112 protein-coding genes, 1 other RNA gene and 1 pseudogene (2 of these 114 cut by a window edge) are annotated in these 112,130 nt (G+C 59.5%); 39 read left to right on the plus strand and 75 right to left on the minus strand.

Annotated elements, in window-relative coordinates:
• From ACXYMP_RS10940 to ACXYMP_RS10970, 7 genes are all read left to right on the plus strand, one after another.
• Positions 1-1,081: the 3' portion of an ABC transporter ATP-binding protein gene (locus tag ACXYMP_RS10940; RefSeq protein WP_458906259.1), read on the plus strand. Its footprint begins 449 nt before the window's first position; only the last 1,081 of its 1,530 coding nucleotides appear in the window; its start codon lies off the left edge, out of view; it ends in the stop codon at positions 1,079-1,081.
• Positions 1,078-2,163 (plus strand): ABC transporter permease, encoded by a 1,086-nt coding sequence (locus ACXYMP_RS10945; protein WP_298569254.1) that lies wholly within the window; start codon positions 1,078-1,080, stop codon positions 2,161-2,163. The genes ACXYMP_RS10940 and ACXYMP_RS10945 overlap by 4 nt, the downstream gene beginning before the upstream one ends.
• Positions 2,164-2,174: 11 nt before the next feature.
• A complete protein-coding gene (locus tag ACXYMP_RS10950; protein WP_298569252.1) occupies positions 2,175-3,098 on the plus strand; it encodes an ABC transporter permease in 924 nt (307 codons plus the stop codon).
• A 9-nt stretch (positions 3,099-3,107) separates the two neighbouring features.
• On the plus strand, positions 3,108-3,902 hold the full coding sequence (locus tag ACXYMP_RS10955) for an ion transporter (RefSeq protein WP_298569250.1): 795 nt from the start codon (positions 3,108-3,110) through the stop codon (positions 3,900-3,902).
• A 1-nt stretch (position 3,903) separates the two neighbouring features.
• Positions 3,904-4,983 carry a BMP family ABC transporter substrate-binding protein gene (locus ACXYMP_RS10960; RefSeq protein ID WP_298569247.1) on the plus strand — a complete coding sequence of 360 codons (1,080 nt, stop codon included), beginning with the start codon at positions 3,904-3,906 and terminating at the stop codon, positions 4,981-4,983.
• Positions 4,984-5,111: 128 nt separating this feature from the next.
• Positions 5,112-5,618 carry an EF-hand domain-containing protein gene (locus ACXYMP_RS10965; RefSeq protein WP_458906263.1) on the plus strand — a complete coding sequence of 169 codons (507 nt, stop codon included), beginning with the start codon at positions 5,112-5,114 and terminating at the stop codon, positions 5,616-5,618.
• Between the two features lie 136 nt (positions 5,619-5,754).
• A complete protein-coding gene (locus tag ACXYMP_RS10970) occupies positions 5,755-6,828 on the plus strand; it encodes an NAD(P)/FAD-dependent oxidoreductase (protein WP_458906265.1) in 1,074 nt (357 codons plus the stop codon).
• Here the strand turns inward: ACXYMP_RS10970 and ACXYMP_RS10975 are convergent, their stop codons facing one another.
• The 4 genes from ACXYMP_RS10975 to ACXYMP_RS10990 form a co-directional block, all read right to left on the minus strand.
• Positions 6,829-7,752 carry a histone deacetylase family protein gene (locus ACXYMP_RS10975; RefSeq protein WP_298569240.1) on the minus strand — a complete coding sequence of 308 codons (924 nt, stop codon included), beginning with the start codon at positions 7,750-7,752 and terminating at the stop codon, positions 6,829-6,831. It abuts the gene before it with no gap.
• Positions 7,753-7,776: 24 nt separating this feature from the next.
• Positions 7,777-10,458, minus strand: coding sequence for a bifunctional acetate--CoA ligase family protein/GNAT family N-acetyltransferase (locus tag ACXYMP_RS10980; protein ID WP_298569237.1), 2,682 nt, complete (start codon positions 10,456-10,458; stop codon positions 7,777-7,779).
• Positions 10,459-10,560: 102 nt separating this feature from the next.
• Positions 10,561-10,968, minus strand: a complete 408-nt coding sequence (gene cueR / locus ACXYMP_RS10985) for a Cu(I)-responsive transcriptional regulator (RefSeq protein ID WP_458906268.1) — start codon at positions 10,966-10,968, stop codon at positions 10,561-10,563.
• The gene (locus tag ACXYMP_RS10990) at positions 10,965-13,430 is read right to left on the minus strand and encodes a heavy metal translocating P-type ATPase (protein WP_458906270.1); all 2,466 of its coding nucleotides are present in this window, start codon (positions 13,428-13,430) and stop codon (positions 10,965-10,967) included. The genes cueR and ACXYMP_RS10990 overlap by 4 nt, the downstream gene beginning before the upstream one ends.
• 152 nt (positions 13,431-13,582) lie before the next feature.
• On the opposite strand from ACXYMP_RS10990, the gene ACXYMP_RS10995 reads away from it, so the two are divergent.
• Entirely contained in the window at positions 13,583-13,774 is a 192-nt protein-coding gene (locus ACXYMP_RS10995) for a heavy-metal-associated domain-containing protein (protein ID WP_458906272.1), read from the plus strand.
• A gap of 22 nt (positions 13,775-13,796) precedes the next feature.
• On the opposite strand, the gene ACXYMP_RS11000 is transcribed toward ACXYMP_RS10995, so the two are convergent.
• The 5 genes from ACXYMP_RS11000 to ACXYMP_RS11020 form a co-directional block, all read right to left on the minus strand.
• Entirely contained in the window at positions 13,797-14,783 is a 987-nt protein-coding gene (locus tag ACXYMP_RS11000) for an oligopeptide/dipeptide ABC transporter ATP-binding protein (RefSeq protein WP_298569225.1), read from the minus strand.
• A complete protein-coding gene (locus ACXYMP_RS11005; protein ID WP_458906275.1) occupies positions 14,780-15,754 on the minus strand; it encodes an oligopeptide/dipeptide ABC transporter ATP-binding protein in 975 nt (324 codons plus the stop codon). The genes ACXYMP_RS11000 and ACXYMP_RS11005 overlap by 4 nt, the downstream gene beginning before the upstream one ends.
• A 12-nt stretch (positions 15,755-15,766) precedes the next feature.
• Complete coding sequence (locus ACXYMP_RS11010) at positions 15,767-16,663, minus strand: ABC transporter permease subunit (RefSeq protein WP_298569509.1); 897 nt, start codon at positions 16,661-16,663, stop codon at positions 15,767-15,769.
• Positions 16,664-16,721: 58 nt separating this feature from the next.
• Positions 16,722-17,645 (minus strand): oligopeptide ABC transporter permease OppB, encoded by a 924-nt coding sequence (oppB, locus tag ACXYMP_RS11015; protein WP_298569219.1) that lies wholly within the window; start codon positions 17,643-17,645, stop codon positions 16,722-16,724.
• A 181-nt stretch (positions 17,646-17,826) separates the two neighbouring features.
• On the minus strand, positions 17,827-19,449 hold the full coding sequence (locus tag ACXYMP_RS11020; protein ID WP_298569216.1) for a peptide ABC transporter substrate-binding protein: 1,623 nt from the start codon (positions 19,447-19,449) through the stop codon (positions 17,827-17,829).
• A 424-nt stretch (positions 19,450-19,873) separates the two neighbouring features.
• Between ACXYMP_RS11020 and deoC the strand changes: the two genes are divergently transcribed.
• Together deoC and ACXYMP_RS11030 are read left to right on the plus strand one after the other, a co-directional pair.
• The gene (gene deoC, locus ACXYMP_RS11025; RefSeq protein ID WP_458906278.1) at positions 19,874-20,803 is read left to right on the plus strand and encodes a deoxyribose-phosphate aldolase; all 930 of its coding nucleotides are present in this window, start codon (positions 19,874-19,876) and stop codon (positions 20,801-20,803) included.
• 10 nt (positions 20,804-20,813) lie between these two features.
• Positions 20,814-23,165 (plus strand): aldehyde dehydrogenase family protein, encoded by a 2,352-nt coding sequence (locus ACXYMP_RS11030; RefSeq protein WP_458906280.1) that lies wholly within the window; start codon positions 20,814-20,816, stop codon positions 23,163-23,165.
• A 64-nt stretch (positions 23,166-23,229) separates the two neighbouring features.
• Here the strand turns inward: ACXYMP_RS11030 and ACXYMP_RS11035 are convergent, their stop codons facing one another.
• The 9 genes from ACXYMP_RS11035 to ACXYMP_RS11075 form a co-directional block, all read right to left on the minus strand.
• Positions 23,230-23,907 (minus strand): DUF1523 family protein, encoded by a 678-nt coding sequence (locus ACXYMP_RS11035; protein WP_298569208.1) that lies wholly within the window; start codon positions 23,905-23,907, stop codon positions 23,230-23,232.
• A gap of 8 nt (positions 23,908-23,915) precedes the next feature.
• On the minus strand, positions 23,916-24,182 hold the full coding sequence (locus ACXYMP_RS11040; protein ID WP_298569206.1) for a hypothetical protein: 267 nt from the start codon (positions 24,180-24,182) through the stop codon (positions 23,916-23,918).
• Positions 24,183-24,184: 2 nt separating this feature from the next.
• Positions 24,185-25,546, minus strand: coding sequence for a DUF6638 family protein (locus tag ACXYMP_RS11045; RefSeq protein WP_458906282.1), 1,362 nt, complete (start codon positions 25,544-25,546; stop codon positions 24,185-24,187).
• Positions 25,543-25,884, minus strand: a complete 342-nt coding sequence (locus tag ACXYMP_RS11050) for a hypothetical protein (protein WP_458906284.1) — start codon at positions 25,882-25,884, stop codon at positions 25,543-25,545. Before ACXYMP_RS11050 ends, ACXYMP_RS11045 begins: the two co-directional genes overlap by 4 nt.
• 153 nt (positions 25,885-26,037) lie before the next feature.
• Positions 26,038-26,442, minus strand: a complete 405-nt coding sequence (locus ACXYMP_RS11055; RefSeq protein ID WP_458906286.1) for a hypothetical protein — start codon at positions 26,440-26,442, stop codon at positions 26,038-26,040.
• Positions 26,443-26,655: 213 nt separating this feature from the next.
• A complete protein-coding gene (locus ACXYMP_RS11060; RefSeq protein ID WP_458906288.1) occupies positions 26,656-28,590 on the minus strand; it encodes an ATP-binding protein in 1,935 nt (644 codons plus the stop codon).
• A gap of 18 nt (positions 28,591-28,608) precedes the next feature.
• On the minus strand, positions 28,609-29,778 hold the full coding sequence (locus tag ACXYMP_RS11065) for a hypothetical protein (RefSeq protein WP_458906290.1): 1,170 nt from the start codon (positions 29,776-29,778) through the stop codon (positions 28,609-28,611).
• Positions 29,775-29,957 (minus strand): hypothetical protein, encoded by a 183-nt coding sequence (locus ACXYMP_RS11070; RefSeq protein ID WP_458906292.1) that lies wholly within the window; start codon positions 29,955-29,957, stop codon positions 29,775-29,777. Before ACXYMP_RS11070 ends, ACXYMP_RS11065 begins: the two co-directional genes overlap by 4 nt.
• A gap of 64 nt (positions 29,958-30,021) precedes the next feature.
• Positions 30,022-31,098: a hypothetical protein gene (locus ACXYMP_RS11075; protein WP_458906294.1), complete on the minus strand. Its 1,077-nt coding sequence runs from the start codon at positions 31,096-31,098 to the stop codon at positions 30,022-30,024.
• Positions 31,099-31,297: 199 nt separating this feature from the next.
• Between ACXYMP_RS11075 and ACXYMP_RS11080 the strand changes: the two genes are divergently transcribed.
• Positions 31,298-32,575, plus strand: coding sequence for an acetylornithine deacetylase/succinyl-diaminopimelate desuccinylase family protein (locus ACXYMP_RS11080; protein ID WP_458906296.1), 1,278 nt, complete (start codon positions 31,298-31,300; stop codon positions 32,573-32,575).
• Between the two features lie 37 nt (positions 32,576-32,612).
• Here the strand turns inward: ACXYMP_RS11080 and panC are convergent, their stop codons facing one another.
• Both panC and panB read right to left on the minus strand, forming a co-directional pair.
• Positions 32,613-33,449, minus strand: coding sequence for a pantoate--beta-alanine ligase (gene panC, locus ACXYMP_RS11085; protein ID WP_248367683.1), 837 nt, complete (start codon positions 33,447-33,449; stop codon positions 32,613-32,615).
• Positions 33,446-34,273 carry a 3-methyl-2-oxobutanoate hydroxymethyltransferase gene (panB, locus tag ACXYMP_RS11090; RefSeq protein WP_298569181.1) on the minus strand — a complete coding sequence of 276 codons (828 nt, stop codon included), beginning with the start codon at positions 34,271-34,273 and terminating at the stop codon, positions 33,446-33,448. The genes panC and panB overlap by 4 nt, the downstream gene beginning before the upstream one ends.
• Before the next feature lie 153 nt (positions 34,274-34,426).
• On the opposite strand from panB, the gene ACXYMP_RS11095 reads away from it, so the two are divergent.
• Positions 34,427-35,896 (plus strand): ABC transporter substrate-binding protein, encoded by a 1,470-nt coding sequence (locus ACXYMP_RS11095; RefSeq protein WP_458906299.1) that lies wholly within the window; start codon positions 34,427-34,429, stop codon positions 35,894-35,896.
• A gap of 48 nt (positions 35,897-35,944) precedes the next feature.
• Here the strand turns inward: ACXYMP_RS11095 and ACXYMP_RS11100 are convergent, their stop codons facing one another.
• The 3 genes from ACXYMP_RS11100 to ACXYMP_RS11110 all read right to left on the minus strand — a co-directional run bounded on the left by ACXYMP_RS11100 (position 35,945) and on the right by ACXYMP_RS11110 (position 38,231).
• Positions 35,945-36,853: a DMT family transporter gene (locus ACXYMP_RS11100; RefSeq protein ID WP_458906301.1), complete on the minus strand. Its 909-nt coding sequence runs from the start codon at positions 36,851-36,853 to the stop codon at positions 35,945-35,947.
• 92 nt (positions 36,854-36,945) lie between these two features.
• On the minus strand, positions 36,946-37,686 hold the full coding sequence (locus tag ACXYMP_RS11105; protein WP_298569173.1) for a YebC/PmpR family DNA-binding transcriptional regulator: 741 nt from the start codon (positions 37,684-37,686) through the stop codon (positions 36,946-36,948).
• 92 nt (positions 37,687-37,778) lie between these two features.
• Positions 37,779-38,231, minus strand: a complete 453-nt coding sequence (locus tag ACXYMP_RS11110) for an Lrp/AsnC family transcriptional regulator (RefSeq protein WP_458906303.1) — start codon at positions 38,229-38,231, stop codon at positions 37,779-37,781.
• A gap of 73 nt (positions 38,232-38,304) precedes the next feature.
• On the opposite strand from ACXYMP_RS11110, the gene ACXYMP_RS11115 reads away from it, so the two are divergent.
• Positions 38,305-38,898: a LysE family translocator gene (locus ACXYMP_RS11115; RefSeq protein WP_458906305.1), complete on the plus strand. Its 594-nt coding sequence runs from the start codon at positions 38,305-38,307 to the stop codon at positions 38,896-38,898.
• A gap of 32 nt (positions 38,899-38,930) precedes the next feature.
• Complete coding sequence (locus ACXYMP_RS11120) at positions 38,931-40,712, plus strand: SLC13 family permease (RefSeq protein ID WP_298569167.1); 1,782 nt, start codon at positions 38,931-38,933, stop codon at positions 40,710-40,712.
• A 15-nt stretch (positions 40,713-40,727) separates the two neighbouring features.
• Here the strand turns inward: ACXYMP_RS11120 and ACXYMP_RS11125 are convergent, their stop codons facing one another.
• The 5 genes from ACXYMP_RS11125 to mgtE form a co-directional block, all read right to left on the minus strand.
• Positions 40,728-42,506: an SLC13 family permease gene (locus ACXYMP_RS11125; RefSeq protein WP_458906308.1), complete on the minus strand. Its 1,779-nt coding sequence runs from the start codon at positions 42,504-42,506 to the stop codon at positions 40,728-40,730.
• A 66-nt stretch (positions 42,507-42,572) separates the two neighbouring features.
• Positions 42,573-43,457, minus strand: a complete 885-nt coding sequence (locus ACXYMP_RS11130; protein ID WP_298569161.1) for a DMT family transporter — start codon at positions 43,455-43,457, stop codon at positions 42,573-42,575.
• Positions 43,454-44,278 (minus strand): TIGR00282 family metallophosphoesterase, encoded by an 825-nt coding sequence (locus tag ACXYMP_RS11135; protein ID WP_458906310.1) that lies wholly within the window; start codon positions 44,276-44,278, stop codon positions 43,454-43,456. The genes ACXYMP_RS11130 and ACXYMP_RS11135 overlap by 4 nt, the downstream gene beginning before the upstream one ends.
• A 51-nt stretch (positions 44,279-44,329) precedes the next feature.
• Positions 44,330-44,899, minus strand: coding sequence for a 5-formyltetrahydrofolate cyclo-ligase (locus ACXYMP_RS11140; protein WP_298569155.1), 570 nt, complete (start codon positions 44,897-44,899; stop codon positions 44,330-44,332).
• Positions 44,899-46,281, minus strand: coding sequence for a magnesium transporter (gene mgtE, locus ACXYMP_RS11145; RefSeq protein ID WP_298569153.1), 1,383 nt, complete (start codon positions 46,279-46,281; stop codon positions 44,899-44,901). The genes ACXYMP_RS11140 and mgtE overlap by 1 nt, the downstream gene beginning before the upstream one ends.
• Before the next feature lie 128 nt (positions 46,282-46,409).
• Here mgtE and guaD point away from each other — a divergent pair, with 128 nt between their 5' ends.
• A complete protein-coding gene (gene guaD / locus ACXYMP_RS11150) occupies positions 46,410-47,696 on the plus strand; it encodes a guanine deaminase (protein ID WP_458906311.1) in 1,287 nt (428 codons plus the stop codon).
• Here the strand turns inward: guaD and ACXYMP_RS11155 are convergent.
• The 4 genes from ACXYMP_RS11155 to ACXYMP_RS11170 form a co-directional block, all read right to left on the minus strand.
• Positions 47,686-47,997, minus strand: coding sequence for a 5-aminolevulinate synthase (locus ACXYMP_RS11155; RefSeq protein WP_298569147.1), 312 nt, complete (start codon positions 47,995-47,997; stop codon positions 47,686-47,688). The two genes, guaD and ACXYMP_RS11155, sit on opposite strands and share 11 nt — an antisense overlap.
• A 125-nt stretch (positions 47,998-48,122) precedes the next feature.
• Positions 48,123-49,454, minus strand: a complete 1,332-nt coding sequence (locus ACXYMP_RS11160; RefSeq protein WP_458906313.1) for an 8-oxoguanine deaminase — start codon at positions 49,452-49,454, stop codon at positions 48,123-48,125.
• Positions 49,455-49,575: 121 nt separating this feature from the next.
• A complete protein-coding gene (locus tag ACXYMP_RS11165; protein ID WP_458906315.1) occupies positions 49,576-50,382 on the minus strand; it encodes an inositol monophosphatase family protein in 807 nt (268 codons plus the stop codon).
• Between the two features lie 58 nt (positions 50,383-50,440).
• Positions 50,441-50,809: a helix-turn-helix domain-containing protein gene (locus ACXYMP_RS11170; RefSeq protein WP_298569138.1), complete on the minus strand. Its 369-nt coding sequence runs from the start codon at positions 50,807-50,809 to the stop codon at positions 50,441-50,443.
• A 314-nt stretch (positions 50,810-51,123) separates the two neighbouring features.
• Here ACXYMP_RS11170 and ACXYMP_RS11175 point away from each other — a divergent pair, with 314 nt between their 5' ends.
• Positions 51,124-52,095 (plus strand): NADPH:quinone oxidoreductase family protein, encoded by a 972-nt coding sequence (locus ACXYMP_RS11175; protein ID WP_458906317.1) that lies wholly within the window; start codon positions 51,124-51,126, stop codon positions 52,093-52,095.
• On the opposite strand, the gene ACXYMP_RS11180 is transcribed toward ACXYMP_RS11175, so the two are convergent.
• A complete protein-coding gene (locus tag ACXYMP_RS11180; RefSeq protein WP_458906319.1) occupies positions 52,092-52,946 on the minus strand; it encodes a LysR family transcriptional regulator in 855 nt (284 codons plus the stop codon). The two genes, ACXYMP_RS11175 and ACXYMP_RS11180, sit on opposite strands and share 4 nt — an antisense overlap.
• Before the next feature lie 124 nt (positions 52,947-53,070).
• Between ACXYMP_RS11180 and ACXYMP_RS11185 the strand changes: the two genes are divergently transcribed.
• The 3 genes from ACXYMP_RS11185 (at position 53,071) to ACXYMP_RS11195 (ending at position 54,910) form a co-directional block, all read left to right on the plus strand.
• Entirely contained in the window at positions 53,071-53,283 is a 213-nt protein-coding gene (locus tag ACXYMP_RS11185) for a DUF1127 domain-containing protein (RefSeq protein WP_298569130.1), read from the plus strand.
• Between the two features lie 118 nt (positions 53,284-53,401).
• A complete protein-coding gene (locus ACXYMP_RS11190) occupies positions 53,402-54,136 on the plus strand; it encodes a Bax inhibitor-1/YccA family protein (protein WP_298569127.1) in 735 nt (244 codons plus the stop codon).
• Between the two features lie 69 nt (positions 54,137-54,205).
• Positions 54,206-54,910: an SGNH/GDSL hydrolase family protein gene (locus ACXYMP_RS11195; RefSeq protein ID WP_458906322.1), complete on the plus strand. Its 705-nt coding sequence runs from the start codon at positions 54,206-54,208 to the stop codon at positions 54,908-54,910.
• An 84-nt stretch (positions 54,911-54,994) separates the two neighbouring features.
• Here the strand turns inward: ACXYMP_RS11195 and rpmG are convergent, their stop codons facing one another.
• From rpmG to gatC, 6 genes are all read right to left on the minus strand, one after another.
• Complete coding sequence (gene rpmG / locus ACXYMP_RS11200; protein WP_008034579.1) at positions 54,995-55,162, minus strand: 50S ribosomal protein L33; 168 nt, start codon at positions 55,160-55,162, stop codon at positions 54,995-54,997.
• Between the two features lie 153 nt (positions 55,163-55,315).
• An RNA gene (gene rnpB / locus ACXYMP_RS11205) (RNase P RNA component class A) lies at positions 55,316-55,705 on the minus strand.
• Positions 55,706-55,717: 12 nt separating this feature from the next.
• The gene (locus ACXYMP_RS11210) at positions 55,718-56,407 is read right to left on the minus strand and encodes an N-acetylmuramoyl-L-alanine amidase (protein ID WP_458906325.1); all 690 of its coding nucleotides are present in this window, start codon (positions 56,405-56,407) and stop codon (positions 55,718-55,720) included.
• On the minus strand, positions 56,407-57,183 hold the full coding sequence (locus ACXYMP_RS11215) for a hypothetical protein (RefSeq protein WP_458906327.1): 777 nt from the start codon (positions 57,181-57,183) through the stop codon (positions 56,407-56,409). The genes ACXYMP_RS11210 and ACXYMP_RS11215 overlap by 1 nt, the downstream gene beginning before the upstream one ends.
• A gap of 42 nt (positions 57,184-57,225) precedes the next feature.
• The gene (gatA, locus tag ACXYMP_RS11220; RefSeq protein ID WP_458906329.1) at positions 57,226-58,707 is read right to left on the minus strand and encodes an Asp-tRNA(Asn)/Glu-tRNA(Gln) amidotransferase subunit GatA; all 1,482 of its coding nucleotides are present in this window, start codon (positions 58,705-58,707) and stop codon (positions 57,226-57,228) included.
• A complete protein-coding gene (gene gatC, locus ACXYMP_RS11225) occupies positions 58,707-58,994 on the minus strand; it encodes an Asp-tRNA(Asn)/Glu-tRNA(Gln) amidotransferase subunit GatC (protein ID WP_247033108.1) in 288 nt (95 codons plus the stop codon). The genes gatA and gatC overlap by 1 nt, the downstream gene beginning before the upstream one ends.
• A 149-nt stretch (positions 58,995-59,143) precedes the next feature.
• Between gatC and ACXYMP_RS11230 the strand changes: the two genes are divergently transcribed.
• The gene (locus tag ACXYMP_RS11230; RefSeq protein ID WP_458906332.1) at positions 59,144-59,842 is read left to right on the plus strand and encodes a metal-dependent hydrolase; all 699 of its coding nucleotides are present in this window, start codon (positions 59,144-59,146) and stop codon (positions 59,840-59,842) included.
• Between the two features lie 3 nt (positions 59,843-59,845).
• Here ACXYMP_RS11230 and ACXYMP_RS11235 read toward each other — a convergent pair whose 3' ends face one another.
• Complete coding sequence (locus ACXYMP_RS11235) at positions 59,846-60,298, minus strand: nucleoside deaminase (RefSeq protein ID WP_458906334.1); 453 nt, start codon at positions 60,296-60,298, stop codon at positions 59,846-59,848.
• Positions 60,299-60,369: 71 nt separating this feature from the next.
• Between ACXYMP_RS11235 and ACXYMP_RS11240 the strand changes: the two genes are divergently transcribed.
• Entirely contained in the window at positions 60,370-61,362 is a 993-nt protein-coding gene (locus ACXYMP_RS11240; RefSeq protein WP_458906336.1) for a pseudouridine synthase, read from the plus strand.
• Between the two features lie 12 nt (positions 61,363-61,374).
• On the opposite strand, the gene xseA is transcribed toward ACXYMP_RS11240, so the two are convergent.
• Positions 61,375-62,883, minus strand: coding sequence for an exodeoxyribonuclease VII large subunit (gene xseA / locus ACXYMP_RS11245; protein WP_458906338.1), 1,509 nt, complete (start codon positions 62,881-62,883; stop codon positions 61,375-61,377).
• Positions 62,884-62,963: 80 nt separating this feature from the next.
• Between xseA and purD the strand changes: the two genes are divergently transcribed.
• A complete protein-coding gene (gene purD / locus ACXYMP_RS11250) occupies positions 62,964-64,226 on the plus strand; it encodes a phosphoribosylamine--glycine ligase (protein ID WP_458906340.1) in 1,263 nt (420 codons plus the stop codon).
• Between the two features lie 104 nt (positions 64,227-64,330).
• On the opposite strand, the gene ACXYMP_RS11255 is transcribed toward purD, so the two are convergent.
• From ACXYMP_RS11255 to ACXYMP_RS11275, 5 genes are all read right to left on the minus strand, one after another.
• Entirely contained in the window at positions 64,331-64,654 is a 324-nt protein-coding gene (locus ACXYMP_RS11255; RefSeq protein ID WP_458906342.1) for a 2Fe-2S iron-sulfur cluster-binding protein, read from the minus strand.
• Between the two features lie 394 nt (positions 64,655-65,048).
• A complete protein-coding gene (locus ACXYMP_RS11260) occupies positions 65,049-65,396 on the minus strand; it encodes a hypothetical protein (RefSeq protein ID WP_298569095.1) in 348 nt (115 codons plus the stop codon).
• Between the two features lie 102 nt (positions 65,397-65,498).
• Entirely contained in the window at positions 65,499-66,368 is an 870-nt protein-coding gene (locus tag ACXYMP_RS11265) for a 50S ribosomal protein L11 methyltransferase (protein WP_458906344.1), read from the minus strand.
• Between the two features lie 84 nt (positions 66,369-66,452).
• Complete coding sequence (gene msrA / locus ACXYMP_RS11270; RefSeq protein ID WP_458906346.1) at positions 66,453-67,097, minus strand: peptide-methionine (S)-S-oxide reductase MsrA; 645 nt, start codon at positions 67,095-67,097, stop codon at positions 66,453-66,455.
• A gap of 37 nt (positions 67,098-67,134) precedes the next feature.
• Positions 67,135-68,370, minus strand: a complete 1,236-nt coding sequence (locus tag ACXYMP_RS11275) for an MFS transporter (protein WP_298569089.1) — start codon at positions 68,368-68,370, stop codon at positions 67,135-67,137.
• Between the two features lie 133 nt (positions 68,371-68,503).
• Between ACXYMP_RS11275 and ACXYMP_RS11280 the strand changes: the two genes are divergently transcribed.
• Together ACXYMP_RS11280 and ACXYMP_RS11285 are read left to right on the plus strand one after the other, a co-directional pair.
• Positions 68,504-69,571: a YeeE/YedE family protein gene (locus ACXYMP_RS11280; protein ID WP_298569087.1), complete on the plus strand. Its 1,068-nt coding sequence runs from the start codon at positions 68,504-68,506 to the stop codon at positions 69,569-69,571.
• 164 nt (positions 69,572-69,735) lie between these two features.
• Complete coding sequence (locus ACXYMP_RS11285; RefSeq protein ID WP_298569085.1) at positions 69,736-70,161, plus strand: GFA family protein; 426 nt, start codon at positions 69,736-69,738, stop codon at positions 70,159-70,161.
• A gap of 49 nt (positions 70,162-70,210) precedes the next feature.
• Here the strand turns inward: ACXYMP_RS11285 and ACXYMP_RS11290 are convergent, their stop codons facing one another.
• Positions 70,211-72,406, minus strand: coding sequence for a primosomal protein N' (locus tag ACXYMP_RS11290; RefSeq protein WP_458906350.1), 2,196 nt, complete (start codon positions 72,404-72,406; stop codon positions 70,211-70,213).
• A gap of 102 nt (positions 72,407-72,508) precedes the next feature.
• Here ACXYMP_RS11290 and fsa point away from each other — a divergent pair, with 102 nt between their 5' ends.
• The 4 genes from fsa (at position 72,509) to ACXYMP_RS11310 (ending at position 75,713) form a co-directional block, all read left to right on the plus strand.
• Entirely contained in the window at positions 72,509-73,162 is a 654-nt protein-coding gene (gene fsa / locus ACXYMP_RS11295) for a fructose-6-phosphate aldolase (protein WP_298569081.1), read from the plus strand.
• 138 nt (positions 73,163-73,300) lie between these two features.
• Positions 73,301-74,008 (plus strand): DUF484 family protein, encoded by a 708-nt coding sequence (locus ACXYMP_RS11300; protein WP_298569079.1) that lies wholly within the window; start codon positions 73,301-73,303, stop codon positions 74,006-74,008.
• 17 nt (positions 74,009-74,025) lie between these two features.
• Positions 74,026-74,940, plus strand: a complete 915-nt coding sequence (locus ACXYMP_RS11305) for a tyrosine recombinase XerC (protein ID WP_458906521.1) — start codon at positions 74,026-74,028, stop codon at positions 74,938-74,940.
• 65 nt (positions 74,941-75,005) lie between these two features.
• On the plus strand, positions 75,006-75,713 hold the full coding sequence (locus tag ACXYMP_RS11310; RefSeq protein WP_298569077.1) for a CDP-alcohol phosphatidyltransferase family protein: 708 nt from the start codon (positions 75,006-75,008) through the stop codon (positions 75,711-75,713).
• A gap of 19 nt (positions 75,714-75,732) precedes the next feature.
• Here the strand turns inward: ACXYMP_RS11310 and ACXYMP_RS11315 are convergent, their stop codons facing one another.
• The 12 genes from ACXYMP_RS11315 to ileS form a co-directional block, all read right to left on the minus strand.
• Complete coding sequence (locus ACXYMP_RS11315; RefSeq protein ID WP_298569075.1) at positions 75,733-76,182, minus strand: molybdenum cofactor biosynthesis protein MoaE; 450 nt, start codon at positions 76,180-76,182, stop codon at positions 75,733-75,735.
• Position 76,183: 1 nt separating this feature from the next.
• Positions 76,184-76,432 carry a molybdopterin converting factor subunit 1 gene (gene moaD / locus ACXYMP_RS11320; protein WP_298569073.1) on the minus strand — a complete coding sequence of 83 codons (249 nt, stop codon included), beginning with the start codon at positions 76,430-76,432 and terminating at the stop codon, positions 76,184-76,186.
• Complete coding sequence (gene pgsA / locus ACXYMP_RS11325) at positions 76,425-77,099, minus strand: CDP-diacylglycerol--glycerol-3-phosphate 3-phosphatidyltransferase (protein WP_298569071.1); 675 nt, start codon at positions 77,097-77,099, stop codon at positions 76,425-76,427. The genes moaD and pgsA overlap by 8 nt, the downstream gene beginning before the upstream one ends.
• Before the next feature lie 18 nt (positions 77,100-77,117).
• A complete protein-coding gene (gene uvrC, locus ACXYMP_RS11330) occupies positions 77,118-79,001 on the minus strand; it encodes an excinuclease ABC subunit UvrC (protein WP_298569069.1) in 1,884 nt (627 codons plus the stop codon).
• A 322-nt stretch (positions 79,002-79,323) separates the two neighbouring features.
• Entirely contained in the window at positions 79,324-80,106 is a 783-nt protein-coding gene (locus tag ACXYMP_RS11335) for an SDR family oxidoreductase (RefSeq protein ID WP_458906354.1), read from the minus strand.
• A gap of 3 nt (positions 80,107-80,109) precedes the next feature.
• Positions 80,110-81,078 carry a calcium/sodium antiporter gene (locus tag ACXYMP_RS11340; protein WP_458906356.1) on the minus strand — a complete coding sequence of 323 codons (969 nt, stop codon included), beginning with the start codon at positions 81,076-81,078 and terminating at the stop codon, positions 80,110-80,112.
• A gap of 168 nt (positions 81,079-81,246) precedes the next feature.
• Positions 81,247-82,044 (minus strand): S49 family peptidase, encoded by a 798-nt coding sequence (locus ACXYMP_RS11345; protein ID WP_298569497.1) that lies wholly within the window; start codon positions 82,042-82,044, stop codon positions 81,247-81,249.
• Positions 82,045-82,123: 79 nt separating this feature from the next.
• A complete protein-coding gene (locus ACXYMP_RS11350) occupies positions 82,124-82,885 on the minus strand; it encodes an ABC transporter permease (RefSeq protein WP_298569061.1) in 762 nt (253 codons plus the stop codon).
• The gene (locus ACXYMP_RS11355; RefSeq protein ID WP_458906359.1) at positions 82,882-83,808 is read right to left on the minus strand and encodes an ABC transporter ATP-binding protein; all 927 of its coding nucleotides are present in this window, start codon (positions 83,806-83,808) and stop codon (positions 82,882-82,884) included. The genes ACXYMP_RS11350 and ACXYMP_RS11355 overlap by 4 nt, the downstream gene beginning before the upstream one ends.
• A 66-nt stretch (positions 83,809-83,874) precedes the next feature.
• On the minus strand, positions 83,875-84,333 hold the full coding sequence (locus tag ACXYMP_RS11360) for a methylated-DNA--[protein]-cysteine S-methyltransferase (RefSeq protein WP_458906361.1): 459 nt from the start codon (positions 84,331-84,333) through the stop codon (positions 83,875-83,877).
• Between the two features lie 65 nt (positions 84,334-84,398).
• Positions 84,399-85,169 (minus strand): AAA family ATPase, encoded by a 771-nt coding sequence (locus ACXYMP_RS11365; protein ID WP_458906363.1) that lies wholly within the window; start codon positions 85,167-85,169, stop codon positions 84,399-84,401.
• 50 nt (positions 85,170-85,219) lie between these two features.
• On the minus strand, positions 85,220-88,126 hold the full coding sequence (ileS, locus tag ACXYMP_RS11370) for an isoleucine--tRNA ligase (RefSeq protein WP_458906365.1): 2,907 nt from the start codon (positions 88,124-88,126) through the stop codon (positions 85,220-85,222).
• A 272-nt stretch (positions 88,127-88,398) separates the two neighbouring features.
• On the opposite strand from ileS, the gene ACXYMP_RS11375 reads away from it, so the two are divergent.
• On the plus strand, positions 88,399-88,824 hold the full coding sequence (locus tag ACXYMP_RS11375) for a group III truncated hemoglobin (protein WP_458906367.1): 426 nt from the start codon (positions 88,399-88,401) through the stop codon (positions 88,822-88,824).
• Here the strand turns inward: ACXYMP_RS11375 and ACXYMP_RS11380 are convergent.
• From ACXYMP_RS11380 to ACXYMP_RS11390, 3 genes are read right to left on the minus strand one after another with little or no spacing between them, the layout of a single operon-like run.
• Positions 88,816-89,832, minus strand: a complete 1,017-nt coding sequence (locus tag ACXYMP_RS11380) for a YcjF family protein (protein WP_248367853.1) — start codon at positions 89,830-89,832, stop codon at positions 88,816-88,818. The two genes, ACXYMP_RS11375 and ACXYMP_RS11380, sit on opposite strands and share 9 nt — an antisense overlap.
• Positions 89,832-90,263 (minus strand): GNAT family N-acetyltransferase, encoded by a 432-nt coding sequence (locus ACXYMP_RS11385; RefSeq protein ID WP_248367855.1) that lies wholly within the window; start codon positions 90,261-90,263, stop codon positions 89,832-89,834. The genes ACXYMP_RS11380 and ACXYMP_RS11385 overlap by 1 nt, the downstream gene beginning before the upstream one ends.
• A complete protein-coding gene (locus ACXYMP_RS11390; protein WP_298569046.1) occupies positions 90,263-91,678 on the minus strand; it encodes a YcjX family GTP-binding protein in 1,416 nt (471 codons plus the stop codon). The genes ACXYMP_RS11385 and ACXYMP_RS11390 overlap by 1 nt, the downstream gene beginning before the upstream one ends.
• Before the next feature lie 132 nt (positions 91,679-91,810).
• Here ACXYMP_RS11390 and truA point away from each other — a divergent pair, with 132 nt between their 5' ends.
• A complete protein-coding gene (gene truA / locus ACXYMP_RS11395) occupies positions 91,811-92,581 on the plus strand; it encodes a tRNA pseudouridine(38-40) synthase TruA (protein ID WP_298569044.1) in 771 nt (256 codons plus the stop codon).
• Here the strand turns inward: truA and ACXYMP_RS11400 are convergent.
• Positions 92,571-94,019 (minus strand): pyridoxal phosphate-dependent decarboxylase family protein, encoded by a 1,449-nt coding sequence (locus ACXYMP_RS11400; protein WP_458906371.1) that lies wholly within the window; start codon positions 94,017-94,019, stop codon positions 92,571-92,573. The two genes, truA and ACXYMP_RS11400, sit on opposite strands and share 11 nt — an antisense overlap.
• A 158-nt stretch (positions 94,020-94,177) precedes the next feature.
• Here ACXYMP_RS11400 and parE point away from each other — a divergent pair, with 158 nt between their 5' ends.
• Both parE and ACXYMP_RS11410 read left to right on the plus strand, forming a co-directional pair.
• Positions 94,178-96,136 (plus strand): DNA topoisomerase IV subunit B, encoded by a 1,959-nt coding sequence (gene parE / locus ACXYMP_RS11405; RefSeq protein ID WP_458906373.1) that lies wholly within the window; start codon positions 94,178-94,180, stop codon positions 96,134-96,136.
• 241 nt (positions 96,137-96,377) lie between these two features.
• Positions 96,378-96,749 (plus strand): annotated as a pseudogene (locus ACXYMP_RS11410) (DUF4145 domain-containing protein); the annotation flags it as partial.
• A 111-nt stretch (positions 96,750-96,860) separates the two neighbouring features.
• On the opposite strand, the gene ACXYMP_RS11415 reads toward ACXYMP_RS11410, so the two are convergent.
• The 4 genes from ACXYMP_RS11415 to ACXYMP_RS11430 all read right to left on the minus strand — a co-directional run bounded on the left by ACXYMP_RS11415 (position 96,861) and on the right by ACXYMP_RS11430 (position 100,089).
• Positions 96,861-97,274: a c-type cytochrome gene (locus ACXYMP_RS11415; protein ID WP_298569038.1), complete on the minus strand. Its 414-nt coding sequence runs from the start codon at positions 97,272-97,274 to the stop codon at positions 96,861-96,863.
• Between the two features lie 105 nt (positions 97,275-97,379).
• Positions 97,380-98,027 (minus strand): DUF3047 domain-containing protein, encoded by a 648-nt coding sequence (locus tag ACXYMP_RS11420; protein ID WP_458906375.1) that lies wholly within the window; start codon positions 98,025-98,027, stop codon positions 97,380-97,382.
• A gap of 105 nt (positions 98,028-98,132) precedes the next feature.
• Positions 98,133-98,810, minus strand: a complete 678-nt coding sequence (locus ACXYMP_RS11425) for an ABC transporter ATP-binding protein (RefSeq protein WP_458906377.1) — start codon at positions 98,808-98,810, stop codon at positions 98,133-98,135.
• On the minus strand, positions 98,803-100,089 hold the full coding sequence (locus ACXYMP_RS11430; protein WP_458906379.1) for a lipoprotein-releasing ABC transporter permease subunit: 1,287 nt from the start codon (positions 100,087-100,089) through the stop codon (positions 98,803-98,805). The genes ACXYMP_RS11425 and ACXYMP_RS11430 overlap by 8 nt, the downstream gene beginning before the upstream one ends.
• A 311-nt stretch (positions 100,090-100,400) precedes the next feature.
• On the opposite strand from ACXYMP_RS11430, the gene ACXYMP_RS11435 reads away from it, so the two are divergent.
• The 4 genes from ACXYMP_RS11435 (at position 100,401) to ACXYMP_RS11450 (ending at position 103,123) form a co-directional block, all read left to right on the plus strand.
• A complete protein-coding gene (locus ACXYMP_RS11435) occupies positions 100,401-100,904 on the plus strand; it encodes a type III secretion system chaperone family protein (RefSeq protein WP_458906381.1) in 504 nt (167 codons plus the stop codon).
• Positions 100,905-101,014: 110 nt separating this feature from the next.
• On the plus strand, positions 101,015-101,842 hold the full coding sequence (gene proC / locus ACXYMP_RS11440) for a pyrroline-5-carboxylate reductase (protein ID WP_458906383.1): 828 nt from the start codon (positions 101,015-101,017) through the stop codon (positions 101,840-101,842).
• Entirely contained in the window at positions 101,835-102,173 is a 339-nt protein-coding gene (locus ACXYMP_RS11445) for a tRNA-binding protein (protein ID WP_248367889.1), read from the plus strand. The genes proC and ACXYMP_RS11445 overlap by 8 nt, the downstream gene beginning before the upstream one ends.
• A complete protein-coding gene (locus tag ACXYMP_RS11450) occupies positions 102,173-103,123 on the plus strand; it encodes a 2-hydroxyacid dehydrogenase (protein ID WP_458906386.1) in 951 nt (316 codons plus the stop codon). The genes ACXYMP_RS11445 and ACXYMP_RS11450 overlap by 1 nt, the downstream gene beginning before the upstream one ends.
• A gap of 1 nt (position 103,124) precedes the next feature.
• Here the strand turns inward: ACXYMP_RS11450 and ACXYMP_RS11455 are convergent, their stop codons facing one another.
• Positions 103,125-103,718 (minus strand): thymidine kinase, encoded by a 594-nt coding sequence (locus tag ACXYMP_RS11455; RefSeq protein WP_298569023.1) that lies wholly within the window; start codon positions 103,716-103,718, stop codon positions 103,125-103,127.
• Between the two features lie 384 nt (positions 103,719-104,102).
• Between ACXYMP_RS11455 and ACXYMP_RS11460 the strand changes: the two genes are divergently transcribed.
• The gene (locus tag ACXYMP_RS11460) at positions 104,103-104,561 is read left to right on the plus strand and encodes a hypothetical protein (protein ID WP_298569021.1); all 459 of its coding nucleotides are present in this window, start codon (positions 104,103-104,105) and stop codon (positions 104,559-104,561) included.
• A 14-nt stretch (positions 104,562-104,575) separates the two neighbouring features.
• On the opposite strand, the gene ACXYMP_RS11465 is transcribed toward ACXYMP_RS11460, so the two are convergent.
• Positions 104,576-104,962 (minus strand): YigZ family protein, encoded by a 387-nt coding sequence (locus tag ACXYMP_RS11465; RefSeq protein WP_458906388.1) that lies wholly within the window; start codon positions 104,960-104,962, stop codon positions 104,576-104,578.
• A 93-nt stretch (positions 104,963-105,055) separates the two neighbouring features.
• Here ACXYMP_RS11465 and ACXYMP_RS11470 point away from each other — a divergent pair, with 93 nt between their 5' ends.
• On the plus strand, positions 105,056-105,298 hold the full coding sequence (locus ACXYMP_RS11470; RefSeq protein ID WP_298569017.1) for a hypothetical protein: 243 nt from the start codon (positions 105,056-105,058) through the stop codon (positions 105,296-105,298).
• On the opposite strand, the gene glpK is transcribed toward ACXYMP_RS11470, so the two are convergent.
• On the minus strand, positions 105,285-106,751 hold the full coding sequence (glpK, locus tag ACXYMP_RS11475; protein ID WP_458906391.1) for a glycerol kinase GlpK: 1,467 nt from the start codon (positions 106,749-106,751) through the stop codon (positions 105,285-105,287). The genes ACXYMP_RS11470 and glpK overlap by 14 nt on opposite strands.
• Before the next feature lie 153 nt (positions 106,752-106,904).
• Here glpK and ACXYMP_RS11480 point away from each other — a divergent pair, with 153 nt between their 5' ends.
• Positions 106,905-108,311, plus strand: a complete 1,407-nt coding sequence (locus ACXYMP_RS11480) for an FAD-binding oxidoreductase (protein ID WP_458906393.1) — start codon at positions 106,905-106,907, stop codon at positions 108,309-108,311.
• A gap of 82 nt (positions 108,312-108,393) precedes the next feature.
• Here the strand turns inward: ACXYMP_RS11480 and ACXYMP_RS11485 are convergent, their stop codons facing one another.
• The 5 genes from ACXYMP_RS11485 to ACXYMP_RS11505 form a co-directional block, all read right to left on the minus strand.
• Entirely contained in the window at positions 108,394-108,861 is a 468-nt protein-coding gene (locus ACXYMP_RS11485) for an SRPBCC family protein (RefSeq protein ID WP_298569013.1), read from the minus strand.
• 96 nt (positions 108,862-108,957) lie between these two features.
• A complete protein-coding gene (locus tag ACXYMP_RS11490) occupies positions 108,958-110,328 on the minus strand; it encodes a glutamate--cysteine ligase (RefSeq protein WP_458906395.1) in 1,371 nt (456 codons plus the stop codon).
• 63 nt (positions 110,329-110,391) lie between these two features.
• Complete coding sequence (locus ACXYMP_RS11495) at positions 110,392-110,904, minus strand: hypothetical protein (RefSeq protein ID WP_298569009.1); 513 nt, start codon at positions 110,902-110,904, stop codon at positions 110,392-110,394.
• On the minus strand, positions 110,901-111,701 hold the full coding sequence (locus ACXYMP_RS11500) for a GNAT family N-acetyltransferase (RefSeq protein ID WP_458906398.1): 801 nt from the start codon (positions 111,699-111,701) through the stop codon (positions 110,901-110,903). Before ACXYMP_RS11500 ends, ACXYMP_RS11495 begins: the two co-directional genes overlap by 4 nt.
• Positions 111,702-111,769: 68 nt before the next feature.
• Positions 111,770-112,130, minus strand: the 3' end of a protein-coding gene (locus ACXYMP_RS11505; protein WP_458906400.1) for a 16S rRNA (uracil(1498)-N(3))-methyltransferase. Its footprint extends 365 nt past the window's final position; the window shows 361 of its 726 coding nt (coding positions 366-726); its start codon lies beyond the right edge, outside the window; the stop codon is at positions 111,770-111,772.

Consider the following 112,130-nt stretch of genomic DNA (forward strand, 5'->3'; position numbering starts at 1 on the left):
GCGGGTCGAGATCATTCGCTGTCTTTTGCAAGACCCCAAGCTTCTGATCATGGACGAACCGACCTCGGTTCTGACCCCTCAAGAGGTCGACATCCTGTTTGAAACTCTTCGCAAGCTAACCGCCGAAGGAACCGCAATTCTTTACATTTCTCATAAGCTTGAGGAGATACGAAGCCTGTGCGAACACGCGACAGTGCTGCGTCTGGGTCATGTTGTCGACACCTGCGACCCGCGCGAGAAATCCGCGCGCGAACTTGCCGAAATGATGGTTGGTGACACGTTGCATGTGCCGTCGCGCGAAGCGGCCACCCCGGGTCCGGTCGTGCTTGCGATGAATGACGTATCGATGAAATCACCCAGCGCCTTCGGAACCAACCTACACAACATCTCGGTCGAGGTGCGCGCGGGCGAGGTGTTGGGCATCGGCGGCGTCGCAGGCAACGGGCAAGACGAACTTCTTGCGGTTTTGTCGGGCGAAGGACGCGCGCAAAGCGGCACAATCACGCTGGCGGGCGACGATATCGGAGCGCTCTATCCAAACGCGCGCCGCGCCCGTGGCCTTCTGACGGCGCCCGAAGAACGGCTTGGCCACTCTGCCGCGCCCGACATGAGCCTGACCGAAAACGCGCTTTTGACCGGCGCTGTGCGCAAACAGTTGGTTGACCGGGGCTTTCTGCGCTGGGGCAAGACAGAAGCATTCGCGAGAACGATCATTGCCGAGTTTGATGTGCGCACACCCGGGCCAGACAACGCAGCCGGGTCGCTGTCGGGTGGCAACTTGCAGAAATTTGTCATCGGCCGCGAGGTGCTGCAAGACCCCGAAGTGCTGGTGGTCAATCAACCGACATGGGGCGTCGACGCTTCCGCCGCCGCGGCGATCCGCCAGTCTTTGCTGGATTTGGCTCATCATGGGGCTGCAGTCATTGTCATCAGTCAGGATCTGGATGAGCTCATGGAAATCGCCGACCGCTTTACTGCCCTAAACGAAGGCCGGCTTGCCGAACCTGTCTCCACCCAGGGGTTGGATGTCGAAACGATCGGTCTGATGATGGGCGGCGGCGAACAGGAGACGGCAGCATGATCCATTTGGAAAAGCGCCCACAGCCATCGAAATTCTGGGCGGGCTTAACCCCTGTTCTGGCGGTCATCGCAACGATGATCGCGGGCGGGTTCATGTTCTGGATGCTGGGCAAGGCACCCCTTGAGGCGATCCGCACGATTTTCTGGGATCCCCTGTTTCACGAAACCTTTGGCCCATATTCGCGCCCGCAGCTTCTGGTGAAAGCTGCCCCTCTGATCCTGATTGCCGTCGGGCTCAGCCTTGGGTTTCGCGCGGGCATCTGGAACATTGGCGCTGAAGGCCAATACATCATGGGGGCCATTTGCGGGGCTGGGGTTGGGCTGGCTTTTTATCCGTCCGAAAGCATTCTGATCTTTCCCGCCATGGTTTTGGCGGGCGCGCTTGGCGGCTGGGCCTGGGCGATGATCCCGGGGCTTTTGAAAGTTCGCTTTGGCACGAACGAAATCCTCGTCAGTCTGATGCTGGTCTATGTGGCCGAAAACCTCTTGGCATCCGTAAGCCAAGGCCTGTTGAAGAACCCCGAAGGCATGGGTTTTCCCGGCTCACGCAACTTTCGCGATTTCCCCGCTGCCTATAACACCGAGCTGATCAGCGGCACAGGGATGCACTGGGGTGTGGCGGCAGCTTTCGTGGCCGTCATTTTCGCCTATGTGCTGCTGACCCGGCACATGTTGGGCTTTCAGGTGCGCCTGACGGGTGAAGCCCCCCGTGCCGCACGTTTTGCCGGGGTCAATCCGACCCGTTTGATCCTGTTCTGCCTTGGCACATCGGGGGCGTTGGCTGGGCTTGCGGGGCTGTTCGAGGTCTCTGGCCCCTCAGGGCAAGTCACCATCGACTTCAATTCCGGTTACGGGTTCACCGCGATCATCGTGGCCTTCCTTGGACGCTTGCATCCCATCGGCATCCTGCTGGCCGGGCTTCTGATGGCGTTGACTTACATTGGCGGAGAACTGGCACAACTGATGCTGGGCCTGCCCGGCGCGGCCATACAGATGTTCCAAGGCATGCTGATGTTCTTCCTTCTGGCGATGGACGTGCTGTCGCATTACCGCATCCGCTTCAACAAAACCGCGACGGCGTAAGGAGAACGACGATGGATCTTAGTCAAATCAACCCGCTTCTTCTTCTGGCCTCACTGATGGTTGCAGCTACGCCAATCCTGCTGGCCGCCATTGGCGAAGCGGTGGTCGAAAAGGCAGGCGTTCTGAACCTTGGGGTCGAAGGCATGATGATCACCGGGGCTGTGGTGGGCTTCGCCATCGGCGTGAATACCGGCAGCCCCGCTGTGGGTTTTGTCGCTGCCGCCGTTGCCGGGGCCGCACTGTCGATGCTGTTTGGCGTTCTGGTGCTGTATCTTATGTCCAATCAGGTCGCCACTGGGCTGGGGCTGACCCTGTTCGGACTGGGCCTGTCATCGCTGATCGGCAAACCCTATGAGGGGATGAAAGCGCCCAGTATGGCCAAATGGGACATCCCGCTGCTCAGCGACATCCCGGTGCTTGGGCCCATCCTGTTTCGTCATGATCCCATGGTCTATGTCAGCCTGATCATCGTGACGGCCACGTGGTATGTGCTGACGCGCACCCGCGCGGGTCTGATCCTGCGGGGGGTTGGCGAAAACCACGATGCAGCCCACGCGCTGGGTTACAAAGTGGTGCGTGTGCGTCTGATGGCCATTGCCTTTGGCGGCGCGTGTGCAGGGTTGGGCGGGGCGTATGTCAGCCTTGTCCGGGTGCCACAATGGGTCGAAGGTATGACCGCCGGGGCCGGCTGGATCGCCCTTGCCATCGTCGTGTTCGCCAGTTGGCGGCCATGGCGCGTGCTACTGGGGGCCTATCTGTTTGGCGGGATCACCGTGCTTCAACTGAACCTGCAGGCCGCAGGCGCCGCCATCCCCGTCGAGATATTGGCGATGAGCCCCTATGTCGTGACAATTCTTGTGCTTGTGGTTATCTCTTTGCGTGGCCAACACGGCGCGCCCGGATCACTTGGGCGCATCTTCCACGCGACGCACTAGGTTTCCCTTATGATCAAACCCGACATTCACGAGATCCTTGACGGACACAAGCCCTTGGGCCGCGTGAATGTTGGCCGCATCATGGACGGGTTGATCGTTTTATCTGCCGTCGCGATCGCGCTTGAAACCATGCCGGAATTGCCAGCCAACTTGCGCCGGTTGCTGTTCACGTTCGAGATCGGCTTGTTGGCCGTCTTTTCAGTCGAATACATTGTGCGTCTTGTGTCTGCCCCGCGCCCGTTGCGCTATGCATTCAGCTTCTGGGGCATCATAGATCTGCTGAGCATCGCACCGGCCATCGCGTTTCTGACCCCGCAGTGGCAGGTCGTTCGGACCTTCCGGCTTTTGCGTCTTGTGCGCTTGTTGAAGCTCTTTCGCGGCTCTCACGCGATGGAGCGCCTCGTGGTCGCTTTTGGGCAAGTCCGAGGAGAGCTGGCGGTGTTCGGCGTGATTGCTGGCCTGATGCTCTATGTATCTGCCGTGGGCATCTATGTGTTCGAACATGACGCCCAACCCGAGGTATTCTCGTCGATCCCAAACAGCCTGTGGTGGGCCGTCGCAAGCTTCACGACGGTGGGCTATGGCGACATGTTCCCGATCACGCCGGGTGGCCGGATTTTCACCACCTTCGTGCTGTTCATCGGGCTTGGCGTGATCGCCGTGCCGTCGGCCATCGTGACCGCCGCGCTGCTTGAAAGCGAAACAAATATTCAACGTCGTATCCGTGAGAACGCCGAAAACGGAGACGAGGGCGAACCCGAAACTGAAAACCCGAAATCTGCTCAATCCATCAAGGGAGAATGATATGCGTGCAGTAAAAACACTATTGGCCGGTGTGGCCTTGGCGGCTGGCCTGGCCGGTGCGGCCCAGGCCCAAGACAAGACAAAGGTCGGCTTTATCTTCGTCGGCCCCGTCGGCGACGGTGGTTGGACCTACGAACACAACCAAGGCCGTCTGGCCGTAGAAGAAGAGTTCGGCGATAGCGTCGAAACGATCTATCAAGAAAGCGTGCCGGAAGGTGCAGACGCCGAGCGTGCGATCACGCAAATGGCGCTGGCGGGTGCAGACCTGATCTTCACCACGTCGTTTGGTTATATGGACGCGACCGTGGCCGTGGCCGAGAAGTTCCCGGACATCAAGTTTGAACACGCCACCGGCTATAAGACAGCGCCGAACGTGTCGGTCTATTCCGCACGTTTCTATGAAGGTCGCGCCGTTCAGGGCCATATCGCTGGCAAGATGACCAAGTCGAACGTCATCGGCTACATCGCGTCATTCCCGATCCCGGAAGTTATCCGTGGCATCAACTCGGCCTATATCCACGCCAAGAAGGTGAACCCGGACGTTCAGTTCAAGATCATCTGGGCCTACACTTGGTTTGATCCGGCCAAAGAAGCAGACGCCGCCAAAGCACTGATCGAACAGGGAGCCGACGTGATCCTGCAACACACGGATTCGACCGCGCCGCAAGCCGCCGCGCAAGAAGCCGGAAACATCATCACCTTCGGGCAGGCATCCGACATGTCAGATTATGCGCCGATGCCGCGTGTGTCGTCGATCATCGACAACTGGGCACCCTATTACATCGCCCGCACCAAGGCCGTTATGGACGGCACATGGGAAAGCGTATCGACATGGGACGGCATCGGTTCTGGCATGGTTGGCATCGGCGAGATCACGGACGCCGTGCCTGCCGACGTGAAGGCCGAAGCCGAAGCGCTGCGTGACGCGCTGGGTTCGGGCGAATACCACGCCTTCACCGGCCCGCTGAACAAGCAAGACGGATCAGCCTGGCTTGCCGAAGGTGAGACCGCAGATGACGGAACGCTGGCTGGCATGAACTTCTATGTCGAAGGCATCGAAGGCGAAATCCCCTCGAACTGATCTCCAGATCGTAAGATCTGACGGGACCTCGCCTTCGGGCGGGGTCTTTTTTCGTGAAAGTGAAACTTTTAGCGACGGAACTTCGAAGGCATTCCGTTTAACGCATATATACATGAACGGAGCATATCATGCGCAAAACTTCCTTTCTCGTCGCCAGTATCGCCATTGCCTTGGCCTTACCAGCCATCGCCCAGAACCAACCCGGCGCCCACTTCATTGAAAACTGGGATCTGGATGAAAACGGGTCCGTGTCGATCGAAGAGGTGCGCGAACGGCGCGGCGACATCTTCACCACGTTTGACACCAGCGAAGACGACATCCTGACCGCCGATGAATACGTCCAGTTTGATGAGGCCCGCGAGGCGGACATGCAGGAACACGGCATCGCGCAAGGCAAGGGTATGGGGCAAGGTGGCGGCAAAGGCATGGGCCAAGGCAAAGGCCAAGGTAAAGGCGGTGGCCAAGGTATGGGCCAGCAAAACGCCGCGATGTCCATGGCCCTTGAAAACGCTGACCTGAACGGCGACGGAGAGGTCACGCGCGCCGAGTTTCTTGAAGGCGTCGATCTGTGGTTCCCACAACAGGACCGAAACGGCGATGGCGTTCTGACGGCAGAAGACTTTGGTCGGATGTAGCGTGACCCGGCATTAGGTGCACAAAGTAAGGAAGGCTCTGATCGGATCAGGGCCTTTTCCTTTTTTAAGCCGCATGTCAGGGTCTGCGCACGGGGTATTCCCCCGATCTGATTACTTAGATCGACGAGGCACTGGCATGAACGATTTTATCATTATTGGCGGCGGCATCGCGGGGGTGTCTGCTGGCGCCCGCCTGTCGCAACTTGGCACTGTCACGCTTCTGGAGGCGGAAGACGCGCTGGCCTATCATGCCTCTGGCCGGTCCGCGGCGGTCTTTGAACAAAGCTATGGCGCGCCCAGCGTGGTTGAACTCAACCGGGCGTCACGCCACTTTCATGAAACCGCAAATGGCGGCGTGCTCAGCCCGCGTGGACTGTTGATCGTCGCAGGTAAGGGGGAGGAAGACACGCTGGCGCAGGACCTTGTCGACATGCGGCTGGATCGGGTCGCAGCGGACGAAGCCTTGGCCTTGGTGCCGATCCTGAATTTGGAAAACTTTTCTGGTGCGGGCTATCACGCGGATGCTTGGGATATCGACACAGACCTGTTGATCCAGAACTTCGCACGGGATATCCGCACCAACGGCAAAGTGGTCAGTGGCGCGAAAGTCACCAAGATCACGCGTCTGCCTGACCGGTGGGAGGTCACGACGCCCAAAGGCGTCTTCGCGGCAAGGTCGCTGGTCAATGCAGCCGGCGCTTGGGCGGACCAGATCGCAGCACTGGCGGGTATACCACCGATCGGCATTCAGCCCTATCGCCGCTCAATGGCGCGCATCCCGGCACCGGGTGGACGAGACGTCACAACATGGCCTCTGTTCATGGGGGCTGGCGAAAGCTGGTATGCAAAGCCCGATGCGGGCGCGTTAATCGTGTCGCCTGCCGAAGCTGACCCGATGGACGCTCACGACGCTTGGGCAGATGACATGGTTCTGGCGGAAGGCCTTGCGCGATACGAAGAGATGGTGACGGAGCCTGTCAATCGGATGATTACAAACTGGGCAGGGCTTCGCAGCTTTGCCCCCGACCGCAATCTTGTGATCGGACCTGCGCCTGAGGACGCGGATTTCCTTTGGTGCGCAGGCCAAGGCGGGTATGGCTTTCAAACCAGCCCTGCTGCGTCGCAGTTGTTGGCCGACTTGGTCACAGGCACGACGCCCGCTCTGGATCAAGCAATCGTGGCAACGCTTAGCCCCACGCGTTTCGCCTGATCAGCCAAGCAATACGTCCAGATGTTTCACGACCGAGCGTGCCAGCACATCTGGTTCATAGCCACCTTCCAGCATCGACACGATGCGTCCATCCGCAAACTCATCGGCCACCGCTTTTAGCTCACGCGTGACCCACTCATAGTCTGCATCGGTCAACTGAACACTGGACATATCATCTGCCACATGGGCGTCGAACCCGGCAGAGATGAAGATAAACTCCGGCTTGAACGCCTTTAGATGTGGCACCCAATGAGCGCTGACGGCGTCGCGAAATTCGGCGCTGCCCGCCCCGGCTGACAGGGGAATGTCGACAAGGTTGTCGTTTTCCTTCTCGTGCCCGGTGAAGGGGTAGAACGGGTGTTGGAAGCTGGAACAGAACAGCACGCGATTGTCGGACTTGAAGATTTCTTCGGTGCCATTGCCGTGGTGCACATCAAAGTCGATGATCGCCACGCGAGACAATCCGTGACCATCCAGCGCATGAGCAGCGGCCACGGCAATGTTGTTGAACAGGCAAAACCCCATGGCCTTGTCGCGTTCGGCGTGATGGCCCGGCGGGCGCACCATGCAGAAAACCGGGTTCGCCTCTTTCGACATCACCAGATCGACGCCCAGAACGCCTGCACCGGCGGCGCGTTCGGCCGCGCGCAACGTGCCGGGGCTCATGACTGTGTCGCCGTCCACCTCGACGCTGTCCATCCCCTGCCCCGGTGCCAGGGCATAGACGCGATCCAGATAATCGCTGTCATGCACCCGTTGCAGCTGCGTGCGTTCGACAAGGGGCGCGTCGCGATGCTGCACCACATAGTCCATGCCAGACATGATCAACTGGTTATTGATCGCGTCCAGCCGCGCTTTGCTTTCGGGATGCAGAGGGCCTGCATCGTGGTTTCTACACTCCGCGTGCGAAATGATGGACAGCATCTGGTTTCCTCCTGAGCGTCTGGATCACAACCACCGTTCCACGATGACCACGTCACGGTCGTCAGGATCAGGGCGCTGGGTAAAGCCCAGCTCTTTCATCAAGCGCAACATGGGCGCGTTCTTCTTCAGCACCGTGCCTTCGATCACCTCAAGCCCATGGTCCTGCGCGGCGCCAAACAGCCCCTTCATCAGCTTCGTTCCAATTCCCTGATGCTGGATGCGGTCAGACACGACCACGGCAAATTCACAGCTTTTCCAATCGGGGTTGATCACATAGCGCGCAACGCCAACCTGCACTGAACGCCCGTCGATTTCAGCCATAGCGACCAGCGCCATCTCACGGCGATAGTCAATTTGCGTAAACTGGGCCAGCATTTCGGGGCTGAGTTCATTGACCGACCCCATGAAGCGCATCATCTTCGCCTCGTCCGACAGGTCGCGCATGAATTCCTTTTCGTTCTCTGCATCTTCCGGGCGGATCGGGCGGATCAACAAGGGCGTGCCATCGGACAGATAGGTCTCACGCGCAAGGTGGCGCGGATAGGGGTGGATCGCCATGTGGTCATAATGCCCATCACAAGCCGGGGGACGCGTGATCGAAATGCGCGCATCAACCACCAAGACGCCGTCTGGACCGGCGAACAGCGGGTTGATGTCCAATTCGACGATCTCAGGCAGTTCACTGACGATGATCGACACCCGTTTGAGCACGTCGATCAGCGCCGCCTTGTCTACCGGGTCATAGTCGCGAAAGCTGTCCAACGCCTTGGACACACGGGTCCGGTTGATCAGCCGTTCTGACAGCACGGCGTTCAATGGCGGCAGCGCAACCGCGCTGTCTTTCATAATTTCGACCATGGTGCCGCCTGCCCCAAACAGGATCGTCGGTCCAAACACTTTGTCGCGGCTGGACCCGATCACCAGCTCACGGGCCTGACGCAACTGGGCCATTGGTTCTACCGTCACACCCGAGATCTGAGCCTCGGGAAGCGCCGCTTTGACGCTGTTGGTAATCTCGTGAAAGGCGCGCGAGACTGAAGCGGCATGCGCCACGTTGATCTTCACCCCCCCGACATCGGTCTTGTGCGATACGTCAGGCGACGAGATCTTCATGGCGACCGGAAAGCCCAGTGTTTCAGCCGCGACCAACGCATCTTGTGCTGTGCGCGCTTCGATCGTCATATTCACGGGGATGTTGAAAGCGCGCAAAAGCGCCTTGCTTTCGACATCCGACAGCATTTTGCGCCCTTCCGACAACGCGCTGGAAATGATCATGCGCGCACCGTCCAGATCAAGCCCCTTTTCAAAGGCGCGCGCGCGCGGCACTTCAAGTGACAGTCGGCGGTTGCGATGGTGTTGAGCCAGATAGGAAAAGCCCTCAACCGCCCGTTCGGGCGTATCGAATTCCGGCACGCCAGCTTTGGACAGCAGCGCACGGCCTTCGGCCACCGCGCTTTCACCCATCCAGCACGCCAAGACGGGCTTCTTGCGACGCACTGGCAAGGCATCAATGACGGCCTGAGCGGCGGCTGTCGCATCGGTCATGGCCTGCGGTGTCAGCATCACCAGAACGCCATCGTTTTCAGGGTCAGCAACAGCGGCCTTAACCGCCAGCGCATAAGCGTCAGCCGACGCATCACCCAGGATATCGACGGGGTTGGCGTGGCTCCAATAGGGTGGCAACAGCTTGTCCAACGCCTTGCTTGTTTCCGCAGAGAGCGGTGGCAATGACAGGCCCAAATCGCCCGCGCGATCTGCGGCAAGAACGCCCGCACCACCACCATTGGTGATGATGCATAGCCTATCGCCGGTCGTTTTCTTGGTGTTGGCCAAAAGCTCGGCGGCAGCGAACAGTTGCCCAAGCGTGCTGACGCGCACAGCACCCGCCCGCTCTAACGCCGCGTCAAACACCTCATCAGACCCGATCAAGGCGCCGGTATGGGTGTGGGCGGCCTCGGAGCCTGCGGCGTGGCGGCCAGATTTCAGCACCACGACCGGCTTCAGACGCGCGGCGCGGCGCAAGGCCGACATGAAATTCGGCGCGTCCTTGATTCCTTCGATATATAGCAGAACGGCGTCCGTTTTCGGGTCATTGGCCAGATAGTCCAGCGTGTCGCCAAAATCGACATCGGTCGAGTTTCCCAGCGACACCATGGCCGAAAACCCGGAATGATGCGGCCCGGCCCAATCGGAAATCGCCGAGACGAGCGCGCCGGACTGCGAAACCAACGCCAGACGGCCCTTAGGTGTCGTAGACCGCAAGAAAGTGGCATCCAACCCGATCCACGGACGCACCAAGCCAACGCAGTTCGGCCCCATGAAGCGAATGTTGCCTTTGCGGGCGGCATGTATGACCTGCGCTTCGTAATCCTTGCCACGCCCATCGCCTTCGCTGAAACCTGCAGACAGGATGATAGCACTTTTCACACCCGCCTCGACGCAATCGCGCATGATGCCAGGCACAGTGCGCGCTGGTGTGGCGATCACGGCCAGATCGACTTCCTCGGAAAGGTCGGTGATGCGCGCGTGGCAGTCGGTCGACCCAATTTTCTGGTATTTCGGGTTGATCGGATAGATCGGCCCTTTGAACCCGCCTGCAACAAGGTTGGCATAGGCCATCGCGCCTACGGAATCGCCTGTCGGACTCGCGCCGAAAACAGCGATCGAGGTCGGATCAAACAGAGGGCTAAGGGGACTTTTGTCCATCGGAAACGGTCCTTCGCGCATGGATCACCTGACGGCTGACCCGGAAACTCTCCTCCTTGGGGATGTTCATAACGTCTTTGGGGCGGTCGTCTTTGATGTAACTCAATCTTCTGACACTGGGTCTGTGGCGTTTTCGATACCTTTTAGGATCGGACAATCCGGTCGCTGATCACCCGCACAGGCGCGCACCAGATCCGACAGCGTATCGCGCATGGCAATCAAGTCCTCTATCTTGGTCTCGATCTTGCCCAAGTGACCACGCGCAATGCGCTTTACATCGGCGCTTGCGCGCGATTGATCCTCGTATAATGCCAGCAGCGCGCGGCAATCCTCGATCGAAAAGCCAAGCGCGCGGGATCGAGCCAAAAAGGTCAGTTTGTGCAGATCCTTGTCTGAAAAGACGCGATACCCATTGCTGTCGCGCAGGGGTTTGACCAGGCCGATTTCTTCGTAATAGCGGATGGTCTTGGACGGCAGGTTCACCCGTTTTGCGGCTTGCGAGATATTCATGACGACTGCTCACTCAGGACAGGTCGCACATAGCTCAGCCGTAGGGCGTTGGTCACGACAAGCACCGACGACGCCGCCATCGCCGCCGCCGCAAGCATGGGCGACAACAATATTCCCCATGCGGGATACAAAGCCCCAGCCGCCGCTGGAATTAGGATCACGTTATAGCCGAACGCCCAAAACAAGTTCTGCCGGATATTGGTCATCGTGCGGCGGCTGATCTGGACCGCGTTGGCAACCCCCGACAGGGCGCCCGAAGACAGCACAACATCGGCGGCTTCGATCGCGACATCCGTGCCGGTGCCAATGGCCAGACCCACATCGGCATGCGCAAGGGCCGGCGCATCATTGATCCCGTCACCGACAAAGGCGACCGACCCGTATTTCGCCTGCAACGCCTCGATCACAGCGACTTTGCCATCGGGCAACACCCCGGCGTCGACGCTCGCAATGCCAAGCTGATCGGCAATCGCGGCGGCTGTGGCCGGATCATCACCGGTGATCATTGCAAGCTCTTTTCCCATGTCTCGAAGTGCGGCAAGTGCTGCGGCGGCTTCTGGCTTGATGGGGTCAGAGACGCCGATCAGGGCGATCAACCGCCCATCAATTGCGGCAAAGAACACGGTGTGCCCCCAGCTGCGCATCGCTTTGGCCTGATCAACCAGATCGCTAAGCGCGATACCTTCGCGGGCCATGAAGCTTTGTGACCCGATCAGGATATCGCGGTCCCCATTCCTGGCCCGCAACCCAAACCCCGTGACCGACTGGACATCGCTTACCGAGGCAGGGTCGACGCCGCGCGCTTCGGCGCCGCGTAATATCGCCTGCGCCAGCGGGTGTTCGCTTTGCGCTTCGGCCCCGGCGACCAATGACAAAGCCGCGTCAGGGTCCCAGTCATCGACCACATCAAAAGCCGTCAATTCAGGGCGGCCTTGCGTCAGCGTGCCGGTTTTGTCGAAAGCGATGACGCGGGCGGCTTGCAGCGATTGAAGCGCATCTCCGCTGCGAAACAGCGCGCCAAGCTGTGCCGCCCGTCCGGTGCCAACCATGATCGATGTCGGCGTGGCCAAGCCCATCGCACAAGGGCAGGCAATGATCAGCACAGACACCCCCGCCACCAACGCCAGACCCAAAGCAGGGTCAGGTCCGAATGCCAGCCAGATCAAAATAGTGATCGCCGCGATTGCCAGCACAATGGGCACGAACACCCGTGTGATACGATCCACCAGCGCCTGAATGGGCAGCCGTGCGCCTTGCGCGTCTTCAACCATGCGCACAATTTGAGCAAGCATCGTGTCCGGCCCCACGGCGGTGACCCGCGCTTTAAGCACCCCGGTCCCGTTCACCGTCCCACCAGTGACCGCGTCGCCGGGCGCCTTTGCCACCGGATCAGGTTCGCCCGTTATCATGCTTTCATCAATGAAACTTTCACCTTGGATAACTTCGCCGTCCAACGGAACGCGGGCGCCGGGGCGGATCAGGATGACTTCACCGGTCACGATCTGTGCAACCGGGCGTGTAATCGCGCGGCCGTCGGCTTCGACCACGGCCTCGCTTGGGGTCAGGGCGACCAGCGCGCGGATCGCTTCACCCGCTTGGCCTTTTGCACGGGCTTCCATCCAGCGACCAACTAAGATCAACACGATGATCACCGCAGCTGCCTCGAAATAGACATTCGCGGTGCCGGCGGGCAGCACACCGGGCGCCAGAACTGACACCAAAGAATAAAGATATGCTGCCGAAGTGCCCAACGCGACCAACGCATTCATTTCAGGGGCGCCGCGTAACAGGGCAGGAATGCCCTTCGCATAAAACAGCCGTCCCGGGCCTGCCAGAACCATGCTGGTCAAGACAAGCTGGATCCAGTGCGAGGTGCCAAGTCCAATGGTTCGGGCTATCCAGTGGTGAAAGGCCGGAAACAGGTGCCCGCCCATCTCAAGAATGAACACTGGAGCGGTCAAAGCGGCCGCCAGCAATGCCTTGCGCTTGAGCGTTGCCGCTTCCTGCGCCTTGTCTCGTGGACCAGTTGATGGGCCGTCGTCGCGCGGTCGCGTGGGAAATCCTGCTTTCGTCACTTTCTCGGACAGGGCTTGAGGCGTTGTCGCCCCGGCCAGATAGGTGACAAACGCCCGTTCCGAGGCAAGGTTCACCCGTGCCTCAAGCACGCCGGGGATCGACGCAAGCATCCGCTCGACCCGGCCAACGCAAGACGCACAAGACATTGCACTGACATCCAGCACCACAGTGTCGCGCCGCGCTGGATAGCCTGCCCGATCCAACGCCTGAGCCATGCCACTTGGCGTCGCGGGTGCCTCAAATGACACGCGCACCGTTTCGGTCGCAAGATTGACAGGGGCATCCGAGACGCCTTCAACCCCCTCCAATGCGCGTTCAGCTCGACCGACGCAGGACGCGCAGGACAGGTTTTCAAGCTCCAAAGTCAATGTTTGTGCAGCGGTCATAGAGGAGACTCCGATCGTTCCTCTTGTAGATAGGGCTTCCAGTTACTGGAAGGTCAAGGGGGTGGCACAATGAAAAGCACATCCCGCTTGACCTGAGCGGGGCGAAGCGTATTCAGAAAGCTGGAATGCGCGCCCACCGAAAGGACAGCTTGATGGCTATTTTCCATGTTCCCGATATGAGCTGCGGCCACTGCAAAGCGTCGATTACCGCAACGCTGAACACCAATGGCGCTGACGCTTTAAGCTTCGACATGGAGGCGCGCACCGTTTCCGTAACGGGTATCGACACGAAAACCGTCATCCCCCTGCTGGACCAGATCGGGTTTCCTGCGACGGTGGCATGAAGCTGCACCGGCGCGTGAAGGCCTAGAGCACGAAACACGCCACTTGTTGTCCGTTGCCGCGTTCCGTCAATGGCGGCTTTGATTGCGCGCATTCCGCGATGGCATGCGGGCAGCGCGTGCGGAACACACATCCTGAAGGTGGGTCAAGCGGTGAGGGTAGATCGGCATCAAGGATCAGAACTTCCTTGTTTTCATGCGCCTTGGGGTCGGGGATCGGAACCGCCGAGATCAACGCCTGCGTATAAGGGTGACCCGGCGCGCGATAGAGCTGCGCGGCCTCGCTGATTTCGACCACATTTCCAAGATAAAGCACCATCACGCGGGTCGAGATGTGCTTCACGACCGACAGGTCATGCGCAATGAAAATAAGGCTAAGCCCCATTTCTTCCTGAATTTCCATCAACAGGTTGATCACCTGCGCCTGAATGGACACATCCAGCGCTGACACCGGTTCGTCACAGATGATAAGTTGCGGCTTCACAATCAGCGCCCGCGCGATCCCGATCCGTTGGCATTGGCCGCCGGAAAACTCATGTGGGTAACGGTTGATCATGTTGGGCAGGATGCCCACACGGTCCAGCACCTCTCGCACCCGCTCTTTGACCTCAGAGGGCGACAGGTTGGGGTGGTGGGTTTTCAGAGGTTCGGACACGATCTGCCCAATTGTCATGCGCGGGTTCAAAGACGCCAGAGGATCCTGAAAGATCATCTGCATTTCCTTGCGGTGCACCCGCATGTCACGTTTGCTCAGGGTCAGAAGGTCATTTCCCAACCACAAAACCGTGCCAGCCTCGGACGGGACCATGCGCATGATGGCGCGGGCAAGCGTGGATTTGCCGCAGCCGCTTTCCCCCACGATCCCCAAAGTTTCACCCGGCATCAGATCGAAATCGACACCATCAACAGCTTTCAGCTTATCGGCCGCCGTCCAAGGCATCGCGCCTTGGGGTTTAACGTCAAACCAGACCTTCAGATCACGAACCGACAGCAGGGGGGATTGGTCGTTCATACCAGCTCCTCCAAGGATTTGAGGCACGCCCGGCGGCGCACTTTGCGCCCCACGACACCATCCAGTGTCGGGCGCGTGGTGGAACAGCGGTCGTCAGCAAACTCACACCGCGGCGAAAACGGGCACCCTTTGGGCATGTTCATCATATTGGGCGGGCTGCCGGGGATGGTCGCCAGACGCTCTGTTTCGATATCAAGCCGCGGCACGGCCTTCAGCAAGCCCATCGTATAGGGATGGGTCGGCATCTCGAACAGCCCCCGTGTGGTGCCGTATTCCATCTGCTGACCGCCATACATGACCAGGGTTTCCCTGCACGATCCCGCAATGACGCCAAGGTCATGGGTGATCAGGATGATCGACATCCCGAAATCTTTTTTCAGATCATCAAGCAATTGCATGATCTGCGCCTGAACAGTCACGTCCAGTGCCGTTGTCGGTTCGTCCGCGATCAGAATATCCGGCTTGCACAGCAGGGACATGGCAATCATGACCCGCTGGCGCATCCCGCCCGAAAACTCGTGCGGATACATGGTGATACGTTTCTTCGCTTCGGGGATACGCACCGCGTCCAGCAGATCGACCGATTGTCGCACGGCCTCAGATTTCGAAATTCCCTTGTGATGGGTCAGCACCTCGGCCATCTGGTCCGAGACGCGCAGGAACGGGTTCAGACAGGTCATCGGATCTTGAAAGATCATCGCGATCTTTTCGGCCCGGATTTTGTTCAGTTTGCTGGTCGGGATGTTCAGAATCTCGTCACCTGCCAACTTTACGGACCCCGTCGCGTTGCCGTTCTGGGCCAGCAGACCCATGATCGCAAACACCGTCTGGCTTTTGCCTGATCCGCTTTCGCCAACGACGCCAAGCGTTTCACCGGCCTCAAGATCAAAGCTGATCTTGTCCACCGCGGTCACAGTCCCGTCGGTCGTGTCGAAATGCACGCTCAGGTCGCGTACTTCAAGAAGTGCCATATCGCAAAACCCCTAGCGGTCTTTCGGGTCCAACGCATCGCGCAGACCGTCACCGATGAAGAAGAAACAGAAGATTGTGACCACAAAGAAGAAGAGTGGGAAACCCAGATGCCACAACGTCCCATAGTTCATGCTTTTCACGCCTTCCGAAATCAGCGCGCCCCAGCTGGTCAGCGGCTCTTGCACGCCAAGGCCGAGGAACGAAATGAAGCTTTCGGTCAGGATCATGGTCGGCACCAGAAGCGTCGCATAGACCACGACCACACCCAAAAGGTTGGGCACGATGTGGCGCAGGATGATCCGCCATGTCGGCACACCAATGGCTATGGCGGCTTCCACGAATTCGCGGTTCTTGATCGACAGGGTCTGGCCGCGCACGATGCGGCTCATATCAAGCCAGGCCGTCAGCCCGATGCCGACGAAGATCATCGTGATTGACCGACCCGCGACGACCAGCAGCAGGATCAGCACGAACATATAGGGGATCGACATGAAGATATCGACCAGACGCATCATGATCGAATCGACACGTCCCCCGATGAAGCCCGCCGTCGCCCCGTAAAGCGTGCCGACCAAAACCGCGATCACGGCGCCGACAATCCCCACCGCCAGCGAAATGCGGCTGCCCTGAACGACCCGGTTGTAAAGATCACGACCGTTCTCATCGAATCCGAAGAAATGGCCGTTCTCGATCGAGGGGCGTCCCGCCTCTTTCACGTTGCCAAGGATGTCCCAGTCGATGGTTTCATTGTCAAATTGGCTGAGGCTCTGGCCAAACAGGGAAAAGAGCACAATCAGCGCCAATGCGACCACTGACACCATGGCCGCTTTGTTGGACAGGAAACGCGCGCGCGCATCTGCCCAAAGTGACCGGCCCTGAACCTCTTGTTCCAGCATGCCTTGCGCCATTTCGGCGGTTTTCGCCTGCTGGAATGGTTGTGCGAGTTTGTCTGTCATGTCGCGCTCCTCACAACCGGATTTTCGGATCGATCCACGCGTATAGGATATCAACCACCATGTTAAACATGATCGTCATGGATCCCAGCAAGATCGTCAGGCCCATCATCACCGCATAGTCGCGGTTGAAGGCCGAGTTTACGTAGAAATAGCCAATGCCACCCGTGCCAAAGATCGAGTCAATGATGAACGAGCCTGTGACCATGCCGACAAAGGCTGGTCCAAGATACGATATCACTGGCAACAGTGAGGGCTTAAGTGCGTGGCGCCAGATGATCGTGCGATCAGGCAGCCCCTTGGCACGTGCGGTTCGGATGAAGTTCGATCGCAGCACCTCTAGCATCGAAGACCGCGTAAGACGAGCGATCGACGCCATATAGGACGTGGACAGGGCGATCACCGGCATCACCAGATATTGCCATTGACCGCCATTCCAACCGCCACCCGGCAGCCAGCCAAGCCAGAGCGTGAAGATCAAGATCAGGATCGGCGCCATGACGAAGTTCGGCAAGACCTGTGCACCGATCGTGACGCCAACGGCGAAGTAATCCAGCATGCTGTTCTGGCGGATCGCAGCGGACATTCCAAGGATGCCGCCGACCACAATCGCAATCACAAACGAGATGATGCCGTAGGTCAGCGTGACCGGGAAACCCTGCGCGATAATGTCATTCACCGACCGGTCTTTGTATTTGTAGCTCGGGCCAAAATCGAACTGTGTGATGATGCCAATGACATAATCCCACAGTTGCTTGAGGATCGGCTGATCCAACCCGTATTTTGCTTCGATATTGGCAAGGACCTGCGGCGGCAGTGGGCGTTCAGATGTGAACGGCCCGCCTGGCGCGGTCTGCATCAACCAGAACGAGGCAATCAAAAGAATGATGAGTGTCGGGATCGCGACGGCAACCCTGCGTATGATGAAATTTAGCATCTTTTCCCCGTGAGATGCGGCGCTGAGTGATCCTGACTGGTTCTCCCCCCTGACAGGACCCGGCCACGTGCCAGATCGGGCGTCTATCGCAAGAGTTGGGCGAGTAATCGTTGATCTGGATCAGAACCGCGTAAACGGTTGGGGCACCGCATGATCGCGGTGCCCCATTAAGTGCGAGGTGTTATTCGGCAACCTTGTAGAGGTTTTTCGAATACCAGTTCTGCTCTACGTTCTCGACCGGCCAGTTCTTCAGATCGGTTTGGATCATGTAGTTACCGGCATAGTGATAGATCGGAATGATCGGCATGTCGGCGGCGATCATTTCCTCGACCTTGGTATAGTTCGGCTGAGGATCGTCCATGGTCTTGGCATCGGCCAGAAGCTTGTCCACTTCTTCGTTGGCATATTTGGCATCGTTGTAGCCCGAGCCAGACTGAACCAGATCAAGGAAGGTCGACGCCTCGTTGTAGTCACCACACCAACCAGCGCGCGCAACTTCGTAGTTTTGCTCGCCGCGGGTGTTCAGGAAAGTTTTCCATTCCTGGTTTTCCAAGGTGACATTCACACCAAGGTTCTGCTTCCACATCTGACTGACCGCCAAAGCCACCTTCTTGTGCGCCTCGGAGGTGTTGTAGATCAGCGTAATATCCAGCGGATTTGACTTGTCATAGCCAGCAGCCGACATCAGCTCTGTGGCTTTCGCGTTGCGTTCGTCCTGGCTCCAGGTCGAATAGTCAACGGCAGGCACTTCAAACCCTGCAGTCGCTGCCGGAGTGAACGTATAAGCCGCCGTTTGTCCGCCTTGCAGCACCTTCTCGGTGATGATGTCACGGTTGATGGCATAGGACAGTGCCTGACGAACGCGCACATCCTTCAGGAACTCGGGCGCATTGTCCGACACGTTGATTGTGTAATAATAGGAACACAAGCGCGGGAAGACCGTAACTTCGTCTGGGTTGGTTTCCTTCAGCGACGGATACTGACCTGCCGGAATTTCGGTGCGGTCCAGTTCGCCGGCTTTGTAACGGGTCAGGGCGACGTTTTCATCGTTGATCACCAGCGACACAACCTTGTCGATGATGGTGTTGTCGTTGTCCCAATACATCTCGTTGCGTTCGCGGACCAGACGTTCGTTGGCGACGTGCTCGGTCAGCTTGTAGGCGCCGTTAACCACGATGTTCTCGGGCTTGATCCAGTCAGACCCGTGCTTCTCGATCGCCCACTTCGGGGCCGGGAAGGTCGAGGTGTGCGTGGTCGTCTTCGCGAAGTAAGGCAGCGATTGCTCAAGCGTCACCTCCAGCGTGTGGTCGTCAATCGCCTTCACGCCAAGCTCTTCGACCGGCATGTCGCCAGCGCTTACGGCCGCGCCGTTCTTCAGCCCCATGATTTCGACATACCACTGGTATTCCGAAGCCGTTGCGGGATCAGCCAAACGCTGCCATGCAAAGACGAAATCGCCTGCGGTGACAGGGGTGCCATCCGACCACTTGGCTTCGGGGCGCAGGGCAAATGTGTATACGGTCTTGTCGTCGTTGGTCTCATAGCTCAGCGCGACACCGGGCACGAGGTTACCCTTTTCGTCCTGATTATAAAGGCCCTCGAACAGATCGCGCACGATTTCAGAGCCGGAAACGTCTTCGACGATTTGCGGGTCAACCGACGTGTGTTCGTCCAACACGCGATAGGTGAATGTCTGGTCGTCTGCGAGCGTCTCGCCGGTCACGGGGTGTGTCCCGGCTGCCAGCGCAGGGCTGGCGAGCGCGAAGGCCGAGCTCAGCAGGGCAGCTTTGATGGATACGTTCATGAAGGTACTCCCTTGTCTATTGCTATGGATGACGCGTTATTACAGAACTCAACCGTTCCGAGAGAGACTCAGCCCCCAGCGCTCACCGATGCAGCATCCTATGCGCATCGTGACGGTCGAAACAACTCATTACGGTGAGACAGTTTTTCCAACCACCAACACACGCAAAAAGTTGCCCGAACGGGTCGATTATCGTAGATATGCCGGCGCTTTTCGTCAAATCGCCGGAAGAGCCGGCGAAAACAAGGTTCTTTGGCTGCAATATTGCCAATTCGGGACACCCGTGCGAACCTTGTGACAACATGAACCCAATGGACGCATCCGAGGGAAATCCGTGAAAAGCGAAGCGACATCTACCCGCGCCAAAGGGGGGGATCGGGCGGCGGCGCAGTTGCCGCAAGTGACTCACCCGCGCAACCCAGGCATGGAACTCAATATGGACTGGGTGCGCGCCACCCAAGCCAATACATCTGCCATCGAACGCCGGTGCTCCGCGCTGCCCGGTCGGCGTAGTGTAAAAAAGGATCATCAGGCGGCATGGCTTTTAAAAGCCATCACCATGATCGACCTGACCACGCTTGCAGGCGACGACACGCCCGGACGGGTGCGTCGCCTGTGCGCCAAGGCCGCCCACCCGGTGCGCCCGGAAATCCTGTCGGCATTGGGTGTGGGCAACATAACAACCGGGGCGGTCTGTGTTTACCACGACATGATCGCGCCTGCGGTCGAGACCTTGCGCCATATGGGGGTGGCGTTGCCTGTCGCAGCGGTCTCAACCGGCTTTCCTGCAGGGCTCAGCCCGTATCACCTGCGAATCGAGGAAATACGCGAAAGCGTTCGCGCCGGGGCCTCGGAAATCGACATCGTGATCTCGCGCCGCCATGTGCTGACCGGCAACTGGCAGGCGCTTTACGACGAGATGCGTGACTTCCGAGAGGCCTGCGGCGACGCGCATGTGAAAGCCATTCTTGCCACGGGCGAACTTGGCAGCTTGCGCAACGTCGCGCGCGCCTCGCTGGTCTGCATGATGGCGGGGGCCGACTTCATCAAAACTTCCACCGGCAAGGAAAGCGTGAACGCAACTCTTCCCGTCAGCCTGGTCATGATCCGGGCGATCCGCGACTACTACGAGGCGACAGGATACCGCGTCGGCTACAAACCCGCGGGCGGCATCTCGAAGGCCAAGGACGCGATCACCTATCTGGCCCTGATCAAGGAAGAACTGGGCGACGACTGGCTGACGCCCGACCTGTTCCGCTTTGGCGCCAGCTCGCTTCTGGGCGATATCGAACGCCAGTTGGAACACCACGTGACCGGCCATTATTCGGCCACCTACCGCCACCCGATGGGCTGAGGACATTGTTATGACCGTGAAAGAAATCTTTGACACGATGGATTATGGCCTCGCCCCGGAAAGCGCGAAGGAAGCGTTGGGCTGGATTGCCGAACGCAACGGCCAGTTTGGTCTGTATATCGGCGGGCGTATGAGTGCCGTCGGTGACACGTTTGCCACCCGCAACCCCGCCAATGGCGAAGTGCTGGCGCAGGTCACGCAGGCCACACCTGACGATGTGGACGCTGCCGTCACCGCCGCCCGCAAGGCGCAGCGCAAATGGGCGGCACTTTCGGGCCACGAACGGGCGAAATACCTTTATGCTCTGGCGCGTTTGGTCCAAAAGCATTCGCGGCTGTTCGCGGTGCTGGAAACGCTGGATAATGGTAAACCCATCCGCGAAAGCCGCGACATCGACATTCCGCTGGTCGCGCGCCATTTCTATTACCACGCGGGCATGGCGCAGTTGCAAGACGCCGAGCTTCCCGACCGTGAGGCGCTGGGCGTTTGCGGCCAGATCATCCCGTGGAATTTCCCGCTGCTCATGCTGTCATGGAAAATCGCGCCTGCGATTGCGATGGGCAACACCGTGGTTCTGAAGCCCGCCGAATACACGTCGCTGACCGCCCTTCTGTTTGCGCAAATCTGCGACGAGGCCGGACTGCCCAAGGGCGTGGTCAACATCGTTACCGGCGACGGGCGCGTGGGTGAAGCCATCGTGACGCATGAGGATATCGACAAGATCGCCTTCACCGGCTCAACCGAAGTTGGCCGGATGATCCGCCGCGAAACGGCAGGGTCGGGCAAGTCCCTGACATTGGAACTGGGGGGCAAGTCGCCCTACATCGTGTTTGACGACGCCGATCTGGATTCAGCGGTCGAAGGTCTGGTCGACGCAATCTGGTTCAATCAGGGTCAGGTCTGCTGTGCAGGCTCGCGCCTGATCGTGCAGGAAGGCATCGCCGACCGTTTCTATACCAAGCTGAAAGCCCGGATGGACAAGCTGCGCATGGGCGATCCGCTGGACAAATCCATTGACGTGGGCGCCGTGGTGGACCCTGTTCAGCACGCGCAAATCACGAAGCTGGTCGAGGCGGGCGCAAGTGACGGCGAACTTTACCAAGCCCCCTGCCCGATCCCGGACACAGGCTGCTTTTACCCGCCCACCCTGATCACCGGCCTGTCGTCGGCGTCCATGCTGATGCAGGAAGAAATCTTCGGCCCGGTTCTGGTCGCCACAACCTTCCGCACCCCATCCGAGGCGGTCGAGATTGCCAACAACACCCGTTACGGTCTGGCCGCCACGGTGTGGAGCGAAAACGTCAACCTGACCCTCGACATCGCACCCAAGCTGGCGGCTGGCGTGGTCTGGGTGAACGGCACCAACATGTTTGATGCGGCCGCCGGGTTTGGTGGCGTGCGCGAAAGCGGGTTTGGTCGCGAAGGCGGTTGGGAAGGCTTGCAAGCCTACACCAAGCCGCGCGCCAAGGCGCAGTCGTTGAAACCCATCGCCGCCTTTGCCGCCCCGAAAGAGGCGAAAGTTGATGCGCTCGACCGCACCGCGAAATTCTACATCGGCGGCAAACAGGCGCGGCCCGATGGTGGTTACAGCCAAGCGGTTTGGTCAAAACAGGGCGACCTACTGGGCCATGTCGGCATCGCCAACCGCAAGGACATCCGCAACGCGGTTGAGGCTGCGCACGCGGCCGCCGGCTGGTCCAAGACCACCGGACACCTGCGCGCGCAGATCCTTTATTATGTCGGCGAGAACCTCTCGGCCCGTGCGGAGGAATTCGCCGCCCGGATCGACGCCATGATGGGCGGGCGCAATGGCAGGAAGGAAGTTGAGGCAGCCGTCAGCCGCCTGTTCACCTATGCCGCGTGGGCGGACAAATACGACGGCGCCGCGAAGCCGGTTCCGATGCGCGGGGTCGCGCTGGCGATGAACGAGCCGGTCGGCGTTATCGGCGGCTTCTGCCCGGACGACGCCCCCCTTCTGGGACTGGTGTCCCTGATGGCCCCGGCCATCGCCATGGGCAACCGCGTGGTGCTGGCCGCAAGCGAGCCGTTCCCGCTGGCCGCGACCGATTTCTATCAGGTGCTCGACACGTCGGACGTGCCGGCGGGCGTCGTGAACATCGTTACCGGAAGCCACGCAGAACTGGCGTCGCCCTTGGCGGGCCACCTTGGTGTAGATGCGGTTTGGACGCTGTCTGGGGCGGACATTTCAGCCATCGTGGAAACAGAAAGTGCAGGGAACCTGAAACGCAGTTGGGTCAACAACGCGACAGCGCGGGACTGGTTCGGGGCAGCAGGCGAAGGTCGCGAATTCTTGGTCCACGCCACCGAAGTCAAAACCATCTGGGTGCCCTACGGCGAATAAGCCAACACCATTGAACGACAAAACGCCGCGCAGAATATCCTGCGCGGCGTTTTTTATGTCGATCTTACTTCTTGCGCCAAGACCCCAACCAGCGCGAGAACCGGCCCCGCGCTTTGTCTGCACGGGCATCAACCGCATCCCATGCCTCGCCCGCATCTTCCAGCGCCGGATCTATCGAGCGTTCGCGGAACTGTCGCCACAACGCGCGCACAAAGCCGATGATGACAGCCAGCACGATGAAAAACATGATGTTGAACCACGGGATGATGGTCACATCCGGGCCTGTCACTGGACGAATGGCCACCGCGTTCGGGAACGCCGAAATTAGCTCGTTTCGCCAGCCGTAGTGGGTGATCACAGCCCATTTCGGGTTCTCAGGCGTGGACCGCAGATCGTCCACTTCGGTCTGCAAGCTCGCGGTGTCGAACTTGAAATAGAACGGCCATCCCCACCCCGTATCCTCGTTGCGGTAAACCATCACCTTTTCCGCATCGCTGCGGATGAAGCCCAGAAGATAGGTCTTCTTCTTCACGGTCTGAACAAACTGAACGTCACGGTTGATCAGGTTGGCCGATTGATCATCCGGCTTCGACCAGAAGATACGCGTCCAGTCCCCCAAATCCTGCCGTTCCTGATAGGTGTTCACGACCCGCACGACGTCATGTTGCGGCAAGACATAGTGAAACACGCCAAACAGGATCAGCGCGAGCAGGATACGGATGGTGATACGAATACGGCGCATAGTGAACCTCAGTTGATTAGGACAAGCGAAAGGATAACAAAGAGTGTTGGCACCACATACACCAGCAGGATCAGCTTGGGCCGGAAGCTTTTCTTATAGTCTTCCATCCCTTCGCGCAGCCACGCGTCACGATCGGTCACATCGCCATCGGGGTGTTCCTCGGCCCATTGATCCTCCAGCTTTTCCAACCGGATCGAGCGGGAATACAAGCTGACCAGCACGTAAACGATGCTAAGCCCTATGAACCCGAAAATGACAAGTCGCACCAATCCCATCGTTACCTCCTGTTCACTGCGCCCCACGGGCCGACAATCTCGATCATATCCTCACGCGCCCGTTTGCGCGCCGTCCGCGGCACTTTCATCGGGTCTTTGCGCCCGCCGAACAACGCTTCGCGCGCACCGGCCTTGTTCGCCATATAGTCACGATGCAGGAATTCTGCCACAAATTCACGCTTTTCGTCCGGCCATGTGGCATATGCGGCATAGAAAAGCTCCTTGTGGCAGATGAACAGCTGGCGGAAGTCCATCGGCGCAAGCTCGGACAACAAGCGGTTGATCAGGTCGCGATCCGGGTGGTCTGGCCGCGCGCGCAGGGTATAGAAATAGGCCGGATGACGGCTGTCGATCCGCGGCCACTGCCCGCCCGCTTCCGCCCAGCGCACCATCGCCGCCAAGCCGTGGAAGGCTGCGGGCAGATGCGACCCCAACCGCTGCGCCACGTGGCGCAGGGTGCGCGATGACATGTCACCCAGATCCAGCCCGGCAGACGTTGCGGCGTCCACCAGAATGAACTCCATCTTCTGGCGCAGGATCGTGGCCCCCGCGTCACCGCGTTCACGAACGACCGGTTCGACCAGATCGTTCTTGCTCAGGAAACTGGCCAGCCTGTTGGCCTCGGACGTGTCCAAAACCTTGCCCGGAGGCGGCGTGGGCAGCCGATCTTTTTCACCCGACACGATCACCGCCGGACTTTCCACATCACGAAAGACATACAGCCCGCCAAAATGCGCGGTCCAGAAATTGCCCTGCTCGTATTCCTGCACGCCAAGGTCCACCGGCACGCGGGTGACGTCGCCCGTTTCGCGCGCCAACTCGATCATCTCGCCAATCAGATCGTCGTCATACCAAGCGTTTGGCGCGGTCTGAAAATGGTCGATCTTGTCGGCCAGCAGGCGGGCGTTCTTGACGTGGCTTTGGGTCGTGTCGGCTTCGATCACGATCTTGCGGATGTCGAACAGGCGCGACGGGTCCGAGATGTCATAGACCGAGTCCATCAGTTCACCCGCCACCGCATCATGGGCGGTCAGCGCGAAAAGCTTCGCCTCGTTGTCCGCAATGAACTGCCGCAAAATCGCGCGCGAGGTCGAGAACATGGCGTTCAGCAGCGGCGCGGTCTTCTGGTCCACCGTCAGAATGATGAACTGCCGGTTGCAGCCATTAGGGTTGAGGTAGAGCGGGTCTTTGAATTCCTCGCCGATCTCAGGCGAAAAACCAGAGACGTCGATGTGAAATTCTTTCAGCTTCGTCTGCTTGCCCGAAAGCCCCTTGAGCGCACGGTTATACCGCTCGATCAGCGCCGGACTATCGACCCGGATCAGATTGCCAAACATAAGGCCGCGGTTAATGAGGCGTTTCATATGTTGGCACTCCGCTTTGATGCCCCATGGCGCAGGATGAAGGTGAAGACCACCGACCAGACCAGCAAGTAAAGCATTCCGTTGCCAATCAACATGCCGATTGCCAATTCGAAATTGTGGGTCATATCGGGCGCTCGTGGAATGATGCTGAGACCAGCGTCAATCGCCCAAACGGTCGTGGCGGCTGTGAACGCGAAAACGCCCGGTAGGGCCGAGAAAAACCGTGCGCCGCGATGCGTTGTCCACCGCGCCGTGAACCATGGCAGGGTCGCAAAGATCAACAGAGCAATTGCGTTCGCAACAAACGAGACTGGGTCTGAACCGTATGAGCCTTCCATTACGTGATCCCCTTGGCATAGCGCTCAATGCCTACAAAGCGATGCGCTCGGCCCGAGGGTGGGTGCGGAACGCGCCCGCTCACGCCAAAGGCGTGCTTCTCGCACGACGGGGTGGGTCGGGCGCGTCGCGGCGTTGCCGCGATATCAATTGTCTCAAACATGCTTTTCAAGTCTTCGTTTGAAAGGTTCCGCAAGTGCATTGAACTCAGCAGTGTATTCGTTATCTGCTTCATCATCCGGCAATCCGTACACTTTCATACGTCTATCAGGATCAATGCTTGAACTCTTCTGGTAACGTTTTTGGGGGTCTTTTTCTTCCAGCTTTCGCTCGAGATTGATCTTCAACTTGGCTTCAATTGATGCAACACCTTTTTCTAAGGCAGCTAGGTCTTCATCCCAAAGCACTTCTGCTTCCATCAGGATTGCATCAAACTCTGATCGCGCATTTTGAAGTGCTTCCCACCGAATTCCATACGCCGCTGTTAGAGCGTCATACGATTTCTGTTCATTTAGTGAGTTGTAATCTCCATAGGCAGCGACCATTTCCCCAACTGACATGAATGGATGTCTCACTCCACGGAAGGCCTTTCTTCGTTTTGTTAGGCACAGAAGTGCGCGCTGAGACAGGTCCCTGTTTGTGTCCCAAACGCGTTGTGTTTTCCAAGTGTCAATCCCGCGATGCGCTGAATACGCACCCCATATCGCCGCGCACCCGGCCAAGAGTGTGCCAAATGACACGACAATTTCAGGGGCTTCAGGAAGCGTCCACATTCACTTCCCCTCCAAATACCGCTTCTTCGCCTCTTCCTGACGACCGAAGTCGCGGACCATCGTCTCGATGGCGACCTCGTCGGATTTGTCGGCATAGCGGAACTCTGAATCGGCGTAGCGGTTCACTTCCTGGATCACCATTTCGGTGGTGATTGGGACGCGCAGTTCCTCGATCATCGCTTTTTTGGTGTCGTAGTCTTTCACCAAGAACAACTCGGGGTTCTCCATCCATTCGTCGGGCAGTTCAAAGTCCATCGCGCGGACTTTGACCGCGTCGGTGATGTTCTTGATCGACCGGCCTGTGAAGCGCTCGTCGGCTTCCTGAATGGCTTTCAGATAGGTGCCCATTTTCGCGATGTTGTCCAACTCGCCGATCTTGTCGTTAACCTTGTCAAAGACCTCCAGCAGCCCGTCTTCCTGTGGGCGGGCATGCGCCGCAAAACTGCGCGCCACCGCAGATTTAATCTCCTGCGCGGCGTAAAGGTCGTGGTCGCCCAGCGGGATCGCGTGGTTCTTGCCCATGAGCAGGTGCAGGATGTCGATATAGTCCTCGCGCGTCCGTGGCCCGTCCACCAGGAACCGCGCACCGGCGCGTTGGCGCAAGGCGTCGTCCACATTCTCGGGATAGTTCGAGAACATGCCGAAGGTGCAATTCCCGCGCACCACCGTATTGGCACCCGAAAAGCTTTCCATCAGAACCGCCGTGACCTCTTGCTGGCCCGCGCTGGACTGACGATCCCCCCGCTTGCCCGCGATCTGGTCGATGTCATCCACCGTGCCAAAGCCGATCACATTCGGGTCGAGCACGTTGTTGATGAACGCCTTCGCGTTCTGGCCCGATTTGCCCTGATAGCTGTCGATATTGTCGATGCCGAAGTTCTGATAGCGGAACGGATAGCCCGCAACGGTGCAATAATCGTTAATCAAACCGGCCATCATCTGGATCAGCGTGGTTTTCCCGGTGCCCGGCTTGCCGTCGCCCATGAAGGTGAAGATGAAGCCACCCAGTTCCGCAAACGGGTTCAGTTTCCGCTCGAAATCATAAGCCATCAGCATCTTGGCCAGCTTCATCGCCTGATATTTCGCGATGTGGTTGCCGACGACCTCGTTCGGCTTCTTGAACGTCATCGTGATCTTGGACCCGCGATGGGCGCGGGCGGGGGTGAAGCCGGAAATCGTCAGGTTATCCGCCTCGACCCGGTAATTGGCGGACGTGAAGGGGCCAAGATGCGACGCGGTCTGGGCGCGCAGGGCGACCTTCTCCATCAGTTGTTCGACAAAGGCCAAGACGGTCGCGACCAGCTTATCCTCGGACGTGACGAAGGTGGCGATTTCCTGATCCAACTCCCACAAAGCGCCTTTCAGCGCGAGTGGCGCATTGTCGGTCAGGATTTCTTCGACCGCGCCGACCTCGATCGACGCCTCGCTGGCGTGATCGGCCAGCAGGAACGAGGTCGCGTTGGCGAACACATGCAAGACGATCAGCGCCTCGGCGGTCAGAAGTTCCGAGAAGGCTGTTTTCTTGTCCGCCCCCAGACGCCCTTCCAGATTGGCGCGACGCAGGGCGGCCAGTTCGGTTTGCTCGGCGAACCCCTCGCCCACCGCCAATGCGACGGCAATCGCGCGGCGCAGCCCATGCAGAACGGTTGCCTGAAGCGGAGAGATCAGCGGGTCATCTCCGTCCGACCCTTCGATCCGTTCAGCCAAATGCACCCCTTCAGGGCGCGCAGTTGATCGCGTCACCAGACCCGGCGTGGTGGACCGAAACCGACGTGCGCGTCCGATGCCGGGGCTGCGTTCGGGCGCGGACGCGGCTTCCTTGGGCTTGGCAATGCGCGGGGTGTGGTCAAACCCATCCAGATGCCCCGCAGCCGCGCCGTAATGCGCGCGAATTTCTTCCTCTCGAAGCTCCATCAGGTCAGCAGGCAGGCTCATGTGGATCTCACTCCTAAATCAACGGTAACTCAGCACCCGGCCACCGGGGCTGACAACAAATTTACGCACGTCGTGGAACCCAGCGGGGTTCTTTTCAGCAAGCACCTGAAACGGACGTTGGGGCATGATGATTGCGCGTTCCATTCGGGTGGCCCCGATGTTCGAGCCGGAACCTGCAAACGGGTCCAGCGCGAAAATCTCGCGTTCCACCTTGCCGAACCAGCCAGATTTCTCTTCCTTGACGCTTTGGCTTTTCAGTTCTTCAACTGTCCAGGCCAACGCCCAATCTTCACCGGGCGGGCTTTTCGCCTCGGCCAGCACCTCGCGCAGCGGGCCGGTCTGTTGGGTGAACGTATGGCTATACATCGGCCCCACGTGGAACCGGCGCAGGCGCTTGGGGTGCAGGTCGTCGAAATCCTTGTCGAACCCGGTCGCGATGGTCACGAGCTTCAGCCCCGCCATGCTTTGCGCCATCAGATGCGACTGCACCTGCGGCCAGCGGCGTTCATCTTTGGGAAGGGCAGTGCGGCCCGTATCCTCCAACTCCATCAGATAGATGGTGGGCAGGTTGACTTCGCTGTCATAGACCGCCCAGTGAGCCAGATAGACGCGACGCGCATCACGCCCTTCGCCTTTGTTCATCTGCCAGATCACGTCCGGGTGCATCTGCGGCCAGAACAAATCGCCCTTCGCAAGCTCTTCGTAATAGAGCCGCTGGGACAGCGAATACTGCAAGTCCTTCGGCACTGTCAGGTCCCCGACAATCTGGCTAACCATCTGGCTTTTCAGTTCCTCGACCGAGGCCATGCCCTTTAGATGCGTCCCCGCCTGCGCGGCGTCCGAGGCCATCTGCAAAAGCTCTGCATGGACAGGAAACCCGCTGTCGCGCCGATCAAAAGTCAGCGTCGCAGCGCCAAGCCCATAGGCCTTGCCGGACATATGATACTTGTTGGCCAGCGCCTTGAAGCTAAGGCCTAGTTTGATGAGGTAGCGCGCCAGCACGTCAACCTCATCACGGGTGAGCTTGCCTTCAACCTCCATCTGCCCGGCGACACGGGCCAGATGCGCCGTGATCTTCTCGAACTTCGAGAAATACCGCCGCGTGATCTGCGTGTCCGTCAGCTCGGCATGGTCGCGGGGGGCGAAGCCAGCCGAGGTGCGTTCTGAGGTTTTGATGTCGTTAGTCATTGGTCACTGTCTTCGTCGCTTTTTCCTTTACCTGCCGAGAAGCCAAAAACTGTAACGGTCAATGACACCAAGAATAGGATTGCAGTGATCGATCCTGCTCGCCTTTCTGCAGGTAGCAGACTCAAGAGGACTATCAGCAATAGCGCCATTGAGGCGAAGAATACGACATTCTTCTTCATATCCACCGACCTTCAGTTGCAGAAAATAAAACAGTGAAAATTGGCGGGCAAAGGCAACTTATACTCACTGCCCATACAAGTTCTTGTCATGCTTCTCAACAATCTCGGCAAAGCGGCGGGCAAAGCGCTCGTCTGCCTTGGCCTTCGCCTCCAGCACGTCGCGGGCAAAGACCATCTGGTCTTCGTGGGCTTCCATCATGTCGGCCATCCGCTGGTTCGTTGCCGTGCCAATCGCGGCCATCGCGGCTTGGGCTTCCTTGTCTGTCTCGACGCCGATCTCGTTGATCCGGTGCGCCACGTCCTGCTGCTGCGCGGTCTTCAGCGACTTGGTCAGCGCATCATACAGCACCACGCGTTGCTTGGTGTCTGTCTGCAACTTGTTGATCAGCACCATCTGCGTTGCCGCTTGGTTTTGCAGTGAATCAACCCAGGTCTTGCCCTTCTCGATATAGCGCTCCAACGTCTGCGACTTGGCAAGCTTCACTTGCTCTTCCTGCACCATCTCGTTGTATTGTGAGTTCAGGTCGGCCAGCTGGGTTTCCAGCTGCGTGCGCTTGGCGGCGTCCTGTTCGTTGGCAATCTTGCCCTCAAGCTCGATGATCTTGGGGTCCAAACCAAGGATCTCGGCGCGTAGGGCTTCCAGTTCGCCCACCGTCATTTCACGCTCGTCCAGCGTGGTGGTCAGGTTGGCGCCCACCTTTTCCTTCTGCTCATTGAGCATCGCCAACTGACCTTCCAGCAGGTTCACGATGCTGTCCGACTGCGCGATCAACTCTTGCAGCTTGTCGTCAATCGACGCCGTGCGCATCCGTTCCTGCCGCAGGCTTTCCGACTTCCCCTTCGAGAAGATCCCGACAAAACTCTCCCACCCGGTTTTCGACCGCATCTGGTCGAAATCCTGCGAAAAGCCCGAGGTCACATCGTCCAGCCCCATGATCAACTCGGCGATATTGGCGTTCATCGCTTCGGTATGGGCGTGCACATCTTCCAGCGTCGCGTTCTCGATATCGATCGAGATATCTTCGCCAGCCTCCGCCTTTGCACGCGCGGTTTCGATCCGCGTGGTCAGTTCAGCAATCTTGGACTGCGCTTCCTGAACCTGTGTTTGGCTTTCACGAATCTGCTTATCAAAACTGGACATCTGTTCTCCTTGGCTCCACCAACACACTAATAATTTTTCGCTGTAGCTGGGTAAAGTTAATCACTGTTACATTGCATTTAAGTTGAGGATAGCGCGATTTAAAGACCCACAACAGCGTTTTCCCTCTCACTAACGGTGAAATCGGCACGCCTTGCGACCTCCCATTGCCTACGCGGCGCAAGCTGCCTAGATTTCACTTATGCCTCAAGAAAACGACCCTCTTCTCGTTGAGATTACCAACCGTCGCGACGACTTGATCGCGTTGACCCAAGACCTGATCCGCATCCCGACGCTGAACCCACCGGGGCGAAATTACCGCGCGATCTGCTCCTATCTGGCAGAACGGTTGGCGAAATCAGGCTTTGCCGTGGAAATGGTCCGCGCAGAAGGAGCGATTGGCGACAGCGTGACATACCCACGTTGGAACCTCGTGGCCCGCCATGAAGGCGGTACACCCGGCGAGTGTGTGCATTTCAACAGCCACCACGACGTGGTCGAAGTCGGCCATGGCTGGACGAAAGACCCGTTTGGGGGTGAGCTGGAAGACGGCCGCATCTACGGGCGCGGGGCGTGCGATATGAAGGGCGGTCTGGCGGCCTCAATCATTGCGGCGGAAGCCTTCGTCGCACTTTACCCCAACCACAAGGGCGCGGTTGAAATCAGCGCAACGGCAGACGAGGAGTCCGGCGGATATGGCGGCGTCGCCTATCTGGCCGAAAAAGGTTATTTCGACCCGAACCGCGTGCAACACGTCATCATCCCCGAACCGCTCAATAAAGACCGCATCTGCCTTGGTCATCGTGGTGTCTGGTGGGCCGAGATCGAGACCAAAGGGCGCATCGCGCATGGGTCCATGCCGTTTCTTGGCGACAGCGCGATCCGCCATATGGGCGCCGTGCTGGAAGAGATCGAGACGTATCTTTACCCGCTTCTCGCCACCAAACGCACCGATATGCCGGTCGTCCCCGAAGGTGCGAAACAGTCTACGCTGAACATCAATTCGATCCATGGCGGCGAGGCTGAACAAGACATGGACTTCACCGGATTTCCCGCCCCCTGTGTCGCTGACCGCTGCCGCATCATCATCGACCGTCGCTTTCTGATCGAAGAGGATTTGAACGAGGTGAAGACCGAGGTCCACCGGATGCTCGAAACCATCCGCGCCGAGCGGCCCAATTTCGAGTACGAGATCCGTGACATGCACGAGGTCATTCCGACGATGACCGACAAGGATGCCCCCGTGGTCACGTCCACCGCTGCCGCCATCGAGAAAGTGCTGGGCCAGCAGCCGTCCTATGTCGTCTCACCCGGCACCTATGACCAGAAACATATCGACCGAATTGGGCGGCTCAAGAATTGCATCGCCTACGGCCCCGGGATCCTTGACCTTGCCCACCAGCCCGACGAATGGGTTGGTGTCGAGGACATGGTCGACAGCGCGGGTGTCATGGCGTTGGTGCTGAAGGAACTGCTCTAAACCGCAGGCGCAGCCGCTGGTGACAAAGCCCCTTGGCCTAGACCTCGATATTGTCGATCAAGCGCACATCGCCCAGCATTGCCGCGACCAGCAACCGGGCAGGTTTGCCCAGCGTCTTGAGGGGGGTCAGGTCGCGCGCATCGCGCAGCTCCAGATATTCAACCGCGTCAAATCCAGCGTTTTTTATCTGCGCCTTGGCACTGTCCAGCACCACGCGAATGTCCGCACCGCGACGGATCGCGCGCGCCGCCCGGTCCATTTCGGTCTTCAAAACGGGTGCAATCGCACGTTGCTTCGGTGACAACCGGACATTGCGCGACGACATCGCCAAGCCGTCCTCTTCGCGGATCGTCGGACAGCCCAGCACCTCTGTCTCGATGTCCAGATCTTCGGACAAGCGGCGCACCAGCAACATCTGTTGGTAATCCTTTTCCCCGAAACAAGCGACGTCCGCGCGCGATTGGAGGAACAGCTTGGACACGACCGTCGCAACACCATCAAAGTGACCCGGGCGGTGTGCGCCTTCCAGGTCTTCAGTCAAACCTTTCACGCGCACATTGGTGGCAAACCCGTCGGGGTAAATCTGGTCCGGCGTGGGGACATACAGCGCGTCGATGCCGTAAGGGGCAAGCTTCGCGGCGTCCTCTTCTTCAGTGCGCGGATAGTTATCCAGATCGCCGGGATTGTTGAACTGTTTGGGGTTCACAAAGATGGTGACGATCACCCGGTCCGCGTGCTGTTTTGCAACCTCGACCAGTGACAGATGGCCCGCATGCAGCGCGCCCATCGTGGGCACGACGGCCACACGCTCGCCTTTGAAGATCCAAGAACGGCGCAGCGTGCGCAGGTCATCTTTCGTGCGAACCAGCTTCATGTCTTGGGAACCTCATCGGCAAACACATGCTCCGGGCCGGGGAACGTCCGCGCGCGCACCTCTTTTGCATAGGCTTCAATCGCTTTTTCGCCATCAGCCGCCAAAGTGCCATAACGCTTGGCGAATTTGGGCTTGAACGCGGTGAACAGGCCCAACATGTCATCGACGACAAGGATTTGCCCGTCACACCCGACCGAGGCACCGATTCCAATGGTTGGGATCGACAGCGCATGGGTGATTTCATCCGACAGGCTTTCTGGCACTTTTTCAAGCACGACCGAGAATGCGCCGGCGTCCTCAACGGCTTTGGCGTCCGCCAACACCCGCGCGCGATCTTCGCCGCGACCCTGCACTTTGTAGCCACCCAGCGTGTTGATCGCCTGCGGGGTCAGGCCCACATGCGCCATCACCGGGATCGACCGGCTGGTCAGAAAGCGGATCGTGTCCGCCATCGCCACGCCGCCTTCCAGCTTCACAGCCGCCGCACCGGTCACGCGCATCAGGCGGGCAGCGTTGCGAAAGGCTTGTTCGGGGCTTTCTTCATACGATCCAAACGGCATGTCGACGACCATCATGGCCTGCGTCAGCCCGCGTTTGACGGCGGCACCATGCAACTCCATCATCTCCATCGTGACACCAAGCGTATCGGGCAGGCCATGCACGACCATGCCGACGCTGTCGCCCACCAGAACGATGTCGCAATGCGCGTCCATCATCTGCGCGGTCGGCGTCGCATAAGCCGTCAAACAGACCAAGGGCGTGCCGCCTTTTCGCGCCCGAATGTCCGACGGTGTCGGCACCGTAATCTTTGCAGAAGCGCTCATGGTTTCTCCTCCCCTGATCCTCTTCTTTCGAGCACTATAATGCTGCATCGCAGAAAATCAAAGGGGAGTTGCCGCGACGGCTCCCCCTTGCGTTGAAAAAGAATCCCGCGTTTCATGGGGCTTGTCCCGCTTTTCGGGAAAGGAGGACCGACCATGACCAATCTGAAACTCACCGCCGCCGCTTGGGCGCTTATGGCGTCAACCGCGCTTGCCGGAAGCGACGCAATCACGCTTGGCATGGTGCTTGAGCCGCCAAACCTTGACCCGACCGGCGGCGCGGCTGCCGCGATTGACGAAGTGGTCTATGCCAACATTTTTGAAGGTCTGACCCGATTTGGCCCGGATGGATCGGTCCAACCCGGCCTTGCCAGCGAATGGTCGGTCAGCGACGACGGCCTGACCTATACGTTCAAACTGCGCGACGGCGTGACCTTCCATGACGGCAGCGCAATGGACGCGGAGGACGTCATCTTCTCGCTTGATCGCGCCCGCGCTGAGGATTCGACCAACGCCCAGAAAGCATTGTTCAAGGATATCGAGGCTGTCACTGCCCCCGACCCCCTGACGGTCGAGGTCAAACTGTCCGCCCCCAACGGCAACTTCCCGTTCAACATGGCGTGGGGTGACGCAGTAATCGTCGCGCCGGAAAGCATCGACAGCGCCGCCACTGCGCCCGTAGGCACCGGCCCTTTCACCTTCGTTGAATGGGCCAAGGGCGATCATGTGACCGTCGCGCGCAACGATGCCTATTGGGGCAACGCGCCCGCGCTGACCACGGCCACGTTCAAATTCATCTCGGACCCCAACGCCGCCTTTGCTGCGATGATGGCCGAGGACGTGGACGCCTTCCCCAACTTTCCCGCACCCGAAACCCTGTCGCAGTTCGAAGCGGACCCGCGGTTCAACGTGATCGTCGGCTCGACCGAGGGCGAGACGATCCTGTCGATGAACAACAAATCCGGCCCGTTGGCAGATGTCCGCGTGCGCAAGGCCATTGCCCACGCAATCAACCGGCAAGACATCATCGATGGGGCCATGCATGGCTATGGAACGCCCATCGGCAGCCACTTTGCCCCGCACAACCCGGACTATGTGGATTTGACCGGCAACTCTGCCTTCGACCCGGACATGGCGAAATCCCTTTTGGCAGACGCTGGGGCCGAGGGTCTCACGCTGCGTCTGATGCTGCCGCCCCCCGCCTATGCGCGTCGCGGGGGCGAGATCATCGCGGCTCAGCTTCGCGATGTCGGGATCAACACAGAGATTTCGAACCTTGAATGGGCGCAGTGGATCGAACAGGTGTTCAAGGGCAAGGATTTCGACCTGACCATCGTCAGCCATACCGAGCCCGCCGACATCAACATCTATGCGCGGCCTGATTATTACTTCCAGTATGACAACGCCGATTTTCAGGCGTTGATCGACAAGCTGTCGGTCACATCTGATCCGGCCATGCGCTCAGAGTTGAACAAAGACGCACAGCAGATGATCGCCGATGATTATGTGAACGGGTATCTGTTCCAACTGGCGAAGACCGGCGTCGCCAACGCGAAAATTCAGGGCCTGTGGGAAAACGCGCCCACACAGGCCAATGACCTGACCGGGGTTAGCTGGGCGGACTAATCCCGCAACAAACTCGCAAGAGAAGGGCGTCCGCAGCGGCGCCCTTTTTCACGACTTTGCGGCGTTGGGGTTGGGCGTGATGCGTCGGTTCAACATCGCCTCACGCCACGTGATATAGCTGACCGCCGCGATGATCACGCCCGCGCCTGCAACCACCCATATGTCCACCGGTTCGGCAAACAGCCACGCTCCCATCGCAGCGGCCCAGATGATCTGCACGAATGTGACAGGTTGCGTCACCGACACCGGAGCTTCGGCAAAGGCGCGGGTCATGGCATAGTGTCCGGCGGTCGCGAAAAAGGCGACCAAAACGAGCCATCCCAACTGGGTTATCGTCGGCGCGACCCAAACCACCCATGCCACAGGTGCCAAGCCAATGGTCACAGTGATTGACATCATCGCCACGACCACGGCGGCAGTGGTTTCCTGCGACAACCGCTTGGCGATCAGATACGACGCGCCAAGGAATATGGCGGTGAACACCATCGAAAGATGGCCCGGCCCAAGCTCGCGCAGACCCGGTCGCAAGATGATCAACACACCCAGAAATGCGAAGGCGACCGCGATCATGCGACGGGTCGAGAATGTCTCACCCAGAAACAGTGCGGCCCCCAACATCACATAGATCGGGTTCAGGTAGTTCATTGCCACGACTTCGGCCACGGTGATCTGCGTCATGGCGTAAAACCAGCACAGCACCGCGCCGCAATGGACCAGCCCGCGCAGGGCAAACAGCCGCCAGATCTTGCGTGAAAACTGGACACGTCGCACCTGCCCCAGTGCTGGCAGCACAAAAACCAGCCCAAACGCAAAGCGCAGAAACGCCGCTTGTGCAGATGGCAGCCCCTGCCCCACATGCTTCACCAGCGCATTCATCAGAACAAAGAACAGCCCGGCCGCCAGCATCCACAGGATACCGTAGAGGGGGCGTTGAACGGCTGGGGTCGCGATGCTCATCCGGCGACCTGACCCGAGATTGCCGCTAAAGACAAGAGACCCCGGCGCGGGTTTCCAGGCCGGGGTCTTTATATTTCATCCGTTGGGTCGGATTATAGCTGGGCCAGAACCTCGTCCGTAGCCTCGAAATTAGTGGTGACGCGCTGCACATCGTCATCATCCTCCAAGGCATCCACCAGCTTCATCAGCTTTTGCATGCCGTCAAGGTCAAGCTCGGTGGTCATGTTGGGCTGCCAGATCAGCTTGGTCGATTCCGACTCGCCCAACGCGGCTTCCAATGCATTCGACACGTCGTTCAGGTCGGTGTCAGCGCAGACGATCCGGTGGCCATCTTCCGAGCTTTCGCAATCTTCAGCACCGGCCTCGATCGCGGCTTCCATAACGGTGTCGGCGTCGCCAACCTCAACCGGGTAGGTCACTTCGCCTTTTCGGTCGAACATGAACCCCACGGACCCGGTTTCACCAAGATTCCCGCCGTTCTTTGAGAAGGTCGAGCGCACGGTGGATGCGGTCCGGTTCTTGTTGTCGGTCATCGTCTCGACGATCACGGCCACGCCATTCGGACCATAACCTTCATAGCGGATTTCGTCGTAATTCTCAGCATCCCCACCGATGGCTTTCTTGATCGCGCGATCAATCACGTCCTTTGGCAAAGACTGGCTTTTGCCTTCTTTCACGGCCATGCGCAGACGGGGGTTTTTATCGGGATCGGGGTCGCCCATCTTGGCGGCCACGGTAATTTCTTTGGCGAGCTTTGAAAACAACTTCGAGCGTAGTTTGTCCTGACGCCCCTTGCGGTGCTGAATGTTTGCCCATTTTGAGTGGCCAGCCATGGCGCCCTCCGATTTATTTCAAATATTGGTATGTTGCGCGGTTCAATACAGCAGGGGTTGGGGGGGCCGCAAGGGCGTTGCTGACACGATGTTCAGGCGCGCTCATCCTTAGGCGATCCCATCACCACATGGGTGACGATCTGGTGCACCTGCGGCAGCGTCCCCAGCTTGTCGGTGTGAAACCGTTTATAGGCGATCAAGTCTTCGGCCTCGACCCTCAGCAGATACTCGACCGTGCCGGTGATGTTGTGACACTCGCGCACCTCGTCATACAGCGCGACCGACCGTTCGAACCCTTCTTGCGCGGCCTTGGTGTGATCGGACAGGCCGACGGTGACATAGGCGACAAAACCAATTCCCATCGCGACCGGATCAAGCACAGCGCGGTAGCCTTTGATCACGCCGTGCCGCTCAAGTTCTTGCACGCGTCGCAGGCAGGCCGAGGGCGACAGGCCGACCTTATCCGCAAGTTCAGTGTTCGGCAGACGTCCGTCACGCAGCAATTCCCGCAATATCTGGCGATTTATTCGATCTATCTTCAACATTTATTGCAAATGAACCTTTCATAGCTGCAATAATGCAATCTTGCGGCGTCAAAATGCGGTAATTATTGCTTTCATGTCAATCGAACTTCTCTCGGCTTTCGTGGCCTTCGCCTTCGTATCCTCGATCACACCGGGGCCGAACAACCTGATGCTGATGGCATCGGGCGCGAATTTCGGGTTTCGCCGTTCGATCCCGCACATGTTGGGGATCGGGATCGGCTTTACCTTCATGATCGTGCTGGTGGGCGTCGGTCTGATGACGCTGTTTGATCTTTACCCGGTCAGCTACACGATCCTGAAAACCGGCAGCGTGGTCTATCTGCTGTGGTTGGCATGGAAGATCGCAAATGCGGCACAACCCGGCACCGGCAAGGCGGGCGGCACGCCGATGACCTTTCTGCAAGCGGCGGCGTTCCAATGGGTCAACCCCAAGGCGTGGGCGATGGCCCTGACCGCGATCAGCGTCTATGCCCCTACTCGCGGCATATCGGCCGTCATCTTGGTCGCCTTGATTTTCGGCATCGTGAACCTGCCTTCGGTTTCGGTCTGGACCATGCTGGGTCAGAAAATTCGCGTCATCCTGACCAATCCGGTGCGCCTTCGAACGTTCAACGTGACGATGGCGCTGTTGTTGGTGGCGACACTTTTCCCCGTAATCTACGGGTGACGTTCCGGCCCACAGGCGGTAAGTCTTGAGCCATGACAACAGATCAAATCATCCTCTTTTCGCTTTTCGGTGCGGTGTTCGGCATGCTGCTGTGGGGCCGGTATCGCTATGACCTTGTGGCGTTCACCGCCCTTATGTTGGGGGTCGTATTAGGCGTCGTCCCGACCAAGGACGCGTTTTCCGGCTTTGGGCACCCTGCGACACTGATCGTGGCGCTTGTGCTGGTGGTGTCGGCGGGGCTGGTGCGATCTGGCGCTGTGTTCCTGATCACCCGCACGATGGTTGATGCCTCACGGTCACTTGGGGCGCATATCGCCCTTATGGGGGCCATAGGCGGCGTTCTGTCGGCTTTCATGAACAACGTGGCGGCCTTGGCCTTGTTGATGCCGGTGGACGTCCAAACCGCCCGCAAGGCTGGTCGAGAGCCTGGATTAAGCCTGATGCCCCTATCCTTTGCGACGATCCTTGGGGGTATGGTGACGCTGATCGGAACACCGCCCAACATCATCATCGCGTCCATTCGTGGCGAGGTGTTGGGCGAACCCTTTCATATGTTCGACTTTGCGCCGGTCGGCGGTGTGACCGCGATTGCCGGGCTGATTTTCGTCGCCCTGATCGGCTGGCGCCTGATCCCGCAGCCCGAAAGCACCGAAAACGGCTCGGACCCGATGGAGGAATTCGGCCTCTATGTCGCCGAATTGACCCTGCCCGAGGACTCGAAGCATATCGGCAAGCGACTGAAAGACCTGCTTGAAACGGCCGAGAAGAATGACGTCGCCATTCTTGGCCTCGTGCGGGGCGGGAAACGCCGTTATGGCACCCAGCACGCGACCAAGCTGCAAGCGGGGGATGCGTTGGTGCTGGAAGCCCGGCCCGAGGCGCTGGATGAATTTCGCGCAGCCCTAAGCCTGACATTCGCCGAAGCAGGCAACGAAGAAAAGCTGCGCGCAGAAGGCGACGGGCTGGCAAAGATCGAAATCGTGGTGCCGGAAAACGCGCGGATCGTCGGCAAAACGGCGCAATCCGTCGGCCTGAACTGGCGGCAACGGTCCGTCCTGCTTGGCATCTCGCGCGCGGGTAAACGGATCACCAAGCAAGTTCGTAAAACCGAAGTGCGCCCCGGCGACATCCTGCTTGTGCTTGTGCCTCAGGGGTCCGAGGCCGATGTTACCGAATGGCTGGGCGGCCTGCCCTTGGCCGAACGCGGGTTGAAGGTAACGCGAGACGAAAAAGTCTGGCTCGCCATCGGCTTGTTTGGCGGTGCAGTTGCCGCGGCAAGTTTCGGCCTTGTTTACCTGCCTGTCGCATTGGGCCTTGTCGTCGTTGGTTATGTTCTGACCAAGGTCGTGCCCCTGTCCGAGCTGTATACCCACATTGAATGGCCGGTCGTTGTGCTTCTGGGGTCGATGATCCCACTGGGCGCAGCCCTTCAGACTTCGGGCGGGACCGAGTTGATTGCAGGCGCGTTGGTCGGCCTGACCCAAGGTCTGCCAGCATGGGCGGTTCTGACCGTTCTGATGATCGTGACCATGACCTTGTCGGACGTTCTGAACAACACCGCCACCACCATCGTCGCAGCCCCCGTCGGCATCCAGATGGCGCAGACTCTTGGGAAGAACCCCGATCCTTTCCTGATGGCTGTCGCTGTCGCGGCAAGCTGTGCGTTCCTGACCCCCATTGGGCATAAGAACAACACGCTGATCCTTGGCCCGGGAGGATACCGGTTCGGGGATTACTGGCGCATGGGCCTGCCGCTTGAGGTTCTGGTGGTCGCCGTTTCGATCCCAGCCATTCTGGTGTTCTGGCCGCTGTGATCCGCACCGATTGACCTAGAGCGGCCAGATGAATGGGATCAGCGCCGAGGCAAGAAGCCCAACCGACAGGTTCAGCGGAATACCCACCTTCAGGAAATCCGAAAACTTGTAGCCCCCCGGACCATAGACCAGCGTGTTGGTCTGATACCCGATGGGCGTGGCGAAACTGGCCGACGCTGCCACCATCACAGCCACCACCAAGGGACGCGGGTCCAACCCCAAAGCGTTGGCAAGGCCGATGGCTATTGGCGTCACCACCACGGCAACCGCGTTGTTTGACACAAGCTCGGTCAGGATCGAGGTCAGCAAATAGATCGCCCAGACGATCAGGAACGGCGGCAGCTTGCCCAACACGGGCGCTGCACCTTCGGCAATCAGCCGCACAGCGCCCGAGTTCTCTAGCCCTGCGCCAATGGCCAACATCGAAAAGATCAGGACCAGCAGCCGGCCATCAACCGACCCAAAAGCCTCGTCGGCGTCAATGCATCGGGTCAGCAGGACCACCGCCACGGCAAGAATTGCCAACAGAAAGATCGGTGCGACGCCAAACCCCGCCAATGCCACCAACCCGAACAGGGCCGCGATGGCAATCGGCGCGTGGCCCCGGCGGTATTCCCGCCCCGAGGGTTTGGAGACATCCAACAGGTTCATGTCCTGTGCAAGTCGGTGAATATCCTCGGGCGCGCCTTCCAGAAGCAAGGTGTCGCCAACCCGAACCACAAGGTCATCCAACTGACGCCCGATATTCTGGTTCTTGCGGTGAACCGCCAAGGGATAAACACCATACCGGCGGCGCAGACGCATCCGGCCCAGTTGCTTGCCCACCATGCCGCAATCGGGCGTGATCAGCACCTCGACCGTGGTGGTTTCGACCGCTGACACCTGATCCACGCGTTTCAGGCTTTTGTCGCGCTGCAGGCTCAAAAGCTCGGTCACGGCCGTGCGCAGAACCACGCGGTCGCCGACCTGCAAGGTGACACCGCCCAGATCGCGCCGAAGCGAGGCATCGCCGCGGACCACATCGACCAGCCGCACACCTTCGCGCTTGAACAATTGCACGCCATTGACCTCGCGCCCGATCAAGTTGCTTTCAGGCGGAACGACGGCTTCGGTGAAGAATTTTTTCCGCGACCGGTCCGACAGCAGCGACGCCATGCTGTCGCGGTCAGGCAGGATCTTCGGGGCGATGAAATAGAGGTAGAACATCCCCCATGCCACAAGTGCGATGCCCAAAGGCGTCACCTCGAAAATCGTAAACGCCTCAAGCCCATTGGCACGCGCCACACCATCGACCAGCAAATTGGTTGATGTGCCGATCAAGGTCAGTGTGCCACCAAGGATGGCGCCATAACTGAGTGGGATCAAAAGCTTTGACGGCGATGTGCCGATCTTCTTGGCCAGTTGCACGAAGACCGGGATCATCACGACGACGACCGGTGTGTTGGACACCACCGCAGACGAGATCACGACAAACCCCATCAGGGCCGACAGGGCGACGAGCGGACTTTTCTCGGCTTTCCTTTCGGCAATCTGGGTGAACCATTGCAGCGCACCTGTGCGCACCAACCCCCCCATCACGATGAACATTGCCGCAATGGTCCAGGGCGCAGGGTTCGACAACACCGCAAGGCCTTGCTGATAATCCAGAACGCCGGTGAGCAACATGAAAGCTACCCCACCGATGGCCACGACCTCGGTTGGATAGGTTTCACGCACGAACATGATGAACATTCCGACAACAATCAGCAGTGAAAGAACCGCCTGTGTCGTGTCGCCAAACTCGAAAAGCCCCATCTATGGCCCCTGTTTTGTTCTATGGATCAGTTTTGCCTGCAGTCGGCACGCGGGGCAAGCGTGGTTTTAGTCCAGAAAGGCACGAGGCTGCACCAAGAAGAGCCCCAGGAACATCGCGCCCAGCGCGCCCCAGACCCAACCTGTATAGCTTTCACCCAGCAAGACCATCGCCCAGACCACCCCTGATCCGGTGACAAGATAGCTGACTTGCGCTGCAAAGCTGGCGCCGGCGCGACCAACGAGCCACACATATCCCGAATAAACAAATGCATGAATGACCGAGCTTAGCACAATCAAGCTCTTGGCAGGCGACCAGTCCCCGAACGGGCTGACCCACCCGCCCGCTGCCTGTGCCAGCCCGGCAGACAGAACCACACCAATCGCAGAGGCCCCCAGCAATGTCTGGATTGGATCAAGCCCTGCGGTCCCAAACCGCGCGACCACATTTCCTTCAAGCGCATAAAGCAGGGGGGCGATCAAGGCGATCAGCACCCAGACCGCGGACCCCACTGGCAAGGCCGCTTGCGGCCCGGCAAGAAGCGCGACACCTGACATGCCGGCCAGCAGACCCAGAAAGCGCGAAAGCTCAAACCTCTCCGACCCTAGCGCCAACGCAATGGGGAAAGCGAACATTGGAACCGCCGCTATGATGATCGCCATGATGCCCGCTGGCAAATGGGCGATGGCAAAATAACTTGCCGTATTGGGCAGCAGCGTGCCGCCCAGCGCGATGAACAGATACAGCGGCAAATGCGTCCACCCGATCGGCAACCCCTTGCCGCGAACACGGGTCAGAACGCCCAGCACAACCACGCAAATGGCCATCTGCCAAAAGATTACACCAAATGGATGATGACCCGCTTCGATGATCGGCTTGGCCAAAACGCCGGTCAGCCCCCACCCAGCCCCGAGAAGTGCCAGAAACCCGATCAACCCGGCGTGGGTTGTCATGCGCCGTCCAGCGGCGTCGATTGCGCCAGCCGGCCGCCAACGCGGACCATCTGGATGTGTGTGGCTTTGCCTGAACGGTCGTCGGTTTCAACGAACAGACCCGACAATGTGGCTTCGCCCGTGGCAGGCGTGAAGCGTCCCTTCGACATGCCGGTGATGAAACGGCGCATCGGTTCTTCTTTTTGCATACCAATCACGCTGTCATAATCACCGCACATGCCGGCATCGGTCAGAAACGCTGTGCCTTTCGGCAGGATCTGCGCGTCACTTGTCGGCACATGGGTGTGCGTGCCGACCACGACGCTGGCGCGCCCATCACACCAATGGCCCATCGCCATTTTTTCGGACGTGGCTTCGCAGTGGACATCTACCAGCGTGGCTTGCACAGCGCCCCCAAGCGGGTGGCGTTTCAAAACCGCATCCACCGCCGAGAATGGGTCATCGAAGGGGCGCTTCATGAACACTTGCCCCAGCACCTGCGTTACCAGAATTTTGCGCCCGCGCGCATCGCTGAACACCCGCGCCCCTGTGCCGGGGCTTTCCTTGGCAAAGTTGAGCGGTCGGATGATGCGCGGTTCCTGTTCGCTGAAGGTCAGCATCTCTCGCTGATCAAAAGCATGGTCGCCAAGCGTGATAACGTCTGCACCCGCCTCCAGAAATGTGCGCGCGTGCGCAGCGGTCAGCCCCGCACCGCCAGTCGCGTTTTCGCCGTTCACCACAACGAAATCGAGCTTCCATTCCGCGCGCAACGTCTTGAGTTGCTCGGTCACCGCGCGTCGGCCCGCGCGCCCCATGATGTCGCCTAGAAAAAGTATCCTCATGGCTCAAGCCCTAGGACGGAAAGGCGAAAAGGGCAAGCCAAAGCGTTTGGTTCAAACCCAATGCACACCATCGTCGGTGACAATCGCATCCAGCAATTGATCCGTTGGCTCAAGCGGAACCGCCGCGACCTCTTGCGCACTGTAGGCATATCCGATGGCCAGCGTCGGGCGTTTGGCGCGCAACCGCTCTAACGTGCGATCGTAAAATCCGCCACCATACCCCAGACGCCCCCCTTTGCGGTCAAACGCCAGCAATGGCACGATCAGCACTTCGGGTTCAATGAACGTGAGCTTTGCGGGAATATCAGCGCCAAAACTGCCCTTGGTCATCTCACAATCCGGTGTCCAGCGGGCAAAGCGCAACGGCAATCCCACCTTGCCGATCACAGGAACACAGACAGGACCATGGGCGGCCATCGCGGCCATCACCGGAACCGGGGTAATTTCCGTGCGTATCGGCATATAGCCGGATAGGACCTTGCCCTTGTGATCTGCGACCACCGACAGAAGGTGCGATACGCCGCGGGTCGAGCGTGCTTCGCTCTGCGCCTCTTTCCGGCGGGCGAACGCTGCTTTGCGCGCTTCCACCTTGATCGCGGTCAGATCATCTTTTTCGGTCATTACAAAAGCATCATTGCTGCCAACCCCAAAAACGCGAAGAACCCCACAACATCCGTGACGGTGGTCACAAACGCCCCCGAGGCCAGCGCGGGGTCGATATTCAAGCGGTCCAACACAACCGGGATCATAACGCCTGCAAGCCCGGCCACGACCATGGTCACGACCATCGCAATCGCGATCACGACACCCAGCAAGGGCGTCGAGAACCAGACAATACCGACGATGCCCATCACCACAGCAAAGACGATCCCATTGATCAGCCCAACAATGGCTTCGCGCCGGATCACCCGCCAAACGTTGGCCGAGGTCAGGTCTTTCGTGGCAAGAGATCGCACCGCCACGGTCAGTGACTGCGTGCCAGCATTGCCCCCCATCGAGGCAACGATCGGCATCAGGACCGCCAGCGCCACAAACTGGGCAATCACGTCTTCAAACTGGGCGATGACCAGCGACGCAAGGATCGCGGTCATCAGGTTCACAGCCAGCCATGGAAACCGGCGTTTGGTCGTATCGACCACCCGGTCAGACAAGCGGCTTTCACCAACACCCGCCAGACGCATGATGTCTTCTTCATGCTCCTCGTCCAAAATGACCATGGCGTCGTCGATCGTGATGACACCGACAAGCCGATCATCTTCGTCCACGACGGGTGCCGAAATCAGGTGGTACTGGTTGAAGGCATAGGCAACCTCGCCTTCGTCCTGCAACACAGGGATCACGCGGAAGCTATCCTCTGCAATCTCGGTCAGCTTCACACCCCGTGCGCTGCCCATCAAGCGACCCAAAGTCACATAGCCGGTTGGGCGCATACGCGGATCGACAAGAATGACGTGATAGAATTGCTCTGGCAGGTCATCCTGATTGCGCAGAAAATCAATGGTTTGCCCGACATTCCAATGCTCCGGGGCGACGACCAGCTCGCGCTGCATCAAGCGTCCGGCACTTTCCTCGGGGTACGACAGCGACTGCTCGACGACGACCCGGTCATCTTGGTCCAGTGCCCCAAGCACCGCTTCGGCCTGTGGCTCGTCCAAATCTTCGATCAGGTCGACGACATCATCGGTTTCCAGTTCACGGACCGCTTCGGCCAGCACCTCCGGGGACATTGCGCCGACGACATCTTCGCGCAGGCTTTCGTCCAGTTCCGATAGAATCTCGCCGTCGAGTTCGCGACCATAAAGGCGCACCAACGCGACCCGGTCCTCTTGCCCGAGCTGTTCAAGAAGGTCGGCGATGTCAGCCGCGTGCATCGGCTCAAGTGCGGCAATCAAGGCCGCTGCGTCACCTGCTTCTAGAGCCGCCAGAATGGGGCGGACGGTCTTTACGTTAAGTTCATAGTCCCCGTCTTCGGGCGCATCATCGCTATAGTGATCGTCCAGCATCGCGGCGCCCTCCCTGATCTGTAGCGTGAACATATGACAAGCGGTGCGCCAATGGAACCGCAAGAAAGGCGTTGCGTCACCAAAACCACCCTCATAGGCTGATCGGTGGCGTATCAGCGAGGTTAGACATGGACCTGCTTCTGGGACAGACGATTATCTATACGGCGGACCCGTTCAAGGAAGATCTGGCCGATTGTGTATCACATGAACGCCATGGCGCCGTTGCGATTGAGGGCGGTAAAATCACGGATGTCGGGACAGCCGAGCGGCTGCGTGCGGAATACCCACAGGCGACCGTGACCGACTATGGCGCTGCGCTGATTTCGCCCGGATTTGTCGACACGCATGTGCACTATCCACAAACCGCTATCATCGCGTCGTGGGGCAAGCGACTGATCGATTGGCTGAATACATATACCTTTCCCGAAGAATGCCGGTTCAGTGATGGCACATATGCGACTCAGGTGGCTGAAACCTATTTCGACCTTGTGACCGCCACGGGCACCACGACCACGGTCAGCTATTGCACCATTCACCCCGAAAGCGTTGACGCCTATTTCACGGCCGCACGAAAGCGCGGACTAAGAGTGCTTGGTGGCAAGACCTGCATGGACCGCAACGCCCCTGACGACCTGCGCGACACGGCCCAAAGCGCCTATGACGACAGCAAGGCTCTGTCGGCGCGTTGGCATGGGCAGGACCGGCTGTCGTATGTGATCACGCCGCGCTTTGCTCCCACCTCGACCCCAGAGCAGCTTGAAGCGCTCGGGGCATTGTGGGCCGAACAACCAGACCTTCTGATGCAGACCCATATCAGCGAACAACATGAGGAAATTGCGTGGGTCGCAGACCTGTTTCCCGATGCCACCGATTACCTTGATGTATACGAACGCTTCGGATTGGTTGGTCCCGGTGCACTTCTGGGCCATGCCATCCACCTGACCGACCGCGAACGAGACCGAATTCGCGAGGTGGACGCGAGCCTGATCCACTGCCCCACCTCGAACATGTTCATCGGGTCCGGCGTGTTTGACATGCACGGTTTGATGGAACAGGGCCACCGGATTGGATTGGCGACAGACACCGGAGGCGGGTCATCCTTTTCAATGCTGCGCACGATGGCTGCGGCCTATGAGGTTGGGCAACTGAACGGCCATCCCATCCACCCGGCACAGTTATGGTGGCTGGCGACCGAAGGGTCGGCACGCGCCCTGCGGCTGGAAGACCGAATAGGCACGCTTGCCCCTGGATCCGAGGCAGATTTTGCCGTAATCGACCTTGCCTCGACACCCGCCATCGCCCAGCGCGCCGCGCACGCCGAAGACATATGGCAGGAGGTTTTCCCGACCATCATGATGGGCGACGACCGCGCCGTGAAGGCGGTCTGGGCAAATGGCGCATGCCTTAGAAGCTGACCAGGGCGATCCCGACCAATACGAACACCGCGCCCGCCATTTCCTGCCGTGTCAATCCTTCGCCAATGGCGAAGGAATAGCACAACACCAATACGGTCTCGGTTGCGATGATGGCAACATAGGCCAAAGCCAGATTGACCTGTCGTAACAGGAATACTTCTGCCGCGATTGTGCCAACAAGGACCGCGACCAAAAGAACTGCCGGTAGATACGCAAAGTTTAGCGAATACTGTTTAATCAAAACGGTCGAAATGCTGTAACCAAGTGCCGCTGCCAAAGCTAAAAATGTTTTGTCACTCATTACCGAAAGCATGGAATCCCATCCTTTCCGCGGATAATCCCGCTTATATCGTGATTAAAATAAGCGCGCATTATAGCATGGTTTGCGCCGGTCTCCAAAAAGGAAGTGCCGTCAGGCTATGTGGATCACCCCTGCAGACCCGCCGCCAGCCGGTTCTGAACCTCAATGACGCGCGGCAAATCGATCGTTGTGATCTGCCCGTCACGCACCACCTGCCGCCCCTCGACAAACAGGTCGCGCACGCGCCGAGGCCCGGCCAAAACCAAAGCCGCCGGATCCCAACTGCCAGCACTTTCCAGTTTCGAGACATCCCAAATCGCTATGTCAGCCCGTTTGCCCACCGCGATTTGCCCACAATCGGCACGCCCCAACACGTCGGCCCCGCCACGGGTGGCAATACGCAACGCTTCGCGGGCGCTCATCTTGTCGGCCCCTTGCGCAACGCGCTGTAACAGCATCATCTGGCGGGCCTCGTCCATCAGATTGCCAAGGTCGTTCGAGGCCGAGCCATCAACCCCCAGCCCCACTTTCACACCCGCATCCCGCATCTGGCGCACCGGGGCGATGCCTGACCCAAGTCGGCAATTTGAACAAGGACAGTGCGCCACACCAGTGCGCGTGTGGGCGAACAGGTCAATCTCGGTGCTGTCCAGCTTCACGCAATGGGCATGCCACACATCATCACCGACCCACCCCAATTCTTCTGCATATTGTCCGGGGCGGCACCCGAACTGCGCCTTGCTGTAAGCTATGTCTTCGTCGTTCTCCGCGAGGTGAGTGTGCAGCATGACCCCCTTGTCGCGCGCCAAAATGGCGGCGTCCCGCATCAGATCGCGACTGACCGAGAAGGGCGAACATGGGGCGACACCAACCCGCACCATCGCCCCATCGGCAGGGTCGTGAAAGGCATCAATCACGCGGATGCAATCCTTGAGGATGGCGGCCTCCGCCTCCACCAGACTGTCAGGCGGAAGGCCGCCTTTGCTTTCGCCGATGGACATGGCGCCCCGCGTCGGATGAAACCGAAGTCCGATCTCGCGCGCACCATCGATCGTATCATCAAGCCGTGCGCCGTTGGGATAAAGGTATAGGTGGTCGGAGCTCATGGTGCAGCCTGACAAGGCAAGCTCTGCCAAGCCGGCAAGGGTGGACACCCGCATTTCATCCGGTCCAAAGCGTGACCAGATCGGGTAAAGCGTTTGCAGCCAGCCAAACAGCAGCGCATCCTGCCCACCCGGCACAGCGCGCGTAAGGGTTTGATAAAGATGGTGGTGCGTGTTGACCAAGCCCGGCGTGACCACGGCGCTGGCTGCGTTGACAACCTCGCCTGTGGTTTGCAGACCTTCACCAATTTCCGATATCTGGCCGCCCGTGATGCGAATGTCAGCCGCCGACAGCTCTCGCCCGTCGTCGTCCATTGTCAAAATCGTCTTAGCGTTGCGAATGAGGTATTCCATGCTGTCTCCTACGACCCATTTCGGAGACACACACCCGGCGGCGACAGAAAGGGCAAAGGACTCGCGCGCAACTCCAGCTTGCCATGAACCGGGCCGGTCGCTCAAGTCTTTGCTGCGCGGCTCAGGCGTCCGACAGCACAGCCAGCGCGGCGGCGTGCACTTGCGCATTGGCCGCAGCGACAATGCGGCCACCAAGGTGAGCAGGACCACCCTGCCAATCCGTGACGATCCCACCCGCCGCTTCAATCACCGCCATTGGTCCCTGGATGTCGTAAGCTTGCAGACCGGCCTCGACCACAAGGTCGATATGGCCAGACGCCACCAGCCCGTAGGCATAGCAGTCCAGACCGTAGCGAGTCAGCTTGACCTGCCTGGACAGGGCCTGAAAGGCGCGCCCTTCCGCCTTGGTGCCAACTTCCGGGAATGTGGTGAACAGGATGGCCTCGGACAGATCGCGGGGGCCGCGGGTCTTCAAAACCCTTTTCCCATGCGGCCCGACAACCTGCGCCAAACCGAACCCACCAAGAAAGCGTTCGCCAATATAGGGTTGGTCAATGATGCCCAACTGCGGGCCGTTGGCGTCACCGACCGCAATCAGCACACCCCATGTCGGTGTGCCTGACAAAAAGGCGCGGGTACCGTCGATCGGATCCAGAACCCAGGTTAACCCGCTATCGCCCGCTTGCGCGCCGAATTCTTCACCCAAGAACCCATCTTGCGGACGCAACTTGGCAAGCACGTCTCGCATGGCTTTCTCGGCCGCGCGGTCGCCTTCTGTGACCGGGTCAAACCCCTCGGACAGCTTGTTGTCTGCCGTCAATCCCTCGGCGCGGAAGAAGGGCATCACCGCATCGCGCGCGGCATCGGCCAAAGCCTCTGCCACGTGGCACAATTCGTTTTTGGTGTCTTGATCCAGATCGGTCAGCATCGCCCCTCCGCACGCTTTGTATCAGCGCGGTATCAGGGGGACGCAGGCAGCGTCAAGCTCAGGCGACGTCTGACAGGACGCGCGCAAGTTCAAACAGACGGCGGCGTTGGTTGTCGGGAATAGCATAATAGCTGCGAACAAGTTCCAAAGCTTCTTTGTCGGCCAGAATATCACCGGGCACCGTGCTGTCTGCTTCAATCGCCGCGGAACTTTCAAGGCCTTCGAAGAAGAAGCTGACCGGCACCGACAGTGCAGCCGCGATATCCCAAAGACGAGACGCGGAAACGCGATTCATGCCAGTTTCGTATTTCTGGATCTGTTGAAACTTGATCCCGACTTTTTCAGCCAGTTGCTGTTGCGTCATTCCGACCATCCAACGACGATGGCGGACGCGCTTTCCAACATGGACATCTACAGGATGTTTCATAGAACAGCTCCTCGTTAAAAGATTGTATCACGCAACCAGAGATAACGTGATCGGGGGACACCTCAACCTGTCTTTTTGGACATCCGGAGAAGTCGGCAGGAAAAGGTTTGAATTCAATGCCCTAAGGCGGCAAGCCTGTGAAAACGGCCTCACCACCACAGCGAAAGTGTGTCCCCAGTCTTTACACGCAAAAGCTGTTTAGCAAATTGCTTTGCATTTTGCAACGATTCTGAGCGAGAGTCCGCTGAGCGATTCTTCTGGCTGCCTCTCGATTTTCGGGATCGAACCGCCTAAGACACCGAACAGGAGGCCCCATGAAGACCTATCGCATCACCGATTTTGACCATCCCGCCACCCTGACCGAGGTCGACCCACCCGTGCCGGCAAAGGGTCAGGCGCTTGTGGATATCCGCGCATGTGGCCTGAACTTCGCAGACCTTTTGATGGCAAAGGGCAAATATCAGGACACCCCCACAGTTCCGTTCTCGTTGGGCATGGAGCCTGCAGGGACTGTGCTGGCGCTGGGGCCCGAAACGACCGGTCCAAAGCCCGGAACCCGCGTGGTTGTGTTTTCTGGCAGCAATGGCTTGGCTGACCAAGGCGTCTTCGATGCTGATCGCTGTCTGCCGCTGCCTGAAAACATGAGCTATGAACATGCCGCCGCGTTTCAGGTCGCCTATGGCACCAGCCATGTTGCGCTGGACTATAAGGCGCGGCTTCAGCCCGGCGAAACACTTCTGGTCCTTGGGGCTGCGGGCGGGGTTGGCCTGACTGCGGTCGAGATTGGCAAAGTCATGGGCGCGCGTGTCATCGCCTGCGCACGCGGGGCCGACAAGTTGGACATCTGCCGCCGTGCTGGCGCGGATCACGTGATCGACAGCCAGACCGACGACATTCGCACCACGGTCAAAGCGCTTGGCGGTGCCGATGTGGTCTATGACGCCATCGGAGGCGCCCAATTCACAGATGCGTTTCGTGCCTGCAACCCCGACGCCCGCATTCTTTTGATCGGGTTCGCCAGCGGCGACCTGCCCGAGGTTCGCCCAAACCATATGTTGGTCAAGAACATCACCCTGATCGGGTTCTATTGGGGGGGATACCTGACGTTTCGCCCCGAGGTTTTGACCGACAGTCTGCGCCAATTGCTGGCGTGGTATGAGAGCGGCAAGATCAGGCCCCATGTCAGCCACAGCCTGCCGCTTGAGCAAGCGCCCGAAGCCCTGAGCCTGTTACGCGACCGAAAATCGACCGGCAAGGTTGTTGTCACGATGGACCCCACCCGTTAGAGCGCCGCAAAGGCCTTTCGGATCATCGTCAACAGATCGTCAACGGCCTGACCGCCATTGCTTTGCGCCGCATACATATTCACTTGCGTGACCGCCAGATCCGGCAGGGCGCCGCCATGGTCGATCACCTCAAGATAGGGCTGCACCGTGCCTTCGATAATCGCATAGACCGCCAGATCGGCCGAAAGTGAGGCTTCGATTGCGCGCGTTGTGTCGCTCTCGACCCCCATTTCCCACGGTATACGCGCCTCGTCCAGCGCCTGCTGAACACCCTTTCGAAAGATGCAATTGTATTCGAAGGCAAGCCGCAAAGGGCGGTTGCGCCACGCCTGCCCACCGGGGGCGCCCACCCACACCAAGGGCAATGTGGTCAGGGTTTCGCCACCAGCGTCCATTGTGTCTTCGGTGGTAAGCACGATATCGCATTCACCACGCCCAAACATTGCTTTCAAGCGGCTCGTATAGGACGAAATCAACTGAACGCGCATGCGCGGATATTCAGCGTGGAACTGTTTCAGCACTTCTGGAATTGCGGGATAGACGACATCTGCGGGCACCCCCATGACGACCTCTCCTTCATAGGCTTGGTCGGTCAGGCGGGCGTAAACCTCGTCATTCAGCCGCAACATCCGTCGCGCATAGCCCAACAGTTGCTCGCCATCTGCAGTCAGCGACACGCCACGCCCGGAGCGATCCAACAAGGTGCGTCCCAAGCTGTCCTCAAGCCGTTTGATCTGCATCGAGACGGCAGACTGCGTCAGGTGCAAAAGACCAGCGGCACGCGTCACGCCGCCTGCATCCGCCACAGTGGCGAAGCTGCGCATTGCTGTCAGATCGAGGTTTCGTGGCATATCACACCTATTGATGGGTTGACGCAAAAACATTCATTTTACTTATCTTTCGCCAACGAGCATAAACATCAAGAAAATTGATGCAATGCGGATAACCTATCCGTTTTGACGAAGGAGAGCCGAGATGACTGCCGTAACCTGCACCAACACCCCCGCCGCCAAAAGCGTTTTCTCGCCATTGGCCTGGTTCGTCCACGCATGGGAAACGCAGCGCGAACGTCGCGCCCTGGCGCGGTTGGATGCTTCGCGTCTTGAAGATATCGGTTTGAATTATCGCGAAGCGCATCGCGAAGCAAACCGCCCGATCTGGGATGTTCCGGCCCATTGGACACACTAATCAGCCGTTCGAACGATAAAACCAATACCCCTTGAAAAGCGCGCCGCCCTTGCCGATATTACAGCCAAGGGCGGTTTCTGTTCGGAGCCGCCGAATATTGCTTTTTCTGGAGGTCTAGATGGCTGAATTTGACACGATTCGCTCAGGTGCCGGCACGCGCGCTGCGATCGATGAAGGGCTTCGCGCCCACATGAACAAGGTCTACGGAACCATGTCCATCGGCGTTTTGCTGACGGGTGCGGTATCGTGGGCGTTTGGTTCGAACGACGCTTTGCTGTCGATTCTGCGTGATCCTGCAACGCTGTCGCCCAACATTCTGGGCTGGATCGTAATGTTCCTGCCGTTGATCATGGTGTTTGCATTCGGTGCGGCCATCAACCGCTTGTCAGCCGCAGGTGCGCAGCTTTTCTTCTATGTCTTCGCAGCCGTCATGGGCTTGTCCATCAGCTGGATCTTCGCAGCCTTCACCGGCATCTCGATCGCGCAGACGTTCTTTATCACGGCAATCGCCTTTGCCGGTCTCAGCCTTTACGGCTACACGACCAAACGTGATCTGTCGCCGATGGGCGCGTTTTTGATCATGGGCCTGATTGGCCTGATCGTGGCGTCGATCGTCAACATCTTCATCGGTAGCTCGATGGTGCATTTCGCGATCTCAGTGATCGGTGTTTTGATCTTCGCAGGCCTGACCGCTTGGGATACCCAAAAGATCAAAACGGACTATCTCGCTCACGCGCACGCGATGGACAGCGAATGGTTGGCGAAATCCGCGATCATGGGTGCGCTGAGCCTGTATCTGGACTTCATCAACCTGTTCATGTTCCTGCTTCAGTTCCTTGGCAATCGTGAGTGATGCGATCCAACTGAAACCCAAGGGGCCGGTCAGCGTGACCGGCCCTTTTTGTTTACCAAGACTCGTCCCATGAACCGCTTCTTTGAGACCATCGTTAAGCTGATACTCAGCCCATATCTGGCCACACAAGCACTGAAAGTCCGCAAACTGGCGAAAGTCCTACCGGAGCCTCCGGGGCATCGCAGCGGTGTGACCGGCACCGGGCCTGACTTGTCGTTGATGATTGTTGGCGACAGCTCGGCGTCGGGTGTCGGCGCACCTCACCAGACCATGGCACTGTCCGGTCAGATGGTGAATTTTTTGGGTGCCTCATACCGTGTGAAGTGGCGCGTGATGGCCCGCTCTGGTGCCACCTCGTGCACCGTCCGGCCGATACTGCGGTCACAAGATCCGCAAAGGGCGGATGTGGTGCTGGTTGTTCTTGGGGTCAACGACGTGACGAGTCAAATGCCACTACACCGCATCCTGGCCTGTCGGGCTGAGCTTTACACATTGCTGTTTGAAAGCTGGCAGGCGAAACGTATCATCGCAACCGGGGTCCCCCCAATTGATCGCTTTCCGCTTTTGCCCAACCCGCTGCGCTGGGTTCTGGGCCTGCAAGCCCGCCGCTTCGACAAGGCGCTTGCCGAACAAGCCAAAGCAATGGGCGTGGAATACATGCCATTCGATGTTCCGCTTACACCCGAAATGATGGCCGAAGATGGCTTCCACCCGGGTCCGAATGCCTATTACCTCATTGGGCAAAAAGTGGCGACGCAGATCCTGCACCGCTGAGGCGGGCAATTTCGCTCTACAATCGCACAACAAAAAAAGCCGCGCATCTCAGCGCGGCTCTTTTTCGTTCAGGGTCACAAGATCTTACTTGATCTTGCCTTCCTTATACTCGACGTGCTTGCGCACAACCGGGTCGTATTTCTTCACAACCATTTTTTCGGTCATGGTGCGAGCGTTTTTCTTGGTCACATAGAAGTGGCCGGTATCCGCGGTCGAGTTCAGGCGGATTTTGATAGTGGTCGGCTTCGCCATGTCGTCAGCTCCTCATCGGGTGGGCGCACCCCGCCCGGGTAAATCTCTGGAACCCGCCTTTTACCGCCATTGGCCCCCGAGTCAACAGGCAAATGGGATTTTCGCGCGGGTTCCGAAACTACGCGCGCAACGGCGCCCAAGCGGCATGAATTTATGCGCGGATGGCCTGTAAGCCGGATTCTGTCCAGGTGTTGCCACCATGGATGACCATTCCTCTAGGATGCCTGTTACCAGACACCTCAAGCTGCCAACCCGGACCTTTGGGCCAAGACCGCCCTGGGGTTGCCCCCGCAAGGTCCCTATTAGGCATTGCTCCCGGTGGGGCTTGCCGTGCCGCCCTTGTTACCAAGCGCGCGGTGGGCTCTTACCCCACCGTTTCACCGTGGCCTGCGACATGCGCGGGCCGTCTCTTCTCTGTGGCGCTTTCCCTCGGGTTTCCCCGGCCGGGCGTTACCCGGCACCGTTGCCTTGTGGAGTCCGGACTTTCCTCGCGTCACGACAGGGCAAGCCCTGCCAGTCACCCGCGGCCATCCAGCCATCCGCGCGAGGATCGGCTTAGGCGATGGATGAGGGCGGGTCAACGGGGAAGCGCGCGGCAAGGTCTGCAATGATCCCCATGTCACGCGGCGCCAATGGCCCGGTCGCCCAAGGGCGAAAGCGCTGGCGCATCGCATCCAGAACCGCATCCAACCCGGCCGAGCACGCATAGCCGAACCGCGCAGCGTCAGCCAGAAAGGCCTGTTCATCGGGCGCGCGATGATCCGCGCGATCCGGCCAAACCGCCAAACCTTGCTGCGCCAAACGCGCCCAGTCAAACCGGCGTCCTGGATCGCGCTTGCGATCGGGGGCCAAGTCGCTATGCCCGATTACGGCTTCGGGCGGAATGCCCCAACGGGTCATGATCTCTGGCAGCAGCGCCTCCAGCGAGGCCATCTGAGGCTGCGAAAAGGGTGACATCCCGTCATTGTCCAGCTCGATACCAATGGATCGCGAGTTGATATCGCTCAGTCCACGCCAGGATCCAGCGCCCGCATGCCATGCACGCTTGTCTTCGTCGACCATTTGGAAAAGACCGCCAGCGCGGTGGATCAGGTAATGCGCCGACACCTCATGTTCGGGTGCGCACAAGCGATCCAGCGCCTCGTCGGGGTCGGCCATCGCTGTATAGTGAAGCACCACAAAGGAAGGGCGCAAACCGTCCCGGCGCGGTCCACAATTGGGCGACGGGTAAGGTGTGATCCGCATTATTCGCTCGAGATGTTCAGCGTCGCACCCGGCAGCGGCACAGGGTCCGGATCGGGAAGAGGGGTGGGGGTGGGCGCAGGAGCGGGCGCAAGCGCGGGATCGACCACAGGCACCTGAGTGTCCGTCTCGATGCCAAGCGCTTCAAGCTCAGCCTTGCTGACGGCTGTTTCCTCGGTCACAATGGTGGGCGCGGTCTCGCCGCGCGCTGTGCGGAAAGGCGCGGGATCCCACCCACAGGCAAAGCCGTCGCCATCTGGGTCCAGCCCGTTCTTGTCGCGCTTGGGGCCGCCAGCTTCAAGAAACGCGATCTGGGCGAAATCTGCGGATGTGTAGCGCGCGCAGTTGCGTTCAGCCCTTGCCGTTCCGGACAAAGCTGACCGGGTATGGATTGGCTGCCCAACACTGTTGGTGGTGGACAGGGCGTATTGCACGATTGACACCGAACTGTCAGCGGGCCGCTCTGGCACAGCCTCTGGCTCGACTTGTGTGTAAGCCGCCTGGTAGTTTTCGATACGCTGCGCATCGCTTTCAATGCTCTCACGGGCGGCCACGGCGCTGAAATCCTGTTCGTCCGAGATGCCGGGCGCGGCAGTTGCGCCGCCCGCGTCGTCCAGCGACTGGCTTGTGACAGAGCCGCCTTCAATCATGGCAGACAGGGGCGCACCGGAAACTGGATCCGTCGCGGGTGCCACATTGGAAGGCGCCCGGCTGTCGGGAACATTGCTGACGCAAGCCGAAACCGACGCGACGGCGACAAAGCCCATTAGATACCGCATAGAACCTTCTTCCTCGCAGGCTGATTGGTTAATCCGCTCGGATTACCACCATTTCTGGGGCTTTGCTACAAATCCGGCGCGTGCTTCGACCTCGTGAGCGATATTCAGCAGATCGCCTTCTTCCCATGGACGTCCGATCAGTTGCAGACCCAACGGAAGACCTTGCGCGTCCAGCCCGGCGGGAACCGAAATCCCCGGCAGGCCGGCAAGGTTTACCGTCACGGTGAACACATCGTTCAGATACATCTTCACCGGATCGGCATTCTCCATCTCGCCCAACCCAAACGCGGCTGACGGTGTGGCGGGTGTCAGAATTGCATCGACGCCCTGCGCGAACACATCGTCGAAGTCCTTCTTGATCAACGCCCGGACCTTGCGGGCACGGTTGTAATAGGCGTCATAAAAGCCCGCCGACAGCACGTAGGTTCCGACCATCACGCGGCGCTGCACCTCGTCGCCGAACCCTTCAGCGCGGGTTTTCTCGTACATCTCCGTAATGCCATCACCCGCCGCGAGCTTGGCGCGGTGGCCATAACGCACCCCGTCATAACGGGCGAGGTTCGATGACGCCTCGGCAGGTGCAATCACGTAATAAGCAGGCAAAGCGTATTTCGTGTGCGGCAGCGAGATATCGACGATCTCGGCCCCTGCATCGCGCAGCATGTCAGCCCCTTTGGTCCACAGCGCCTCGATCTCGTCCGGCATGCCGTCCATGCGGTATTCCTTGGGGATACCGATTTTCTTGCCCTTGATGTCGCCTGTCAGCATCGCCTCGAAATTCGGCACTGGAAGGTCTGCGCTGGTCGAATCCTTGGGGTCATGGCCGCACATAGCCTCCAGCATGATCGCCGCGTCGCGCACCGATTTGGTCATTGGACCGGCTTGGTCCAGCGAGGATGCAAACGCCACAACACCCCAGCGCGAGCAGCGGCCATATGTGGGCTTGATGCCGGTGATGCCGGTGAAAGCCGCGGGCTGACGGATCGAGCCGCCGGTGTCTGTGCCGGTGGCAGCGAGACAAAGGTCAGCGGCTACAGCGGACGCCGACCCGCCCGAGCTTCCGCCCGGTGTCAGTTTGCGGTCGTCCACCTTCCACGGGTTCACCGCGTTGCCGTAGACGCTCGTTTCATTCGACGACCCCATCGCAAATTCGTCCATGTTGAGCTTGCCCAACATAACGGTGCCATTGTCCAGAAGGTTCTGGCTGACGGTCGATTCGTATTCCGGAATGAAGCCCTCAAGGATGCGGCTGCCCGCCTGCGACGCCACGCCCTTGGTGCAGAACAGATCTTTAATGCCCAACGGAATGCCGCACATATCAGGCGCGTCACCTGCTTTGATCCGTGCGTCCGCCGCCGTGGCCTGTTCGCGTGCCAATTCAGGCGTGTTATGCACGAATGCGCCCAGCGCGCCTGCGCCTTCGATCTCGGTCAGACAAGCCTCGGTCAGCTCTGCCGAGGTCAGGTCCCCCTTGCGCATCGCATCGCGCGCATCCGCAATCGTCAGTTTGTTCAGGTCAGCCATTATTCCACCACCTTCGGCACGGCAAAGAAGCCTTCGCGCGCATCGGGCGCGTTGGACAGGATCTTGTCCTGCATGTCGCCATCCGTCACCACGTCTTCGCGACGCTTCAGGCGCATAGGCGTGACCGAGGTCATCGGCTCGACGCCGTCGACGTCCACCTCGTTCAACTGCTCGATAAAGCCGAGGATCGCGTTGAAGTTTTCGGCCAGCTCCGGCAGGCGGTCGTCTTCGACCTTGATGCGGGCCAGATGCGCAACCTTGCGCGCGGTTTCGATGTCGATCGACATGGGTGGCTCCCGTGTATGTTTCGCCAGATCGTTTAGCGCGCGCATGGCCCGCCCGCAAGCCATGTGCGCGGGATGTGACGCTGGCCCGCAGGTGACAGGGGCGGATTTGCTGCTAGTCTGACCATGAACGATCAAAAGGGAGGCTTTCCATGAAAATCACATTCCTTGGACATTCCGGTTTTCGGATCGAGATTGAAGGCGCGGTCTTGCTGGTCGATCCATGGCTGGATGGTAACCCGATGTTTCCAGAGGGTCGCCGGGACGAGGCCACCGCTGGCGCGACTCACATCCTGATCACCCACGGGCATGGAGATCATGCCTCTTCGACGCTGGCCATCGCGCGCGAGAAGGGCATTCCGATTGCGGCCATCCATGAACTTGCCACTTTCTGGGGCAATGAAGATGGGATCGAGACGCTGGGCTTTGGCAAAGGCGGCACCATCGACCTGAACGGGGCGAAGGTGACGATGGTGAACGCCTCGCATTCCGCCAGTTTCGATTATCTGGGCGGCGATCGGCCACTCTGCGCAGGCGCCGAGGTCGGGTTCATGATCGCAGGCGAAGGCCACGTGATCTATGTCTCTGGCGACACGGACATCATGGCGGATATGGAGTGGATGGGCGATCTGCACAAACCCGATATCGGTATCCTGTGCGCGGGTGGGCATTACACGATGGATATGGCGCGGGTGGCCTATGCGGCAAAACGGTATTTTGATTTCAAGACGGTGATCCCTTGCCACTACAAAACCTTCCCGGTGCTAGCGCAGTCAGCCGAGGAGCTGATCGCCGCCCTGCCGGACGTGAATGTGATCGAACCAGAGGTTCTGAAGCCGATCACGATCTGAGGATCAGCGCCGGGACGCGAAGAAGTCCTTCAAGATCTGTTCGGCCTCGTCCGCGCCGATGCCGTCATAGACCTCGGGGACGTGGTGGCATTGCGGGTGCGTGAAGATGCGCGCGCCATGTGCCACGCCGCCTGATTTCGGGTCCGCAGCGCCGTAATAGACCCGGCGAATACGCGCCGCCGACATGGCGGTTGCGCACATCGCGCACGGCTCCAGCGTCACGTAAAGGTCATGGTCGGGCAGGCGTTCCGACCCGGCCTGCGCGCAGCCTTCGCGGATCACCAACACTTCGGCGTGGGCCGTAGGGTCGTTCAACTCGCGCGTCCGGTTGCCTGCCGCAGCGATCACCTTGCCGTCCGGCGACACCAGCACCGCTCCCACGGGCACCTCACCGCGCGCGGCGGCAGCACGGGCTTCTGCCATTGCGGCATCCATATGGCTTTTAAAACGGCTCATGCCCCCTTTTGCCTTGGCGCCGACCGCTTGCCAAGGCTTCCCCTTTGCCCCGCCCCGCGCTATGCGAAGGCATGACAGACAAAAAACGCCCCCCCGTTCCCAAATCGGCCCGCAAGCCCGCCCCGAAAAAGCCGGATGCCGCGACGGCTGATCCGTCCAAAGGCGACCGCATCGCCAAGGTGCTGGCCCGCGCCGGTGTCGCCAGCCGTCGCGAGGCTGAACGGATGATCGAAGCGGGCCGCGTAACCGTGAACGGAAAAGTGATCGACAGCCCCGCGCTGAACGTCACCGCCAAGGACACGATCCTGTTTGACGAAGCCCCTTTGGCCGAACCGGAACCGCCCCGCATGTGGTTGTATTACAAGCCCATCGGCCTTGTGACGACCGAGCGGGATGAGAAGGGGCGCGACACGGTATTCAAAAACCTGCCCGACGACCTGCCCCGCGTGGTCAGCGTCGGGCGGCTCGACATCAATTCCGAAGGCCTGCTGCTTCTGACCAACGATGGCGAGGTGAAGCGCAAGCTGGAACTGCCGTCGACCGGGTGGTCACGCAAATACCGCGTGCGGGTGAACGGGCGACCCACCGAGGACACACTGGCGCCGGTGCGCAAGGGTTTGACGATTGATGGCGAGCGGTTCCAGTCGATGGCCGTGTCGCTGGACCGGCAACAAGGCGCGAACGCGTGGCTGACCGTGACCCTCCGCGAAGGGAAGAACCGCGAGGTGCGCCGCGCGATGGAAGCGGTCGGCCTGACCGTCAACCGCCTGCTGCGCGTCAGCTACGGCCCCTTCCAACTGGGTGAATTGAAACCCGGCGAGGTGGAGGAAATCCGCCAACGCGTTGTGCGCGACCAGCTTGGGATGGAAGACGCAAAGCCGGCGCCAGTGCGGACGCGCAAAGAGATCCCGCGTGGCAAGCATGGAAGCAAACCGGGGGCCAAGCCTGCATTCAAAGGTGGGCGGCCCGGAGGGAAACCAGGTCAACGTCCGGCGGGAAAAGGCCCCGGCGGCAAAGGTCCGGGCGGCAAGCCCCAAGGCCGCCCCGGTTCGCGCAACAAGTAGCATGGTTACCGGCTAGAACAGCGATCCTTGATCGGGGGCGTCCTTTTTGGGCTTGGGCTTTGTTGCGGGTTTGATCGGCTTCACCGCCGATGTCCCTGACCCATCCAGCGCCAATCGACCATCCGCGAACTCGATCTCAAGCGCTTTGGCTTTTGCGGCAGCGGCTTGGTTGGTCACCACATCTCCGTCGCCCCGCACAACCGCATACCCACGCTTCAACGTCTCGGTATAGCCCAGCGTTTGGCGCATTCGTTCAAGGCTGGTCAGCCGATCCTCGTGCCGCTTTGTATTTGCCAAGAAGGCCCGATCCAATCGCGCAGACAGTCCGGTGATCTCAACCGTTCGGCGTTTGTTGGCGTCTGTGATGCGGTCGGGGTCCAAGCGTGCGCCCGCCATGTTTAGCCGGTCCCGCATCGGGGCCAGTCGAGCGGTCAGAACGCGCGGGCGCAGACCTGCGGACGCCTCTGTCAGCTTCACGCGACCGGATTGTGCAACATGACGCAGGGCTGAGGGCAGTTTGTGGCTGGCCGTGTCGAGCCGCTGGCGCGGGTTGTCCAACAGCGCCTCGGGGCGCGGCAAGGCACGCGACAGGTCGCGCAGGCGCTGGCCGCGTTGCGTCAACGCCTGTTCCAACGAACGGGTCAAGCGGGTGCCTTGTTCCTCGGTCCACGCTAGCAATTCCAGACGCACTGGCACGGCATGTTCGGCAGCCGCGGTCGGCGTCGGCGCGCGCAAGTCAGACACGTAATCAATCAGGGTCGTGTCCGTCTCGTGCCCCACCGCCGAGATCAGGGGAATATCCGACGCGGCGGCGGCGCGGGCGACGATTTCCTCGTTGAACCCCCACAGATCCTCGATTGAACCACCACCGCGCGCAACGATCAGCAAGTCAGGACGCGGCAGCGCGCCGCCCGGTTGCATACGGTTGAAACCTTCGATTGCGGCGGCGACCTGAGGCGCACACGCCTCGCCCTGCACGGCGACGGGCCAGATCAGCACTTTGCGCGGGAAACGGTCCCGCAGGCGGTGCAAGATATCGCGGATCACCGCACCGGACGGTGATGTGACAACGCCAATCACTTCGGGCAGGAAAGGCAGCTTTTTCTTGCGTTCGGGCGCGAAAAGTCCCTCTGCCGCCAGCGTTTTCTTGCGCTTTTCCAACATTGCCATCAACGCGCCTTCGCCCGCGACGACGACATCATCGACGTTCAATTGGTATTTCGACTGGCTGCCAAAAGTGGTCAGCTTGCCGGTGACGATGACCTCCATCCCTTCTTCAGGCTTGATCGAAAGGCGGCTGACCTGCCCTTTCCAACTGACCGCGGCCAGAACAGATCGGTCGTCCTTCACGTCGAAATACAGATGACCGGACCGCGCCAGCATGACCCGCCCAACTTCGCCCCGCACGCGGACACGCCCAAATGCCCCCTCGATTGTTTTCTTCAGCGCGCCGGAGATTTCCGAGACGGTGAACTCCGGTGCGTTTTCGCCGGGCTGTGGATCGTCGATCAGGTCGGACATGGGCCGGTGTCTCTTTCCTTGTGATTTCAGCGCCCCGACCTTAGAACGCCGATGACAGAAGGCCAAGCGGGGGAAGAGCCATGAACATCCTTATTCTGGGCAGCGGCGGGCGTGAACATGCGCTGGCGTGGGCTGTGATGCAAAACCCGAAATGCGACCGGCTGATCGTGGCCCCCGGAAATGCAGGCATGGCGCAGATCGCGGAGTGTGCATCGCTGGACATCGAAGACGGTGACGCGGTGGTGACCTTTGCGCAGCAAAACACCATTGATTTCGTGATCATCGGGCCGGAAGCGCCCTTGGCCAAAGGCGTGGCCGACCGTCTGCGCGAGGCGGGCGTCAGTGTCTTCGGCCCCTCAGCCGAGGCCGCGAAGCTTGAGGCATCCAAGTCCTTCACGAAAGAGGTCTGCGATGCCGCGGGCGCGCCAACCGCTGCCTATGGTCATTTCACCGACGCAGATGCCGCCAAGGCCTATATTCGCGAACAGGGCGCACCGATTGTCGTCAAGGCCGACGGTCTGGCAGCCGGCAAAGGCGTGATCGTCGCGATGGACGAGCAGACGGCGCTGGACGCCATCGACGACATGTTCGGCGGTGCATTTGGCGGGGCTGGCGCGGAAGTCGTGATCGAAGAATTCATGGAGGGCGAAGAGGCATCTTACTTCATCCTCTGCGACGGCAAGACCGCCCTGCCCATCGGCACCGCGCAAGACCACAAACGTGTGGGCGATGGCGACACAGGGCTGAACACCGGCGGCATGGGTGCCTATTCCCCTGCCCCCGTTCTGACAGACGACATTGCCGCCCGCGCCATGCGCGAGATCATTGAACCCACCGTGGCCGAAATGGCCAAGCGTGGCACACCCTATCAAGGGGTGCTTTATGCGGGGTTCATGATCAAGGACAGGCAGGCACGGCTGGTCGAATACAACGCGCGCTTTGGTGACCCGGAATGTCAGGTCCTGATGATGCGGCTGGGCGCGCAGGCGTTGGACCTGATGCTGGCCTGTGCCGAGGGGCGGCTGGATGAGGCCCAAGTGAACTGGGCGGATGATCATGCGATCACCGTGGTGATGGCAGCCAATGGCTATCCCGGCGCTTACCAGAAAGGGTCAATCATCAACGGGTTGGACGATCTGCCGGAAGACTCGAAGAATATGGTGTTTCACGCTGGCACCACCGAGGTGGGCGGTAAGATCACAGCCACCGGCGGGCGTGTCCTGAATATCACCGCACGCGGCGACAGCCTGCAAGAGGCCCGCGACCGTGCTTATGCGATGATCGACAAGATTGATTGGCCGGGCGGGTTTAATCGGTCAGATATTGGGTGGCGGGCGCTCTGAAAGGCGCAAGACGCCAAGCGCGGGCCATCATGCGCAACAGATGTAACGCACCGCGCACGACCGACCGCCAAAAGGGCGAGGGTCGACGCGGTGCACCAAGGCCATCAAATTTGTTTTTCGGGCATATGCACGACAAGGCCATCCAGATCGTCGGTAATCTTGATCTGGCAGGTCAAACGCGACCGTTCTGCGTCCGGCTCAAACGCAAAGTCGAGCATGTCTTCTTCCATCGCATCCTTGGCAGGCACCTTGTCGACCCACGCCGCGTCCACATAGACATGGCAGGTCGAACAGGCACAAGCGCCACCGCAATCCGCCTCGATCCCCGGAATGTTGTTGTCGCGCGCGCCTTCCATCACAGTCAGGCCGTTTGCAACGTTCACGACGTGTTTCGTTCCATTGTGCTCGACATAGGTAATCTTTGCCATCTGGCGTCTCCAATCTTTTGCTCGGGCCTTTCTAGACAAGGCAGATAGGCAAGGCAAAGCAGTTTTGCCAGACTAAAACACGAAACTTGAAGCGCCGCCGGGACGCAAAGCTCATCGGCTTGGCCAAGCGATACAGCCAGGCTCGTGCCGAGACAATCCGGTGCAAGGCAAGGAGGCGCCCTTCAGAACCGCAAGCGTTGCGCCGAAACGGTCTTTTACAAAACGAGCTTTCGAAGGGCCCGACGCTGGTGGCACCAGGTGACGGGCCGAAAGATGCGCGCCAGATTGGCCCGGCATCGGTCGATGCCTGAACGGCTGGCAGATGCAAAGGCGCAATAAGAAAACCCGCGCAAAAAGCGCGGGTCCAAATGGTAAACTTTCTGCTGAGTTGCGCTTATAGGTACCCTGCAAGAAGCTCTGCAAGTCGTTGTGTCAGGGGATCGGCTTGCATCACCCAGCCCCCGGCCTGTTCCAGCGCGGTGCCTTTCGACAAAGCCTGAACCCGATCATTGTAATTGATCGCCCCGACCTGATCGAACAGAAATGCCTTGAAAGCGATGAAGCCAACAACCGTGATGATCAGGCCTTTGATCGGAAAGCCCCGACGCGCACGGCGCGAGGTTTTCGGAACCAACAATCCGTCACGTTCGACCAGTTGCACATATCCCTGCGACAGCTTGCGGTGCTGCTTGCTAATACTACGGACGCGCTTCTGAAAGTCCTGAACTTGTGCATCAGTCATAATAGACCCTTTCCCCCTAATTATTTAAACACCCTTCCCACGTCAGAATAAGGCAAAAACGTGACAAACTCCAGCAAACCGACTGTTTATTGCAATAATTATCTAGTTTTTCACAAGAATTAACGTCGTCCAGTCAACAATTTCATCTCTGTTAACCAGATTGAACCCGTTTTGTGCATAAACCGAAATCACCTCGTCGGCCTGCGGGTTTAGGATGCCGGAAAGAATCGCATAACCTCCGGTTGAAACATGCCGCGCCATGTCCGGAGCCAGTCCAATCAACGGCCCCTTAAGGATATTCGCGAACACCAGATCGAAGGGTGCGGCCTGTTTAAGGGCTGGTGATGCAAAGCCTGCGGCCTCGACACAGGTGACGCGATCGGACAGAGCGTTGGCGTCGACATTGGCACGGGCCACATCAACCGCCACTTCGTCGATGTCGCTGGCCAGTACCGGATCAGGCCAAACCTGCGCCGCTGCCATGGCCAGCACCGCCGTGCCGCAGCCAATATCGACAACACGTCGCCCAACAAACCCGTCGTCGATCAACTGGTCCAACGCTCTGAGGCAACCGAGTGTCGTTCCATGGTGGCCTGTCCCAAACGCCATTGCCGCGTCAATCAGCAAGGCGATCCTGCCTTCCGGGATTTTGTCGGCATCATGACTGCCATGCACAAAGAAACGCCCGGCTTCGACCGGGGTGAGCTCTCGTTTGACATGGGCGACCCAGTCGATTTCGGGCAGTTCAGACACGGCGAAATCCTTGGCGCTGCACATCTTGGTCAGAAGGGCCAAGCCCGCCGCATCCGGCTCTTCCACGAAATAGCCGCCGACTTCCCAAAGTCCGCTGCCATCTTCGACTTCGAACACGCCGATGCCGGTCGGCTCGGGCGTCAGGTTTTCCATTGCCGCGCCCAGCGCGTCGGCGGCGTCCTGACCTTCTATGGTGGTCAATGCGGTCCATGTGGGCATGGCTGGATCCTTTCTATGCTAGAAGGGGGCCTAGCCGCATGCGTGTGAAGGGTCAACCACCGCTGATCCCATTCAAACCGGTCGCTAAGCGCCTGTTCCGATCGGACAACTGACGCCTGTGCCACCGATGCCGCAATACCCTGCCGGGTTCTTCGACAAGTATTGCTGGTGGTAGGCCTCGGCCAGATAAAACGGTCCGGCAGGGGCGATTTCCGTTGTGATCGGGCCAAAGCCCTTTGCGGCAAGCTGCGGCGCGTAGCGCGCGGCTGACGCCTTCGCAAGATCCAGTTGCTGTGCATCCGTCGCATAAATCGCTGAGCGGTATTGCGTGCCCATATCGTTGCCTTGCCGCATCCCTTGCGTGGGGTCGTGGTTTTCCCAAAACACTTTCAGCAATGCGTCATAACTGGTCACCGCGGGATCATACACGACCCGCACCGCTTCGGTGTGGCCGGTCTGTCCGGTGCAGACCTCTTCGTATGTCGGATTGGGGGTCACACCCCCCGCGTTTCCGACCATGGTCAGCCAAACGCCGGGAAGCTGCCAGAAAATCCGCTCGACCCCCCAATAGCAACCCATGCCGAATATGGCGACGTCGAACCCGTCTGGCACATCCATCGTCAGGGGGCGCCCAAAAACATGATGGGTCGAGGCTGTCAGGATCGGGTCTGCACGCCCCGGCAGGGCCGCATTGTGATCAACCATCGTCAGTTTTTTCCGTCCAAACATCCTGCGTCCTCCTGTTTGCGCACCTTTAAAGGTGGCGTCACTGGGCCGCGTGTGCAACCACGCGCGAAAGCACAGTCTCGTTACCCTTTTCCGGGTGACGCGGGATCAACAAGGCCAGCATCAGCGAAACGCTTGCCATGGCGGCCGCCAATCCAAAGACCGCGCCCGGCGACACCACCCAAAGATACCCCAAAAGCGCCGGCAAGAACACGGCCGCAATATGATTGATGGTGAACGCGACCGCCGCTGTGGGCGCAATGTCTTGCGGGTCCGCAATCTTTTGGAAATAGGTTTTCAGGGCAAAGGCCAGCGCAAAAAACAGGTGATCAACCACATAGAGCGTTGCCGCCAGCACGACCCCCCAGCCGAAGAAATAGATGCCGCCATAGGCCAGAAACACACAGATCAACCCGACATATTCAAACGCCAAAGCGCGCCGTTCGCCCCAAATGGCCACCGCCTTGCCCATCAAGGGCGCAAAGAAGATGTTGGCGACATAGTTGATCAGGAACAGCGCGGTGACCTCGTGCACCTCAAAGCCGAATCGTTCGACCATCATGAAGGCCGCAAAGACCGTGAATATCTGGCGCCGCGCACCTGCCATGAATTGCAGCGCATAATAGAGCCAATAGCGGCGTCGCAAGACAAACTGCTTGAGCTGCGGTTCAGGGCTTTCAAACTGCGGGTAGGCGAAGAAACAGAAGATCGCGATGGCGAGCGTGGTGCCTCCGGCGATCATGTAGACAAGGTTATAGCTTAGGTCGAAGGCCTTCCAGGTCAGCACCAGCAGCCCGTAGCTGACCAAAGCCGCCGCCGAACCGACCGACATGATCCAGCCCAGCATCTGCGGGGCGCGTTTCTTGTCGATCCATTGCAGCTGAAGCGACTGGTTCACCGTCTCGAAATAGTGAAACCCGATCGACGACAACATTGTGATGGTCAAAATCCCGCCAAAGCTTGGAAACCACGCAGTAATCGCAGTGGCGGCCCCCAGCATCCCAAGTGCTACAACCCCCAGAACCTGCTCGCGAAACAGCATCAACAGGGCGATGACCCCGATCGCCAGAAAGCCCGGTATCTCGCGCACGGTGTGCAGCCAGCCAATCTCGACGCCGGTGAACCCTGCGGCTTCGATCACGAAGTTGTTCAACAGCGCCGACCATGTGAAAAACGCAATCGGCATGGCCGCTGCCATCAGCATCAACAGGAAGATGGGGCGGCGCCAAAAAGGTTGGGCGCGGGCCTCCTCCAGGGTCAGAATTTGGTGTCTCATGCCCCCGCAATAAGCCTGAATTCACCCGGTGGCGAGGCCAAAACGCATTCACACAACAAGATGCGATTATGATATATGTCAAGGCAGGCGCGCATCAGAATTGGCAAAATCCCCTGCAATTAAAGGAGGTCCAATGGATATCGTCCCCCTGATCGACCGCATCGGAGAGCAACCGACAGCCGCCGTTTTCGGCCTGATCACCGGCATCGTGTTTGGCGTGTCTGCCCAGCGCTCACGCTTTTGCCTGCGTGCCGCAACGGTCGAGTTCGCGCGAAGGATGATGGACAGTTCCGTTGCGATCTGGCTTTTGACCTTCTCGACCGCACTGGTCTGGGTTCAGAGTGCATCGCTTCTGGGCCTGTTGCGACCCGAAGATGCACGCATGATGGCCGTGACCGGCAGTTGGTCGGGCGCTGTCATCGGTGGTTTGATGTTCGGGGTTGGTATGGTGCTGGCGCGCGGCTGCTCGGGCCGCCTTCTGGTGCTGGCGGCCACGGGAAACCTGCGCTCGGTCGTATCCGGCCTGATCTTCGCCGTTGTCGCCCAGATGAGCTTGCATGGCTGGCTATCGCCGACCCGCGACTATCTTGCCCGTCTTTGGATGACCGAAGGGGGCGTAAACGTGAACCTTTTGACCGCAATCGGTGTTCCAGAATGGTCAGGTCTGGCCCTTGGCCTGATCACGGCAATCCTTGCGATCTACATCGCGCGGCGGTCGGGTATGGGTTATAAACGACTGGTTTTCGGGTCTGGAGTAGGCTTCGCCGTCGCGCTTGGCTGGGTGTTGACCTATCAACTGTCGCTGGCTGCGTTCGAACCGGTGTCTGTCACCTCGGCCACCTTCTCTGGCCCCTCGGCCAACACGCTGATGTTCTTTTTGATCCCCGACCCCGTGCTTGAGTTCGACGTGGGCCTAGTGCCGGGCGTCGTGATCGGCGCTTTCGCCGCCAGTTGGTTCGCGGGTGATTTCAAGTTCCAGGGGTTCGATAATGAGGCCATCATGCGTCGCTCAATGTTCGGTGCCGTCCTGATGGGCTTCGGCGCGATGCTGGCGGGTGGCTGCGCGATTGGCGCGGGCGTCACGGGTGGCTCCATCTTCGTCGGCACCGCATGGCTTGCGCTTTTGTGCATGTGGATCGGTGCGATAGTGACAGATGCGCTGGTGGATCAGCGCGGAGCTGTTGGCGTGGCGGCAGAGTAAGGTCTGTCCAAAACTCGACTACATTCGCTCATCCGGGCTTTGAACCCAATCCTGGCGCTTTCCGTCTTTTCGCGGACTAGGCGTTCGCCATTAAAGTAGGCTACGGCCAACTGTGATAACATTGCCTGAGGCGTTGGTAGAAATGAACGTAGGGAGGTTAAGCTATGGAGTCCAAGTTTGAGCTAACCGGCAAATGCATGTGCGGTGCAGTCAAGTTCACCGGCACTGCGAACAAACCAACAGTGGCAGCGTGCCATTGCGACATGTGTCGCCGATGGTCCTCTGGGCCGTTTTTTGAGATTTCCTGCGAAAACGTATCGTTTCAGGGCGAAAACAATATCAGCAAGATACGATCATCTGATTGGGCCGAACGTGGTTTTTGCAACAAATGTGGTTCAAATCTGTTCTATCACATTCTCGATAGCAACGAGTTCCAAATAGCCGCCGGGCTTCTTGACGATCAATCGGAGCTTCAATTGACATTGCAGGTTTTCATCGATGAAAAGCCACCTTTCTATACCTTGGCAGACAAGACAGAAACGATGACTGGAGCAGAGCTCTTTGCTGCATACGCTCCAAAGTCGGATTAGATCGGCGACATCGGAAACATGTAGAATGTGGATTTAGTCGACTGGTGCTTCAATAAAAACTCTGCGGATCAATATCTACGGACACGCGCATATCCCCTTTGATCTGGAACTGTGCAAGCCAGCGTTTCAGCGCCGCTTGAATGGGCGCACCCTTGTCGGCCTTCACCAGCAATCGCACCCGATGTCGTCCTCGAACACGCGCGATGGGTGCTGGAGCGGGGCCATAAAGTTGTGCGCCGATCTGGATCAATGGTTCTGATCGCCGCGCCATCTCGGCGCCCAGATCAAAGACCGCTTGGATGTCGGGCGAGGACAGGACAATGCCAGCCAGACGGCCATATGGCGGCACACCTGCGGCTTGGCGCTCGCTCGCCTCAGCGCGCCAGAATTTCTCTTCCTCGCCCGCCAAAATCGCGCGGATTACTGGGTGCTCGGGCTGGAAAGTTTGCAGCAGCGCGACGCCCGGAGTCTCTGCGCGCCCTGCCCGACCCGCGACCTGCCGGATCAGTTGAAACGTGCGTTCAGCAGCGCGCAGGTCGGAGCCTTGCAGGCCAAGGTCTGAATCGATCACCCCGACAAGGGTGAGCTTGGGGAAATTGTGCCCCTTGGCGACCAGCTGCGTGCCGATGATGATGTCCGCGCCACCGTCGGCAATCAGTTCGATCTGCTCTTTCAACGCGCGGGCCGACCCAAACAGGTCGGACGACAACACCGCCACGCGCGCTTCAGGAAAGCTGGCACGGACCTCTTCCGCCAACCTCTCCACACCCGGCCCGACAGGGGCGAGTTTCCCTTCGACCTCACATTCCGGGCAGGCGTCTGGCATCGGTTTCGTCTCGCCGCATTGGTGGCAGACCAAGCGTTTCTGAAAGCGGTGTTCGACCATGCGTGCGTCACAATGGTCACAGCCAATCTGGTGCCCACAGGCCCGGCAGATCGTGACAGGCGCATAGCCACGGCGATTGATGAAAAGCAGCGATTGCTCGCCCTTCGCAATGCGCAGGGTCACGGCCGCTTTCAGCGTGGGCGAAATCCAGCTTTGTGACGGCAGGTCCTCCTGCCGCATATCAATCGCGCGCATGTCGGGCATGACAGCGGGGCCGTAGCGGCTGGTCAGCTCGATCCGGTTGTATTTGCCCGCTTCGCAATTGGCCCAAGTTTCCAGCGAGGGCGTGGCAGAGGCCAGCACCACTTGCGCGTCACAGATGGACGCGCGCAGGACCGCCATGTCGCGGGCGGAATAGAGCACACCGTCTTCTTGCTTGTAGGAACTGTCGTGTTCCTCATCCACGATCACCAATCCAAGGTCACGGAAGGGCAAAAAAAGGGCGGACCGCGCGCCGACAACCAGCGAGGCATCCCCTTGCCCCACCATTCGCCAGCAACGGCGGCGTTCGGTCATGGTGACACCGGAGTGCCATTCGGCGGGACGCGCGCCGAACCGTTCCTCGACCCGCTTCAGAAACTCGGCGGTCAGGGCGATTTCGGGCAGCAACACCAGCGCCTGTCGCCCTTTGCGCAGGCAGGCAGCGACGGCTTCAAGGTAGACCTCAGTCTTGCCCGCGCCGGTGACCCCACGCAGAAGTGTCGTGCCGTAACGCCCCCCGCGCACGCCATCGGTCAATTGTTTGGCGGCAACCGCCTGTTCCTCGGTCAGGTCTTTGCTGGGCAAGTCGGGATCAAGGCGCGGATAGGGCATGTCGCGCGGGGTGTCTTCTTCGCGAATGGCACCCAGTTTCACCAGCCCCTTGACGACCGAACCGGTGACCCCCGCCAGATCCGCCAGCTCTTTTTGGGTAAACCCGACGCCGGGCTGGTCCATCAACGCGTCCATCACCTTGGCACGCGCATCTGTCAGGCGATTGGGGCGGTGGCCTGACGCCTTCAGAACCTTGCGCATCGACGGCGGGTCGGACAGCCCTGGTGCACGCGTGGCAAGGCGCAGCATCTGGCTCATCGGGGTCAGGGTGTAGTCGCCCACGCGGGTCAGAAACTCTGCCATCTCGGTGCGCATTGGCGCCACGTCCAACACCCGGATCACCGCGCGAAGTTTGGAGGCGTCAAAGCCACCCTCGCCCGGCCCCCACACCACGCCCAGCACTTTGCGCGGGCCAAGCGGCACCTCAACATACGCGCCTTGCACGCAACCGCCTTCGGGCGCGCGGTAGGTCAGGATTCGGTCCAGTGGCTGGGTGGTCAGCACGCCGACCCTTGCGCCTTCCGGAAACTGCTCAACGTCGCTCATATAGCCAGATTCCCTGTCATCAAGCGCACCATAAGGGCTTTCTGCCCGCGCGCCCATGGGGTATGAGAGCGCAAACGCTCAATAGCTGCAGGAGCCGCGCTTATGAAATTTTTCGCTGATACCGCCGACATTCCCGCCATCAAGGAACTGAACGACCTTGGCATGATCGACGGGGTGACCACCAACCCCTCGATCATCAAGAAATCGGGCCGGGACATTCTGGAAGTGACCAAAGAGATCTGCGACATCGTGGATGGTCCCGTGTCCGCCGAAGTCACCGCCATCGACGCGGACACCATGATCGCCGAGGGCCGCAAACTGGCCAAGATCGCCGACAACATCGCGGTGAAGGTGCCGCTGACTTGGGATGGTTTGAAAGCCTGTAAGGTGCTGACCGACGAAGGCAGCATGGTCAACGTGACGCTTTGCTTTTCCGCCAACCAAGCCCTGCTGGCCGCCAAAGCTGGTGCGACCTTCATCTCGCCCTTCATCGGCCGTTTGGACGACATCAATCTGGATGGCATAGAGTTGATCGAGGACATTCGCACCATCTATGACAACTATGGATATGAGACGCAGATTTTGGCGGCCTCAATCCGGTCGGTCAACCATATGAAAGACTGCGCGCTGGTAGGAGCGGATGTTGCAACCGCACCTCCGTCAGTGATCGAAGCGATGGCCAAACACGTGTTGACCGACAAAGGCCTGGACGCCTTTTTGGCCGACATCAAAGCAGCGGGCATCAAGATCCTGTAACGCAACGCGATCCAGACAGAACTGTTACGAGGGGGCCACGGCCCCCTTTTTCTGTTTTGGTTAACCAAAAATATACAACAATCGGCCAATGCTTGGTGTATATTCAGGAAAAATAACAAAACGAACCCGAGGCAGAACATGAGCGTACCGGTTACGATCAATGAAGATTTGCGCGAGCAGTTAATCGCGCAACCCGAAGCCATCCTGGACGATCACGACATCATGCACGCCCTGATCGCGGCGAATGAACGCGCAATGGGTGCGAATATCGTCGATATGCGCGGCATCGCGATGGAGCGGCTTGAGGCCCGGCTTGACCGGCTGGAAGACACCCACCGATCAGTGATTGCCGCTGCATATGACAACATCTCGGGGATGAATCTGATCCACCGCGCTGTGCTTAGAATGCTGGACCCCGCGGATTTCGAGCTGTTCATGAACGATCTCGGCGGCGAAGTTGCCGAGATCTTGCGCGTTGATTGCGTGCGTCTGGTGCTTGAAACCCTGCAGGACGAAAAGAACAGCGCTGTCGAACGGTTGGGCAAGGTGCTTTCGATCGCAGAACCCGGCTTTATCGCTGACTATCTGGGGGTCGGAACCGATCAATCGTCGCGGCAGGTTTTCCTGCGTCAGGTGCTGGAACAAGATCAAACCATCTATGGCGATACCGGATGCTGGATGCGGTCCGAAGCCTGTATCCGCCTTGATTTGGGAGAGGGACGCCTGCCGGGCATGCTGGTTCTCGGCGTAGAGGACCCCGACCAGTTCAAGCCGGGACAGGGCACCGATCTTTTGTCTTTCTTTGGTGGCGTCTTCGAACGGGCCATGCGCCGCTGGTTGTCGTGACCGCCACAAACACATTGATGATTTCCGAAGGCGCGCGCGACGCGCTTTGCACGTGGCTTGATCACATCCGGGCGCTGGATGGCGCGTCGGTCAACACGATTTCCGCCTATCAAACCGACCTTGCCGGGTTTCTGGCTTTCATGTCTGGTCACCTCGGTGGCGCGACCGGGCGGGGCGCGTTGGCCGCTGTTACCTTGTCTGACATGCGCGCATGGATGGCGAACGAGCGTAATCGAGGCGTTGGCGCTCGGTCTTTGGCCCGTTCCCTGTCTGCCGTGAAAAGCTTTTACCGCTGGCTCAGCGAACGCGATGGGTTTGATGCGACGGCCGTTTTGTCGACACGCAGCCCGAAATTCACACGAAAGCTACCGCGTCCGCTTGCGCCAGATGCTGCGAAAGCGGTTATTAAAACGGCTGGTGTGCAAGCACGGCAGGACTGGGTTGGCGCGCGCGACATCGCCGTTGTGACCCTGCTTTACGGTTGTGGATTGCGCATTTCCGAAGCGTTGAGCCTTTGCTGCAAGGACGCCCCATTGCCCGACACGTTGCGGATCAAGGGCAAAGGCGGGAAAGAGCGGCTGGTTCCCGTTTTGCCCGCAGCGCACGACGCAGTCGAAGCCTACCGTCGCCTCTGCCCCCACCCTGCCACACCTGACGCGCCACTGTTCAGGGGCGTGCGTGGTGGCGCACTTGGCCCGCGCATCGTGCAAAAGGTGATGGAGCAGGTGCGCCTGCAACTTGGCCTGCCCGCCACTGCGACACCGCACGCCATGCGCCACAGCTTTGCGACGCACCTTCTGGCTGCTGGCGGTGATCTGCGCGCCATTCAAGAGCTTCTGGGTCATGCCAGCCTGTCGACCACACAGGCCTACACCTCGGTCGATACTTCGCGCCTGCTGGAGGTTTATCAGTCCGCCCATCCGCGCGCCTGACACGCGATGATGTAGGTTCAAGGTTTCTTCTTTCCCCCAAAGTGAATTTCCGGCACAAAGCGCGCATGAAAATCTCGACCAAAGCCCTTCTTGTTCACCTGCTGACCGCGACAGGTGCCGTGTTTGCCATGTTGGCAATGCTGGCCGCAGTAGATGAAAAGTGGAGCCTGATGTTTCTTTGGCTGGTCGTGGCCTTCGGGGTGGATGGGATCGACGGACCATTGGCGCGACGCTATCACGTCAAGGTCAACGCACCACAATACGATGGCGTATTGATGGACCTGATCATCGACTATCTGACTTATGTTTTCATACCGGCCTACGCGCTGTTCAAATCCGGGCTGATGCCGGGCTGGACGGGCTGGTTCGCGATCATCGTGATCACCTTCGCCAGCGCGATCTATTTCTCGGACACTCGGATGAAGACCAAAGACAACAGTTTCTCGGGCTTTCCGGGCTGTTGGAATATGCTGGTCATCGTCTTGTTCGCAACCGAACCAAATTTCTGGGTCTTGCTGTTGTTGGTGTCAGCACTGGCCGTGGCGATGTTCTTGCCACTGAAGTTCATCCACCCTGTGCGGACCGAGCGGTGGCGGCTGGTCAGCTTGCCCTGTGCCCTGGCCTGGACGTTCTTTGCCGGGTGGGCCGCTTGGGTCGATTTCCACCCGGAAAGCTGGGCGCATTGGGGGTTGGTCGTGACGTCGGTTTATCTTTTGGGGGCTGGTATCGCGCAGCAGATCCTGCCTGAACGACAAACCACGCAACCCAGCTGAGCCGCGACGCACTTAGCGCTTAGTCAGACCATCGTTTCAGCGCGTCTTCGTCATCGACCTTCGCCGCCACCCAATCGGTGGCGCCGTCGCGTGTGAATTCTTTCTTCCAGAACGGCGCGCGGGATTTCAGGTAATCCATCAGATATTCTGCCGCCTCAAACGCGGCGACGCGGTGTTTGGAGGCCGTGGCAACCATCATAATCTGCTCGCCGGGTTGCAAGGAGCCGTGGCGATGAATCACCAGGCAATCTGCCAGCGCCCAACGGTCAACCGCCCGCGCAACGATCTGCGAAATCGCCTTTTCCGTCATGCCCGGATAGTGTTCGATTACCATCCGGTCAAGCGAGCCCGCATCGTCCCGAACGATACCCGTGAAGCTGACGATCGCACCCAGATCTGCGCGACCTTGCCCGAAAGCGGACAGTTCAGCACCGGGGTCGAAAGTTTCGGCCTGCACCCGAACGGTCATCTTATCCCCCGGTCATCGGTGGGAAGAACGCGACTTCTCTGACCCCTTTCAAGGGCGCATCGAAATCTGCAAGCTCTTGATCCAACGCCACCCGCAGGGCTGACAAATCCTCGAACGCCGCAGCATAGCGCGGTTCGCGCGCGCGCAATTCGCTCACCAATTCGGCAACTGTTTCGGCCTTTGTCTCGATCTTTTCACGCGGTTCACCGATGCGTTCACGCACCCACGCGAAATACATGACCTCAACCATGGTCTTGCTCCTCTTTCAGAAAAGGCATCGCCTTTCGGAAATAATCCCATCCGGTTACGACGGTCAGGGCGCCTGCAATCCACAGCAGTGCGATCCCAACCCATGCCGACCAGCGGCCTGCAGCCTCGTAAAACAGAAGCCCGACCTCGTCAGTGACAGTGCCGTCAAACACGCCATCAATTGTGGCCTGATCCATGCCTTGAATGCGATCAATGAAGCTGTGCTGGAAAATCCCGGTCGAGAACAGAATGGCAATCGCCACCATCTGCACTGTCGTTTTCCATTTCGCCAGATTGGTGACCTTTAGCGCACGTGCCTTGTCGCCCAGGGTTTCGCGCAGGCCAGACACAAAGACTTCGCGATAGATGATCAGCGCCGAGGGCAGCAAGATCCAAGGCGTCACGCCCGCATAACCATTGATGACAAGCAGCGCGATCAACACCATCGCCTTGTCGGCAATCGGGTCCATCGCCGCGCCAAACAGGCTTTCAAGCTTCCACGCACGCGCCAAGTAGCCATCAAGGTAGTCGGTGATCGAGGCCACGATGAACAGGATCATCGCGTACCAATCCGCCCAAGGACGCGCGAAGTAAAGAAACATGACCGGCAACAAGGGCGCGGCAACAAGCCGGGCAACGGTCAGGATATTTGGCAGGTTCCATTTCATGGGATTATCCTTACCGCGTCAGCCTTTGTCATGGAAGAAGCCATAGATGGTTTCCGCCAGTGTTTCGGAAATACCATCCACGGCCTTGAGGTCCTCAAGCCCTGCGCGGCTGACGGCTTTGGCCGATCCGAAATGAGCAAGAAGCGCGCGTTTGCGCGCGGCCCCGACGCCGGACACGTCGTCCAACGGTGTCGCCCCCTGCGCTTTCGCGCGTTTGGCGCGGTGGGTGCCGATCGCGAAGCGATGCGCTTCGTCGCGCAGACGTTGGATGAAATACAGAACCGGGTCATTCCGTTTCAACGCGAAGGGGCGCTTTTTCCGTCGGTAGAATTCTTCTTTCCCCTGATCGCGGTCGACCCCCTTCGCCACCCCGATCATCGGAATGTCGGTCACACCCAGCTCTTCCATGATCTGATGCACCGCGCTTACCTGCCCCGCACCGCCATCAATCAACAGCAGTTCGGGCCAGTGTTCACCCTCGCGGTCGGGATCTTCTTTCAAAAGGCGCTTGAAACGGCGGGTCAGCACCTCTTTCATCATACCGAAATCGTCACCGGGGGTCAGGTCATCGCCCTTTATGTTGAACTTGCGATACTGGCTTTTCATGAAGCCTTCCGGCCCGGCCACAATCATCGCGCCCACCGCATGTGCCCCCTGTATGTGCGAGTTGTCATAAACCTCGATCCGCTGTGGCGGGCCAACCAGATCGAAGGCCTGCGCAAGCCCCTCCAGCAGACGGGCTTGCGTGGCCGTTTCCGCCATCTTGCGGCCCAAGCTTTCGCGGGCATTGCGTTGGGCGTTGGCAACCAGTTCCGATTTCTCACCGCGCAACGGGACCGAGATTTCAACCTTGCGGCCCAGCTTTTCGCCAAGCGCCTGTGACATCAGGTCCTGTTCATCCAGCGGGTCGGACAGAAGGATCAACCGTGGTGGTTCCTTTTGGTCGTAGAACTGCCCGACGAACGCTTGCAGCACCTCGCCCGGCCCAGCGCCCGCCCCTGTGCGCGGATAGAAATCGCGGTTGCCCCAGTTCTGGTGCGCGCGGATGAAAAAGACCTGCACACAGGCCTGCCCCCCTTCCATGTGCAACGCGATTACATCCGCCTCGGCCACGCCGCGCGGGTTGACGCCTTGTGCTTGCTGAACCTGGGTCAACGCGCGGATACGGTCGCGCAGGATGGCGGCCTTTTCGAACTCCATCGCCTCGGAGGCTGCTTGCATTTCACCGGCCAGATTTTCCTGCATTTTTGTTGTGCGGCCCGACAGAAAATCCTCGGCATCGCGCACAAGGGTGGCGTATCCCTCGGCATCTATTTTCCCAACGCATGGGCCAGAACACCGCTTGATCTGGTATTGCAGACAAGGCCGGGTGCGGGTTTCGAACATCGCGTCCGAGCAATTGCGAAGCAAGAACACCTTCTGCAACTGGTTCAGCGTCCTATTCACCGCATCTGCACTGGCAAACGGTCCATAATAGGCGCCTTTTTCCCTGCGCGCGCCGCGATGCTTCTTGATCTGTGGATAGTCGTGCCCCGTCACAAGAATGTTTGGAAAGCTTTTGTCGTCGCGCAAGAGCACATTGAAATGAGGCTTCAATTGCTTGATCAGATTCTGCTCTAACAACAGGGCTTCGGTTTCCGTGCGCGTCGTCAGAAACATCATCGAGGCCGTTTGGCTGATCATCCGCGCGATCCGCGCCGAATGCCCCGTGGGCTTGGCATAGTTCGAAACGCGTTTCTTCAGGTTTCGCGCCTTGCCGACATACAAGACCCGCCCCTTTGCATCGAGCATTCGGTAAACACCCGGCGAATTGTCGAGCGTTTTCAGATATGTCTGGACAACCTCATACCCGGTTGGTGTGGCGGCTGTTGCGGCGTTCGCCTGCGGTTCATCTTGGCTCATGTCGGCACATTTCCGATTCTCTGCGCGTCTGCAACCTTACCGCGCCTTGCACAAGAGAAAACATGCCCACATTTTCTGTGGATAACTCTGAGGACATGTTTTGCGCATCAAGAAAAATCCTTTGTTTTCGGCCTGCTTCGTTGATCTGCCTATTTTTTAGGCACATATATAAGCCCTTGTTATTAAAGGAAAGAAATATGAACACGCTGTAAATTAATGAAATCATTGCAGAAAATATGACCATCGACGTTTGACAATTTCACAGGTGCACAACTTTCGCGTCGGTTTTGTTGCAAGCAACCGTTCGCACAAGCAGCCTGCCTTATTCGACACCCAGAATATCAGGCGTTTCCCATCCCAAATGTTGCCCGCCATCCACCGCAATCATCTGTCCCGTGACCGCAGGTGCTGCCAGAAAATAGGCAAGCGCTGCCGTGATATCATCGCTATTTGCGCCGCGCTTCAGGATTGATGCGGCCCGCTGCGCTTGGAAATGGGCCGGAGATTGTCGCGCCCCAATCAAAGTGGATCCGGGCGCGATGGCGTTTACACGAATATCCGGGGCAAGACCCTGTGCGGCGGTCTGGGTCAACACCCACAAGGCATGTTTGGCAAGGCTGTAGGTCATAAACTCGGGCGTCGGCTTCCGAACCCGTTGATCCAGCATGTTGACCACCAAAGCGTGCGGCATGCTTTCGCCGCTCTCATCCAGCGTCGCCCTGGGCGCCTGAGCCGCAAAAGCCTGCGTCAAAAAGAATGGGGCGCGCAGGTTCGACGACATGTGGCGGTCCCAACTGTCCTGCGTCGCGCTGGCCAAAGTGTCATGTTCGAAAATCGAAGCGTTGTTGATCAGCACATTCAGCGGTCCGTCCAATGCTTTGGCGGCGCGCGGCACAAGCGTGTCGACCTGCGCCATGTTCAGCAGGTCGGCCTGCAAGGTCACAGCACTGCACCCCAACGCTTGAATGGCGTCTGCGGTTTCACGCGCGCCATCTTCGGAGGTGCCAAAATGCACCGCAACATCATATCCGGCGCGCGCAAGCTCCAAGGCCATGGCACGCCCCAACCGCGCGCCGGCGCCTGTCACCAATGCGCGTTTCTGCACCACTTATGCACCTCCCAGAACGGCCAGAATATAGGCGACATACAGCACAGAAAGAATGATGCCCCAGACGCGGCCCATATGCCATTTCAGGAACACGAACGGCGCCAAAAGCGCCGACGCCCCCAGCATCACCCACAGATCAAACTTAAGGATGCCCGGCTCGACCGGGATCGGGCCAACCAACGAGGCAATCCCGATGATGGCAAGCAGGTTGAACATGTTCGACCCGATGACATTTCCCAGTGCAACCTCGGCTTGGTTGCGCAAGGCGGCCATCACGGTCGTGGCAAGTTCCGGCAGTGACGTTCCAAGCGCGACCAAAGTCAGCCCGATCACCGTTTCTGAAACCCCATAGTAACGCGCGATATTGGTCGAAGCGTCAACCAGCAGATCTGCCCCCAGCGGCAAACCGATCAGACCCAGCACAAGGAACAGTATGACCTTCCACCACGGCATGTCGGGGTCGGCGCCTTCGACCTCTTCTTCGTCGTCCAGGGCGACCAGTGCCCCGTTCGCTGTCGCGCGGCGATGCGACAGCGCCACGCGAAAAGCAGAGCTTAGCATCAGCCCCAAGGCAGCCAGAAGCACCAGACCTTGCACCCATGTGATGACGCCCTGAAGGCTGAGGATGATGAACAGCACGGTCGCGCCCATCATCTGCAAATAGCTTTTCTTTGTGTCGCAATTGCCGGTCGACAACCCTGCCATAAGCGCAGGCACACCGAGCACCAACAGGATGTTGGCCGTGTTCGATCCGACCACGTTGCCCATCGCCAAACCGGGCACGTTTTCCGCAATTGCCTGAACCGAGATCAACAACTCGGGTGCAGACGTGCCGAAAGCGACAATCGTCAGCGAGACGATCAGCGCGGGCACCCCAAGGCGCAGCGACAGGTTGACTGCACCGCGCACAAGGCTGTCGCCCGCCAGCAAAAGGATCACAAGGCCAAGCGAGGCATAGATCAGATCCAAGTCTTAGCCCTTCCCTTTACAATCACACGGGGCTTTCCCCAGGCGATACCGCCCGCAACGCTTACACTTCAACGCCTCGATACGTTGCTGACCGGGATAGCGCAACTTGCCAAACATTGCCAAGACACCCATGCCCACAAGGAACAGAACGACGACCTTGATGACCATTCAAAGACCAAACCGCGCGTATTCCGCACGTTCCTCAAGGGCGGCAAGGGAATTGGCCGCAAAGCTAAGACCAAAACGGCCAATCAGGTTGCGGCGCGGGCCGTAGATGCGAAAGCGCACCTTGTCCCCGAACTTCTCTTTCATCGTTGGCACCACATGGCCAATTCGATCAGCCAGCCCTTTTTCAATCGCGGCCCGTCCCAGCCAAATGTCACCTGTAAACAGGTCCTCGCCTTCCGGCAGCTTGTCGCCGCGCCGCGATTTGACCTGCGCTTTGAATGCCGCGTGGATGTCTTCTTGCAGGGCTTTCAATCGCTTTACGTCCGCAGGTTTCTCCGCCTGAAACGGGTCCAGCATGGATTTTGACTTGCCCGCGGTATAGACCCGCCGTTCGACGCCCAGCTTTTCGATCAGCCCCGTCAACCCGAAGCTGGCCGAGATGACCCCGATCGAGCCTAGGATCGAGCATTCATCAGCGTAAATCTCGTCAGCTGCCGTCGCCAGCCAATAGCCCCCCGAAGCTGCAACGTCTTCGACAAATGCATAGACCGGCAGATTGTTTTCAATCGCCAACCGACGAATGCGCGCAGTGATCAAGTTGGATTGCACCGGGCTTCCACCGGGGGAATTGATGACCAGCGCCACCGCTTTCGGCCTGCCCTTGCGAAACGCCCGCTCGATCGAGGGGGCAAGACTTGCGTCATTCAACTGACCGCGCGTCCCGGTGGCAATTGTTCCCGACAGCCGGATAACATTGACCAGCGGCGGCTTCTTCAAAAAGGGTATGAATGGTGTCATGGCTGTCATGTAGACCGCCCTTCAGGCTCAAACAAGGGTGCGGGGCATACGCTTTTCGTCATGTTGCAAACACCCCTCCTCAGCTGCGCAGCCGATAGCCACTGCGGAAGATCCAGCGGATCGTCAGAAGGCAGGCGGCCATGAAGGACAAGATCGCCAGCACCGACCAGCCAAGCGACACATCAGCCATCCCGAAGAAGGCCCATCTGAAGCCAGAGATCAGGTAGACCACCGGATTGAACAAGGTGATTGTCTGCCAAACGGGTGGCAGCATCGAGATCGAATAGAACGATCCGCCCAAAAATACGAGTGGCGTGACCACCAACATCGGCACCAGCTGCAATTGTTCAAAGTTTTGCGCCCAAATGCCAAGGATAAACCCTAACAGCGCGAAGCTGATGCAGGTCAGCACAAGAAACGCCATCATCCAAACCGGGTGTTCAATGGTCAGATCCACAAAGAAATGTGCGGTCGCAAGGATGATCATGCCAATCAGGAAGGCTTTCGTGGCTGCCGCACCGACATAGCCGATGACGATTTCATAGAAGGAAATCGGCGCCGAGAGGTGTTCATAAATCGTGCCGATAAACTTCGGGAAGTAGATCCCGAACGAGGCATTGGCGATGCTTTGCGTCAACACGGTCAGCATAATCAGCCCCGGCACGATAAAGGCACCATAGCTGACACCTTCGACCTGTTCGATGCGCGACCCGATGGCGGCCCCAAAAACGATAAAGTATAGAGACGTTGACAGGACCGGAGAGATGATCGACTGCACCAGGGTTCGAAAGGTGCGCGCCATTTCAAACCGATAAATCGCGGTGATTGCATTCCAGTTCATGCCGTCTTTTCCTTCACCAGGTCGACGAAGATATCCTCAAGCGAGCTTTGGCGCGTGGACAGGTCCGCCAAGTGAAGCCCGGCCGCGCGCAGGTCCGCCAGCAGCCCGGTGATCCCGGTGCTGTCACCCTGAACGTCATAGGCGTAAACCAGTTCCTGCACGCCGCTGATGGTCAGCGCATGGTGGGACAGGCTTTCGGGGATTGCGTCGATGGGATGATCCAGCTCGATCAATAGTTCTTTCTGTCCCAAACGCTTGATCAGGGCGGCTTTGTCTTCGACCAACAGGATTTCACCGTTCGAGATGACACCGATCCGGTCCGCCATCGCCTCGGCTTCTTCGATGTAGTGGGTGGTCAGGATGATTGTGACACCCGTCTCTTTCAGTTTGGCCACGATGTCCCACATGTCCTTGCGCAGCTCGACATCGACACCGGCGGTGGGTTCGTCCAGAAACAAGATCTTGGGGTCATGGCACAGTGCCTTTGCAATCAGCACACGCCGCTTCATGCCGCCAGACAGCGTCATGATCCTGTTGTCCTTCTTGTCATGCAGGCTGAGCAGTTTCAGGATTTCTTCGATCCGTGCGTCATTGCGCGGCCGTCCGAACAGACCGCGCGAAAACCGAACGGTATTCATCACGGTTTCAAACGGCTCCAGATTGATTTCCTGCGGCACAAGGCCAATCATCTCGCGTGCAGCCCGGTATTGGGTCACATGATCATGCCCCCCGACGGTGATTTGCCCAGAGCTTGCGGTCGCAATGCCGCAGATGATCGAAATCAGAGTTGTTTTGCCAGCACCATTTGGACCCAGCAGGGCAAGAATCTCGCCCTCTTCGATCTCAAGATCGACGCCTTTCAAGGCTTCGTGACCACCGTCATAGGTTTTGGTCACGCCCTTGACGTTCAGAATGGTCGCCATTTTGTCCCCCTGTTGCGCGCCGCCACGTTGCCTGATTTTGCCGGCAATGACCAGCGGCCGAAAAAATCAGATAAGAAGCCCGGCCGCGCCTTCAAGGCGCAACAGATGAACTTTCGTTTCGACCCCTCCGGCACCGGAAAATCCAACCAGTTTGCCCCCGGCCCCCATCACGCGATGGCAGGGGATGATGATCGGAATCGGATTGGCACCACACGCATTACCCACAGCTTGGGCTGAGTTTCCGGTTAGCTTTGCGATGTCGCCATAGGTCAGAGTTTCGCCATACGGAATGGCCGACATGACGTCGTACACCGCGCGCTGAAAATCCGAACCGTTTACATAGGTGGGCAGGTCGAAGCGTTTCAAACTTCCTCCAAAATAGGCCGTGAGCTGCGCGTGCGCTTCTTGCAGCAAAGGCCTGTCCGCATTGTCGGTGGCGCGCCCCCAACCAAGCCGCACTATGGCCTCATCGTCCTCGTGGATGACCAAAGGTCCGACAGGAGAATGGAATGACATCTGAAGCATACCGCACACTGGCCCAGCCAAGCAGTGCCCGCAATCCGAATTCTGCGCCTAGCAGGCCGCAGACCCTAAGAAATGGCGTCCCAATCCCCTTCAAGCGCCGCTTTCAAGAACGCTTCCGGGTCCTGTGCGAAGGACTGGTAAAGCTTGAAATGCTCAGTTTCGCGGTAAGAGCACGCGACGATGCCGCGATGGGTCATCCGCCGCAAATCTGCGCCGGGTGTTGCCATCAGGATGGGCGAATGAGTCGCCAGAACCACTTGGGAACTGCCCGTCTGCTGCACATTCATCAAGAACTGCAACAACTCGACTTGTCTGCGTGGCGACAGCGCGCTTTCAGGTTCGTCGAACAGGTAAATTCCCTGTCGTTCCATACGTTCCCCGAAAAAGCGCAGGAAGCCCTCGCCATGGGAATAGGAAAGGAAATCGGCGTTCGGACTGCCCAAAGCATCAAGCCTGCGCGCCATCGAAAAGAATGTCTCAGCACGAAAAAACCAACCGTTGGTGATCTTAGGCAGCCAGCTTCCACGCATCACGCGCCCCAGTGCGGCCCCGTTCACCTCGACCCCGCCATCATCGGATGCCGCGCCAACAGACCGGTTGCCGCCCGTATCGCTAAACCCGCAAACCTCTGCGATGGCTTCGATCAGGGTTGATTTTCCCGACCCATTCTCACCGCAAAAGATCGTGACCGGATTGTCGAATTCCAACTCAAAATCATCCGACACCCACGGCAAGCTGAAGGGATATCCTTCCGGCAGCGGCAAGGCATCAAGCCGCACCCAGATCCGTTTCAGATAAGGCGACGGGAGCTTGGTTTCGCGCGCTCGTTTCGCCATCGGCTCCTCCGAATTTGGAAAGGGCGAGCCATTGGCCCGCCCTTGCTGTCTTAGCCAAGCGCCTCGTCACAGCGTTCGCAAGTGCCTGCGTGGCTGTGTTTGCCCACATCCGGCAGGATTTTCCAGCAACGCTGGCATTTCTCGCCCGACGCTTTTTCAAACACCACGCCCACACCTTCGATTTCCGGCAGGCGGAAGGCTTCGGATGGCAGCGGGTCGTTGGTCAGCGACACGGCCGAGGTGATCGCGATATCTGCAAAGTTCACCGATTTCAGCGTCGCCAGAACATCCTTATCGCGCACATGCACGACAGGCGCGGCCTCAAGCGAGGCCCCGATCACCTTGTCGCGGCGCTGGATTTCCAGTGCGGCTGTCACCACGCGACGAGCCTTGCGGATGCCTGACCATTTCGCGGCCAGCGGTTCGTCAAGCCAGTCGGCGGGCGTGTTCGGGAAATCGATCAAATGCACCGAGCTTTGGTCGCCGGGGAAGCGTTCCAGCCAAACCTCTTCCATCGTGAAGACCAGAACGGGCGCAAGCCACGTGGTCAGACGGTGGAATAGGATATCCAGCACCGTGCGCGCGGCGCGGCGGTTCAGGCTGTCGGCCCCATCGCAATACAGCGCGTCCTTGCGGATGTCGAAATAGAAGCTCGACAGGTCCACGGTCGCGAAGTTGAACACGGCCGAGAAGACACCTTGGAAGTCGAAGGTCTTATACCCCTCGCGCACCGTGTGATCGAGTTCCGCCAGACGGTGCAGAACCCAGCGTTCCAGTTCTGGCATGTCGGCCGCGGCCACTTTCTCATCCTCAGAGAAATCGGCCAGGTTGCCCAGCATGAAGCGCATGGTGTTGCGCAGGCGACGATAGCTGTCGGCCACACCTTTCAGGATTTCCGGCCCGATCCGCTGATCGACCGTGTAGTCCGTCTGGGCCACCCACAAGCGCAGGATATCCGCGCCATATTGTTTCACGACCGTTTCAGGCACGATGGTGTTGCCAAGCGACTTGGACATTTTCATGCCCTTTTCGTCCAGCGTGAAACCATGCGTCACGACGTTCTTGTAAGGCGCGCGCCCCTTGGTGCCGCAGGCCTGCAGAAGCGAGGAGTGGAACCAACCGCGGTGCTGGTCGGTGCCTTCCATATAGACATCCGCGATGCCGTCCGGCGTGCCGTCTTCACGGTCGCGCAGGACGAACGCGTGGGTCGAGCCACTGTCAAACCACACGTCCAACACGTCAAACACCTGGTCATAGTCGTCGGGGTTCGCTGCACCCCCGATGAAGCGCTCCTTGGCGCCGTCTTTATACCATGCGTCCGCGCCTTCAGCCTCGAACGCCTCGGCGACACGGGCGTTGACGCCTGCGTCACGCAGCAGGAAGTCCGGGTCAGTCGGCAGAGCACCTTTCTTGGTGAAACAGGTCAGCGGCACGCCCCATGCGCGTTGACGCGACAGAACCCAATCGGGCCGCGCCTCGATCATCGAATACAGTCGGTTGCGCCCCGATTGCGGCCACCATTTCACCAGCTGGTCGATGGAATTGAGCGCGCGGGTGCGGATGGTCTTGCCCATCTCGTCCTGCCCGTCACCGACCTCTTTATCCACGCTCGCAAACCACTGCGGCGTGTTGCGATAGATGATCGGCGCTTTCGACCGCCATGAATGCGGATAGGAGTGCTTGATCTTGCCACGGGCCAGCAACCCGCCAACCTCGACCAGCTTGTCGATCACGGTCTTGTTGGCATCGCCTTCGCCACCTTTGCGCGACAGAATGAATGTGCCGCCAAAGAAGGGCAGATCTGCACGGAATGATCCGTCATCAAGCACGTTGTAGGTAATGACCTGCTCAAGCATCCCAAGGTCACGGTAAAGCTCGAATTCTTCCATCCCGTGAGACGGCGCACAATGGACGAAACCGGTGCCTTCTTCATCGGTGACGAAATCGGCGGCACGGAAGTCACGCTGATCATCCCATTCGCCATTCCCGTCTTCGGCACCCGCCAGAGGGTGGTTCAGCGACAGCGTGGCCAGTTCGTCCGCCTTGACGTCCCGAACGCGCGTCCACTGGTTGTCGTCAAGGCGGGCGCGGGCGAATACGTCACCGGCAAGCTTGTCCGCCAGAAGAAAGCGGTCGCCTTTACTGGCCCAGCATTCCGCCGGGGTGTCGGTCACTTCATAAAGTCCGTAATCGTAGTTTTCACCATAGACCACGGCTTTGTTCGACGGGATCGTCCAAGGAGTCGTGGTCCAGATAACCACGTTCGCGCCTTTCAGGTCACCATCTGTCGCGACCGGGAATTTCACCCAGATCGTGAAGCTTTCCTTGTCGTGGTATTCCACCTCGGCCTCAGCCAGCGCAGTCTGCTCAATCGGCGACCACATCACGGGCTTGGACCCCTGATAGAGCGTGCCGTTCATCAGGAACTTCATGAATTCCTCGGCGATCACGCGCTCGGCGTGGAAATCCATCGTCAGGTAGGGATCGGCCCAGTTGCCGGTGATGCCCAGCCGCTTGAATTCGTCGCGCTGGATGTCGATCCAGCCTTCCGCGAACTTGCGGCATTCCTGACGGAAATCGACCACGTCGACGTCGTCTTTGTCCTTGCCCTTCTTGCGGTACTGTTCTTCGATCTTCCACTCGATGGGCAGACCGTGACAATCCCAGCCCGGCACATAACGCGCGTCGAACCCCATCATCTGGTGGCTGCGCACGATCATGTCCTTGATCGTCTTGTTCAGCGCGTGACCGATATGCAGATGCCCGTTGGCATAGGGGGGGCCATCGTGCAGCACGAAGGGCGTGCGGCCTTCTTTTTCGCGCAGGCGGTCATAGACGCCGATCTTTTCCCACCGGGCCAGCCATTCAGGCTCGCGCTTGGGCAGGCCTGCGCGCATGGGGAATTCGGTGACGGGAAGCGTCAAAGTGTCTTTGTATTCAGGGGTGTCGGCACACATGTGTCCGGTCCTTTTCAGGATATTTCGCAATCTATCGGATGGGTCGGCGCGGGTCGCCCATGCGCCTTGTCCCGGCGGCTCAGTGGGTCAGAGCGCCGGGCTGATAATTCGAATAATGATGGCTTTGGCATGCATCATGGGCGCGTTATAGGCGCGTGGGTCGGCGGCGTAAAGACTTGGCAGACCGGCACTGATCATGACGTGGTGCGCGCAATTGTCTCTTTCGCCTGCACACTAATCTGACTAAAAGCATCAGATTAGCAGGAGCCACCATGACTGACCTCAACCCCCTTGCCCGCTTTCCCGTGTCCGGCGACCAGATCGCGCGGGTCATGCAGGTGTTTTATACGCACATTCGACGCCACCCCGAGCTTGGCCCGGTGTTCAACGCCCATATAGGCGAAACCGACGCCGAGTGGGCCGCCCATATCGACAAGATTGAAAGCTTTTGGCGCAACGCGATCTTGCGTGAGAAAGGGTATGACGGGAACCCGATGCGCGTTCATGTTGGGTCGCCCGACATCCGGCTGGAGCATTTCGCCCCGTGGCTTGAGATGTTCGAGGACGTATTGCGGCAGGAGTTGCCCGAAGATCTGGCCAATACGTGGATCGCCTTGGCGCAGCGCATCGGACGGGCCTTCAAGTTCCAGATGGAGGATACGCGCAGGCCTGCCTCTGCCCCACCGAAACTATTCTGACTTCGTCCCGAACAGCCCTGTCAGGGCACGTTTCACAATTCCGGTGACGCTTGGGCGTTTCTTGGGGCCGAAGGGCAGCGGGCGACAGACCTCAAGCGCGGCCACACCCACGCGGGCGGTCAGCGCGCCATTCACCACGCCTTCGCCAAACCGGCGGCTGAGCTTGGACAGCATCCCACCGCCAGCCAGCGACCCGATCATGTCATCCCCCACCGCGACGGCCCCGGTGGCGACAAGATGCGCCATCACAGCGCGGGTCAGCCGCCAACTGCCCAGCGCACCAGAGCGACCGCCATAGATCTCGGCCACGCGGCGGATCATACGGATATTGGCCGTCAGGGCTGTTGCTACATCGGCCAGTGCGATCGGCACGATGGCGGTGACGGTCGCGACCTGACGGGCGGCGGCTTCGACCTCTTTCAAGGCGGCGGCGTCCAGCGGGGCCATCAACTCGGCCTCAGCCAAAGCAAACAGTGTGTCGGCGTCGAAAGCATCGCCTTCGCGCTCGGTCATGCGTTCCAGCCCCCAGCGCAGATCGTCGCGCCCGTGGTAAAGCTGCTTCAGGCGATCCACCACGCGCCGCGCCTCGGTCAGGTCGCCATGGGCAATCGCAGCTTCAGACGCGCGGTGCAGGCTGTCGACGCGCCGCAACCGGGCGAAGGCCACCCATTCCTTCAGCGCAATGACCAGCAGAACCAGAATGAACGCCGCGACCAGACCCAGCGCTGCATATCCCAGCAGAGGCTGGCGTTCGATCAGGCCCGTCACGAAGTCGTAGGCGGCGACCGACAGCACAAACCCCATGATCGCCATGAGAAGCGACCAGAACCAACGCGCCAGACGCGACCGTTTACGGCCCGCAAAACTGATCGCGCCTTGCATCGCGGCCCCCGTGGCATCGACCGCGGCCAACTCGGGCACCGGCGGGGCGTCGGCGGGCGTGGCCCGTGGCGCATCACCCAATTCGATCAGGACCGGGCCCGTGGACTTCTTTGGGGTGTCAGCCATCACGCGGCCCTCCAGATGAACCGTATGTCCGGCAGGTTTTCGTCATTGCCCGCGCCATCGGTGCGAAACGCCTCGGTGAAGCCCTCGCGCCGATAGAAGCGACAGGCGCCTTCGTTGGCTTGAAACGCAAACAACGCGAGATCGGCGCGGGCGGTTTTAGCCTGATCCAGCAGCGCCTTGCCCATGCCCCGACCACGCGCGGCAGGCGACAGGTAGAGCGCATGAACCTCGCCCCCGTCACGGGCCAGAAACCCCCGCACGCGGCCCCGTTCACGCGCGACCACGGTCCAGCCGCGATCCACCAGCATCCGCGCGAACCCCTTTTCATCCGCGCGGCTGTGGACGCGCGGCATCCACGGCGTCGCGGCCACCCAACCGGTCAGGATATTGGCAATCGCGGGCACGTCCGCCGGGGTTGCTGGCGCGATCATCACAGGCGATCCCCGATCAGAAATTCCGCGGCCTTGTCCAGCCGGATATGCGGCGGCCCCTCGCCGGGTCTGAGCGTGACAGCGGCAGGCGCAAACCGCATGATCTGGTAATCTGCATCCAACCACGCCTCGGCCCCGTCACGCGCGGGCGACAGAAGGCGGGATGGGTCATCGGGCAGCGCGCCGGGATAGAACGCGGCCGTCTTGCCGCTGTCCAGCAACGTCCCGCGGACGCAGTCAAGCGTTTGGCCGTCATGCTCCAACCGTTCCTCGACCGTGGTGCGCAGCGCGGCGATGGACATGGCGGCGGTCTTGGCGCCCGCAAAATCTGCGCGATCACGGGCTTCGCGCAAAAGCGCCTCGGTGATCGCGGTCAGGCGGGGGTGCTGGCTGTGATGCAGGTGGTCGGCCTTGGTGGCGGCAAAGAGGATGCGTTCGACCCGCCGCCCCAAGAAGATCGAGCTGAGAAACGCATTCGCGCCGGGGCGAAAGGCGGTCAGGATCTCGGCCATCGCGCGGCGCAGGTCTTCCAGCGCAGCGGGGCCGGAATGGATCGCGCCCAGCACATCCACCAGCACGATCTGACGGTCGATCTTGGCGAAATGATTGCGGAAGAACGGTTTTACCACGCGGGATTTATAGGCCTCGAACCGCCGCTCCATCTCGCGCCACAAGCTTTTGCGCGGGGTGGTGTCGGGATGCGGGATCGGGGCGAAGGTCAGGGCCGGGCTTCCCTCCATATCGCCGGGCAGCAGGAAACGCCCCGGCGTGCAGTCGCTATATCCATCCTCGCGCGCGGCGGTCAGATAGCCGGCAAATCCGCCAGCAAGGCGCTTGGCCTCCATTTCGTCAAGCGGTGCGGCCCCATCGATGCCTTGAAGCATGCCCAGATAGCTGTCCGCCTGGGGGCGGTCCGCGATCCGGTCCAACACCTGCGCGGCCCAATCGGTATAGCTGAGGTCCAACAGTGACAAATCCAACAGCCATTCACCGGGGTAATCCACGATATCCAGATGCACGGTGCGCGGCCCACGCAGCCCACCCAACAGACCCGAGGGCTGAACCCGAAATGACAGCCGCAACTCCGACGTCGCGCGGGTTGAGGCAGGCCAATGCGGGGTCGGCCCGGTCATCGCCGCCAGATGTGTTTCGAAATCGAAACGCGGCACCGTATCGTCTGGCTGAGGTTGCAGAAACGCAGTTTGAATGCGCCCGTCCGCCGCTGCCATCAGGCCAGACATTCGCCCCCTGTTCATCAGATTTGCCACCAGCGACGTAATGAAAACGGTCTTGCCCGCGCGTGACAACCCGGTCACGCCCAAGCGGATCACCGGTTCGAACAGCGCCTCGCTGGTCGCGTCGCCGATCGCTTCGATCTGACGCGTGATACTGTCTGCGATATCGCCTAGCCCCACAGGTGCCTCCGTCTTTCAATTAGGCTGAACATAGGCGCGCGGACACCCATGTGCCAGAGGGGAGCTTTCAATGCGCTCTCCCCTTGGAGTCGCGCCTTGCCCGCACCGTCATCGCGCGGTATGCGGAATGCCATGCCCAGATACGCTTTGAAGATCGAATATCACGGCGCAGGTTTTGCCGGTTGGCAGCGCCAGAAAGAGCAACCCTCGGTTCAGGGGGCGATCGAGGCTGCGCTGGCGAAACTTGAACCCGGCGCGCACAATATCGCGGCGGCTGGGCGCACCGATGCAGGTGTGCATGGGCTGGCACAGGTGGCCCATTGCGATCTAACAAAAGATTGGGATGCCTTCCGGCTGTCCGAGGCACTGAATTTTCATCTACGCGGGTTGCGGGTCGCGATTGTCGATTGCGCCCGCGTTGACGATGATTTCCACGCGCGCTTCTCGGCGCTAGAGCGACGGTATCTGTATCGCCTGATTTCCCGCCGCGCCCCACTGACCCATGATCGCGGGCTGGCGTGGCATATCAAACACAAGCTGGACGCGGACGCCATGCAGGCCGGTGCGGATCGTTTGTTGGGGCGCCATGACTTCACCACCTTTCGCTCAACCGTTTGTCAGGCAGACAGCCCGGTCAAGACGCTGGGCGAATTGCGCGTAGAGCAGGTCGAGATCCCCAACGGCACCGAGTATCGCTTTCACGTGCGCGCCCGGTCGTTTCTGCACAACCAGGTGCGCAGCTTCGTTGGCACGCTGGAGCGGGTGGGGATCGGTGCATGGGTGCCCGATGATGTCAGTCGCGCGCTAGAGGCGCGCAACCGCGCGGCCTGCGGGCCGGTGTGCTCGCCCGATGGGCTTTACCTTGCCAGTGTCACCTATCCCGACGACCCGTTCAAGGACTAGGCACGGCCTGCGCGATGGCCTGAACAGCGTTGATTGCCTCACGAATATGGTGGTCGTCTGTCCGGTGGTTGGTAATCGCCGCCCGCAGGCAAGTGACCCCCGCAAGCGTTGTGGTCGAAAAGACCGTCTGCTGTTCGATCTGAAGCGCCGTGGCGATTTTGCTGTTCAGGGCGGATTGTTCATCGGCGGGCAGGTGTGGCGCGGCGGTAAAAACACAAACATTCGACACGACAGGGGCCATCAGTTCCATGCCGCGCGCCTCAACCAGATCTGCCATCAATTTGGCCTGAGCGCAGTTGCGCGTGATCGCCGTGCAAAAGGCATCGCGCCCGAACATCTGAAGCGCGCACCAGACCCTAAGCGCCCGATTGCCGCGTGACAGATCGGTGCCGTAGTCGCAAAACCAAGGCTCTCCGGCGGCCAACCCTCCTTCGGCGCCTTTCAGATAGGCCGGGCGCGTCGCGAAGGCCGCACGATGCGCGCCTTCATCTGCAAGCAACGCCATTGCGCAATCATAACCCACATACATCCACTTGTGAAAATCCAGCGCGATACTGTCGGCGCGCTCTATGCCGTTGGTCAGCGCATGCCAGGGGTCCGCGGCAAGCCGGGTCCACGCCCCAAACGCCCCATCAACATGCAGCCAGACCCCTGTGTCGCGCGCAATATCTGCCAGCGCGGACAGGTCGTCAAAACTGCCGGTATCGACCGACCCGGCCGTTGCGACAATCGCCATCGGGCGTAACCCCAGCGCTGTGTCCTGCGCAATCGTCTGTCGCAGCACTCCTGTATCAATCGCGCCCTCATGCTGCGGCACAAGGCGCAACGCGCTGCGCCCCAGACCCAGCAGTTCGACCGCTTTCAGCGTCGCATTGTGCACCCCTTCACCGGCGTAAACTGTCAGGCCTTGGGCGCTGCCGGCGCTTCGGGTATCCGGCTGGCAGTGCACTCGCGCAGCGTGAAGCGCGATCACTGTCGCCTGCGAACTGCCGGTGACCAGCACGCCACTTGCCTGCGGTCCAAACCCCATTTGCTGCCGGGTCCAGTCCACGACGGCCCGTTCCATTTCATTCGCACCATGGTGGCGTCCGCCAAGGTTGGCGTTCAGCGTCGCGGTGACCATCCCCGCCAACAGATCCGACGCCAGCCCACTGCCCTGCACCCAGCCCCAAAATTTCGGGTGGGTATTACCGCCATGAAAGGGCAACACGTCATCGGTGAGGCTGCTCAAAAGGTCACGGTCCGGGCCAATCGCGTATCGCTTGGCGATATCTGAAGGGGGTGCCTGCCACGGGTGATCCTCGCTGTCGCGCATTTGGTTGATGCATCGATCCAAAAGCTGGTGCGCGCCGTTGCGAAACGCCTCCCAATCGTCTGGCGTAAGCGCAGCGCAATCTGATTGGCGCTCAGATCCGGGCTGCTCTGGGGGTTCACTCATGGTCGCGTCCCTTTCACTCTTCGTGCCGAGCGTAGTGAAAAAGGGCAGAAAAGAAAGCCCAAGGCCGACACGCTCTTTTCCCCGTGTGCTGGCTCTGCCATAATGCCCGCTCAGAACACAGCAGAACAAACCAGAGCAGCATTCAGGGCAGTATGTAAATGAGCCAAGACCTTCTGGCCGGCCAAGGGCCTGACGACTACGACGCCTCGTCCATCGAGGTGCTTGAGGGCCTTGAACCCGTGCGCCAGCGGCCCGGCATGTATATTGGCGGCACGGATGAACGCGCGCTGCACCATATGGTGGCGGAGATCCTTGACAACTCGATGGACGAAGCGGTCGCGGGTCACGCCAACCGGATCGAGGTTGAGCTGCACGAAGATTACGCCGTCACCGTCCGCGACAACGGGCGCGGCATCCCGATTGATCCGCACCCGAAGTTCCCCGACAAATCCGCGCTTGAGGTGATCTTGTGCACACTGCACGCGGGCGGCAAGTTTTCGGGCAAGGCGTATCAGACATCAGGCGGTCTGCACGGCGTTGGCTCGTCCGTGGTGAACGCTCTGTCAGACACGATGGTCGTGCAGGTGGCGAAGAACAAAGAACTGTTCGAGCAACGCTTTTCGCGCGGCATCCCTCTTGGCCCGGTTGAGAAAATCGGCGCGGCCCCCAACCGACGCGGCACCGACATCACCTTCCATGCGGACGAGGAAATCTTTGGCCACCACAGGTTCAAGCCCAAACGTCTGTTCACGCTGGTGCGGTCCAAGGCCTATCTGTTCTCGGGCGTTGAAATCCGCTGGAAATCCCATATCGACGACGGCGAAACCCCGACCGAGGCGGTGTTCCACTTCCCCGGGGGCCTGTCCGATTACCTAAAAGAAACACTGGGCAGCGCGTCGGTCTATGCCGATGCGCCGTTTGCCGGCAAAGTCACGTTTCAGGAGCGGTTTAACCAACCCGGCTATGTCGAATGGGCGATCAACTGGACGCCGTCGATGGATGGATACCTGCAATCCTACTGTAACACCGTGCCGACACCAGAAGGCGGCACCCATGTCACCGGGTTCTGGGCCGCGATGCTGAAGGGCATCAAGGCGTATGGAGAACTGGTGGGCAACAAGAAAGCCGCCAACATCACCCGCGACGACCTGATGACGGGCGGTTGCGCACTGGTGTCGTGCTTCATCGCCGACCCATCCTTCGTGGGCCAGACCAAAGACCGGCTGTCGACCGAAAGCGCCACAAAAATGGTCGAACAATCGGTGCGCGACCACTTCGACAACTGGCTGGCGGCGGACACGAAATCCGCGGGCGCAATCCTTGATTTCCTTGTCCTGCGCGCCGAAGAACGCCTGCGCCGCCGGCAGGAAAAAGAGACGCAGCGCAAGACCGCCACCAAGAAACTGCGCCTACCCGGCAAGCTGGTCGATTGCTCCGCCACCAACCGCGAAGGCACCGAACTGTTCATTGTCGAAGGCGACTCGGCCGGTGGATCGGCCAAGATGGCGCGCAACCGCAAGACTCAGGCGCTGCTGCCCCTGCGCGGGAAAATCCTGAACGTGCTGGGCGCGGCAGGCTCAAAAATCGGCACCAATGCCGAAATCAGCGACCTGACCCAAGCCCTTGGCGTCGGGCTGGGCACGCGGTTCAACGTCGACGACCTGCGCTATGACAAAATCATCATCATGACTGACGCGGATGTCGACGGTGCGCATATCGCGGCGCTGCTGATGACGTTCTTCTTCACCCAAATGCGCCCGATGATAGACGCGGGCCACCTGTATCTGGCCTGCCCGCCGCTGTTTCGCCTGACCCAAGGCGCCAAACGCGTCTATTGTCTTGACGAGGCCGAGCGGGATGAGTGGCTGGAGAAAGGTCTGGGCGGCAAAGGCAAGATCGACGTCAGCCGGTTCAAGGGTCTGGGCGAGATGGACGCGAAAGACCTGAAAGAAACCACGATGGACCCCGCGTCCCGCAAGCTGATCCGCGTCACGATTGACGAGGATGAACCGGGTGAGACAGCGGCTTTGGTCGAGCAGTTGATGGGGAAGAAGCCGGAATTGCGGTTCCAGTATATTCAGGAGAACGCGAGGTTCGTGGAGGAGTTGGATGTTTGAGTATCCGGGCGCATTCGGCGATGACAACGACAGAAAAGCGCCCTGCCCAACTTGCGAGGGCGAACGTCGCGTTAATACACTGTTCGAAAAAAATAGATCGCTGGCATGACGACGGGCCGGACATCCAAGGCGTTGAAGAATACTATGTATTCGAGTGCCGCGGCTGCGAGACAACCTTTTTTGCAAGATCCAAGGGTAACTCAGAAGACTACTTTGAGTATCAAGATCCAGTCAGCCGAGAATGGGAACGAGATTAACAGAATCGAAAAACCTTCTGGCCTTCCGTTCCCACATCCACCCCCCAAGTTGGAGTGGCTTTAATCTACACTCTGCTGACGAAACTTTGCATGATCTACTGTCAAGTATCTACAAAGCGGCAAACGAAGATATGCCTGTGTTGGCTGCAATTGGAACCCGAACAGCGTTCGACCGAGTATCCGAACTTCTTGATGTGGAGCCTGAAAAACCGTTCTCTGACAAGCTCGAACAACTTCGGAAAAAAGGTGCAATTAGTGGTAGTCAAAAAGGCATTCTGGCTATTCTAATAGATGCAGGAAGTGCCGCAGCTCACCGCGGTTGGAAACCCTCGCCCGAGGAATTGTCAACAATGATTGAGATTCTTGAAGCGCTCATCAGGGATCACTTTGTCCTGAAAGATGCTGCAAAAAACTTAGGGAAAAGGCACCCGAAAAGAGGCCGGATTTCGAGCCTTCTGGCAACGGTCCTACCCCTGCACAGACTCCAAATACTCCGCCAGCCTGATCAGCGCAGCCGGTGTTGGCGTCTGCACGCCTTTCTCGTCCACCCAAACCTCCATTTCGCCCTCCAGAAGAGCGCCAAATTCAGGCATGGGGCCGTGGGTGTCGGCTTTGGCATAGCCGTCGATGGTGGACATGACGTAGCGGGTGGGGAATTTGCCGCTGTGGCGGGCGGTCAGCGTGGTCAGGTCGGGTGCGTCTGGCAGTGGGCCGCCTTTGGCGTCCGTCCCGTGGCACGCGGCGCAGTTTTCGGCAAAGATTTCGCCCCCGGTCATGCTGGACAGGTCCGGCCCCGTCGCTTTCGCGGCAAAGGGGCCGCTGGGCTCGCACGCGGCAAGGGGCAAAATCAGAAGCGGAAGGATCAAGGGGGCACGCAGCATGGGACCTCGCAGCTGTAAGTGGCGTTGCGCCAACCTAGCACGCCGCCCGGCAGGTTCAACCAAAACGCGGTGAGCGGGCGGGTTTCCTCCTGCGATCATGAGGGGTTAGTTCAAAACCAAATCCGTGATCTGTCCGCGCGTGACCGTATTGGTGTCATCGCTGTCAGACGACACGGCCAGCGCGACCAGCGCCTGGGGTGCCTCGCCGAAGGCCCGGCGATAGTCCGCAACCAGATCGACCTTTTCCGCATGCGCCCCGGTGCCTGATGGCCTAAGCACCACGGTCTTGCCGCGCGCGCCCAGGTAGGGCGATGGCAGCACCGCCCCGCGCCCGTGATCCCCGCCCCAGACATAGACCAGAACCCGTCCCTCTGGGTGCTTTAGCAATTTGCGAAGGTTGCGCGATGCGCCCGAGCGTTGCGCCTCGGCCTTGGGTAGAAACGCGAAGTAGAGCGCAAGGTTGCGGTCATCTCCGCCCTTCAGTCGCAGATCCGTGCCGGGCACGGTCTGGTCCACCGACCAAGTCCAGCGCGCCGCCTGGGCCCCCCAGTTGCTTTGGTCCAGCAGCTTATAGGTGATCGACACGGCTGCATTGGCCTGCACCGCCAGCGACCCGGTTGAATAGGTGAAATCCACATCCGCGAAGCGCGCAAACCAGTGCTGCCGCCAATCACCGAAGCCAACCGGTCCGGCCAAGGCAGGGGGTGCACTCAGCACAAGGAGCAGGGTGATTGGCTTGATCAAGGAACGCATGTCGCAGGCTCAGCTTGGTGAACGTTGATCCGACTTTGCCAATCCCTGTGCTGGGCGCAATCCCACTTCGCCAGACCACACGGGATTGTTAGCCACCGCGAGCGGTCATGCGATGACACCGCCGTCCAGCCGCAACGTGCGGTCCATCCGTGATGCCAGCTCAAGGTTATGGGTGGCGATCAGAGCGGACAGGCCAGTATCGCGCACCAGATCCATCAGCGCGTTGAACACCGTGTCGGCGGTATCAGGATCAAGGTTGCCGGTCGGCTCGTCTGCCAACAAAAGCGCGGGCCGGTTGGCAAGCGCCCGACAGAAGGCAACGCGCTGCTGTTCGCCGCCCGACATTTCGGCCGGGCGGTGAGTGGCGCGACCGTCCACACCGACACGCGCCATCAGCGACATCGCGTGATCGCGTGCGGCCTTGTCGCTGATACCGTTGGCCAGTTGCGGCAGCACGATGTTCTCAAGCGCGGTAAACTCCGGCAGCAGGTGGTGGAATTGATAGACAAACCCCACTTCGTTGCGGCGGGTGGTCGTGCGCCTTCGGTCAGATTGCGCGCCCATGTCCTGCCCTTTGATCGACACGTGACCTGCATCGGCCGTATCCAGAAGTCCCGCAATATGCAAAAGCGTCGACTTGCCCGATCCCGAGGGCGCGACCAGCGCCACGACCTCGCCGCGCGCGATCTGAAGGTCGGCCCCGCGAAGCACCCGGATTTCGCCCGGCGTGCCTTCGTTATAGGTCTTTTCGATGCCCGACAGGCGCAAAACCGGATCACTCATAGCGCAAGGCCTCCACCGGGTTCATCCGGGCCGCTTTGCGCGCCGGGAACAGGGTCACCAGAAAGGACAGGGACAGTGACAAACCGACCGCTGATGCGACATCCCAGAATTCAAGCTTGGCTGGCAGCCGATAGATACCGCGGATTGACGGATCCCAAACGCCCCCACCGGCGATGAAGTTTACCAGTGAAAAGATGCTGTCAATGTTGAGCGCGAACAGGCACCCAACGACAACGCCCAGAATGGTTCCAACAATCCCGGTGAGCGACCCACACAAAAAGAAGATGCGCAAAATCGACCCCTCGGTCAGCCCCATCGTCCGCAATATGCCAATATCGCGCCCCTTGTTCTTGACCAACATGATCAGGCCAGAGGTGATGTTCATGGACGCAATCAGCACCAGCACAGACAAGATGATAAACATCACGTTGTCTTCCATATCCAACGCCCGCAAGAACGCGCCCGAGCGGTTGCGCCACGTCCAGTAGGATGACGGTTCTTCGGTTGCGGTCAGAATGTCCTCGATCAAGCGATCCACCTTTTCGGGCTCTTCGACGATGACCTCAATCTGGTCTGCGGTGCCTTCGCGGTTGAAAAAGCTCTGTGCCTCGGCAAAGGGCAAATAGACGCGCGTGCGGTCGATGTCCCAGCGCCCGGCAGTGAAGATATAGGTCACCTCATAGGCGTTCACCCGCGGGCTGGTGCCAAAGGCTGTCTTGACCCCGTTGGGCGAGATGATTTTGATCTTGTCACCCAGACCAATCCCCAACTCAGCGGCCACACCTGACCCGATGGCGATGCCTTGTTCAAACGCCGAGATATCGCCCAGATAGCTTTCAGGGCGGGCAATCCGCGGGATGGTCAAAAGGTCGTCATAGCTGATGCCGAACACCTCGACACCGGCGTTGGCCTGACCGCGGTTGGCCATGACCTGACCCTTAATCAAGGGGGCCGCGCGCGTGACACCGGGCACTTTGGCGATGCGGTCAGCCCATCCTTCGTAGTCCGAAATCGTGCTGACAACCTGACCGGTTTCATTCACATGGCTTTGGGCGAAGACCTCGACATGAGCATTGGCGCCAAGGATCGTATCGACGAATTCGTCCCGAAACCCGGTGCGCACGGCCAGCGTGATGATCAGGGCTGCGACCGCCAGCGTGATGCCGATCAGGCTGATCCACGTCATTGTGCTGACGCCGCCATCTGCGCGCCGCGCCCTAAGATATCGCCACGCGATCTGCCATTCAAATCGCGAAAACGGGGTTGTGTGATTGGACACCTGCTGCTCCTGGCTCCTGCGCAATGGCCGCAAACTGGGGCTTCGCGCAAGCAAGGTCAAGCGGGCGACGCAATGACGGCTTTGTTCCGCCCTTCGCGGCCACCCGGCCTAACCTGTGGAGAACCAAATGTTTTCTGTGGACAACTCCTTCACATGGGAAAGTTTGTCTTTACAGCGACTCAGTGACCTGACACCATATCTAGTAAGGGTAAGGTGCGTAGAACGCCGAACCTAGTACAGGCATCAAGCTTTAGTGGCCAAATCGGGTTCTCTTCCGGTCGCAAAGCTGAAACGAATGGAAGGACAATATCATGTCCGCGACCGAGCAATTCATCGAGAGTGAAGACCTTCACCCCATCGACGTCGTCGAGACCATTGCGCAACATCACGCATGGGAGTTTGACCGCGTCGCGGACGATCAGATCGCAATGGCGGTCGAGGGGCAATGGCGAACCTATTCGATCACCTTGGCTTGGTCGCCCTATGACGAAACCCTGCGCCTGATTTGCACGTTCGAGATGGAACCACCCGAGGACAGTCTGCCGCGCCTTTACGAAGCCCTGAACCGCACCAACGACATGTGCTGGACGGGGGCGTTCACCTATTGGCACGACCAGCGCCTCATGGTCTATCGCTATGGTCTTGCGCTGAACGGCGGGCAGATCGTCAGCCCGCAACAGATCGATCAACTGATCTCTAGCGCCGTCGCCACGTCCGAACGGTTCTATCCCGCCTTCCAACTGGTCGCCTGGACAGACCGCAGCGTGGACGACGCGCTTCAGGTTGCTATCGCGGAAGCTTACGGCCGCGCCTGAACCAAACTTTCGACATTCCATCAGAAAAGCTCGGTCCATAACCGGGCTTTTTTGCTGGCCCCACGCCCAAGCCGCGCGGTATCCATGACCTCAACAACGGAGGACGCATCATGGACGCTGGTGATATGAAGGATCTGGAAGCACGCGGTCTTGTGCTTCTGGGCTGCGGAAAAATGGGGTCGGCGATGCTGGAAGGTTGGCTGGCACAAGGTCTACCCGCCGGGTCGGTCTGGGTGAAAGATCCCTATCCATCGGACTGGCTGTCTGCGCAGGAGGGTCTGAACTTGAACGTGAACCTGCCCGACAACCCGGCGATCGTTCTGGTCGCCGTTAAACCGCAGATGATGGCAGATGCGCTGCCCACCCTGGCCGGATTCGGCAATGGCGACACGCTGTTTCTGTCGGTCGCGGCGGGCACCTCGATCGCCACCTACGAGGCGATGCTGGGGGACCAAACCCCGATCATCCGCGCCATGCCCAACACCCCCGCCGCCATCGCGCGCGGCATCACGGCGATCTGCGGCAACGATCAAGCGACCCCCGCCCATCTGGATATGGCCGAGGCGCTATTGTCCGCCGTCGGGCAAGTTGTCCAACTGGACGGCGAGCATCAGATGGACGCCGTGACCGCCGTGTCCGGCTCTGGCCCCGCCTATGTCTTTCACCTGATTGAAACGCTGGCCGCTGCAGGGGCGACGCAGGGTCTGGCACCAGAGCTATCATTGCAGCTTGCCAAGGCCACCGTCGCCGGTGCAGGCGCGCTGGCGATGCAGGCCGATGACGACCCGGCCCAGTTGCGGGTCAACGTGACCAGCCCCGGCGGCACCACGGCAGCCGCGCTTGAGGTGTTGATGAACGAAACAGACGGCTTCCCCGCCCTGCTGAACCGCGCCGTCGCAGCCGCCGCCAACCGATCCAAGGAGCTTGCAAATGGGTGATCTTAGCTTCGACGATTTCCTGAAAGTGGACATTCGCAAGGGGACCATCACCCGGGCCGAACCCTTCCCCGAGGCCCGCAAGCCCGCCATCAAGCTTTGGGTCGATTTCGGGCCAGAGCTTGGCGAGAAGAAAAGCTCGGCCCAGATCACCACGCATTACGACCCCGAAATGCTGGTGGGCAAAGAGGTTCTGGCCGTCGTCAATTTCCCCCCCCGCCAGATCGGCCCGGTGATGAGCGAGGTTCTGGTGCTTGGCCTACCTGACGAGAACGAAGATATCGTGCTGTTGACCCCGGATAAATCTGTGCCCAACGGCGCAAGGATGTATTGATGAAGCTCTATATCTCTCGCCCCCTGCCCGACGCCGTGATCGACCGCGCCCGCGCCGGGTTGGACGTGACATTGCGCACGGACACCACATCCATGTCACACGACGAGATGGTGACAAGCCTGCGCGACTTCGACCTGGTGCTGCCCACGCTGGGCGATTTCTATTCGGCCGATGTGTTCAAGGCGGCAGGGACTATCCGCGCCAAGTTGCTGGCCAATTTCGGTGTGGGCTACAACCATATCGACGTGGACGCCGCCCGCGCGCATGGCGTCGCAGTCTCAAACACACCGGGCGCGGTGACAGACGCCACCGCCGACACGGCGATGACGCTGATCCTGATGACCGCGCGCCGGGCGGGTGAAGGCGAACGGCTGGTGCGCGCAGGTCAATGGGAGGGATGGCACCCGACACAAATGCTGGGAATGCACGTCACCGGCAAGACCATCGGCATCATTGGCATGGGGCGGATTGGCGAGGCGATTGCCGCGCGGTGTCATCATGGGTTCGGGATGGACGTCGTGTTCTACAACCGCTCCCCGAAATCCCCGTCTTTCCCGGCGCGCCAGATGGACAGCATTGGGGACGTTGCCGCCGCCTGTGATATCCTAGTCGTCGCCGTGCCGGGCGGGGCTGACACCCGTCACCTGATCAACGCTGACACCTTCGCAGCCATGCAAAACCACGCCAACTTCGTGAACATCGCGCGCGGAGAGATTGTGGATGAGGCCGCCCTGATCAACGCGCTGGACGCAGGGCAAATCGCGGGCGCGGGGCTGGACGTTTACGAGTTTGAACCCAAAGTGCCCGACGCACTGATTGCCCGCGAAAACGTCACCCTGCTGCCCCATCTGGGCACCGCGACGTTAGAGGTGCGCACCGCGATGGGCATGTTGGCCGTAGAAAACCTGGAAGCCTTCGCGGCGGGTGACGATTTGGTTAGCCCTGTCTGACCTAAGCGCCGGTGTCAGGATCCCCGACCGCCTCGCGCCAGTGACGGCGGCAGAGCGAAACATAGGTCTCGTTCCCACCGATCTGCACCTGATCACCATCGGTCAGCACGTTACCGGCATCGTCTTGCCGCACCACCATCGTGGCTTTCTTGCCGCAATGGCAAATCGTGCGCACCTCGCGCATTTCATCTGCCAGCGCCAGCAACGCCGCCGATCCCGGAAACAGATTGCCCTGAAAATCAACGCGCAATCCGTAGCACATGACAGGCACGCCGAGGTCATCGACCGCACGCGCCAGTTGCCACACCTGATCGGGTTCAAGAAATTGGGCTTCGTCAATGAACACGCAAGCACACGGGCTGGCATTCAGTCGTGATTGGATTTTCGCAAACAGATCCTCGCCCACCGCGAACGTGTCGGCATCTGACCCGATACCGATCCGGCTTCCGATACGAGCGGAACCAGCCCGATGATCAAGCTTCGCGGTGATCAGATAGGTCTCCATACCGCGTTCGCCATAGTTATGGCTGGCTTGCAGCAGCAGGGTCGATTTCCCCGCATTCATCGTCGAATATTGAAAATAGAGCTTGGCCATATCGACGCATTACGCCGCCCGACGTGCAGGATCAAGTGTTGTTGCCATCAACCACGCAGGCAAACGGCGGGCGTGGGTTAGCATATGAAAAGGGGTCGGTAAGCAAAACCGGAAACGAGGTCTGCGGGCGCTTGGCCCTTGGGGATGGAACGGACCTCAAACTCATTACAACTGCTTACCGACTTGCGCCGGGACACCTGCCCCAACACTCCACCGCGAAACACGCCGTGGACCCTTTTCACGTGCTGGCGCAACATGCGCCTTGCACTCTTGAAACTCACCAACTCGCTATGAAACAATTAAGCCATTCCCTTGCGCGCCGAATAATGGGAAAAGAATGACGCAATTCCCCACAGCGCCGTGCTGAGGAAAGAGGTTTGGTATATGTCGAGTATTGGAAACTACCTGAAAAAGCACACCGAGGCCTTGGTCAAGGATGTCGGACTTGAGACCGCGTGCTCTTTGACCGGCAAGTCGAAGGCAACACTTGGGCGGTATTATTCAGACAGTGACGAGCACACCGACCGGTTCATGCCCGTTGACGCGGTCGCGGCGTTGGAAAAAGCCGCAAGCTATCCCCATGTCACCAGCGCGCTGGCAGAATTGCGCGGCGCGTCGATGTCCTATGATGCAGATCGCAAGAACGCCCCTGGTGGCGGCGTGAACTCGGACGTGATTGCCTTATCGCAGCGGTTTGCCATGTTGATGGCCGAGTATCAGCAATCGATCGAGGATGGCGTTATCACCATCAACGAAGCCAAACGCCTGTTGCGTGAAACACTGGCGCTGCAACATGTGCTGATCGACATGAAGTTGCATCTGGAAGAAGAAAGCGGCACCTGACCACCGTGTGTCGGTCACTTAGCTTTGGTCGACAACCCGTGCGCGGCCAGATCGGCGTGGGCGAAATAGTGGTCCACGCAGTCCTGCACGCGGCGAAATCTGTCACCCCCCAATTTCGTGCCACCAAACCAACGGGTGACAACGATGATGTGACCCTGCAACCCCTCTCGCTCCAGCATCCGCAGGATGACCAGCCCTGCCCCGGCTTCTCCGTCATCACCTTTTGACGGGCCATCCTCGGGTATTATCGCCGCCCATGTATTATGAGATGCCTTCGCAAAACGTTTGTCGCGCGTCAGCGTTTTCAAGAACGCCTTCACATCTTCGCGCGACGCGACGGGGCCGCCGGATACGGCGTATTTCGACCCTCGGTCGGTAAGGAATCCAGTGAACTGTTGCATATGCCCCCGCTGATCGCCCCTGTATATCCGCCGCAAACCGCCGCGACCATAGGATGCACTGGCCTTTGGCGTGTGATCGCGTAAACTCGACCCATGTTTACCATTGAGCACGAATTTGACGCCACCGTCGTCACCCTTGTGGACGAAGGGCGCGAGCATTTGAACGAGGATGTCACCATCAACGCGTTTGACGATTGCGTCACGCTGGAACAATGGGATCCGCGCACCGATCAGGTGCATCGAATTACATTGTCGCCCGCGCAGCTTGGCGACCTGACAGCGGCACTAAACCTGCCCGAAGGGATTTATCATTCGACCAAATCTACGGGTGCGTAAGAGTCCGTCTGACGGCATCTTTCCATGCTTCGTAGCGGCGGTTGCGCGTGGCTTCGTCCATCTGGGCCTCGAACCGGTGGTCAAGTGCCCAGCGCGCGGCAAACCCGTCCTGATCAGGGTAAATTCCCGCTTTCATTCCCGCCAACCAAGCCGCGCCCAACGCGGTGGTTTCCAGAACAGTCGGGCGATCCACCGCCGCCCCGGTGATGTCGGCCAGAAACTGCATGGTCCAGTCAGACGCCGCCATGCCGCCGTCGACGCGTAGCACGGTATCGCTGGCATGGCCCATATCCGCCTGCATCGCATCTAGCAAATCGTGGGTCTGAAATCCGACGCTTTCCAACGCCGCGCGGGCGAATTCCTTGGGGCCGGATCCACGCGTCAGGCCAAACATCGCGCCGCGACATTCCGCGTCCCAATAGGGCGCACCAAGACCTGTGAAGGCCGGGACAAGGATGACCTCTTGTTCGGGATCAGCGGCTTGGGCCAGTTCACCGGTCTGCGCCGCATCCTCGATGATCCCCAGCCCGTCACGCAGCCATTGCACGGCAGCCCCCGCGATGAAGATGGACCCTTCCAGCGCATAGGTCGGCGTGCTGTCCAGCTGATAAGCAATGGTGGTCAGCAATCGGTTGGTCGAGGCAACTGGCTTGTCGCCTGTATTGAGCAGCGCAAAGCAACCAGTGCCATAGGTCGATTTCATCATGCCCGGCTTGAAGCACGCCTGCCCGATCGTGGCCGCCTGCTGGTCGCCCGCCACGCCAAGGATCGGCGTCGCGCCGCCCAGCAAATCGGTCGTGCCGAAGTCGGCGGCGCAATCCAGCACCTCGGGCAGCAGAGACATCGGAATGTCCAGAAGGCGGCAGATATCGGCATCCCACGCGCCGATCTTGATGTCGTAGAGCATGGTGCGCGCGGCATTGGTGGCGTCGGTCACATGCCGCGCCCCGCCCGTCAAGCGCCAGATCAGGAACGTGTCGACCGTGCCGAATGCCAGCTCGCCTGCTTCAGCCCGGGCGCGGGCACCATCCACATTGTCCAAGATCCACGCCAGTTTGGTGGCCGAGAAATAGGGGTCCAGCAACAGCCCGGTGCGATCAGTCACAAACGCCTCGTGCCCGGTCTTTTTCAGCGCCGCACAGGTGGCGGCGGTGCGCCTGTCTTGCCAAACGATGGCATTGTGAATGGGCTTGCCTGTCGCGCGGTCCCACACCAGCGTCGTTTCGCGCTGGTTGGTAATACCGATTGCCGCGACGTCTGTGCCAGCAGCAACCTCAAGGCAGGTTTCACGAACCGTTTTCCAAATCTCTTCCGGGTCATGTTCGACCCAACCCGATGCCGGGAAATGCTGCTTGATTTCCTGTTGCGCCGTGCGCGTCGGGCGCATCTTTTCATCAATCAGGATGGCACGGGAAGATGTGGTTCCCTGATCAATCGCAAGGATGTAGGTCATGAAAAACTCCGGTCGTCGTGGTGATCTGCCGCCCGGAAGCGGTTAGATATCGCTAACACCCAGACGGTGACCTGTCACGCCCGTATGCATCGTGGCTATACCTTGGCAGCTGCAGGACTTATCCTGACGCAATCGAAAGAGGAACAGAATAACATGGAATTGCTTGACCAATTGCGAGGCGCCATCGGGGCTGCGCATGTTCTGACCGGCGCAGATACCGCGCCTTGGGCCAGCGACTGGCTGGGCAAGTATCGCAACGACCCTCTTGCTGTTTTGCGCCCCGGATCAACACGCGATGTGCAGGCTGTGATGGCCATCGCCCATGACACGGGCACCCCGGTCGTTCCCGTGTCGGGCAATACCGGTTTGGCAGGCGGCGCCCACGCGCCCAAGGGCAGCTTGATGCTGTCCCTATCGCGTATGAACCACATTCGCGACATCCGGCCCGACGCCCGCATTGCCATCGTCGAGGGGGGCGTCGTGCTGGAAAACCTGCAAACCGCCGTCGCCGCGCATGATCTGGAGTTCCCGATGAGTTTCGGCGCCAAGGGATCGTGTATGATCGCGGGAATGCTGGCCACCAACGCAGGCGGGTCAAACGTCGTGCGCCACGGCAACACCCGTGACCTGTGCATCGGGATCGAGGCCGTCCTGCCCAACGGCGACCGCCTTGACCTGATGAGCGAGCTTCACAAGGACAATTCCGGCTATGACCTGCGCAATCTGCTGATCGGATCCGAAGGCACGCTGGCGGTGATCACGGGCGCGGTTCTGAAGCTGGTGCCTGCCCCCAAAGCCCGTGCCACGGCCATGATTGCGGTCGGATCTCTGGCCGATGCGCTGTCCATCCTGAACCGGCTGCAAGATGCCACTGGCGGCGCGGTCGAGGCATTTGAATACATGCCCGACTGTTATTTCGATGCCTTGCGTGAAAAGCACCCTGACCAACGCCCGCCCTTTGCGGACAGCCACGCCATCAATGTTCTGGCCGAAATCGGATCGACGATCGAGCAGGACGCCACACCCGGCGATGACGGCTCGATCCCCCTGACCAACCGGCTCGAAGAGGTTTTGGCGGGCTTTCTGGACGATGGCGTCATCCTTGACGCGAACATCGCCCAGAACGACGCCCAACGCGCACGAATGTGGCATATGCGCGAATCCGTAGCCGAAGTCGTCTTGTCCCGCGATCCGCTGGTCAACAACGACATCGCCCTGCCGCTGGACAAGGTCGAACCGTTCCTGACCCGCATGGGCGACGTGTTGCGGCAGGTGGACCCCGACGCCGAGGTGATCGAGGTCGCGCATCTGGGCGACGGCAATATCCACTATACCGTATTTCCCAGCGCCCCGGACTTGGTTGATCCCATCATGCAACGGGTCGAGGACGTGACCCTTTCGATGGGCGGCAGCTTTTCGGCAGAGCACGGTATTGGGCTGTCAAAACTGCCGTCAATGCGGCGACGCAAGGACAAAGTTGCTTTGACCGTGATGGCTCAGATCAAGCAGGCGTTGGACCCGAAGGGCATTATGAACCCCGGGAAACTTTTGCCGGTTTGAGGCCGGGCGGAGAAAGGGCAGATGGTGGTTCAGAGCCCTTTTTGACCGCGCCACAACGCGGGTCTTTCGTCTGTAAACGCGTTCAAGAAAGGATATAGTTGAAGTTCGATTCCACAAGTCTGTGCCAGCGTCTCTGTCGATGTGTATAGAAACTTCGAGCAAAGGCAGCGACGACAGGTGTAGCAATGCCAGCATCAAGCGCTACTCGATCCGTATAACGTGTGCCGTTGCCATCTGGTTCCAGTGATATCAAATGATCCCAGCGTCTTACCAATGCGCCGTGTCCGTTATCTCTAAGAAGCCTCAATTTGCCTTCTGTTGCTGGTCGCGAAATACTAATAACCAGCTTTCCCAATGGCACGATGTTATGCCATCTCAGTTTGAAAATGTAATCGCCGTCCGCCCATCGGTCGGGGAGCCTTTCAGGTTCAATGGGTATGAAATGCAAAACCGGATGCGCTACGAACATTAGCAATTGCGGTTTGTTCACCTCACTCCAAACCTGATCCACAGGCGCGTTCAAGTGGGTGGAAATTTCTACGGTTTTCATGGCGGAAATACTAAAACAAGAAATTTCTCAACGAAAGCGTGCATTGTCCGCTCAGCAGTCGTCCATCATCCCGCGCCACCCAGCACGTAGCTGCCTCTAGTAACTGTATTCGGCGTAAATCCGGCTTAGATCGCCATCCCACTCGCCATGGTATTTGGCCAGCAATTCACACGCGGGGGACCGGCCTTCCTCGACACTCTCTTGAACGGCGTTCAGGAAGTGGGTTTCGTCCGGCACCAAGCCGGCATTGCCTGCCCGCGCACGCTCTTTCAGGCCAGCTTCAGCGATCTTCACGGCCTCGCGCGCAAGGTCGTGCAGCTTCACGCCGCCAGCCTCGCCTTGCAAGCCTTTGATTGATGCCGCAACCCGCAGCCCCTCGCGCGTTTCGGCATCAAGGTTTTTGACCAAGTCCCAAGCCGCATCAAGGCTGCTGGCGTCATACATCAACCCGACCCAGAACGCCGGCAGCGCGCAGAGACGACGCCACGGGCCACCATCAGCACCGCGCATCTCCATGTATTGCTTGATACGAGCTTCAGGGAAGATCGTTGTGAGGTGATCAGCCCAATCGGACAGCGTCGGCGTCTCGCCGGGCAGCGCGGGCAGTTTGCCTTGCATGAAATCGCGGAACGATTGGCCCAGCGCGTCGATATATTCCCCGTCGCGATAGACGAAATACATCGGCACATCGAGCGCGTATTGCACATAGCGCTCAAACCCCATGCCGTCTTCGAACACGAAGGGCAGCATTCCGGTGCGGGCCGGGTCCAGATCGCGCCAGATGCGCGACCGCCATGACTTGTGGCCGTTGGGTTTGCCTTCAAAGAACGGCGAATTGGCGAAAAGCGCGGTGGCAACGGGCTGCAAGGCCAACGCCACGCGGAATTTCTGCACCATGTCGGCCTCGCTCGCGAAGTCGAGGTTCACCTGCACCGTGCAGGTCCGATACATCATCTGTTTGCCGTGCGTGCCGACCTTGTCCATGTAGTCGGTCATCAGCTTGTAACGGCCCTTGGGCATCACCGGCATCTGCTCATGCGTCCAGTCGGGCGCTGCGCCAAGGCCGATGAAGCGCGCACCGATCCCATCCGCGACCTCCTGCACTTCGCGCAGGTGTTCGTTCACCTCGTCACAGGTCTGGTGGATGCTATCCAAGGGCGCGCCGGACAGTTCAAACTGCCCGCCCGGCTCAAGACTGATATTCGCGCCGTCACGCTCCAGCCCGATCAGGTTGCCCGCCTCGCGCACCTCGGTCCAGTTGAAACGGTCGCGCAGTCCTTCCAGCATCGCCAAGATCGACCGCGGCCCGTCATAAGGCAGCGGCTTTAGCGTGTCCTTGCAATAGCCGAACTTCTCATGCTCGGTGCCGATCTTCCACGCATCGCGTGGCTTGCAGCCGTCTGACAAATACTGGGCCAACTGGTCTTGGTGGGTGATCGGTCCGCCGCCGGACTGAGGGATGGACATGGGCGTCTCCTACTGTTCGCGCCTTGCAGGGTCATTCAGTGGTGGTCCAATGGGCCGGGACTGTCAATGCAGCTTAACGACAGCGCGCTGCCAGATCACGACGGTTTCATTGGGTGGCGTATTGGCGGCACGGATGGCCGCATCAATGTCTGCGCCAGACAGAGCGGTGAGCGCGTCAAACAGCGCCTCGGCCCCTTCTGCGCGCGCGGGGATGAACAAAATCTCGTTGCCTGTGCGAAAGCGCCAAACAGCCATGCCCGCGCGGTCTTTTGCGATCTCGATCCGGCCCACATCGTCAAGCGAAGCGAACCCGCCCCCGACGGGCGCCAGATAGGTGATTTGCCGTTCATCCACCTGCACCACACCAACGCCACCATGGCCCGCACGGATGCGCGCATGACGCAAGCCTGACCACAGGATCGCAGCGCCGAACGCCGCGACGGTCAGGCCGATCCACTTGATCAGGCCAAGCGAGCCAATCGCCCACCAAAGACCCAGAAAAACCACCGCGCCGCCCACCATGGCTTCGCGATAGCGGATTAGCGCTTTGCCCGCTTCGGGACGCACGAAGCTCATGAGGTCGCTCCGATCACGTGTGGTTCCGCAAGAATGCCAAGCGTGTAAGTCCCGATCCGCTGAAACCCGATGGCTTCATAGGCACGGCAGGCGGGTTCGCCGCTGGCAAACAGGATGGCGGTTTTCACGCCGCGTTTGCACGCTTCCAATAGGTGAAGCGCGACAGCGGTTCGGGCATAGCCTTTCGACCGGTGTTCCGGGGGCGTGTAGACGCCGCCGATCTGCACCATGTCCGGCAAGGGCGCGTTGAACGCGGTCTTCGCGACGGGCATGCCGTCGACCTCCAGAATGCGATGGCTGTCTGAATTCATGTGCGCCTGCGCATTTGCACTGGCGCGCGCGCGGGTCACGTCGTTCAAAGGAGACCCCAAAACACTGGTGTCATAGTCAATGATCCAGTCGACCAGCAGGTCAAGATCGTCAGGCTTGGCGGGACGCAACCGCGCGTTGCTGGCGGGGTATTCAAGATTGTGAAGGTCCAGCCTGTAATGCGGCTCATCGCGCATCACCGAATATGGCGCATTCTGTAGCCCCAGAACCTCCATTGCAGTCTTGATCTGAGGCGTGGCCCCCGTGATGCCTGCCACCGTTGCGCCTTTCAGCGCGTCGCGAAAAGCGATCCAGTCATCGGGGTCGTTGTCTGGTGCTTGACCCATCACAAACCCGGCGTTGCTCAGCCCAAAGACCGCGCGCATAGCACCATTCTTGGCCAGCCAAAACGTTGTCGCGCGCGGGTCGTCGGACCGATCCGGGCCAAGTCCCAGCCCGAATTGCGCAAGGTTGGATCGCAAGAACATGGAGCTTGCCGAATGGGGCTTCAGGAACGCATCTATAGCGCCCTCATCACCAGGCCTCGCCATGCGGATCAAGACCAATCTCCCAACACCTGCTGCCACATGGTCATGGCAGCCACGGCGGCAGTATCGGCGCGCAGGATGCGCGGGCCAAGGCTAACGGGGTGGGCGTTTTCCATCGCATGCAGGCGCGCCCGTTCCCGGTCAGAGAACCCGCCTTCGGGGCCAATGAAAATTGCCCAGCGGTGCCCACTGGCGGCAGAGAGTGTCTCGGCCGCACCCACAAGAGCTTCGTCACAAAACATGATCTGGCGATCATCTGGCCATGCGTCCAACAGCCTGTCCATGCGCATCAGATCGACCACTTCGGGCACATAGGTGCCACCGCATTGCTCGGCGGCTTCGATGGCATGGGCCTGCAGCCGGTCACGG

The sequence above is a fragment of the Aliiroseovarius sp. CAU 1755 genome (assembly GCF_054482655.1).

Excerpts from the sequence above, each read along its gene's own strand:
- ACXYMP_RS10945 (WP_298569254.1), top strand. The coding sequence starts at position 1,078 with ATGATCCATTTGGAAAAGCGCCCACAGCCATCGAAATTCTGGGCGGGC.
- ACXYMP_RS10950 (WP_298569252.1), top strand. The coding sequence starts at position 2,175 with ATGGATCTTAGTCAAATCAACCCGCTTCTTCTTCTGGCCTCACTGATG.
- ACXYMP_RS10955 (WP_298569250.1), top strand. The coding sequence starts at position 3,108 with ATGATCAAACCCGACATTCACGAGATCCTTGACGGACACAAGCCCTTG.
- ACXYMP_RS10960 (WP_298569247.1), top strand. The coding sequence starts at position 3,904 with ATGCGTGCAGTAAAAACACTATTGGCCGGTGTGGCCTTGGCGGCTGGC.
- ACXYMP_RS10965 (WP_458906263.1), top strand. The coding sequence starts at position 5,112 with ATGCGCAAAACTTCCTTTCTCGTCGCCAGTATCGCCATTGCCTTGGCC.
- ACXYMP_RS10970 (WP_458906265.1), top strand. The coding sequence starts at position 5,755 with ATGAACGATTTTATCATTATTGGCGGCGGCATCGCGGGGGTGTCTGCT.
- ACXYMP_RS10975 (WP_298569240.1), bottom strand. The coding sequence starts at position 7,752 with ATGCTGTCCATCATTTCGCACGCGGAGTGTAGAAACCACGATGCAGGC.
- ACXYMP_RS10980 (WP_298569237.1), bottom strand. The coding sequence starts at position 10,458 with ATGGACAAAAGTCCCCTTAGCCCTCTGTTTGATCCGACCTCGATCGCT.
- cueR (WP_458906268.1), bottom strand. The coding sequence starts at position 10,968 with ATGAATATCTCGCAAGCCGCAAAACGGGTGAACCTGCCGTCCAAGACC.
- ACXYMP_RS10990 (WP_458906270.1), bottom strand. The coding sequence starts at position 13,430 with ATGACCGCTGCACAAACATTGACTTTGGAGCTTGAAAACCTGTCCTGC.
- ACXYMP_RS10995 (WP_458906272.1), top strand. The coding sequence starts at position 13,583 with ATGGCTATTTTCCATGTTCCCGATATGAGCTGCGGCCACTGCAAAGCG.
- ACXYMP_RS11000 (WP_298569225.1), bottom strand. The coding sequence starts at position 14,783 with ATGAACGACCAATCCCCCCTGCTGTCGGTTCGTGATCTGAAGGTCTGG.
- ACXYMP_RS11005 (WP_458906275.1), bottom strand. The coding sequence starts at position 15,754 with ATGGCACTTCTTGAAGTACGCGACCTGAGCGTGCATTTCGACACGACC.
- ACXYMP_RS11010 (WP_298569509.1), bottom strand. The coding sequence starts at position 16,663 with ATGGCGCAAGGCATGCTGGAACAAGAGGTTCAGGGCCGGTCACTTTGG.
- oppB (WP_298569219.1), bottom strand. The coding sequence starts at position 17,645 with ATGCTAAATTTCATCATACGCAGGGTTGCCGTCGCGATCCCGACACTC.
- ACXYMP_RS11020 (WP_298569216.1), bottom strand. The coding sequence starts at position 19,449 with ATGAACGTATCCATCAAAGCTGCCCTGCTGAGCTCGGCCTTCGCGCTC.
- deoC (WP_458906278.1), top strand. The coding sequence starts at position 19,874 with ATGGAACTCAATATGGACTGGGTGCGCGCCACCCAAGCCAATACATCT.
- ACXYMP_RS11030 (WP_458906280.1), top strand. The coding sequence starts at position 20,814 with ATGACCGTGAAAGAAATCTTTGACACGATGGATTATGGCCTCGCCCCG.
- ACXYMP_RS11035 (WP_298569208.1), bottom strand. The coding sequence starts at position 23,907 with ATGCGCCGTATTCGTATCACCATCCGTATCCTGCTCGCGCTGATCCTG.
- ACXYMP_RS11040 (WP_298569206.1), bottom strand. The coding sequence starts at position 24,182 with ATGGGATTGGTGCGACTTGTCATTTTCGGGTTCATAGGGCTTAGCATC.
- ACXYMP_RS11045 (WP_458906282.1), bottom strand. The coding sequence starts at position 25,546 with ATGAAACGCCTCATTAACCGCGGCCTTATGTTTGGCAATCTGATCCGG.
- ACXYMP_RS11050 (WP_458906284.1), bottom strand. The coding sequence starts at position 25,884 with ATGGAAGGCTCATACGGTTCAGACCCAGTCTCGTTTGTTGCGAACGCA.
- ACXYMP_RS11055 (WP_458906286.1), bottom strand. The coding sequence starts at position 26,442 with ATGTCAGTTGGGGAAATGGTCGCTGCCTATGGAGATTACAACTCACTA.
- ACXYMP_RS11060 (WP_458906288.1), bottom strand. The coding sequence starts at position 28,590 with ATGAGCCTGCCTGCTGACCTGATGGAGCTTCGAGAGGAAGAAATTCGC.
- ACXYMP_RS11065 (WP_458906290.1), bottom strand. The coding sequence starts at position 29,778 with ATGACTAACGACATCAAAACCTCAGAACGCACCTCGGCTGGCTTCGCC.
- ACXYMP_RS11070 (WP_458906292.1), bottom strand. The coding sequence starts at position 29,957 with ATGAAGAAGAATGTCGTATTCTTCGCCTCAATGGCGCTATTGCTGATA.
- ACXYMP_RS11075 (WP_458906294.1), bottom strand. The coding sequence starts at position 31,098 with ATGTCCAGTTTTGATAAGCAGATTCGTGAAAGCCAAACACAGGTTCAG.
- ACXYMP_RS11080 (WP_458906296.1), top strand. The coding sequence starts at position 31,298 with ATGCCTCAAGAAAACGACCCTCTTCTCGTTGAGATTACCAACCGTCGC.
- panC (WP_248367683.1), bottom strand. The coding sequence starts at position 33,449 with ATGAAGCTGGTTCGCACGAAAGATGACCTGCGCACGCTGCGCCGTTCT.
- panB (WP_298569181.1), bottom strand. The coding sequence starts at position 34,273 with ATGAGCGCTTCTGCAAAGATTACGGTGCCGACACCGTCGGACATTCGG.
- ACXYMP_RS11095 (WP_458906299.1), top strand. The coding sequence starts at position 34,427 with ATGACCAATCTGAAACTCACCGCCGCCGCTTGGGCGCTTATGGCGTCA.
- ACXYMP_RS11100 (WP_458906301.1), bottom strand. The coding sequence starts at position 36,853 with ATGAGCATCGCGACCCCAGCCGTTCAACGCCCCCTCTACGGTATCCTG.
- ACXYMP_RS11105 (WP_298569173.1), bottom strand. The coding sequence starts at position 37,686 with ATGGCTGGCCACTCAAAATGGGCAAACATTCAGCACCGCAAGGGGCGT.
- ACXYMP_RS11110 (WP_458906303.1), bottom strand. The coding sequence starts at position 38,231 with ATGTTGAAGATAGATCGAATAAATCGCCAGATATTGCGGGAATTGCTG.
- ACXYMP_RS11115 (WP_458906305.1), top strand. The coding sequence starts at position 38,305 with ATGTCAATCGAACTTCTCTCGGCTTTCGTGGCCTTCGCCTTCGTATCC.
- ACXYMP_RS11120 (WP_298569167.1), top strand. The coding sequence starts at position 38,931 with ATGACAACAGATCAAATCATCCTCTTTTCGCTTTTCGGTGCGGTGTTC.
- ACXYMP_RS11125 (WP_458906308.1), bottom strand. The coding sequence starts at position 42,506 with ATGGGGCTTTTCGAGTTTGGCGACACGACACAGGCGGTTCTTTCACTG.
- ACXYMP_RS11130 (WP_298569161.1), bottom strand. The coding sequence starts at position 43,457 with ATGACAACCCACGCCGGGTTGATCGGGTTTCTGGCACTTCTCGGGGCT.
- ACXYMP_RS11135 (WP_458906310.1), bottom strand. The coding sequence starts at position 44,278 with ATGAGGATACTTTTTCTAGGCGACATCATGGGGCGCGCGGGCCGACGC.
- ACXYMP_RS11140 (WP_298569155.1), bottom strand. The coding sequence starts at position 44,899 with ATGACCGAAAAAGATGATCTGACCGCGATCAAGGTGGAAGCGCGCAAA.
- mgtE (WP_298569153.1), bottom strand. The coding sequence starts at position 46,281 with ATGCTGGACGATCACTATAGCGATGATGCGCCCGAAGACGGGGACTAT.
- guaD (WP_458906311.1), top strand. The coding sequence starts at position 46,410 with ATGGACCTGCTTCTGGGACAGACGATTATCTATACGGCGGACCCGTTC.
- ACXYMP_RS11155 (WP_298569147.1), bottom strand. The coding sequence starts at position 47,997 with ATGAGTGACAAAACATTTTTAGCTTTGGCAGCGGCACTTGGTTACAGC.
- ACXYMP_RS11160 (WP_458906313.1), bottom strand. The coding sequence starts at position 49,454 with ATGGAATACCTCATTCGCAACGCTAAGACGATTTTGACAATGGACGAC.
- ACXYMP_RS11165 (WP_458906315.1), bottom strand. The coding sequence starts at position 50,382 with ATGCTGACCGATCTGGATCAAGACACCAAAAACGAATTGTGCCACGTG.
- ACXYMP_RS11170 (WP_298569138.1), bottom strand. The coding sequence starts at position 50,809 with ATGAAACATCCTGTAGATGTCCATGTTGGAAAGCGCGTCCGCCATCGT.
- ACXYMP_RS11175 (WP_458906317.1), top strand. The coding sequence starts at position 51,124 with ATGAAGACCTATCGCATCACCGATTTTGACCATCCCGCCACCCTGACC.
- ACXYMP_RS11180 (WP_458906319.1), bottom strand. The coding sequence starts at position 52,946 with ATGCCACGAAACCTCGATCTGACAGCAATGCGCAGCTTCGCCACTGTG.
- ACXYMP_RS11185 (WP_298569130.1), top strand. The coding sequence starts at position 53,071 with ATGACTGCCGTAACCTGCACCAACACCCCCGCCGCCAAAAGCGTTTTC.
- ACXYMP_RS11190 (WP_298569127.1), top strand. The coding sequence starts at position 53,402 with ATGGCTGAATTTGACACGATTCGCTCAGGTGCCGGCACGCGCGCTGCG.
- ACXYMP_RS11195 (WP_458906322.1), top strand. The coding sequence starts at position 54,206 with ATGAACCGCTTCTTTGAGACCATCGTTAAGCTGATACTCAGCCCATAT.
- rpmG (WP_008034579.1), bottom strand. The coding sequence starts at position 55,162 with ATGGCGAAGCCGACCACTATCAAAATCCGCCTGAACTCGACCGCGGAT.
- ACXYMP_RS11210 (WP_458906325.1), bottom strand. The coding sequence starts at position 56,407 with ATGCGGATCACACCTTACCCGTCGCCCAATTGTGGACCGCGCCGGGAC.
- ACXYMP_RS11215 (WP_458906327.1), bottom strand. The coding sequence starts at position 57,183 with ATGCGGTATCTAATGGGCTTTGTCGCCGTCGCGTCGGTTTCGGCTTGC.
- gatA (WP_458906329.1), bottom strand. The coding sequence starts at position 58,707 with ATGGCTGACCTGAACAAACTGACGATTGCGGATGCGCGCGATGCGATG.
- gatC (WP_247033108.1), bottom strand. The coding sequence starts at position 58,994 with ATGTCGATCGACATCGAAACCGCGCGCAAGGTTGCGCATCTGGCCCGC.
- ACXYMP_RS11230 (WP_458906332.1), top strand. The coding sequence starts at position 59,144 with ATGAAAATCACATTCCTTGGACATTCCGGTTTTCGGATCGAGATTGAA.
- ACXYMP_RS11235 (WP_458906334.1), bottom strand. The coding sequence starts at position 60,298 with ATGAGCCGTTTTAAAAGCCATATGGATGCCGCAATGGCAGAAGCCCGT.
- ACXYMP_RS11240 (WP_458906336.1), top strand. The coding sequence starts at position 60,370 with ATGACAGACAAAAAACGCCCCCCCGTTCCCAAATCGGCCCGCAAGCCC.
- xseA (WP_458906338.1), bottom strand. The coding sequence starts at position 62,883 with ATGTCCGACCTGATCGACGATCCACAGCCCGGCGAAAACGCACCGGAG.
- purD (WP_458906340.1), top strand. The coding sequence starts at position 62,964 with ATGAACATCCTTATTCTGGGCAGCGGCGGGCGTGAACATGCGCTGGCG.
- ACXYMP_RS11255 (WP_458906342.1), bottom strand. The coding sequence starts at position 64,654 with ATGGCAAAGATTACCTATGTCGAGCACAATGGAACGAAACACGTCGTG.
- ACXYMP_RS11260 (WP_298569095.1), bottom strand. The coding sequence starts at position 65,396 with ATGACTGATGCACAAGTTCAGGACTTTCAGAAGCGCGTCCGTAGTATT.
- ACXYMP_RS11265 (WP_458906344.1), bottom strand. The coding sequence starts at position 66,368 with ATGCCCACATGGACCGCATTGACCACCATAGAAGGTCAGGACGCCGCC.
- msrA (WP_458906346.1), bottom strand. The coding sequence starts at position 67,097 with ATGTTTGGACGGAAAAAACTGACGATGGTTGATCACAATGCGGCCCTG.
- ACXYMP_RS11275 (WP_298569089.1), bottom strand. The coding sequence starts at position 68,370 with ATGAGACACCAAATTCTGACCCTGGAGGAGGCCCGCGCCCAACCTTTT.
- ACXYMP_RS11280 (WP_298569087.1), top strand. The coding sequence starts at position 68,504 with ATGGATATCGTCCCCCTGATCGACCGCATCGGAGAGCAACCGACAGCC.
- ACXYMP_RS11285 (WP_298569085.1), top strand. The coding sequence starts at position 69,736 with ATGGAGTCCAAGTTTGAGCTAACCGGCAAATGCATGTGCGGTGCAGTC.
- ACXYMP_RS11290 (WP_458906350.1), bottom strand. The coding sequence starts at position 72,406 with ATGAGCGACGTTGAGCAGTTTCCGGAAGGCGCAAGGGTCGGCGTGCTG.
- fsa (WP_298569081.1), top strand. The coding sequence starts at position 72,509 with ATGAAATTTTTCGCTGATACCGCCGACATTCCCGCCATCAAGGAACTG.
- ACXYMP_RS11300 (WP_298569079.1), top strand. The coding sequence starts at position 73,301 with ATGAGCGTACCGGTTACGATCAATGAAGATTTGCGCGAGCAGTTAATC.
- ACXYMP_RS11305 (WP_458906521.1), top strand. The coding sequence starts at position 74,026 with ATGATTTCCGAAGGCGCGCGCGACGCGCTTTGCACGTGGCTTGATCAC.
- ACXYMP_RS11310 (WP_298569077.1), top strand. The coding sequence starts at position 75,006 with ATGAAAATCTCGACCAAAGCCCTTCTTGTTCACCTGCTGACCGCGACA.
- ACXYMP_RS11315 (WP_298569075.1), bottom strand. The coding sequence starts at position 76,182 with ATGACCGTTCGGGTGCAGGCCGAAACTTTCGACCCCGGTGCTGAACTG.
- moaD (WP_298569073.1), bottom strand. The coding sequence starts at position 76,432 with ATGGTTGAGGTCATGTATTTCGCGTGGGTGCGTGAACGCATCGGTGAA.
- pgsA (WP_298569071.1), bottom strand. The coding sequence starts at position 77,099 with ATGAAATGGAACCTGCCAAATATCCTGACCGTTGCCCGGCTTGTTGCC.
- uvrC (WP_298569069.1), bottom strand. The coding sequence starts at position 79,001 with ATGAGCCAAGATGAACCGCAGGCGAACGCCGCAACAGCCGCCACACCA.
- ACXYMP_RS11345 (WP_298569497.1), bottom strand. The coding sequence starts at position 82,044 with ATGACACCATTCATACCCTTTTTGAAGAAGCCGCCGCTGGTCAATGTT.
- ACXYMP_RS11350 (WP_298569061.1), bottom strand. The coding sequence starts at position 82,885 with ATGAACTGGAATGCAATCACCGCGATTTATCGGTTTGAAATGGCGCGC.
- ACXYMP_RS11355 (WP_458906359.1), bottom strand. The coding sequence starts at position 83,808 with ATGGCGACCATTCTGAACGTCAAGGGCGTGACCAAAACCTATGACGGT.
- ACXYMP_RS11360 (WP_458906361.1), bottom strand. The coding sequence starts at position 84,333 with ATGCTTCAGATGTCATTCCATTCTCCTGTCGGACCTTTGGTCATCCAC.
- ACXYMP_RS11365 (WP_458906363.1), bottom strand. The coding sequence starts at position 85,169 with ATGGCGAAACGAGCGCGCGAAACCAAGCTCCCGTCGCCTTATCTGAAA.
- ileS (WP_458906365.1), bottom strand. The coding sequence starts at position 88,126 with ATGTGTGCCGACACCCCTGAATACAAAGACACTTTGACGCTTCCCGTC.
- ACXYMP_RS11375 (WP_458906367.1), top strand. The coding sequence starts at position 88,399 with ATGACTGACCTCAACCCCCTTGCCCGCTTTCCCGTGTCCGGCGACCAG.
- ACXYMP_RS11380 (WP_248367853.1), bottom strand. The coding sequence starts at position 89,832 with ATGGCTGACACCCCAAAGAAGTCCACGGGCCCGGTCCTGATCGAATTG.
- ACXYMP_RS11385 (WP_248367855.1), bottom strand. The coding sequence starts at position 90,263 with ATGATCGCGCCAGCAACCCCGGCGGACGTGCCCGCGATTGCCAATATC.
- truA (WP_298569044.1), top strand. The coding sequence starts at position 91,811 with ATGCCCAGATACGCTTTGAAGATCGAATATCACGGCGCAGGTTTTGCC.
- ACXYMP_RS11400 (WP_458906371.1), bottom strand. The coding sequence starts at position 94,019 with ATGAGTGAACCCCCAGAGCAGCCCGGATCTGAGCGCCAATCAGATTGC.
- parE (WP_458906373.1), top strand. The coding sequence starts at position 94,178 with ATGAGCCAAGACCTTCTGGCCGGCCAAGGGCCTGACGACTACGACGCC.
- ACXYMP_RS11415 (WP_298569038.1), bottom strand. The coding sequence starts at position 97,274 with ATGCTGCGTGCCCCCTTGATCCTTCCGCTTCTGATTTTGCCCCTTGCC.
- ACXYMP_RS11420 (WP_458906375.1), bottom strand. The coding sequence starts at position 98,027 with ATGCGTTCCTTGATCAAGCCAATCACCCTGCTCCTTGTGCTGAGTGCA.
- ACXYMP_RS11425 (WP_458906377.1), bottom strand. The coding sequence starts at position 98,810 with ATGAGTGATCCGGTTTTGCGCCTGTCGGGCATCGAAAAGACCTATAAC.
- ACXYMP_RS11435 (WP_458906381.1), top strand. The coding sequence starts at position 100,401 with ATGTCCGCGACCGAGCAATTCATCGAGAGTGAAGACCTTCACCCCATC.
- proC (WP_458906383.1), top strand. The coding sequence starts at position 101,015 with ATGGACGCTGGTGATATGAAGGATCTGGAAGCACGCGGTCTTGTGCTT.
- ACXYMP_RS11445 (WP_248367889.1), top strand. The coding sequence starts at position 101,835 with ATGGGTGATCTTAGCTTCGACGATTTCCTGAAAGTGGACATTCGCAAG.
- ACXYMP_RS11450 (WP_458906386.1), top strand. The coding sequence starts at position 102,173 with ATGAAGCTCTATATCTCTCGCCCCCTGCCCGACGCCGTGATCGACCGC.
- ACXYMP_RS11455 (WP_298569023.1), bottom strand. The coding sequence starts at position 103,718 with ATGGCCAAGCTCTATTTTCAATATTCGACGATGAATGCGGGGAAATCG.
- ACXYMP_RS11460 (WP_298569021.1), top strand. The coding sequence starts at position 104,103 with ATGTCGAGTATTGGAAACTACCTGAAAAAGCACACCGAGGCCTTGGTC.
- ACXYMP_RS11465 (WP_458906388.1), bottom strand. The coding sequence starts at position 104,962 with ATGCAACAGTTCACTGGATTCCTTACCGACCGAGGGTCGAAATACGCC.
- ACXYMP_RS11470 (WP_298569017.1), top strand. The coding sequence starts at position 105,056 with ATGTTTACCATTGAGCACGAATTTGACGCCACCGTCGTCACCCTTGTG.
- glpK (WP_458906391.1), bottom strand. The coding sequence starts at position 106,751 with ATGACCTACATCCTTGCGATTGATCAGGGAACCACATCTTCCCGTGCC.
- ACXYMP_RS11480 (WP_458906393.1), top strand. The coding sequence starts at position 106,905 with ATGGAATTGCTTGACCAATTGCGAGGCGCCATCGGGGCTGCGCATGTT.
- ACXYMP_RS11485 (WP_298569013.1), bottom strand. The coding sequence starts at position 108,861 with ATGAAAACCGTAGAAATTTCCACCCACTTGAACGCGCCTGTGGATCAG.
- ACXYMP_RS11490 (WP_458906395.1), bottom strand. The coding sequence starts at position 110,328 with ATGTCCATCCCTCAGTCCGGCGGCGGACCGATCACCCACCAAGACCAG.
- ACXYMP_RS11495 (WP_298569009.1), bottom strand. The coding sequence starts at position 110,904 with ATGAGCTTCGTGCGTCCCGAAGCGGGCAAAGCGCTAATCCGCTATCGC.
- ACXYMP_RS11500 (WP_458906398.1), bottom strand. The coding sequence starts at position 111,701 with ATGTTCTTGCGATCCAACCTTGCGCAATTCGGGCTGGGACTTGGCCCG.